Source organism: Flexivirga meconopsidis (genome assembly GCF_026162425.1).
Lineage (GTDB): Bacteria > Actinomycetota > Actinomycetes > Actinomycetales > Dermatophilaceae > Flexivirga > Flexivirga meconopsidis.
This window is the reverse complement of record NZ_JAOBQJ010000003.1, coordinates 564,404-675,832: the sequence shown is the minus strand read 5'-3', so window position 1 is coordinate 675,832 and position 111,429 is coordinate 564,404. Positions and strand designations below refer to the sequence as shown.

Genomic DNA, 111,429 nt, shown 5'->3' with positions numbered 1-111,429 from the left:
CTTGTTGTCGATCGTCGGGTCCCACATGGTCGCCTCGCGGCCCATCGGATAGCGCGGGATCCAGTAGGTGTGCGCGGTGTGCTCGACCAATTTGAGCCCGGCGAAGAAGGTGGCGTTGTAAAGCGTCGTCGACACCTGCGAGATGCCGCCGCCCATGCCGGGTACGTCGATGCCGCCCTGCAAGGTCGGCGCGTCGACATACCCATTGGCCTTGGTGAACGGCCGCAGCGTGTCGAGCAGCGAGAACGTCTCACCGGGTGCCACGACGATGCCGTTGAGCCGGGCGAGGCCCACCCGGATGTTCTCGGTGCGGGCGGCGTTGGATGCGCCGGTCGGGAACGGCGAGACGAACTCCGACATCAGCTCGTTGCCGATCGTCACCTTCTTCAGGTCGGCCTCGCTCACCTGCGGTTTGGCGACCTTGGTGGGCAGACTCATCGTGCGGTCGGCAGCCGTCAACGCCTCGATCAGCTGCTTGCCGGCGTTGCCCGTCTCGACGACGGTCCCGTCCTTACCGGGTATGACGGAGGTCTGCCCATCCTTCACGCTGAGCTTGGCGTTGACCGGCGCCGTGACCAGCCCCGCCGTCTTGCTGTCGAGCAACTCAGTGAGCGCGGTCTCGTCCACCTTCGTCTGCAGGGTCTTGCCGTCGAAGTCGGTGCTCAGCACGTTGGAGACCTCGGCCGGCTGGAGCGATGCGGACTTGTCCCCGACCGCGACCTTGATCGGTGCTGACATCGCCGGGTTCGCAACCGCACTGACGTAGCGGTCGATCTCGCCGTCGGTGAGCGGGGCCGGCTGCTCGGAGAGGTCGGCAACGTAGCTCGTCTTGCCGGGCCACCCTTGGGAAATGTGCGTTGCGACAGCGGCCGCGTCGATGCCCCGGCCGGGCGTGGACTCCTTGGTGACGACCTTGCCGCCGATGTACTTCACCGAGCCGTTGACCGGCGAACCCTTGATCACCGCACCGGCCTGAGCGACGGCGTGCTGCAGGGCCTGCTGGTTGAACTTCACCGGCAATTCGCGACGTGGTCCCCCACCGGCCAGGTGCTGCCACACGGTCGACGGCTTCAACGAGAAGCCGGTGAGGCCGTCGAGCGCCGACGAGGTGTCGATCGAGATGCCGGAGGTCGCCGGATTGATCGACAGGTCTCGCCCTGCGGCGGTGATGTCGATCGGCTCGGCCAGCTGAGCCTTGGTCGAGGCGCGCAGCTTGACGCCGGCGTCGGCCCTGTCCAGACCGCCGACGGAGACGCCGCCGACACTGGTGCCGTCCGGAATCTTGCCCGACTGCCAGGCAGCCACTCCGACATACGCGCCGGCCAGCAGCACGAGCGGTCCGCCGATCCAGAGCGCCTTGCGCAGGCCGCGCCGCTTGCCCGGCTGCTTGCCCTCGGACACGACGTCCCCCGCCTGCGCCTCGTCGATCGTCAACGCTGTACCCCAAACGCTCCCCGGTAGTAGACCAGGGCGTCACCTGGCCGTTCAGTGATCGTCAACGAGCGTACGTTGCCAATCAGCAGCGAATGATCTCCCGCGCCGACCGTGTCGAAGGTGTGACATTCGAGCGTGCCGAGCGCGTCATCGAGCAGCGCGACCCCGGTCACCGCCCCGCGATGATGGGCAATTCGGTCGAGCTGACCGTGCAGCGGCCTCCCGCGCGTCGCCAGCCAGGCCGCGGCCGCACGCGCCGACTCGGGCAGGATGCTGACCCCCCAGACGCCGGACTCCAGGACGGCGTCATGGAACCGCGCCTCCTTCTCGACACTGAGCACGACCAGCAGCGGCTCCAGCGACACCGACATCACCGCGTTGGCGGTCATCGCGTGGTCGAGGCCGCCGGCCTTGGTCGTCACGACCGTCACGCCCGTGACCAACCGCCCCATCACCTGGCGGAAGGCGTCAGGGTCGACCGGTTCGGGCTCCTGCGCTGCTTGGCTCATCGGGTGCTCATGCTTCCAATCCGGTATGACGCAGCTCGCGCGCCGACGGGGTCCCCTCTGCCACCTCGCCGGTCACCGGGTCCAGCCGCACGAACGCTTCGCGCGCGGCGAGGCGGGTCGCGACGTCGTTGGACAGCGTGTAATAGCCGTCGAACACGGTGACCTGGGTGCGATGCTGCTCCAGCGCGGCCGCCTGCGCCGGCAGCGCGGCCTCGTCGACGATGGTGTGGGTGACGACTTGGTCGTCGACGACGCTCGGCAGGAACGCCTCGTCCGGTGACGGCACGATCACTCCTTCGCGATCGACGTGCTCGGCGAGCCATCGCCGGTCCTCGATCGCCCAACTGCGAGGAGTCACAACGGCATACAGCGCCGGAGGGGCATCCATGGAGGCGACCGCCAGCCGGGTCGCGTCGTGCGTGCGGATGTGGTCGGGGTGGCCGTAGCCACCGTGCGCGTCGTAACTGACGACCACGTCGGCGTCCAGCTCTCGCAGGTGGCCGGCGATGGCTGCTGCCACCTCGTCCACGGAGGCGCCGGTGAGTGCTCGCGGATGCTCGGCCGACGGAGTCCCCGCCATACCCGAGTCCCGGTAGCCCCCGTCGGCGAGCACGGTGGCCGAGCTGACCCCCAATGCCTTGGTGGCGCAGGCGAGTTCGTCGCGACGCACCTGGGCCAGCGGGTCGGCGATGTCGGCCGGTCGGGGCTCGCCGTCCGGCAGCTGCAGGTGCGCCAACTCCGGTGGGATGACCTCGCCCTCCTCGCCGAGGGTGGCGGTCAGCACGTGCACCTCGTCCCCGCGCGCCGCGTGGTGGGCGATCGCCAGCCCAGTCCACAGCGACTCGTCGTCCGGGTGCGCGTGCACGAAAACCATTCGCATTGTTAGCTCTTCGCGGAGCTCCGCGCACGGGCAGCGGCACGGGCGCGCTCACCGGAGTTGAGCACTACCTTGCGGATGCGCACGTCCTCAGGCGTCACCTCGACACACTCGTCCTCGCGGCAGAACTCCAAGCTCTGCTCAAGCGACAGCTTGCGCGGCGGGAAGATCTTCTCGAAGTTGTCCGCGCTCGAGGCGCGCACGTTGGTGAGCTTCTTCTCCTTGGTGATGTTGACGTCCATGTCGTCGGCGCGGGAGTTTTCCCCGACGATCATGCCCTCGTAGACCTCGGTGGTTGGCTCGACGAAGAGCGTGCCGCGCTCCTGCAGGTTGACCATCGCGTAGGAGGTGACCGCGCCGGAGCGGTCGGCGACCAGCGAACCGGACTGCCGGGTGACGATCGGGCCGAACCACGGCTCGTAACCGGAGAACACGTGGTGGGCGATGCCGGTGCCGCGAGTCTCGGTCAGGAACTCGGTGCGGAAGCCGATGAGGCCCCGTGACGGGACGACGAATTCCATCCGGACCCAACCGGTTCCGTGGTTGGTCATCTGCTCCATCCGGCCCTTGCGGGCGGCCAGGATCTGGGTGATCGTGCCGAGGTGCTCCTCGGGGGTGTCAATCGTGAGGTGTTCGACCGGCTCCTGCAGCTTGCCGTCGACCTCCTTGGTGACCACCTGCGGCTTGCCGACGGTCAGCTCGTAACCCTCGCGGCGCATCTGCTCGACCAGGATCGCGAGCGCGAGCTCGCCACGGCCCTGCACCTCCCACGCATCGGGACGCTCGGTCGGCAGCACGCGCAGCGACACGTTACCGATCAGCTCGCGGTCGAGCCGGTCCTTGACCAGGCGCGCGGTGACCTTCGACCCGCGCACCTTGCCGGCCATCGGCGAGGTGTTGGTGCCGATGGTCATCGAGATGGCCGGCTCGTCGACGGTGATGAGCGGCAACGGGATCGGGTTGCCCGGGTCGGCCAGCGTCTCGCCGATGGTGATCTCGGGGATGCCCGCAACGGCGATGATGTCGCCGGGGCCGGCGGAGTCGGCCGGCTGACGCTCCAGGCCCTGGGTCATCAGCAACTCGGTGATCTTGACCGATCGCTGGGAACCGTCGTGGCGGCACCAGGTGACCTGCTGGTTCTTCTTGATCTCGCCGTTGTGCACGCGCAGCAGCGCGAGCCGGCCGAGGAAGTTGCTGGAGTCGAGGTTGGTCACGTGCGCCTGGAGCGGGGCCTGGTCGTCATACGTCGGTGCCGGGATGGTGTCCAGGATCGTCTTGAAGAGCGGCTCCAGGTCGCTGCCCTCGGGCAGGCCGCCGTTGGCCGGGCGGGTCGTGGAGGCGACGCCGGCCTTCGCGGACGCGTAGACCACCGGGAAGTCCAGCTGATCGGCATCGGCGTCGGCGTCGTCGAGCAGATCCATGAACAGCTCATAGGTCTCTTCCTCGACCTCCTCGATGCGGGAGTCGGGGCGGTCGACCTTGTTGATGCACAGGATCACCGGCATCTTGGCCGCGAGCGCCTTGCGCAGCACGAAGCGGGTCTGCGGCAACGGGCCCTCACTGGCGTCGACGAGCAGCACGACGCCGTCGACCATCGACAGACCGCGCTCCACCTCGCCGCCGAAGTCGGCGTGGCCGGGGGTGTCGATGATGTTGATGGTCACCGGCTTGCCGTCAGAGGACGGCCCGTCGTAGGAGATCGCGGTGTTCTTGGCGAGGATCGTGATGCCCTTCTCGCGCTCGAGGTCACCGGAGTCCATGACTCGCTCGCCGGTGGTCTCGACGGTCTGCCGCTCCCCGAAGGAGCCGGTCTGCCAGAGCATCTTGTCCACGAGGGTGGTCTTGCCGTGGTCGACGTGGGCAACGATCGCGACGTTACGCACGTCACTACGGGACTTCAAAGACATGCTCCCTATTTTCGCAGGGTTTTGGAGTGCGGATGACCACGGCTCACGGGAGCAGCAACGCGGCATCCCCGAATTCGTGCCAGCGGTAGGCGTGGGCGACCGCTGCGTCATACGCCGCCTGGGTGAGGGCGGCGCCGGCGACCGCCTCCACGAGGAGCAGATGCGACGCCTGCGGGTCGTGCCAGCCGGTGACCAGGCCGTCGACGACGCGCGGTGGATCGCCGGGGGTGACCACCCGCTCGGTCCATCCGTATGCCGGTGCGACCCACCCACCAGGAGTCACCGCCGACTCCAGCGCGCGCGTGACGGTGGTGCCGACCGCGACCACGCGGCCGCCGGCGGCGCGGGTCGCATTGACCTGACGGGCGGTCGCCTCCGGCACCTCGAAGCGCTCGGCCTGCGGCCCCTCTCCCGCTTCCTGGGAGGACACTGCGGTGTGCAGGGTGATCGGTGCAACACCGACGCCGGCAGCGACCAGCCGGGTGACGACCTCGGGCGTGAACGGTCTTGCAGCCGAGGGCATTTCGGCGCTACCGGGCACCGTGGCGAAGACGGTCTGGTATGCCGACAGCGGGTAGCTCCGGTCGAGGTAGCCATAGCTGATCGGGCGGCCGACAGCACGCAGGTGCGCTGCGAGGTCCCCGTCGGCCTCGGCCTGCCAGAGCCGATTTCCCGCACCGGTCGGCGAGGAGTCGAAGGGGTATGGCGCACGCAGCGTCAACACAAGTGCGCCCGTCTCGAGATGGTCGCCGGGGCGGGCGTCGAGCACGGCTCGGGCGGCATCCGGCGCGGAGCGCACCTCGACCACCCACGTGCCGTCGTCGAGCGGGGTCGCGACGTGCAGCACGACCGGCCCGCTCCCGGCGAGACGGGCGTCGACCTGACCGGCGATCGTCGCGGAGTTGTTGACCACCACCAGATCCCCCGCGCTGAGGTGGTCGGGCAGGTCGCCGAAGCGCACGTGCTCGATGCCGTCGCGGGTGCCGACCAGCAGCCGCACCTGGTCACGCGCCAGACCGCGTGCCTCGGCCGGCGCCGGAGCGGTCCCGCCCTGGGGCGCCTGAAACCTCGTGGCCGGCCGGCTGTCGAGCGTCGTCATGCGGTCACCCCGGCCGTCGCGGCCACCCCGACGGGCAGGTCTGCCGCGCGGTAGCGACCGGACGGCGGCCGATTGGTCCACAACGATCGCAACCGCGGCACGATCTCCTGCGGCAACGGCCGGTCGGAGATGTCCTGCTCCGGAAAGGCCGCCTGGTGCATCGCGGTGCGCATGTCGCCCGGATCGACGGCGTAGGCGTGCAGTGCGGGGTTCTCGGCTGCGAAGGTGAGCGTGATGTGGTCCAGTCCGGCCTTCGAGGCGCCGTAGAGACCCCAGCCCTCGTAGTGCTCGACGGCGGCGTCGGAGGAGATCGAGAGCAGCACGCCGTCGCTGGCGAGCAGGGTGGGCAGCAGGTCGGCGGTCAGGATCAGCGGCGCGCCGATGTTGGTGCGCCAAACGTCCTGCAGGTCGGCGACCGTGACCGTGCCGAGTGCGGGCAGCGGCGTCGGACCGAGCGTGCTGGCGTTGTGCACCAGCAGGTCGAGCCGGCCCTGCCGCCGGACGGCACCGAGCAGCGAGGCCTTGTGGGCCGCGTCGGTGACGTCTCCCGGCACCACTTCGACACCGTGCAGACCGCGCGTGGCGTCATACAGCTGCTGGGCGTGGCGGGCATCGGTGATCACGTGCCAGCCGTCCCCACTGAGGGCCCGCACGAGCTCCAGACCGAGCCCCGAGGAGCCACCCGTGACGAGTGCGACCTTGTTGTCAGCCATTGCGTTTCCTTGCCTCGACGAAGATGATGTAGGCATCCTTCAAGTTGAAGTGAACTTGAAGTCAAGGCCTGAAATTCGAGGATTCGCAATGGATAAGCACGACCTGTTGACTGTCGGCGCCGTCGCTCAGCGCAGTGGCTTCGCCGCGTCCGCCTTGCGCTACTACGAGGCACAAGGTCTGATCTTCGCCGACCGCAATGCGGGAGGCCAGCGGCGGTTCGAGCGCAGTGTGCTGCGCCGGCTGGCGTTCATCCGCGCGGCCGCGAATGTCGGGCTGACCCTTGAGGAGATCCGCACCGAGCTCGACATGCTCCCCGGAGGCCGCACCCCCACCAAGGCCGACTGGCAGCGGATCACCTCGCACTGGCGCGGCCGATTGGACGAGCAGATCGCGGCATTGGAGAAACTTCGCGACGGACTGGACTCCTGCATCGGCTGCGGATGCCTGTCCTTGCAACGCTGCTCGATCTCCAACCCCGACGATCGTGCGGGCAATGGCTCCGAAGCCGAGCCCGGCGCGGCGTTCCTCCCCCGCCTGCTGCGGCGGCCACAGGTGCCGCGCTGACCGCCGACGGCCGTCTTAGATCTCGAGATGGTCAAGGTAAACCGGCAACCAGCCGTGCACGAGCTGTGACCTGGGTAACATCGCACGACATTTGTTTCCCGGCCCGAAAGGTCCACGCATGGCCGTCACCAAGCCCACGGCTGCAGTTGTGCTGATTGCGGCATCGGCGCTCACCCTCAGCGCCTGCGCCAGCTCCAAGCGCAGCGACAACAACGCGTCGGGAGGCGCGAAAGGCAACACCAACGCCACGCTCAACTTCGGCGCCGCGGGAGCCCCCGCCACGCTCGACCCCTTCTACGCCAGCGACGGTGAGACCTTCCGCGTCAGCCGGCAGATCTTCCAGGGCCTGACCGGCTTCAAACCCGGCACCGCGGAGGTCGCGCCGGCGCTCGCCACCAGCTGGACCCCGTCCAGTGACGGTAAGACCTGGACCTTCAAGCTCAAGACCGGTGTGAAATTCACCGACGGCACACCGTTCAACGCCGACGCCGTGTGCAAGAACTTCAAGCGGATGGACAGCCAGAACGCCGCCGGCCAGCAGGCCTCGGAGTATTGGCTGACCAATATGGGCGGCTACAACGGCGCCAAGGGTGAGCTCTACCAGGGCTGCACCGCCAAGGACGACGCCACCGTCGAGATCAAGATCGCCCGGCCGACCTCGAAGTTCCCGGCGCTGCTCGGCCTGCCGGCATTCTCGATGCAGTCGCCGACCGCACTGGACAAGTACAAGGCCAACGACATCAAGGCGCAGGGCGAGGGTTTCGTCTACCCGGCATACGCCAACGCCCACCCGGTCGGCACCGGCCCGATGAAGTTCCAGTCGTACGACAAGACCAACAAGACGGTCACGCTGGTGCGCAACGACGACTACGCCGGCGACGAGAAGCCGACGATCGCCAAGCTGGTCTTCCAGATCATCCCGGACGAGACCGCCCGCAAGCAGGCCCTGTCCGCCGGCACGATCGACGGTTACGACCTGCCCAACCCGGTCGACTGGCCGTCGCTGAAGAAGGACGACAACCTCGAGATCCGCCCGGCGTTCAACATCCTCTACCTGGGCCTGAACTCCCAGGTCGACCCCAACCTGAAGGACCTCAAGGTCCGCCAGGCGCTCTACTACGCGATCAACCGCGACCAGCTGGTGAAGTCGCTGCTGCCCTCTGGCGCCAGCGTCGCCACCCAGTTCATGCCGAAAACCGTTGCGGGATACAACGATTCACTGCAGCCGTACAAGTACGACCCGGCGAAGGCGAAGCAGTTGCTGTCCGAGGCGGGCAAGTCCGGTATGTCGATCACGCTCTGGTACCCGACCGAGGTCACCCGGCCGTACATGCCGGCTCCGGACAAGATCTTCAACGCGATCAAGGCCAACTGGGAGGCCGTCGGCATCAAGGTCACCCCGAAGCCGCTGCCGTGGGCCGGTGGTTACGTCACCCAGACGCAGAACGGCAAGGCCTCGGCATACCTGATGGGCTGGACCGGCGACTACGACACCCCGGACAACTTCCTCGGCAGCTTCTTCTCCGACCCGAAGGGTCAGATGAGCGTCGGTGCCTACCCGTGGGGCGCGAAGTTCGTCAAGGACCTGGCGGACGCCGACTCGATGGTCGACGAGTCCGCTCGCACTGCGAAGTACGAGCAGATCAACAAGCAGGTGATGGAGCAGTACCTGCCGGGCCTGCCGATCTCGAGCTCGCCGCCGGCAATCGTCTTCTCCAAGAAGGTGACCGGCGTGACGCCGAGTCCGCTGACCGACGAGCACCTGTGGACCGCGAAGGTCGACAAGTAGTCGCCTGACCGCTCTCCGTCGGTGCCGTGACGCCCGTCCCGGCACCGACGGAGGAGTCCCCTTCCAAGTAGGAGCCACCCTTCGTGCTGCGCTACATCCTGCGGCGACTCTTGCAGGCCGTGCTGGTCATGTTCGTCCTGTCGCTGCTCCTCTTCGCCTGGCTGCGTTCGCTGCCGGGCGGCCCCGTCGACGCGATGCTCGGCGAGCGGGCCACCCCCGAGAACCGCGCCGCCATGCGCAAGACGCTCGGCCTGGATGACCCACTCCCGGTGCAATATCTGCGCTTCCTGGACAACGCGGTCCACGGCAACTTCGGCACGTCGACCGGCGTGCAATCCGGCACCGACGCGTTCAGCCTTTTCTGGCAGCGGTTGCCCGCGACCGTCGAGTTGTCGGTGTTCGCGATCATCATCGCGCTGGTCACCGCCATACCGCTCGGCTACTTCGCGGCCAAGCGGCACGGCGGCCTGCTCGACACCGGGTCGGTGGTGTTGTCGCTCATCGGTGTCGCGGTGCCGGTCTTCTTCCTCGGTTTCGTGCTGAAGTACTTCTTCTCGATCGAGTGGAACCTGTTGCCACCGACCGGACGGCAAAGCGCCGATCTCAACGCAACCCGGGTGACCAACTTCTACGTCCTCGACGGCCTACTCACCCGCGAGTACGACGCCTCGTGGGACGCGATCAAACACCTGATCCTGCCGGCGATCGCACTGGCGACGATCCCCTTCGCGATCATCTTCCGGATCACCCGCGCGTCCGTGCTCGACGTGCTGGGCGAGGATTACGTGCGCACGGCAGAGGCAAAAGGCCTGTCCCGCAGAGTGATTCGCGGCCGACATGTGTTGCGCAACGCAATGCTCCCCGTGGTCACCACCATCGGTCTGCAGGTCGGCGGCCTGCTCACCGGCGCCGTGCTCACCGAGACGGTGTTCGCCTTCCCCGGGCTCGGTGACGCCCTCGCCACCGCCTTCACCACCCGCGACTACCCGGTGTTGCAAGTGCTGATCCTGATGGCTGCCCTCGGCTATGTGATCGTCAACCTGCTGGTCGACCTCGCGTACGCCGTCATCGACCCCCGCGTTCGGACGAGGTGAGCGCGATGAATCCCATGCAACGCAAGAAGGACCGCATCGACAAGCTGGCAGAGCAGGCGGCTGGCGCCTCGGCCGACGTGCCCGACGCCGGCAAGGTCGCCGACACCGGCGGTGTCAGCCTGATCGCCAGTGCCTGGCGCCGGCTGCGGCGCAACCCGGTCTTCCTGGTCGGCCTCGCGGTCACCGTGCTGTTCGTGCTGATCGCGATCTTCGCGCCGCTGCTGGCGCCGCACAACGGGCAGACCGGCTATCTGCTCAATCAGGTCACCCCGAATGACCCGGTCCCGGGCGGCCAGGACGGCTTCCCGCTCGGCGCGGACGGGCAAACCGGTCGCGATCTGCTCTCCCGCCTGATCCTCGGATCCCGGCAGACGCTGATCGTCGGCGTCTGCGCGACTCTTGCCGGCCTTGCCGGCGGGGTCGTGCTCGGCACGCTGGCCGGCGCGTTCGGCGGCTGGGTCGACACGGTGGTGATGCGCCTGGTCGACGTCATGCTGTCACTGCCGTCGCTGCTGCTCGCGATCTCGGTCGCGACGCTCTTCGGCCGGCCGTCACAGTGGACCCTGATCGTCGCGATCAGCGTCGTGCAGGTGCCGATCTTCGCCCGATTGCTGCGCGGCTCGATGCTCGCCCAGCGGGCCAGCGACCACGTGCTAGCCGCGCGGGCGCTCGGCGTGAAACGCGGCCCGATCACCTTCCGCCACATGCTGCCCAACTCGCTGGGACCGGTCCTGGTGCAGGCGACGCTGGTGCTCGCGACCTCGATCATCGACGCCGCCGCGCTGAGCTTCCTCGGCCTCGGCAACCCTGACGACTCCTCGCCCGAATGGGGTCAGATGCTTGGCAAGGCGCAGGACTACTTCGACGTCGCTCCGCGACTGGCGTTCTGGCCGGCGGCGTGCATCGTCGTCGTCGCATTCGGCTTCACGCTGATGGGTGAGTCGCTGCGTGAGGCCCTCGACCCGAAGACCAGGAGGTGACCCCGATGAGTGCTGCGGCATACGAGCCCGAGGTGCGCGCCGGCGACAGCCTGCTGTCCGTGCGCGACCTGGTCGTCGAGTTCGGCGGCAAGGGACGACCGACCTTCCGCGCGGTCGATGGCGTGTCCTTCGACGTGGGGCCCGGCCAGACCATCGGCCTGGTGGGCGAGTCCGGTTGTGGCAAGTCGGTCACCTCGCTGGCGATCATGGGCCTGCTGCCGGCCCGCGGCAACAAGGTCGCCGGGTCGGCGACCTTCGACGGCACCGATCTGCTGACGCTGGATCAGCGCGAGATGAGTGACCGGCGCGGCCGGGACATCGCGATGATCTTCCAGGACCCGCTGTCCTCGCTCAACCCGGTCGTGCCGATCGGCGTCCAGGTCGCCGAGGTCATGCAACGCCACCAGGGCCTGAAGAAGGCTCAGGCGATGCAGGAGTCGCGACTCCTGCTCGACCGGGTCGGCATCCCGGACCCGGCTCGCCGGCTGAAGGAGTATCCGCACCAGTTGTCCGGCGGCATGCGGCAGCGCGCACTCATCGCGATGGCGCTGGCGTGCAAGCCGCGGCTGCTCATCGCCGACGAACCGACCACCGCGCTCGACGTCACCATCCAGGCCCAGATCCTGGAGGTGCTGCGCGAGCTCGTGGTCGACTCCGGCACCGCGCTCATCATGATCACCCACGACCTCGGCGTCGTCGCCGGACTGTGCGACGAGGTCAACGTCATGTATGCCGGGCGTATCGTCGAAAGCGCCTCTCGCCACGAGATATTCGCCCGTCCCGAGCACCCCTACACGCACGGCCTGCTGGGGTCGATCCCCCGGTTGGACGGCACGCGTGCGGGCGCACTGCACGCCATACCCGGTTCGGTGGCGGACAACATCCCGTGGACCGGCGGCTGTGCCTTTGCCCCGCGATGCACCAACGCGACCGCCATCTGCCGTGAGCAGTCGCCCGCTCTGGAAGCGGACCCGACCGGCATCCCGGACCACCTGCTGCGCTGCCACCACCCGATCCTGCCTGGAACGGACTCCACCCATGAGTGAGCAAACTTCGATCCTCGACAAGAAGCGGCCCGACGGGTCGGCCGACATCCTGCTGGACGCGCAGGACGTCAAGGTGCACTTCCCGATCAAACGCGGCGTGATCTTCGACCGCACCGTCGGCTACGTCTACGCCGTCGACGGTATGACGCTGCAGATCAATCGAGGTGAGACCTACGGCCTCGTCGGTGAATCCGGTTGCGGCAAGTCGACATTCGGCCGAGCGTTGCTGCGCCTGGAAGAACCGACCGCCGGCACCGTCGCCTTCGACGGCACCGACCTGTCGAGCCTGAAGGGCGAGACGCTGCGCAAGCAGCGGCGCAACATGCAGATGGTCTTCCAGGATCCGTTGTCCAGCCTGGACCCGCGCCAGACGGTGGAGGCACTGCTACTGGAAGGGATGCGAGCACACGGGCTGACCAAGGACAAGACCGCAGCGCACGCCCGGTTACGCGAATTGCTTTCTGCGGTGGGCCTTCCCGAGGCTGCATTGAAGAAGTACCCGCACGAGTTCTCCGGCGGCCAGCGGCAGCGCATCGGCATCGCCCGTGCCCTGTCGGTCGACCCGCAGCTGATCGTCGCTGACGAGCCGGTGAGCGCCCTCGATGTCTCGGTGCAGGCCCAGGTGATCAACCTCCTGGAGGATGTGCAGGAGCAATTCGGCCTGACCTATCTGGTGATCGCCCACGACCTGGCCGTCGTGCGCCACATCAGCGATCGGGTGGGCGTGATGTATCTCGGTGCCCTCGTCGAGGAGGCCGACGCGGACGACCTCTACGCCATGCCGTTGCACCCCTACACGCGGGCGCTCATGTCGGCGGTGCCGATCCCCGATCCGCAGGTGGAGGACCGGCGCGAGCGGATCATCCTGGCCGGCGACCTGCCCTCCCCTGCTGCGCCTCCGAACGGCTGCCGTTTCCACACCCGGTGCCCGTGGCGGCAGGAGACCAAGTGCGACACCGAACGGCCGCAGTTGCGTGAGGTTCGGATCGAGGGGGTGCCTGCAACGCACCGGGTCGCCTGTCACTTCGCCGAGGAGATTCAGTCCGGCGCGCTCCAGCCGCACAGCGTCACGCCCACGATCGTCGACCCGGACGCCGACCGGCCCCGCCCCGACATCGTCGAGGACGGGGCCCCGGGCGCCGACCCGTTCCCGGACGCACGCCCGCCCGGCGTCTGATCGGTCGGGCCGCCCGGATGGGCGTGCATTAGGCACAACGCCCCGATCCGTCAATGCATCAGGCGGTGGTCGTCAGCGCGGGCGGCTGCTCCGACGGCTGCACTTGCTGCTCCGGGCGGTGCACGGCGCGCGACGGCCACCATGCCGCCCGGCCGAGCAGGGCAAGAGCGGACGGCAGCACGACCAGCCGGACGACGGTGGCGTCCAACGCGATCGCCACTGACAGACCGACGCCCATCTCCTTCATCTCGGTCATCGACAGCGTCGCGAAGAGCGCGAAGACCGAGATCATCACCACGGCCGCGCTGGTCACCACCCCTGCGGTCTCCTGCACACCCTGCCGCACCGCGAGCCGTGGCGGCACACCCGCCTTGACGTATTCGCGGACCCGGCTGAGCACAAAGACGTGATAGTCCATCGACAACCCCATCAGCACCACGAACAGGAAGATCGGGATCCAGGAGATGATGCCGCCGGTGGAGCTGAAGCCCAGCGCTGACTCCGCCCAATCGTGTTGGAAGACAAGCGTTATCACGCCGAACGCCGCACCGAGCGAGAGCAGGTTGAGCGCGGTGGTGAGCAGCGCGATCAGCACGCTGCGGAAAGTCACCGCCATCATCAGTAACGTCAGGCCGAGCACGAAGATCAACACCTTGGGCAGTCCGTCGGACTGCTGCTGCATCTCGTCGTAGCTGCTGGCGACCCCGCCCCCGACCGCCCACTCCCCACCATCAGGTATGACGGGGGGCAGCACTTCGGAGCGCAACCGGTGCACCGCATCGCCCGCGGCGAAGGAACCCTCCGCGGCGACACTGCCGAGGGTGAGCACCACGGTCCGACCATCCGGCGACTGCCGCACCGGGTCCGCGACCTGCTTCCAGTCACCGGTCGAAGCAGCCTTCGTTTCAACGGCTTTCACCGCCTGCTGCAGTGCACCAGGCTCCCCGCGAAGCACAACCTCGGCAGTCGGACCGTCCCCCGGGTAGCTCGTGCCGATCTGCTGCATCGCCTGCACCGCCGGCAGATCCTGCGGCAGCGAGTCGAGGCTGCTTGTCAGCAGCTTCATGCCCAGTGCAGGGGCGGCCAACCCGGCCAGCAAGACGACGCCGGCCACCAGCGCGACCACCGGACGACGCATCGCCGGCCCGAGCAGTCGACGGCTGATCGCACCGGGCTGCATACGCGCGGATACGCGCCACAGCAACGGGATTCGCGGACGGTCCACCTTGTGACCAAGCAGCGACAGCAGTGCCGGCAGCACGGTCAACGAGCCGAAGACCGCGATCACGACGACCAGGAGGGCACCCGTGGCGAGCGAGTTGAAGGTGGCGTCGCCCACGACATACAGGCCGACCATGCTGACCGCGACCGCAAATCCGGACACCACGATCGAGTGACCGGACGTCGCTGCGGCGATTTCCACGGCGTCGACAGTGTCGTGACCGCGCTGCCGTTCCTGTCGCTCGCGCTTGAGGTAGAACAGCGAGTAGTCGACGCCCACCGCCATACCGATCAACAGGATCATGCTGGTGACGGTCGGCTCCATCGGCACAATGAGCGAGATCGGGCCCATCAGGCCCATCGTCGCGAAGACACTGGTGACCGCGAGCAGCACCGGGATGCCGGCCGCGATCAGCGCGGCGAAGACCAGCAGCATCAGCGCGAGCGTGACCGGCAGGCTGATCGTCTCGGCCGAGCCGAGGTCTGCCGCGACCCGGTCGTTGATGGCGTTGCTCAACGAGGTGTCGCCGGTCTGCACGAAGCGCAGGTTCGGTGCTCGTTCCTGCGCCTGGGCGACGGCCTTCTCCAGACCGGAGACATCCGGCGTGGCGTCGTCAGCCGCCTTCTTCATCGTCGCAACGACCAGGACGGACTTCTCGTCCGGCGCCACGATCGCGGGCGCAACCTTGCGCACGTGCGCGTCGCGCGCGACCTCCCGGCCCAGCGCGTCGGCGGCGGCCCGGACGTCACCGCCGACCGCCCCGCCGGAGGCGCTGCGCACCAGCACGTACTCGCTGTCCGGAGCGCTCAGCCCGGCTTGGTCGATCCAGCGGGCCGCGGTCCCGGACTGCCCGGTGCGGTAGTCGGCATCCGTGGTGGTCTTCATCGAGATGCTCGCGCCGAGTCCGACTGCGGCGACCACCAGCAGCAGCCACACGCCCAGCGAACGCCAGGGGTGCCGCACGCTCCACCGTGCGATATTCAGTGTGATACCAGACCTTTTCACGTCTGGGCCCTCCCTCGAGGTCCGATTGTCACCGGCGGATTCGCCGGCATACATCAGACTTGGGCAGGGTGGCTGCAATGTCAGTGCCGCTTGCACCCCGATCGCTGGTGGGGTTAGCCCCACCTGCGTCGTGGGGCTGAGCCGCCCGACTTCCCGCGAATATTCGGACAGGATGGCTCACGTGAACCACACCGCCGGCCGGCCACTCATCGCGCTCACTCACTGGGTGTCGATCCTGCTTTCGGTGCCGACGCTGGCCTTCCTGGCGCTGACCGTGGTCGGCATCGTCGCCTCACCGGTCGGCATCGGTGTCCTGCTGTTGCTGGTCGCCGTACCCGCACTTCAGCTGGTCGCAACCGGGCAGCGGGCGCTGGCACGAGCTGTCCTGCGGGAACCGGTCGTGCAGGAGTATGCCGGTGCCAAGGGCCTCGGACCGATCGCCCGAGTGCAACGCTGGGCCACCGATCCGACCCGCTGGCGCGACCTGCTCTGGGCGCTCTACTCGGTGAGCATCGGCCACTTCCTGTCGATGCTCAGCTTCAGTCTGTTGGTCTACCCGCTCTGGTCGGTCGTGTGGTACTTCCTCTGGCTGGGTCTTCCGGATGTGTTCGGCACGCCGTTCGGCGTGCTGCACATTCACACCACCGGACAGGCCCTGGTCTTCACTGCCGTCAACATCGTGCTCAGCTCCGCCCTCTGGTGGTATGCCGCAAAACCCCTGGCACGCTGGAGATTCGGCGTCGACGCCTACCTTCTCGGCCCCTCCCGCCAGGTCCGTCTGCAACGCCGGGTCGACGAAGTGACGATCTCCCGGGCCCGCGGCGCCGACGCCGCTGCGGCCGAGCTACGCCGCATCGAGCGCGACCTGCACGACGGCGCGCAGGCCAGGCTGGTGGCACTCGGGATGAACCTCGGCCTCGCCGCCGAACTCGTCGACGGCGATCCCGAGGGCGCCAGGCAGCTCCTACTCGAGGCGCGCGACAACGCCGGCGACGCATTGCAGGACATCCGGTCGGTCGTGCGCGGCATCCACCCACCGGTGCTCGCCGACCGCGGGGTCGTCGACGCGATCCGCGCGCTTGCGGTCGACCTGCCGGTCGACTTCGAGTTGCAGCTCGAGGCGCCCGACCTTCCCGCACCGATGGAGTCGGCAATCTACTTCGGCGTCGCCGAGTGCCTGGCCAACATCGGCAAGCACTCTCGCGCCACCGCTGCCTGGGTCACCATGCAACCTCGAAATGACCTGATACACATCGAGATCGGCGACAACGGCATCGGTGGGGCATCGACCGAGGGCAGCGGGTTGCGGGGCGTCGCCTCGCGCGTGGCGGTGTTCGACGGCACGATGTCGGTGTCGAGTCCGACCGGCGGACCGACGGTGGTCAACCTGGAGGTGCCGTGCGTGCGGTGATCGGAGAGGATCATGCGCTACTGCGCGACGGGCTCGAACGCATCCTGCGCGCCCACCAGATCGAAGTCGTCGCCTCGGTCGACAACGCTCCGTCACTCGCCCGGGCGCTGCGCGAGCACCGCCCCGACGTTGCGGTCGTCGACGTCCGGATGCCTCCCACCCTCACCGATGAGGGCCTGCGGGTGGCGATCGAAGCGCGGCGGGAGCTGCCTGGCCTACCTGTCGTGGTGCTCTCGCAGTATGTCGAGCAGCTCTATGCCCGAGAGCTGCTGGAGGACGGGGACGGCGGCGTCGGCTACCTGCTGAAGGACCGGGTATCGGACGTCGGTGCCTTCGTCAGCGCGGTCCGTCAGGTCACCAGTGGCGGCACCGTGCTCGACCCCGACGTGGTGCGCAATCTGCTCGCCCGTCGCACCCAGGGCAGTCCCGTCGACCGCCTCACCGAGCGGGAGCGCGAGGTGCTCGGGCTGATGGCCGAGGGCCGCTCCAACGCGGCGATCGCCGCCGCACTCTTCGTCACCGAGAAGGCGATCAGCAAGCACACCAACGCGATCTTCACCAAGCTCGACCTGCCGGTGTCGGCAGATGACAATCGTCGGGTGCTGGCAGTGCTGGCCTACCTCAGCGCCTGAGCCGGCTCTCGAGCTGTCGCACTATCGGGCGGTCATCGGTGAGCCATGCCACGTCATACAGCTCATCGAGGGTGAGCCACCGGATCGCCTGGTGCTCCGGCCCGAACTTCGGTGTGCCATCAATGATTTCGGCCCACCACACCTGCATCGCGTATGCCGCGCCGAGCGGCCATGCCCTGCCGTCGGCGACGAGCGGGCCGGGCACGGGCGTGCCGAGTCGCACCCGCACGTCGAGCTCCTCCTGGAGCTCGCGGTGCAGCGCGTCGATCGGTCCCTCCCCCTCTTCCACCTTGCCACCGGGCAGCTCCCATCCGCCGGCGAGCGCGGACGGCTCGGCGCGCTGCGCCGCGAGCAGCCGGGCGGGCCGGTGAAGGTCGTCGACGATCGCTGCGCCGACCACGGCACGTCTTGTCACGCCGCACAGCGTGGCACACGCGAGTGCACCGCACACGGTGCGGGAAGCCTGTCCTTCGTGGACAGGCGGCCCGCCGCGGGCCAGGCTGACCGCATGAGCCGCTTGTTGACCGACGAGGAGATCGAGCGCCAACTGCGCGACCTGCCGGGCTGGTCCCGCGATGACGCGAGCCTCCGATCGTCATACACCGCACCGACATTCCCTGCCGGGATCGATCTGATCCGCCGTGTCGCAGACGACGCGGAGCAGATGAACCACCATCCCGACTTCGCGGTTTCCTACACGCGCATCGACTGGGCGCTGTCGACGCACAGCGAGCACGGCATCACCCAGCTCGACATCGAACTTGCTCATCGCATCGCCGAGTCGGCCGCCCAGGTGGGTGCACAGGTCGAGGTATGACGGGGCAACCGCACGAAGGCGAGCTGCAGGACGATGCGCTGTCCGGTCGGCTGAACTGGCTCCGGGCAGGGGTGCTCGGCGCAAACGACGGCGTCGTCAGCGTCGCGGGCATCGTGGCCGGTGTCGCGGGTGCGACGACCAACCGCAGCAACATCGCCATCGCCGGGATCGCTGGTCTTGTCGCCGGCGCATTGTCAATGGCCGCAGGCGAATACGTCTCGGTCAGCACCCAGCGTGACAGTGAACGCGCCATGCTGCGCAAGGAGCGCTACGAGCTGCGCGAGCTGCCGGACGAGGAACTCGACGAGCTCACCGAGATCTACCAGGCGAAGGGGCTGGACGCCGACCTCGCCCGGCAGGTGGCGGTGCAGCTCACCGCGCACGACGCGCTCGGTGCGCATGCCGAGGCGGAGCTGGGGATCGACCCGGACGAGCTGACCAACCCGTGGGAAGCGGCCGGCGCGTCATTCCTGTCGTTCACGCTGGGTGCGCTGATCCCGCTAATCGCGATCCTGCTGCCCTCCCCGAGCCTGCGGGTGCCGATCTGTTTCGCCGCGGTGATCGTGGCGCTGATCGTCACCGGTGCGGTGAGCGCGCGCCTCGGCCAGGCACCAAGCCGGCCGGCAATCATCCGCAACGTGCTCGGCGGTGTGCTCGCGATGGCCATCACGTATGGCGTGGGTCATCTCGTCGGCCATGCCGTCTGATCCGGCTCAGTCGCACACGCGCCACCCTGCTTGATCGCCTTGCTGATCGGCAGCACCTGCACCTGGGCGACACCATCGAGCTTCCCAAGGTCCTCCGCGACGAAACGGTAGAGGTCGTCCACACTCGAAAAGGCAGTGTTGGCAACGACGCTCGCCGGTCCGGTAACTGCCGCGGCGTACCGCACCGCGTCGTGCTCGGACAGCGCGTCACCGACCGCCTGCAGCTGCGCGGGGGTGACGGTCAGTGACATGTAGGCGCGCACCGGCCGACCGAATTGCGCGTCGTCCACGTCGACGTCGAAGGTGAGCACCCCGGCGGCGGTGAGTTCCTCGACCCGGCGTCGGAGTTGGGCATCACTGCGACCGTCGTTCGCCGTCGCGCGCAGCGCGGCGTAGGTCGCCCGGCCGTTGCGCAGCAACTCCTGCAGCATCGGTTCGTCGGCCGGTGTGAGGCTTGCGGGGCGGTTGTCTCGGGCGGTCGCTGACTCCAGCAGTCGCGCCTCCTGCTCGGCAGTGAGCAGACTGCCGCCGACCCGCCAGTCGCGGATCATTCCGCCCCGGAAGACGTGCAGCACGCCATACGCGGTGATCGAGTCGATCTGGGCGGTGCGGGGCAGTTGCCGCAGCAGCAGGTGGTCGCGCTCTTGCGCGCTGCGTGCTCGCAGCACACAGACCACCTCGGTGCCGCCGGACAGCAGCGCCACCCAGTGCACGTCGTCGCGCCGGGCGAGCGCACGGGCGATCTGCTCGGAGGCGTCCGGCCGGCAGGCCAGCCGCAGGCTCCAGTTCTGCTGGCCGAACGCGGACGGGTCGACCAAGCCGACCACCCGCACCGCGCGGGCGTCGCGCAGGCGCCGGTAGCGTCGGGCCACGGTTTGCTCGGACACCCCGAGCACGGTGCCGATCAACGCGAACGGAGCACGCGGCGAGACCTGCAAGCTGTGGGTGATCCGGAGGTCGAGGTCGTCAACGATGGTGGATTTGTCGGATGACATCGCAGTCATGTCGGAAATCTACGCGACCTGGCCTCCGGCTTGGGTGCTGTCACCGCAGCGCGGCAGACTTGCAGTCGTTCGCATCGGATGTCGATGAGCAGCGTCGCCGACCGTCATACCGATGTCCTCGCTACTTCTCTTGCAAAGGTGTGATCCGTCATGCGCAAGTGGCTGCCTCTGGTCACCATCTGCACCGGCACGCTCATGCTGCTCGTCGACGTCACGATCGTGAACGTCGCGCTACCCGACATGGCATCCGGTCTGCACACCACCTTCACCTCCCTGCAGTGGGTGGTCGACATCTACGCGCTGGTGCTTGCCGCGCTGCTGCTCGGCATCGGTTCGCTGGCCGACCGGCTCGGTCACCGTGCCACGTATGTCGTGGGCCTCGCGCTCTTCGCACTCGCCTCGGCGGCGAGCGGGCTGGCCGGCAACGACACGGTGCTGATCGCCGCCCGCGGGGTGCAAGGCGTCGGTGCGGCCGCGATGTTCGCCACCACGTTCGCTCTGCTCAACACCAGCTATCACGGACGCGACCGGGGCACGGCATACGGCATCTGGGGTGCGGTCTCGGGTGCTGCCGCAGCGGTCGGCCCGATCGCCGGCGGCCTGCTCACCGAGCACCTGTCCTGGCGCTGGATCTTCTTCGTCAACCTGCCATTCGCGATCGCGGCGATCGTGCTGTGCTTCGTGGTGCTCGCGCGCGACGAGCGGCACAAGACCCCGCTCGACTTCGTCGGCATGACGACCTTCACGGTCTTCGCGGGTGCGCTCACCTACGCGCTGATCAGAGCCAACGAGGACGGCTGGGGCAACGCCGTGGTGATCGGCTCGTTCGTCCTGTCGGCGCTCGCGCTGATCGGCTTCGTGGTGGCCCAGGCGAGGTTGCGGCACCCGATGTTCGACCTCGGGCTGCTGCGCAACGGGCCGTTCGTGGGTTCGCTGATCGCCGGATTCGTCCTGACCGCAGGCGCATTCGCCTATCTGACCTACGCCTCGATCTGGATGCAGTCGGTGCGCGGCATGTCTCCGGTCGAGGCCGGTCTGGCCTCGCTCCCGCTCGCCGGCGCCTCGTTCGCGACCAGTGCCAGCGTCGGCCGGCTGATGCACGGCCGCCGCAACTGGCTGGCGGTCGGCCTCGGCATCGCACTGACCGGCGTCGGCGGCTTGTTGGTCGCCTGGCAGTTGAACGGCGCGGGCGCCACCTGGGTCGCGCTGGTGCCCGGCCTGCTGGTGTCCGGCATCGGCGTCGGGCTTGCCGCACCGACGCTCAGCTCGACCGCGATGTCCGCGGTGCCGATGCACAAGGGCGGTATGGCGGCGGGCGCGGTCAACACCGCGCGCCAGCTCGGGTTCGCGCTCGGGATCGCCGCGCTCGGCACGGTTTTCGCCGCGCGCATCACCTCGGTGCTCTCGTCACAGTCCGTGCCGGACGCGTCGCGAGCCGGCGACGCGGTGGCCGGTGGGCAGTCCGGACTCGTGCTCGCGCAGGTGCCGGCTGCAGCGCGCCAGGCAGCGGACCACACGATTCACCTGGCGGCGGTCGACGGGTTGCGCCTCACCGCGCTGATCTCCGGGGTGCTCGGCCTGGTCGGCGGTCTGCTCGCCCTCCTGCTGATCCGCCCGCGCCGCGGGGCTGCCGGCCACGTCGCCGAACCGTCCGGCGACCTGCCCGAGGAGCGACCCGAGCTCGCCGGCGTCTGACCCGGGCGCTTCCGACCCTGACGGTCATTCCGACGGCTGACGGCGAGATCTCGCCGTCAGCCGTCGGTCTCGCCGTCAGGGTTGCCGGTTACTCCGGTCAGGCGAGCGCGAAGTAGCGCAACGCGAGATAGCCCCAGGCGACGGCGATCGTCACGGTCGCGACGATCAGGCCGTACTTGGTAAAGGTCCAGAACGAGATGCGGTGCCCGTTGCGGGCGGCGATGCCGATCACCACGACGTTCGCCGAGGCGCCGACGGCGGTGGCGTTGCCGCCGAGGTCGGCGCCGAGCGCCAAGGCCCACCACAGGGATTCGGGGCCGGCGCCGCTCGCCCCATGGGTGAGGTCGGCGACCAGCGGGCTGATCGTCGCGACATACGGGATGTTGTCGACGATCGCCGAGAGGGCACCCGAGATCCAGATCAGCACCGTCGAGCCGAGCAACCAGTTGGTGCCCAGCCGGTCGGTGAGCCAGTCGCCCATGTCGGCGATGATCCCGGTGTGCACCAGGCCGCCGACCATGACGAAGAGCCCGGCGAAGAAGGCGAGCGTCGACCACTCGACGTCGGCGAGGTAGTCACGCGGCTCAAGGCGCGAAACCGCCACCGCCGCACCGGCACCCAGCAACGCGACCATCGATGGGTCGAGGCCGGTGATCGAGTGGGTGACGAAGCCGACCATCACTCCGGCGAGGATCACGCCCGATGAGATCAGCAGCCGCCGGTCGTGGATCGCCTCCTTCTCCGACAAGCGCATCAGATCGGCGGCGCGCTCGGCGTCATACACCAGCTGCTTGCCGAACATCAGCTTCATCAACCCGATGAAGACGACCAGGAGCACCACGACGATCGGCAGCATGTGCAGCAGGAAGTCGTTGAAGGACAGTCCTGCCCGGCTGGCGATGATGATGTTGGGCGGGTCACCGATGAGTGTGCCGGCGCCGCCGATGTTGGAGGCCATCGCCTCACTGATCAGGAAGGGGATCGCCGGCGCGCCGATGCGGTCACAGACCAGCAGGGTGACCGGCGCGATGAGCAGCACCGTGGTCACGTTGTCGAGCAGCGCAGACGCCACCGCGGTGATGACCACGAGCATCACCATCACCCGAAATGGCTTGCCCCGTGCGCGTTTTGCCGACCAGATCGCGAGATACTCGAAGGCACCGGTCTGCTTGATGACGCCGACCAGGATCATCATGCCGAGCAGCAGGAAGATGACATTCCACTCGATGCCGGTCTCTTCACTGAAGAAGGCCGACTCGCTGGTGACCTGCCCGAGCACAACCATCGCGGCCGCGCCCCAGAAGGCGGCGGCGACGCGGTGGATGCGCTCAGTGGCAATGAGGATGTACGCCGCCAGGAAGGCGACGATCGCGAGCGTGGTGATCATGGCTGATCGGGCGAGGACGCCGGGTAGTCCGGCAGCGCGTCGGGCACCTGCTCGGCGGTGGTCGGTAGCAGCTTGCCCAGCAGGGTGCCGATCCGGATCACGCCGACCGGTTCGTCACCTTCGGTCACCAAAGCGAGCGGGCTGCGGTTGCGCGCCATCACTGCCGCGACCTCGACCAGTTTCGCGTCGGCGTCGACCACCGGCAGGTGGTCGTAGTCGTCCGGGCGTTTGGTGCCGATGATGTCACCGATGGTGACCGCGGCAAGTTTCTGGCAGAAGCGGTCGGCGGCCTCCTCGTCATACACCCGGGCCAGGTGCGGGTCGTCCTGCACATAGCCCGGTATGACGAAACGCAGCACCTGGGAGGCCGGCACCACGGTGAACGGCCGGCCCTCCTTGTCCAGGACGACCAGCCCGGGTAAGTCGCGCTCACCCATCGTCGCCGCCGCGACCAGGGCGTCGGTCTCCAGCGTGACGGTCGGGAACGGCTTGGCCAGCTCACGTGCTCGCATGTCACCCACGCTAGTAGTGCGCCGGTCATCGTGGCCCGGTGGCGACATACATTGACTGCATGAGCATCCTCGACATCTCCATTGCCCGTCTCGACGGCACATCCGCCACGCTCGGCGAGATCACCGGCGGCAAGCCCGCGCTGCTGGTGAACGTCGCGAGCAAGTGCGGCCTGACTCCGCAATACACCGCGCTCGAACAGCTCCAGAAGGACTACGAGGCCAAGGGATTCACCGTGGTCGGGCTGCCCTGCAACCAGTTCGGTGGCCAGGAGCCCGGTAGCGCCGACGAGATCGAGCAATTCTGCAGCGCGACGTATGGCGTGACGTTCCCGATGACCGAGAAGATCGACGTGAACGGCGACGACCGGCACCCGATCTACGCCGAGCTGACCCAGGCTGCCGACGAGACCGGCAAGTCCGGCGACATCCAGTGGAATTTCGAGAAGTTCGTCATCTCCGCGGACGGCACCGTGCTGCAGCGCTTCAGCCCGACGGTGACCCCGGACGACGAGCGAGTGGTCGGCGCCGTCGACTCCGCGCTCGGCTGATCGGCCGATGCGCCTGCGTGATCTGCCGGAGCGTTCCACCTGGGTCTTCACCGGCGACAGCATCACCCAGGGTGTCTTCCACACCCACGGTGCACGGTCATGGGTCGAGCTCGTCCACGAGCGGGTCCGCTGGGAGCTCGACCGGTTGTCGGACATCGTGGTCAACAGCGGCGTCTCGGGTTGGACCGCTGCGCAGGTGCGCGGCGAATTCGACCACTTGGTAGGCAGATTCGATCCTGCGGTGGTCAGCATGTCGTTCGGCACCAACGATGCGCTCGACGGCGCCGCCGGCCTGCCCGTCTTCCGCCGGGAGCTCACGGCGCTCATCCAGACTTCGGCAGCGCTGGGTGCCCGGGTCGTGCTGCACACGCCCGTGCCGGTGATGCCGGACGCGCCGGCCGCACGCCGCGAGAACCTCCCGGCATACGCCGAAGTGGTGCGCGAGCTGGCCGTGGCGAAGAATGTCACGCTGGTCGATCACGAGCGGCACTGGCTGGCGCACTATGGCACGGCTGCGCCGACCGCCTGGATGGACGACCACACCCACCCCAACGCGGTCGGGCATCGCGAGATGGCCAACACCACGCTGCGCGTTCTCGGTCTCGGCACCCTCGACGAGGGGTAGTAGCGGCGCCATACCCATCCGAGGGCGGTCGCGCGTCGAACCACGTGCATGACCGATGAGCGCCCGTCCCTGCTCCGCGCCGGAGTCATCGGCCTGCTGTCCGTCGGGGTCGGTCTTGCTGCCGGCGGGGTCGTCGCCGCGCTCGGTGACCCGGCAACGTCGCCGGTGCTTGCCGTCGGTTCGGAGGTCATCGACCGCACGCCGACCCCGGTCAAGGACTGGGCGATCGAGCACTTCGGCACGCACGACAAGCTGATCCTGCTTTCGTCGGTGACGGTGGCTGTGCTGATCGTCGCAATCGCCTCCGGACTTCTCGCCCGCAGCCGCCTGCTGGTCGGCGTGGCGGTGCAGGTGCTCATGCTGCTGGTCGCCGGCTACGCAGTGCTGGCAAGGCCTTTCGCGGCGCTGAGCGATCTGCTGCCGACCGTCTGTGCCGGAGTCGTCTCGCTGGCTGCACTGGTCGGGTTGTTCCGGGTCACTGCCCGACCGGCCGGGTCAGCGGGTGCCAGTCGCCGCACGTTCGTCGCGGCGACCGGGGGCACCGCGGCGCTGGCGACGTTGGGTGTCGTGGGTGGCCGGGCGATCACCTCGTCACGATCGGCGATCGACGTCAAGCTGCCGGCTGCTGATGCGCCGGCGCCCGCACTACCCGCAGGTCTTGATCGGACCGTCCCCGGAGTCACCCCGCTGCGCACGCCCAACTCGTCGTTCTACCGCGTCGACACCGAGCTGTCGGTGCCAAACCTCAGTGCATCCGACTGGGAGCTGACCATCGATGGTGATGTCGAAAACCCTTACACCATCAGCTATTCGGAGCTGTTGCGTCGACCGCTCACCGAGCGCAACATCACCATCACCTGCGTCAGCAACCCGGTTGGCGGCAAGTATGCCGGCGGTGCCACCTGGCGCGGTGTCCTGCTGAAGGACCTGCTCGCCGAGGCACGGGTCAAGGAACCGAACAGGCCGGACCTGCAGGTGCTGAGCACGTCCTTCAACGGCTTCACCATCAGCACTCCCCTCGGTGCGATGACCGACGACCGCGGTGCCATGCTCGCAATCGGGATGAACGGCGCACCGCTCCCCCGCGCGCACGGTTTCCCGGCCCGGCTCATCACCCCCGGCCTCTACGGGATGCTCGGTTGCACGAAGTGGGTGACGAAGCTGACCGTGACCACGTATGCCGATCGCAAGGCCTATTGGACCAAGCGCGGCTGGACCACCGAGGGCGAGATCAAACCGACTGCGCGCATTGACGTTCCGGCGGCATTGGCCAGCGTGAAACCTGGCCGGGTACTCATCGGTGGCACCGCCTGGGCACAACGACGAGGAGTCGTCGCCGTGCAGGTGAGCATCGACGGCGGCCCATGGACCGCCGCATCGCTCGGCCCCGACGTCAACGTCGACTACTGGCGCCAGTGGTATTACGCGTGGGAGACGAACAAGCCTGGCCAGCACAGCGTCCGGGCGCGAGTTATCTACGGCGACAACATGATCCAGACGGCCGCACGCGCCGGTGTCTTCCCGTCCGGCTCGAGCGGCATCGAGGAGCGTGTCTTCCTGGTCGGCTGAATTCGACCGCCGTCGGCTGAATTCGACCGGCCGGGACCCATCCGATTGTCATACGGCACCGAATCACCAGTGTTCGCAAGCCAAAGGCATTCTTCACACCTAACAGGAGTTGATCATGAAGACTCGCACGACAGTCTCCCTCGCGGCCGCCACGGTGCTGGCCGCCTCGCTCACCGCGTGCGGATCGTCCGGCTCTGGCGGCGCCGGGAGCAGTGACTCCGGCACACCGATGGCCACGAGCTCCGCGCCGATGACCAGCGACTCGGGCTCGGGCATGAGCTCCAGCGCAATGGGCGGCGAGTCCAGCATGGACTCCTCGGCGATGGGCAGCGAGTCGGGCATGGGCAGCGGCGCGGCAAACGCCGCGAAGCCCTTTGGGCCGGCGTGCTCCACCGTGCCGAAGGACGGCAAGGGCTCCTTCAGCGGTATGGCGCAGGACCCGGTCGCCACGGCCGCCTCCAACAACCCGGCGCTGTCGACGCTGACCGCCGCCGTCAAGAAGGCCGGACTGGTCGACACCCTCAACAGCGCACCGGCGCTGACCGTCTTCGCCCCGGCCGACTCGGCCTTCGCCAAGATCCCGAAGGCCGACCTCGACGCCACCCTCGCCGACAAGGCCAAGCTGACCAAGCTGCTCACCGGGCACGTGGTGCAGGGTCGCCTGAGCCCGCAGCAGCTGGCCGGCAGCCACAAGTCGCTCGCCGGCACCAACGTGACCGTCACCGGCTCCGGCGAGAACTTCAAGGTCGACGGCAACTCGGCGGTCGTCTGCGGCAACGTGCAGACCGCCAACGCCACGGTCTACATCGTCGACACCGTGCTGATGGGCAAGTAGCCCGGCAACTCCGGTCGAACGACAAACGCCATGACCTCAATGCTCGTCACGGGTGTCCCACCCGCCACAATGGACGCCATGTCCGTCGGCGAGGCGCCCACCCTGTCCGACCTGCTGCAGCAGGTCGGACAGGGTGACGAGCACGCCTTCGCCCGGCTGTATGACGAGGCGGCCGCACGGCTGCACGGTCTGGTGTGCCGCGTGGTCGTCGACCGGGCCCTGGCCGAAGAGGTAACCCAGGAGGTGTTCCTGGAGATCTGGCGGGGCAGCCCGAGCTTCGACGCGAGCCGCGGGTCGGCCCTGTCGTGGATGTTCACGATCGCCCACCGCAAGGCAGTCGACCGGGTGCGTGCGGTGGACGCGTCGCGCCGGCGGGACACGACCTACAGCGCGGAGCAGAATGCCCCGTCATACGACTCGACAGCGGAGCTGGTGGACGATCGGATGCGTGCCGACCGAGTCCGGTCCGCGATCGGCGCCCTGACCGACCGACAACGCGAGGCAGTGGAACTGGCCTATTTCGAAGGACTTTCGCACACCGAGGTGGCAGATCGCCTCGGCATACCATTGGGCACGGCCAAGTCACGGATCCGTGACGGCTTGCTCAGACTGCGCGACGCGCTGGGAGGTGAATCATGACCGACGACAAGCACATCGACACCCTCGACTACGCAATGGATGCGTTGGACGAAGTCGGTCGCCGCCGCGCCGACCAGCATCTGCGTGAGTGCGCGCAGTGCCGCACCGAGGTTGCCGAGCTGCAGGATGCGACGGCTCTGATCGGGGAGTCGACGACGCCGGTCAGCCCGCCTCCGAGCATGCGTGATTCGGTGCTCGCCGCGGCGGCGCGCACTCCGCAGCATCCGCCGACCGCGCAGGGCCGGCCGACGCGTGTCGAGCCGGCGGGGGCCGCGCCCCGGCGACGGAACCGCCCCGGCCAATGGTTGCTCGCCGCAGCGGCCGCGCTGGTGCTGATTGCCGGCGGCGTGACGGTCGCGACCAAACCGTGGCAGCAGGACAAGGCGCCGGTCTCGGCGGTGCAGCAGGTCGAGCAGGCGCCGGACGCCCGGAGCACCACCGCGTCGGCCGACGGCGGCTCGCTGGTCGTGGTCGCCTCCGCAAGCCGCGGCAAGGCGGTCGCCACGCTGCGCGGCATGCCGCCGGCCCCGGCCGGCAAGACCTACCAGGCGTGGTTCATCTCCGGCGGCAAACCGGTCAGTGCCGGGATGCTGGAGCCGGACAAGGCCACGGTGCTGGATGGTTCGGTGACCGGGGCAAGCGCCGCAGCCATCACCGTCGAACCGGCCGGTGGTTCGCAGCAGCCGACGAGCAAACCGATCATGTCGGTGACCTTGACCTGACATGAAGGCCGTCCCCACCGTGACCGTGAGCGCCGTCGTCCTGCGGGACGACGGCGGTCGTGTGCTCACCGTGCGCAAGCACGGCAGCGAACGCTTCCAACTGCCCGGCGGCAAGCCCGAACCAGGTGAGGACGCTGCAACGGCCGCGATCCGCGAAACGGCCGAGGAGGTCGGCGCGGTCCTCGTCCCCGAGCTGCTCACCCTGCTCGGAGAGTGGCGGGCGCCGGCGGCGAACGAAGCCGGTCACGAGGTGCACGGCACCGTCTACCTGCACCCGGCCACGGCAATCGCAGGGGCATCCGCTGAGATCGCCGAGATCCGTTGGCAATCAATCGATTTCACCCCCGACGACCTCGCCCCCCTGCTTGCGGAGCAGGTGTTTCCCGCCTTGCGGAACGGCGACCGCCGACTGGACCAGCAGCGGTGACGACGGCCGTCGTGGTCGGCAGCGGACCGAACGGGCTCGCCGCCGCCCTTACCCTGGCCGCCGAGGGAATCTCCGTGCGCGTCATCGAGGCCGCCGACGAACTTGGCGGAGGGGTGCGGTCCGCCGAGCTGACCCTGCCCGGAGTGGTCCACGACGAGTGCAGCGGTTTCCACCCGTTGGCGCGCGGCTCGCAGTTCGCCAATCGCTTCGACCTGGAAGGCGCCGGGCTCGTATGGCGCTTCGCCCCGGCCGAATTCGCGCACCCGCTCGCCGGAGCGACCGGCGCGGTGGCCGAACGATCGGTGCGCCGGACCGCGGCCGGGCTCGGTGACGGCGGCGCCCGATGGTCACGGCTCTTCGGACCGCTGGTGCGCGCCTTTGACGGGATCAGTGCCGAGTTCACTCAGCCGATGCTGCACCTGCCGCAGCACCCGTTGGCGATGGCCCGGTTCGGCGCGCTGTCGGGCCTGCCCGCCACCGTGCTGGCCCGGCTGCTGCGCAGCCCGGAAGCGGCCGCGCTCTACGCAGGCGTGGCGGCACACGCCTTCCGGCCGCTCACCTCCATCGCCTCCTCCGCGATCGGGGTGGCTCTCACCACCGCCGCGCACGCCTACGGCTGGCCGGTCGCCGAGGGTGGATCCGCGGCGATCCGCGACGCCATCCTGCTCCGCTGCAGCGAACACGACGTCGCCTTCGAGACCGGCCGCACGGTCACCTCCTTCGCGGACGTCGGCGATGCCGACATCGTCATGCTCGACACGTCGCCGCGGGCCGCGGTGGCGATCATGGGCGATCGTCTGCCGGCTCGCGTGCGCCGGGCCTACACGTCATACCGACACGGTCCGGGCGTGTGCAAGGTCGACTTCGCCGTGGAGGGCGGTGTGCCCTGGGCGTATGACGGCGCGCGCCGTGCGGGGACAGTCCACCTGGGTGGGACGGTCCCGGAAATGGTTGCCGCAGAACGTGATACGGCTCGTGGCCGTATGCCGGACAAGCCCTTCGTCCTGGTCGGTCAGCAGTATCTCGCCGACCCTTCTCGATCCGTGGGCAACGTGCACCCGATCTACGCCTACGCACACGTGCCGGCCGGTTACCCTGGCGACGCAGCCAACGCCCTCATCGCGCGGATCGAAGAGTTCGCACCCGGGTTCCGGGCCCGGATCCGCGGGCAGGCGGTGCGATCCGCGATCGGGATGAGCGAGCACAACGCCAATTACGTCGGCGGCGACATCGTCACCGGTGCGAACGATCCGGTGCAGCTCATCTTCCGGCCGCGCTTCACCACGGACCCCTACGCGACAGGTGCGCCCGGGGTCTACCTGAGCTCGGCCGCGACGCCCCCCGGCGCGGGAGCGCACGGCATGTGTGGCTACAACGCGGCGGTCGCGGCCATCCGGGACTTGGCTCGATAGCACCCATCCGGTCCGGTGCGCGCTCCGAACCACTTGCGTGCCACCCCATTACGCAGTCATCGGAAGCGGCGTGTCCGGCCTGGTCGCCGCACACGTGCTCGCCAGATCCGGCCGGGTGACGGTCTTCGAGGCCGACGACCGCGCCGGTGGGCACGCCCACACTCACGATGTCCGGCTGGCCGACGGCACGACGGTGCCGGTCGACAGCGGCTTCATCGTGCACAACGACCGCACCTACCCCACTCTGCAGCGGTTGCTGGGCGACCTGTCGGTCGAGACCCGGCCGACCGACATGAGCATGTCGGTCTTCTCCGAGCGCACCGGATGGCAGTACGCCGGTGGCCAGGGCGTGCGCGGCATCCTGGCCGACCCCCACACGGTGCGGCGCCCGGCATACCTGAGGATGCTGTGGCAGGTGCGTCGATTTCATCGTGCGGCAACGAGTTTCCTCGCCGATGCCGCCGACGACGACCTGACCAGCATCGGCGACTGGCTGACCGGCCTGCGCTTCGGGGAGTCCTTCCGGGAGCACTTCGCGACCCCACTCATCGCCGCCGTCTGGTCGTGCTCGCCGCAGGACGCGCTGTCCTATCCCGCACGCAGCCTGCTGACGTTCCTGCAACACCACGGCATGCTGACGGTCACCGGTTCCCCGACGTGGCGCACCATCGCCGGCGGCTCCCGGACGTATGTCGACCGGGTGCTCGCCGATGCGCGCATCGACATCCAGCTGAGCACCCCGGTCCGGGCAGTCGCTCCGCGCGACGACAGCGTCACCGTGCAGACCGACGATGCCGAACACGATTTCGGCGCTGTCGTGGTGGCCACCCATCCGTCCGCGGCCCTGGCCATGCTGAAGTCGCCGACGCCTCACCAGGCACAGGTGCTCGCTGCGCTGCGCTACTCGCTCAACCCGGCGCTTTTGCACACCGACAGCTCGGTGCTGCCGCCGGCGCCGGCCGCCCGCGCGTCATGGAACTACCGGCTGCCGAGCAAGCCCGCCGATGGGGTGCTGGTGTCCTACGACCTGACGCGATTGATGCGGCTGCCGTCGCCCGAAGACCAGCGGGTGCTGGTCACCCTCGGCGGAGAGGACCGGGTCGACCCGGCGACGGTCCTCGCGCGCATGACCTACGAACACCCGCTCTACACCGATGAATTCGTTGCTGCCCAGGCCCGGCTTCCGCTGCTCCGCGAACCCCGCATCGCCTTCGCCGGTGCCTACCACGGCTGGGGGTTCCACGAGGACGGCGCGCTGTCGGGGCTGCGGGCCGCGGAAGCGCTGGGAGGTTCCTGGTGACCACGGCATACCTCGCGTCCGTGCGGCATCTTCGGACCAGCCCGGTCCGGCACGAGTTCAGCTACCGGACCTGCTCATGGGTGATCCCGCTGGACAGCGATCCGAATGCCGGGCTTCCCTGGTGGCAGCGCGGTTTCGTGCGGTTCCGGGCAGCGGACCATCTCGGCGACGGCGACGATTGGCGCACCAATCTGGTCGCCTTCGGACACACGCACGGGCTGGACCTGTCGGATGCGACGATCGTCGCCCTCAGCGGCGCGGCCACCTTTGGTTACGCCTTCGACCCGTTGACGCTCTACTGGTGCACCGCCGCTGACGGGTCGCCGATCGCGGTGATCGCCGAGGTGCGCAACACCTATGGCGAACGCCACGCATATGTCGTGACGCCCGATGCCCGCTCCGTCGCGCATGCCGAAAAGCGGCTCTACGTCTCACCGTTCAACGACACGTCAGGCAGTTACACGATGAGTGTGCCGCCGCCGGACGCCGACGGCTTCGACGTCCGCATCACGCTGCACCGACCGGGTGAGCGCCCGTTCGTCGCGACCTGGCGCGGGGAGCGCCCCCGCTCGCTCACCGAACGGGTGAGCCTGCTCGCGCACCAAGTGCTTGCCGCACAGCTGGTCACGGCCCGGATCCGGCTGCAGGGCATTCGCCTCTGGGCCAAACGACTTCCCGTCCAACCCCGATCCCGCCATCTCCAGGAGGTGTCATGACCACCGCGCTCAACCCACCGTCATCCCTCGTCGACCCGGTGCGCTGGCCCGACGTCGCCCGCGTCCCACGCGGCCTGCGCGCCGACGTCGCGACCGTCGTCGCCGAGCGCATCTTCCGGCATGCCGTCTCCCGGCTGGGGATTCGCGTGATGATGCCCGACGGCACCGTCCTCGGCGGCGACCGCACCGGCACCGCACCCACCATGTATGTGCACCAGCCCTCCGCGCTCGCTCGCAGGATCGGCAGCGGCGGCCTGATCGGCTTCGGCGAGTCCTACCTCGCAGGTGAATGGGACAGCGACGACCTGGCCGGACTCATCGCCCAGTTCGCGTCGAGCGTCGAGCAGTTGGTCCCGGCACCGTTGAAGGCGTTCCGTGCCGCCGTGCTGAAGCGCCAACCGGCCGGCGACCGGCCGGTGCCGGAGCAGTCACGCAGCAACGTCGAGCGACACTACGACCTGTCCAACGACCTGTTCGCCTCGTTCCTCGACGAGACCATGAGTTACTCGTCGGCGCTGTTCGACACCAGCGACCATCTGGCGACCGCGCAGCGCCGCAAGATCGACCGACTGCTCGACCAGGCATTGGTGGGCACCGGCAAGCGCATGCTCGAAATCGGTTCCGGCTGGGGTGGTTTGGCCGTTCGTGCGGCTGAGCGAGGTGCGATCGTGGACAGCATCACGCTGTCCACCGAGCAGCAGCGATGGGCGAACGAGCTCCTCGAGCGCACGGGCCTGGACGACCGCGCGCACGTGAGCCTCAGCGACTACCGCGAGGTGACCGGCGAGTTCGACGCAGTCGTGTCGGTGGAGATGATCGAGGCGGTGGGGCTGGACTTCCTCGACTCCTACTTCGACCGCATCGCACGCGTGCTGCGGCCGGGTGGTCGCGCGGCGGTCCAGGCGATCGTGATGCCGCATCACCGGGTGGCGCAAACCCGGAACACCTATACCTGGATCCACAAGTACATCTTCCCCGGCGGTGCTCTGCCGTCGCTCGAGCTCATTGAGGACAGTGCTCGTCGCGCCGGCCTGCGGATCATCGACGACCTCGCGATGGGTGACTCCTACGCCCGCACGCTCGACCTCTGGGCACGCCGATTCGATGCGCGTGCCGACGAACTCACGCACCTCGGCTTCGACCGCACCTTTCGACGGATGTGGGACTTCTATCTGCGCTACTCCGAGGGCGGCTTCCGGGCCGGTTACCTCGACGTGCACCAGCTGACCTTCGTGCGGGAAGCAGACCCGGCATGAGCGCGGGCTCGACCGAGGTCGCCGGCACGCTCGCCGAGGCGCTGCGCCCGATCGTCGGAGGGGATCTTCCAGTGCGGTTGACCGCCTGGGACGGCAGCTCCGCGGGCGCCGTCGACGGACCGCACGTGCGTCTCAACAGCCCGGATGCGCTGCGCCGATTGCTCTGGCATCCGGGCGAACTCGGCGCGGCCCAGGCGTATGTCGCAGGCGACCTGGACGTCGAGGGCAACGTCGCCGACGCGCTGCGACACGCCTGGGGCACCGTCGCCGCTCGCGCCCTCGAAGGGCGAGGAACGCTCTTGTCCCGTCTGCCGCACGCCCTTCGCGCAGCCTTCACGACCGGCGCGGTGGGCGCTCCTCTTGCGGCGCCGAAGACCCAGATCGCGGTGCGCGGACGGCTGCACTCGCGCACCCGTGACCGCGATGTCATCCGTCATCACTACGACGTCGACAGCAGGTTCTACGAGCTGATCCTCGATCGGCACATGGCGTACTCGTGCGCCTACGTCACGGCCGGCGACATCAACGGGGCCGAAACCGAGGCATACCCGCTCGAGGCCGCCCAGACCGACAAGCTCGATCTGGTCTGTCGCAAGATCGGCCTTGAGCAGCGCCCCGGCATGACCCTGCTCGACATCGGCTGCGGATGGGGTGCACTCTCCCTCCACGCCGCCGAGCGGTATGGCGCAAAGGTCACCGGCGTGACCATCGCCGAGGAACAAAAGGCCTTCATCGACAAGCGCATTCACGAGCGCGGTCTGCAGGGCCAGGTGACGATCGAGCTGCGCGACTACCGCGACGTGCAGGGACGCTACGACGCGGTCGCCTCGCTGGAGATGGGTGAGCACGCCGGGGACAAGGGCTACCCGGGCTACGCAAAGGTGCTGCGTGACGCCGCGGCTGACGATGCCCGAGTGCTCGTGCAGCAGATGAGTCGCCGCGGCCGCCACCCGGGCGGCGGTCCCTTCATCGAAGCGTTCATCGCACCGGACATGACGATGCGGCCGGTGGGTGACACGATCGAGTTGCTGGAGGCGGCTGGTTTGGAGGTGCGGGACGTGCACGCCATGCGCGAGCACTACGCCTGGACGGTGCGGTCCTGGCAGCGTCGATTTGACGAAAACCGCTCGCAGATCGAAGAACTCGTCGACCCGGAAGTGGTCCGAGTCTGGGAGCTCTACCTTGCCGGCGGCCTCCTGGCCTTCGAGCAGGGTCGCATGGGCGTCGATCAGATCCTCGCGGTCAGACGCCGCACGGGACCTTCCCGGCTACCCGCGGTCCGGCCCACCGCCTGGAGCGACCCGAGTGCCTGATCTCGCCTGGACGGCACTGGCCAGTGCCGTCCTGATCGCGCTCGTGCAGCTCGCCGCTTTCGGCTGGTCCCGACGTGTCGGCCGTTGGGATGTGGCCGACGTCGTGTGGGGCCCGGGCATCGCGGCCATCGCCCTGCTTGGGCTCGGCACCGGTCACGGCGGCGTATGGCGGCGGGTCGCGGTCGCGCTCGTGGTCTGTGCCTGGGCGGCGCGCCTCGCCATACACATCGGCCGGCGGAGCCGATCGCACGACAGTGACGACCCGCGCTATCTGCGTATGGCGCAGGGGCATTCGACGATCACCACCGGGCTGCGGGTGTTCGGCCTGCAGGGCCTGATCCAGTGGGTCGTCTCGGCGCCGATCCAGGTCGTGGCGGTGACGTCCGACCCGGGCGGCGCGCTCGTCGTCCTCGCCGTGCTGGGCGTGGTGGTCGCGGTCGCCGGGCTGGTCATCGAGGCGGTCGCCGACGCGCAACTGACCAACTACAAGCAGCAGCAACCTCGCCCGCCGATCCTGGACACCGGCCTGTGGGCGTGGTCGCGCCATCCCAACTACTTCGGCGACGCGTGCTTCTGGGTGGGCGTCTACCTCGTGGCGTGCGCCGCCGGGCCCGGCATCCTCACCGTGTTCTCACCGGTCATCATGGTGAGCCTGCTGGTCTGGGGCAGCGGCGCGCGGTTGCTGGAGAAGGCGATGGAGGGCCGCCCGGGTTACGACGAATACCGCCGCGACACACCGATGTTCGTCATGCGTCCGCCGTCCCGATGAAATCACCGGCGCTTTGCGCAGCAAAGTCGGCCTCGATGCCGGCAGCGGCACGAGCCAATGCCCCGAGGATCGTCCGCACGCGCTCGTCGTCGAACCGCACAGTCGGCAGCGACACACAGACCGCCGCGTCCGGACGGTCGGTGCCGAGCCGAAGCGGGCGGCCGATGCCGACCACCCCTTTCTCTGCTCCCTCGATGTTGATCGCGTAGCCGCGCCGCCGGACCCACGCCAGCTCCTGTCGGAGGCTGGCCACATTGGGCAGCTCGTCCGGTCGGTCGGCAAAGCGTTCGGGGCTGTATAACGCGGTGAGCTCCGCGGCGGACATGGCCGCGAGCAGCACCTTGCCACCGGACACCTTGTAGGCGGGAAACGCCATACCCTCCCGGTCGCCCACCCGCAGCGCCTGGCGGCATTCGACCGCGCCCACGAAGCGGCAGTGCTCCCCGGCGAGGACCTGCACGTTCGCCGACTCCTGCACCTCCTCCATCAACGCGGTCAGCCACGGCATCGCCGCCGCCCGCAGTCGCGCCGTGCGAGAGCGATCCGACGAATGACCGACTGCCAGCACAGGTCCCACGGCATACCGCCGGTCCGGACGCTGCACGGCGAAGTCGCGGTAGGCAAGCATCGACAGCAGTCGGTGCGCCGTGGACCGCGCCACCCCGAGGCGTTCTGCTGCCTCGCTCACCCCGAGTGGACCCTCCACCTGCAGCATCACCGCCAGTCGCAGAGCATGGTCGACGCTGGCGATCGCGTAACTCGGTGGATTCTTCATGGCAGAAAGTCCTGTTCCTCGATGAGGAACGCATTGAATCATCGAACGCTATGACACAGGTCACCTCCGGCAAGCGCCGGTCCACACTGCTGGTCGCAGTGTTGTGCTGGTCGATCGTCGTCTTCGACGGTTACGACCTCATCGTCTACGGGACGACGATCCCGAAACTGCTTGCCGAGCCCGGCTGGCAGCTGACCGCCGGCCAAGCCGGCACCATCGGCAGTCTCGCCTTCGCCGGCATGCTGGTCGGCGCCCTCGGGGCGGGCGTGCTGGCCGACCGGCTCGGCCGCCGCCGGATGATCCTTGCCTGCACGGCCTGGTTCTCGGTATTCACCACGCTGTGTGCGTTCGCCGGCGGCCCCACCTCGTTCGGCATCCTGCGCTTCGTCGCGGGCATCGGCCTGGGCGGGCTGGTCCCGACTGCGAACGCACTCACCGCGGAGTTCGTCGGGAAGGGACGGCGCGCACTCATCGCCACGGCGATGATGTCCGGCGTGCCGATCGGCGGCTCGATTGCCGCGCTGCTCGGGCTGTGGGCGATGCCGACGATCGAGTGGCGCGGGATGTATGCCGTCTCGGCCCTCGCGCTGGTTGTGCTGCTGCCGGCCGCCGTCGCACTCCTGCCGGAGTCGCCGGCGTGGCTGCGAGTGCACGGCCGGCCCGAGCAAGCGCACCGCATCGAGCAGGAGTTCGGGCTGACCGGCGAGGCTGACCCGGTCGGCACCGGCCCCGTCGCACCGCTCAGCGCGGTCCTTCGACCGCCCTACCTCGTCGCCTCCGTGCTCTTCGCATGCGCAACGATTGCAACGCTTTTCGCGTGGTACGGCCTGGGGACGTGGCTGCCGAAGCTCATGGGGCCCGATGGCCGCTTCGACCTGGGCGACCCACTGACCTTTCTGCTCGCGCTCAACCTCGGCGCCGTCGCCGGGTCGGCGTTGACCGCCTGGGCCGGAGATCGGTTCGGCGCACTGCGCAGCGCCGCCGTCGCCGCCCTGGCGGCGGCCATCGGTCTGGCGTTTCTGCTGACGTACCCGGGCAGCGCCGCGCCGGTGTATGCCGCGCTGGTGATCGCCGGCATCGGCACCCACGGCACGCAGTGCCTCATCATCGCCGCGATCACCAACCACTACCCGGCATTGGCCAGGGGCACGGCGCTCGGTTTCGCGCTGGGCGCCGGACGCGTGGGCGCGATCGTCGCGCCGCAGGCCGGCGGGTGGCTGATCGACGGCGGGTATGGCGTCGGCGGGAACATCGCGATGTTCGCCGCGGCGTCTGCCATTGCGGCGGTGCTGCTCGCGGTGACCACGCGCGCTGTGCGTTCTGCGGTGACGCCCCGCAAGCCGCTGGACTCCGTTGTCGCCCATTGATTTCCATTTTCGCAAACGCAGGAGTTACCGCATGACTGACACCATCGGGGGCATCCGCATCGAGATGACGGACGCCCCGGACCAGCCGGCTCCGAGCGAGGACCTGCTCGCTCTCTACCGTGGCTTCGAGCGAGAGCTGCTCGTGCCGCTGTGGGCGGAGATCGGTGAGCTGATGCCGACCACGCCGACCTCTCGTGCACTGCCGCACCGGTGGGAATGGTCGGCGCTGCACCAGCTCGCCGAGCAGGCCGGTGACCTGGTGCCGGTCGGCCGCGGCGGAGAGCGCCGGGCGATTGCCTTGGCCAATCCCGGCCTCGGCGGCCGACCGTTCGCCACCCCCACCCTGTGGGCGGCCATCCAGTACCTCGGCGCCGGCGAGGAGGCGCCGGAGCACCGCCACACGCAGAATGCGTTCCGCTTCGTGGTGGAGGGCCAAGGTGTCTGGACGGTCGTCGGTGATGACCCGGTGGCGATGCGGCGCGGGGACTTCCTGCCCCAGGCGGGTTGGAACTTCCACGCCCATTTCAACCCGGGCGACGCGCCGATGGCGTGGATCGACGGGCTCGACATCCCCTATGCGCACTTTGTCGAGAGCACCTTCTTCGAGTTCGGGCGGGACCGTGTGGAGGACCGTTCCACTCCGGAAAGGTCCAAGTCCGAACGTCTTTGGGCACATCCGGGGCTGGCGCCGGTGGCCGCGGCGGACTCACCCGGCACGACTCCGTTGCTCGCCTACCGCTGGGAACACACCGACGCAGCGCTTGCCGCCCAACTTGAGCTCGAGGCGCAGGGCGAGGCACACACGGTCGAACCCGGTCACGCGGCCGTGCGTTACCTGCATCCGCAGACCGGCGGGGACGTGCTCCCGACGATCCGGGCCGAGATGCACCGCGTCCGGCGCGGCGGCGAGACTGCTCCCCGTCGTGAGACCGGGTCGTCGGTGTGGCAGGTCTTCGACGGTTCCGGCCGAGTCCGGGTCGGCGATCACGAATGGTCGGTCAACCGCGGCGACCTCTTCGTCGTGCCGTCGTGGCAACCGGTCTCCATCGTGTCCGAGGCATCGGCGGACGACTCCGACTCGGGCGCGCTCGATCTCTTCCGATTCAGCGACGCACCGATCCACCTGGCAATGCACCAATTTCGTTCCGAGACAGAGGATGACAAGCGATGAAAATGGCAACCGTCCGCACCGCCGAACAGGCGACCCGAGCCGTCCGGGTCGATGACGGGCGCCTGGTCGACCTCGGGTCCGACACGCTCGAGGAGGTGCTGTCACGCCCTGGGTGGCGCGCGCAGGTGGAGCAGGCGGACACGCCATACGTCGCGGAAGCAGTGGCCTACGCGCCGGTCGTGACCCGACCGGGCAAGATCGTCTGCGTCGGCCTCAACTATCGCAATCACATCCTTGAGATGGGACGCAAACTCCCCGAATTTCCAACGCTATTCGCCAAGTATGCCGAGAGTCTCATCGGAGCCGAGGACGCAATCGTGCTACCGCCCGAGTCCGGCGCAGTCGATTGGGAAGCCGAGCTGGCGGTCGTGATCGGCGACCACGTCCGTCGCGCGACAACGCAACAAGCGTCGGATGCGATCGCCGGCTTCGCGGTGCTCAACGACGTCACGATGCGCGACTGGCAGTATCGCTCGCCCATGTGGCTGCAGGGAAAGACCTGGGAGGCCACCACTCCGCTCGGTCCGCACCTGGTGACGCCTGACGAACTCCCCGGGGGCACCACCCCTGCGCTGTCACTGGTGGGCGAGGTGAATGGAGAGGTCGTGCAGAAGGCCGACACGGCCGACCTGGTCTTCGATCCGGTGCGGCTGGTCGAGTACATCTCGACGATGATCACCCTGCAGCCCGGTGACGTGATCGCAACCGGGACCCCGGGCGGTGTCGGCCACGCGCGCAAACCCGCGCGCTACCTGCAGAATGGGGACGTGCTCACCACCACCATCACCGGGCTCGGGTCTTCCACCTGCCACGCGGTAGAGGCAGCCGTATGACGGAGCCCGTCGCCACCACACTGCCGTGGGCAACGCGCGGCCAAGAGCTCTTCGAACAGGCTGTCTCCGCGCTGTCCGACGCCGACTTCGCCGCGCCCAGCCGACTTCCCGGCTGGACGAACGCGCACATCGTCGCGCACGTCGCCGCCAACGCCGACGCACTCGGCAATCTGGCGTCGTGGGCGCTGACCGGGGTCGAGACTCCGATGTATTCCTCGACCGACCAGCGCAACGCGGACATCGAGCGGCTCTCGCAGGAGGCGCCAACAGCGTTGCGATCGTTGACGGTCGAGCGTGGCGCGGTGCTCCTCGGCCGGCTCCGCGAGCTGCCCGACGCCGACTGGCGGGCGCCGGTGCGCACCGCGCAGGGCCGCGAGGTCCCGGCATCGGAGGTGCCGTGGATGCGTTGCCGGGAGGTATTCGTCCACGCCGTCGACCTCGCACCCGGGCGTGAATTTGCAACGCTGCCAGCCGATTTCCTGACCGCCCTCATTGCAGACATCGCCGCCCAGCGCAGCGCCAAGGCACCGGACGGAGCGTCGCGGGTGACGCTGTCGGTCGACGATGGCGCGGTCGTCACCGCGCCGGTCGCGGAGGATCAGACCGCGGCCGAGGTGAGCGGTGACGTGGCGGCGGTCGCGGCATACCTCGCCGGCCGTGGCACGTCCGGCCTGCGCGTCGACGGCGGCGGAGCGGTCCTGGACCTCGGTCCCTGGCTGTAGAGCCGGCGCCCGCGGGGCTTAGTCGGCGAGCGGCCCCTCCAGCTCGGCGATGTCGGCGTCGGTCAGCCGCACCTGGGCGGCGGCGATGTTCTCCTCCAGGTGCGCGATCGACGAGGTGCCGGGGATCAGCAGCACGTTGTCGGCCTGCTGCAGCAACCACGCGAGGCCGACCTGCGACGCGGTGACACCGAGCCGGGCCGCGACCGCCTGCACGGTCTTGTCCTCGGTCACCTTCGGCATGTTCGGGAAGGCTGAGCCGAGCGGGAAGAACGGCACGTAGGCGATCCTTCGCTCGGCACACAGCTGCAGGGTTGCTTCGTCGTCGCGGAAGAGCAGGTTGTAGGCGTTCTGCACGCACACGGCACCGGCGTCGATCGCGACGCGTGCCTGCTCCGGCGGCACGTTGCTGACGCCGAACGCCTCCAGGAGCCCCTGATCGACGAGCTCCCGCATGGCCGTCAGCTGTTCGTCGAGCGGCACGTAGTCCTCCGCCGCGATCTCCTCGCGCGGCATCACCCGCAGATTGACCACCGGGAGCCGCTCAACTCCCAGCTCGCGCAGGTTCTGCCGCACGTCGTCCTGCAGTTGCTCCGGTCGCTGCGCGGGTAGCCACGCGCCGGCGTCGTCGCGGCGGGCACCGACCTTGGAGACCAGCACCAGGTCGTCGGGGTAAGGGTGCAACGCCGCACGGATCAGCTCGTTGGCGACGTCGGGCCCGTAGAACTGGGCGGTGTCGATGTGGTTGACGCCGAGCTCGACCGCACGCCGCAGCACGGCGAGTGCGGCGTCCCGGTCACGCGGCGGCCCCATGACGCCGGGTCCGGGAAGCTGCATTGCGCCGTAACCCATGCGGCGTACGTCGTGACCGGCGAGGGAGAAGGTGTCGTTCGTCATACCCACACCACAGCACACCTGGCTGTACGCCGGTAGCCGGACTTCCGACGCCGCCGCGCGGGGCGGCGCCGCCATACGCTGGCATCATGACCATTCGCATGAACAACGTCGGCATCGTCGTCGAGGACCTCGCAACGACCGTGAAGTTCTTCGAGGCACTTGGGCTCGAGCTCGAAGGCCAGACGATGGTCGAAGGCGAATGGGCAGGCCGGGTAACGGGATTGGGCGACCAACGCGTCGAGATCGCAATGATGCGCACACCCGACGGACACAGTCGACTGGAGCTGTCGCGCTTCATCGAGCCCGCCGTCGTCGCCGACCACCGCCGGGCGCCGGTCAACGCACTCGGTTACCTACGGGTGATGTTCGAGCTCGATGACCTGGACACCGCGCTCGCCCGCATCGAGCCGTATGGCGCAGAGCTGGTCAGCACCGAGGTCGTCCGGTTCGAGGACGTCTACCGGCTCTGTTACGTCCGTGGGCCGGAGGGCATCCTGCTCGGTCTGGCCGAGGCGTTGCGCTGAAAGAGCCTGCCAAATATGGTGATTCGCAGGATTGGGCAATCGGCCTACAGCACCTGGGCGACAAGCGCGCTGCGCCGCGCGAATGACCGTCATCCGTGGAGCCACAACGACGTTTTCCACACCTGGATCACCACACAGTTGCCTGATCTCCGTGCGGATGCGCTGGACGTCGGGTGCGGCCGCGGTGAACTCCTCGCCGTGCTCGCCGAGCGCTTCGAGCGCGTGCACGGGACCGACGCCGACGCCGAGATGCGCCGGGTCAGCGCGGCACGGTGCGCGGGTCTGCCCAACGTCACGGTCGACGCGACGCAACTTGACGACATGCCCGCCGAAAGCGCCGACCTCGTGACGATGATCGCAGTCCTGCACCACCTCGACCTCCGCACGGCGCTGCTGCAAGTGCGCGAAATCCTGCGCCCAGCAGGCAGATTCGCGTGCGTCGGCCTGGCCCGCCCCGAAACGGTCAACGACCACGCCTGGGAGGTCGCGTCGATGGTGACCAACCCGATCATCGGCTTTGCGCAGCATCCCTGGGCCGCGCCGGAGCCTCCTGACCGGGAGCCGTTTCCGGTGCGCGACCCGCAGGTGACGTTCGGCGAGTTGCGGTCGGCACTGGCTGACGTCATGCCGGGCGCGCAGCTGCGCCACCGACTCGGCTTCCGCCATACGATCGCCTGGACGAAACCGGGCTGACCCGCGGGCGATCCGCCGGTCGATGAGCGTGGATTCAGCGCGGGCCGCTCAGCGGCCGCTCTCAATGCCTACCACCCCGCGATAGATCCCAACGCGCATCTCCTGGATATCAGCGGGCGAGGACGGCATGGTCACGCCACGTCCAGCGGCGTGATCGACGCGATCTGCTCCCCAGCGATTTCCTCGGCACGGTCCAGCTCGTAATGGCTCTGCAGGTTGATCCAAAACTCCGCCGACGTCCCGAAGTACTTCGCGAGCCGCAGCGCAGTGTCCGCAGTGATCCCCCGCTTGCCGTGCACGATCTCGTTGATCCGGCGGGGTGGCACTCCGATCGAGACCGCGAGCTTGTTCTGCGTGATCCCGAAGCCCTCGATGAAGTCCTCCATGAGGACCTCTCCCGGGTGGATCGGGGCAATCTTGTCAGTGGTAGTCAACGATCTCCACCTCCTCCGGTCCGGCGTCCGTCCACATGAAACAGATCCGCCACTCGTCGTTGATCCTGATGCTGTGCTGCCCGGCCCGATCACCCTTGAGCACTTCGAGCCGGTTGCCGGGTGGGATGCGGAGGTCATCGAGGGACTCCGCTGATCCCACCTGACGAAGCTTGCGCAGTGCGACCCGATGGATCCTCGGATCGATCGAGCGCACGCGCTCACGGCGCCACAACCGTTCGGTCTCCTTGTCGCCGAACGATCTGATCACGAACCCATTTATAACGGGGAACGTCAATAACGCTATACGTTAAACCGGAACTCCACCACGTCGCCACGGTTAGGAACGGCATCCTTATCCTCTTGAGTGCCGCCACTCGCAGACGTCGCCACGGCTGAGGACGCCATGTGCACCGGTCCGCTCCCGACTCTAGTTGTCGAGCTCCTCCAGGCGAGGATTCGTCGCCGGAGGCAGCTCCCAGCCGTGGCGTGCATGGACCTCCTTGACGAGGGCCAGCGCGTTCGCCTCGAGGGCCGCCAGAGACTGCCGGTCGTGCCCGACGGAGCGGAAGCGCCGGAGGTTGTGGCTCAGCGCCTGGGCCCAGCTCATCAGGGGCATGAGGTTGTTCACGCGCTGCTCGACGCCGTCGCCGTGCCTGGCAGCGTCCATCAGCTCGCGGGCGAAGGTCGCGCCCAGCGTCCGCTCTGCTTCCAGCCAGGCGTCGAGGCCTTCCCATCCGTCCAGATGATCCACGAGACCGATCAGGGCGATGCGGAGGTTCACGAGACGCTGATCGACAGGCTCGGCCGTGGGATCGAAGCCGATCAGATGCTGCACTGCCTCCTGCGCGGCGGACCAGCGCGCATCGGCCGCCGCCGACCGGGACTCGTCCAGCGCCTCTTTCGCCCGACGGTTCGCCTGGAAGGTGCCGACGCCGGCGACGACCAGGGATAGGGCCGAGATCACCAGCGCGACGATGTCCATGCCCCGATCTTGGCATGGGATCCCCTGCCGGCACGGTCGAACTACTCCCCCTGCAGCCACCCGAGCCGCTGCTCGGCATAGGCCAATGCGACGTTGACCTGGCTGAGGTCGTAGTCACCGGTCTGGATGCAGTCGTGGAGGCGGATCACGGGCATCGCGTCGGTTTCCTGGTCGGCCAGCTCGCCGAGGTCGCGCAGCTCTTCGTACGCGGCCTGCAGCTGGTCCTCCACGCGCGGGGAACGGATCTCGAGGCGCTGGACACGGTCCTGTGCCCAGCGCTGACGGGAGGCGTAGTCGAGCCCCGTCATGCCCTCGAGCCAGGCCCGCAGCTCGGCCTGGTCGACGTCTCAGGGCACCGCGGTCGCGAGAACGCAGTCAGGCAGGGGGCGCGTCGGCGGGCACGAAGGAGAGGAGCTCGACGGGCGTCGTGTCGAGCGCAACGGCGAGGGTCAACCGCCTATCCACGGTAGCGGGGCCTTCGCACCGCTCTATCGCCCGGGCTCGTCGGTGGTCAGTTCGAGCTGCGTGTGCGGAGGTGCGTGACGGCGGCGGCGACCGCGAGGGCCCACGACTGTCCGTGGCCCAGGGCAGAATCGATTCATGGAGATGACGCCGAGCACTGCGCGCACGTTCTGGAAGGCGCTGATGGACAACGCGTCGAGCCTGGTCGCCGACGCCCACGCGCTGCTGAAGACCAGTTCGTTCGGCCGGGCCCGCTCGCTCACGGTCCTTGCGCAGGAGGAGCTGGGCAAGGCCCTCTGGCTCTACGAGACCTTCGAGGAGTCCTGGAGCACGGGTGCCGATGATGCGCTCGCGGTCCCGAGGCTCGCCAGCGATGGCCGCCGGCATGCGGTCAAGTACATGGAGGCCTTCGTATTCGGGAAGGAGCTCGCAGCGTTCTGGGGCGACTACGAGTCCTACGACTACCCGCAGGACGACAGGCAGGAGAGCTGGGACGCCTACTTCGCCCAGCAGACGAGCGATGCCGAAGCCGCGGGTGCACGAGCCAACCAGGAGAAGATGGCGGGGTTCTACGTTGACCTCGACGAGGACGGCCAGGCGGTCCACTCCCCCGCTGATGTCGCATCCGGAAGGATCGCCGAGGACCTGCAGACCGCGGCACGGGTCGTCGAGATGCTGCTCATCAAGGACCACAGCCGGATGAAGCTCGACGCATCGACGCCGTACGACAGCACCCACGCGCAGCAGCACAGGCTCCTGCCGATCTCGCACCCCGAGGAGTGGCGCGGAGCGTCCGAGTCGTTCAGGCGCGGCGACCACCTGGAGGAGCCGCAGGGTTGAAGGCGATCAGGTCAGATGCGCGCCGTCGAGCCGACGATGGACCATCGAGACCATCGTCAGGACCTCGAGGAGCTCGTCGTCGCTGATCGCACGCCTCAGGCGGGGGTCATGCGCCGTCGGATTCCGATAAAGCCCGTTCATTCCCTTGACGAGGTTCGCGAGCCCCGTCTGCTCGTCCCGCTCGGTGGGTCGCCAGCGAATTGATGGCGAGCATCGGCACGCCCGACTTGCCCAGTGCCAGCGTGGCGTCGACGAGCGCGGCACCGTCGCCGGAGGCACCGGTGAGGATCCGCAGCCGATCGAAGACGCTCTTCGTTGCCTCAAGGCAGGCGTGGAAGTGGTCCTTCTTCAGGATCTCGACCGAGCAGTACTTGAGCACCTCGGGGTGGGACTTGCGGCGCAGCAGCTCGTCGCGGATCGATGTCGCGACGCGCGACGCCTCGTCGAGCGTCTGCGCCTTCGCCCCTTGGGCGACCTGACCCTTGTCGTTGACGCGGAGCCCAACGAAGGCAAGATGCTCGTTGAGCCGATCCTGGCGCAGTGTGAACAGCTCGAGGTCGTTCCGATACCGCACGGGCTCCATCGCCGTGACGATGAAGGTGATGATCCGCCTCGGATTGCCGAATCGGTTCTGCGCCACGACGAAGGCCTCGGCGAGGCAGGACCCGCTTGGTCGCGTCAGGAAGCGGGTCCTGCATGTCCAGGCGCGACAGGAGGTCGCCGATCTCGGTCCCCTTCAACCCGTCGTTCGTGTCAGCGAGCACCACCGCGACCGACTGCAGGACCGAGTAGGACCAAGGCGGCTGCGGTGGCTTCGACGAAGTCACTCCTGCGCCTGTCCTTCTCCGTCGCTTAGGAGCTGCTTGATCATCACGGCGATCTCCTCGCGCTTCACCTGGGGCCGGAACGTGACGTCGAAGGACTCCGAGCTCATGGACTCGAAGAACTGCCTCGCCGCCTTCATGCGAAGCTGCTCGCTCTCCCGCAGGTCGGACCTCTTCTCCACGTCCTTCGTCTCGACCACGAAGTTGAGCGAGAGTTTGCCGTCGTCGCGCCTGAGCACGTACATGAAGTCGGGGCTCGTCGTGCCTCCGAAATAGAGAGGGACGGTGAAGGAGCTGCGCGGAATCTTGCCGAAGACCACGACTTCATCGAGCTTCGAGTCCCGGATCGTGTCGTGCTCCTTGGTCGAGTCGTAGACGAAGGCATCGTAGAGGTACTTCTCGGGCACCTTCGCCGTGTCATCGCGCAGCACGCCGATGTTGCCTTGGACGATGCTCTCGAGCGGCTTGCCCTCGGCGTCGGTGAGAGTGGTGCCGCTCACGAGCCCGTCGATCCGCGTGTAAGAGAATCGGGTCAGGAACGTCCGTTCCATCCATTCGGTGAACTTCGCCACGAACTCGCCGAGGCTCGCCTTGTTGAAGAAGTCGCTCTTGAGCGCCGCCCTCGAGTTCTGACGCACGAGGCCTGCGTGGATCCGATCGATCGGAAGATGGGTCTGCGCGTGCGCGAGCTTGAGCCAGTCGCCGTACGGGATCGTCGCGGTGACATCGAATATCCGCTTCGTCTCGGTCTGGACCTCGAGTCCCAGCTCCTCGCTCCTGACGATCGTGTCCTGGGCGAAGCGACCGACCATGGGCCGGTAGATCCCGTTGCCGAGGATCGCATCGATGCATGAATCGATCTCTTCCGCCGAGAGGTCGTCCAGGCGCAAGTAGTACTTCGCGTTGATCGTCTCCCAGAGCTCCTTGAGCTCCTGGTACCGCTCGGCACGGATCCCGACCTTGACCTTCTGGTCGGGCTTCACGACCTTTCCCGGCTTCAGCGCCGTCTTGTTGAACGCCGGATACGCGGCGTACAGATCGTCTTCGCGACCTGGCACGACGTTCTTGTCCGAGTCGACGAGGCCCGCCTGGAGCAGCTCGATGAACAGCTCCGTCTCGGTCTTGCCGAGCTCGGCCGCGACCTTGGGGAGGAGCTCCTTGATAGGCACTGGCCCGGCCGCCGCGTCGGCGTTGATCTCTGTGACCAAGGACTCGGCGAACGATCGCTCTGTGTAGTCGATGAGGTAGGTGAGGTAGAACTGCTCGCCGGCCAGGCGCGTGCCGCGCGCATCGACCGGGAGTCGCAGACCTCGCCCTACCTCCTGGAGCTTCGAGATGTCGGAGCCCGACGACCGCAGCTTGACGATCTGGAAGACGTTCGGGTTGTCCCAGCCCTCCCGGAGGGTCCACTTGGAGAAGAGGAAGCGTCGGGTGTTCGGCGCACCATCCGGCCCACGGAACGACAGCAGAGCCTCCTTGTTGCGCAGGATGTCGTCGACCTCGGCCTTGATGGCCTCGTCGGACGTCGAGTTGTCCGCGGAGAAGTAACCGCCGTTCGTCGCCGGAAGATCGGCGAGGGACGCCTCGAGATACTCGACGTATTCCTGAACGATCGGCGAGCGATCGTCCTTGCGCTTGCTGATCTCAGCGGTCAGCTTGGCGGCAAGCAGCTCCTCGAAGCGGAGTCGCAGATGGCCGCTTGCATCCGCCTCGCCGCGGTACGAATCGATCGAGTCGATGAAGAACAGGGTCAGAGTCTTGACCCTGGTCGTGCGCCTGAAATTCTCCCACTCCGCCTCGAAGTGGTTCTCCAGCGCCTGCTGCATCATCAGGCTCTGGTACGTGTCCGAATAGACGCGGGCCGCGAGCGTGTCACCGGTTGCGAGCACCTGGCCGTTCGAGAGCGTCACGCCCGACTTGATGCTCGGGTGCTCGGTCTTCCCGATCGATTCAACCGTGATCCCCGCGAACGAGCCGTCCGTCACGGCGAGCGACTCCCCAAGGTCGAATGTATGGGCCTTCCCCGTGTCAACGTTCTTGAACGTCGCCTGCTTGGGCTTGCGGGCAGACAGGCTCGTCAGCGTCAACCTCGTCGTGTCGCCGCTCGTGTCGACCGGGTACTGGATCGAGACGCCCTTGACCAGCTGCTCGTTGAACGCCTCGACGGACCCGAGGTTGAAGACGAGGTTGTTGTAGTCCTTCTTGCCGCTCTTGTCAGACTCGGGGAACGTCGCTCCGAAGCGGAAGATCGCCAAGGGCTGGATGTCATCGAGGAGCGCCTGGTACGCCTTGTTCTCACGGCGGAACCTGTGCGGCTCGTCCATGATCACGATCGGGCGCGTGCGGCGAAGTGCCTCGTACGGGACGCTCGCAGTGCCCAGGACGGTCTGGTCGTAGTTGGCGGCCATCGTCGTCCGCGACAGGAGCATGCCATCGGTCATCAGCAGCGCTGAGATCCGTCCTTGCGAGAGCCGCGACCCCTGGACGAAGCTGGCGACCGCGCTCGGGAACATCCTGCGCCCCTTGGAGCGCTTCTGAGGATCGAGCACGTCGAGGTGCAGCATCTGCCGTCCGCCGTACTCGTCCGCGAAGTACTTGCCGGCGTACTCCGACTGGATGAATGCCTTCGTGCCCTCCTTGATTGGGGTGGACGGCACCATGACGATGAACTTCGTGAAGCCGTACAGTCGGTTGAGCTCATACATCAACTGCGTGTACACGAGCGTCTTTCCGGTGCCGGTCTCCATCTTGGCGTCGACGCCGAGCACGCCGTCGTCGGTGCGGCCGCGCCACGCGCGGGGAATCGCTTCGATCCCGTCGATGACGCCCGACTGGATGTCGGCGATGTTGTGGGCGATCTGCGGATCCGCCGGATCGAAGGAGACGTTCGACTCGGATGCGGTGCTGTAGTCGAGCTCGACGCCCGCGAAGACGCGTGTCAGCGCATCGAGCGCGCGCTGCTGGTGCTCGAGCTTCTGGAGGCGGATCTGCATAGTCAGAACCGCTCGATGACGGGCACTTTGCGTCCCGACCTGAGCGACTTCAGGTTCTGCTTCAACTCGTGCATCACCGAGAAGGTGACCGAGTAGCCGAAGACGACCAGGCGGTCCAGATCCAGGTCGCCGTTCTCCAGCTTGGACACGAGCTCGAGCACGTCTGCGCTGGCAAGGCCTGGGTCGATGACGTAGCCGGTGTCGCCGGAGACGCTCAGCTCGTAGTCACCAAGGAGCACTGACTCGGCCGCTGCAGTCAGTCCGGCCTTGTCCTCAAGCATCCAGGTCGCGAGCACGACGTCCTTGCCGGGCGTCCCCGCGAGGTCGAACTTCGAGACGAAGTCGCCGCTGAGCAGGGCGTGAGTCTCATCGGCGTCGAAGGACTCGAGCTGGTCGAGCGTCTTCTGGCTCGGCTGCTCGAGACGGAACAGGCGGAAGCCGCCGTCGATCTGCACACCCGCGTCGCCCTGGATCTTCTCGGCGGCACGCCTGATCCGGTCCCGACCGATCTCGTCGATGGTCGAGTAACCCTGCTTCGCCCCCGGCTTCCCGGCCTCGATCCGCTCGGGCAGCTGGACGAGGATGAAGCGCCGATCGCCGCCGTCACGGGCATTGAGCTGCATGACGGCATCAGCAGTCGTCGCGGATCCTGAGAAGAAGTCGAGGACGGTGTCGCCGGGCTCGAGGACGAAGTCGAGGATCTGCGACAGGAAACGGCTCGGCTTGGGGTTCGTGAAGACCTTCTCACCGAACAGATCAACGATCTCGTTCGCTCCAGAGCGCCCATCCAATGTGATGACGCTCGCCAGCGAGTCGCTGTAGTCACGCACATAAGCTTTGAGCTCGACGATCTTGTTCTCGTCGTTCCCGAAGAGGATGCGGTCCTCCTCGAGAAGTCGCTGCATCGTGCTCTCGGGGAACCTGTACCCGAAGAGGGGCTGCTTGCAGGGCTTGCCCGTGACAGGATGCCGGACGTCGTAGCGGTAGCCCTCGCCGTTCGGGTTGTGGACGCTACGGCTGCCGGCATACACCCCGTCGCCATCGATGTACTTGTAGCCGTCGAGGCGGCCAAGCTGTCCCTTGTTCTCGCGGAACCAGGCCGTGTATGCCTTCTGGCGCGCAGCATCGTCCTCGAACTCGTCGATGATCCGGTCCCCGGTCTCGATGACCAGCTCTTTGGTGGCCGAAACCTCGGACTTCCACACTGGTGCGAGGTCGTCTCGAGACTTCGCGTAGGCGAGCACGTACTCGTGCTCGATCGCGATCTGCGAAGGGTTGTTGTCCGTCGCGTTCTTCCACACGAGCGTGCCCAGCCAGTTGCCTTCGCCAAAGACCTCGTCGCACAGGAGCCGGACATCGGCCTGCTCGTTGTCGTCGACGCTGACGAAGATGACGCCCTCGTCCACGAGCAGCTCCTTGGCGAGCTCGAGACGCGGGTACATGAAGGTCAACCACGCGGAGTGGGAAGACTTGCCGTGAAGGTCCGTGACGCGCCGGGCCTCGTCCTCGTCCAGCCCGATCTTCTTGACCAGGTCAGCCGCGGAGAAGCCGAAGTCGTCGTTGTAGACGAAGCCGTCCTTGCCGGTGTTGTAGGGCGGGTCGATGTAGATGGCCTTGACCCGCGAGCTGTAGGAACCGATCAGGTGCTTCAGCGCGTCGAGGTTGTCGCCGACAATGTACAGGTTCTGGGATTCCGCGTTCACGTCCTCCGAGTTGTGCGCCATGTCGGGCACCACGACCGTCTCTGTCTTGGTCGACGTCAAGTACTTCGCGTACGACTTGCCCAGGAACTTGAGCTCGTACCCCTCGCGGCTCAGATTCACGTCTCCGTCGCGGAGGGTCTCCTGGAGACGGTCGAGCATGAAGCCGCCGTCCTTGTCGAAGTACTCCGGCAGAGCGGCGCGCAGTCGCGTTAGCTCGAAGTCGTTCGGCCTCGCGGTCTCGTTGGCCTCGTGCGCGTCCCTGATCATCTTCGCCTCTATCGTGTCGCTCGCCGTGCTCAGTAGAGACGGAACCTACTTCTTGCCGCTTCCCGACGTTCCTCCGTGCCGGAACTCCACAACGTCCCCGTCCTGCATGATGTAGTCCTTGCCCTCCATGCGCGCCTTGCCGGCCGAGCGGGCCTCGGCAACTGAACCGAGCGCGACCAGGTCGTCATACGAAATGACCTCGGCCTTGATGAAGCCCTTCTGGAAATCGGTGTGTATGACGCCGGCCGCCTGCGGCGCCGTCCACCCGCGCCGGATGGTCCAGGCCCGCGTCTCCTTGGGGCCCGCGGTCAGGTAGGTCTGCAGTCCGAGGGTGTTGAAACCCTTGTGCGCCAACTGATTCAGGCCGGACTCGGTGGCGCCGAAGCCCTGCAGCATCTCCAGAGCCTCCTCGTCGGACATGTCGGTCAGGTCCATCTCGAGCTTGGCGTTGAGGAAGATCGCCTCGGCGGGTGCCACCAGCGCCTGCAGTGACGCCTGGAGGTCCTCGTCGGTCAACTGGTCCTCGTCGAGGTTGAAGACGTAGAGGAACGGTTTGCCCGTCAGCAGCCCGAGCTCCTTGATCGGCGCCACGTCGAAACCCTTGGCGAAGAGGGTGTCCCCGGCCTCGAGGATCGCCTGCGCGGCCTGCGCCGCCTCCAGCACCGACTTGTCGGTCTTCTTGCCCTTGACCTCCTTGTCGAGACGCGGCAGCGCCTTCTCCAGGGTTTGCAGGTCGGCGAGGATCAGCTCGGTATTGATCGTCTCCATGTCGGACTCCGGCGACACCTTGCCGTCGACGTGCACCACGTCGTCGTCGTTGAAGACCCGGATCACCTGACAGATCGCGTCGGCCTCGCGGATGTTGGCCAGGAACTTGTTGCCCAGCCCCTCACCCTCGGACGCCCCGCGCACGATGCCGGCGATGTCGACGAACGACACGGTCGCCGGGATTGTCTTCTCCGACTTGAAGACCTCGGCGAGCTTGCCGAGGCGCTCGTCGGGCATCGGCACGACGCCGACGTTGGGCTCGATCGTCGCAAACGGGTAGTTCGCGGCGAGCACGTTGTTCTTGGTCAGTGCGTTGAACATGGTCGACTTGCCGACGTTGGGCAGGCCGACGATTCCGATGGTGAGTGCCACGAGGTCAAGAGTCTAAATGGTGATTGCTCGTAGTCTGCACTCATGCTCGTGCACCTGCGGCTGACCGTGCCGACCAACCTCGCGCAGCCCGTCACCGACCTGCTCGAGCACCACGAGTGCGTGACCAACCTCGTCATACTCCGGGGCGTCTGCCTGGACCCGAAGGGTGACCTGGTCGAGTGCGACGTCGCCCGGGAGACCGCGAGCGACATCCTCGACTCGCTCACCAAACTGGGACTCGGCGAGCAGGGCGGCATCGTGCTCAGCCGCCCGACGAGCACACCCTTCAAGCGGGCCGTCGAGCTGGAGGAGGCCGCCCCGGGCGAGCCGGACGACGCGGTCATCTGGGACGCCGTGCTCAACGACGCCGAGGACGCCAGCCAGCCGACGCTGTCCTTCTACCTCTTCCTGCTGATGGCGACGATCCTGGCGGCGATCGCGGTGATCACCGACTCCGCGGTGCTCGTGGTCGGTGCGATGGTCGTCGGCCCGGACTTTGCGGCGGTAGCGGCGATCTGCACCGGCATCGTCTTCGCGCGCTGGCACCTGGTATGGCGCAGCGCACGCCTCCTCCTGCTCTCGTTCGCCTTCGCGATCCTCGTGGTTGCGCTGCTGGGGCTGATCGCGCGCGGCACGGGCCTCATCACCCCAGCCGACGTGACCGCTCCGCGTCCGCAGACCGGCTTCATCTGGCACCCGGATGTCTGGTCCTTCCTCGTGGCGCTGGTCGCCGGGTCGGCCGGGGTGCTCGCCATGTCCACCGACAAGACCTCGGCGATGGTGGGCGTCTTCATCTCGGTGACCACGGTGCCGGCAGCCGGCAACCTGGCGCTCGGCCTGGCCACCTGGGAACGATCGGAGATCACCGGCTCGGTGCAGCAGCTCGGGGTCAACCTGGCTGGGATGCTGCTCGCAGGAGTCATCACGCTCGCTCTGCAGCGGGTCGGCTGGCATCACGTGATGCGCTACAGCGCGCGGCTGCTCGGCCGCGGCCCGTCCCGGCCGCGACATCCGCACTACATGCGCCGGGGCTGACCTCGGCGGTGTGAGCGCACCGGGTGTCAGACCCCTTTGGCAGGCTGCCCGCATGATCGCTTTCCTGCTCGGTCTGGCCGTCGGGCTGTTCGTCGCCGGCGGCCTCTGCTGGCTGCTGCTACGCCAGGTGTATGCCGCCAGGAGTGTCGCGGTCAGCACCGAGCGTGACCTGCTGCGCGAGCGGGTGGTCGACCTCGAGTCGGCGGTCGCCGACGACCAGCAGACCGCCGCGGTGCTGGCTCCGCTCGGTGCCGCCCTCGATCGGGTGGAGCGTCAGGTGGCGACGCTGGAGCGGGACCGGGTCGAGCAGTTCGGCGAGCTCGGCGAGCGCCTGGCCGAGGTCGGCCGGGTGACCGGCCAATTGCACCGGGAGACAAGCGGACTCGCCGGGGCGCTGCGCTCGTCGTCGACCAGCGGCACCTGGGGTGAGGTGCAGCTGCGACGGGTGCTGGAGCACGCCGGCATGCTGCCGCACTGCGACTTCGACGAGCAGGTGTCTGCGGTGAGCAGGCACGACGCGCGGGTCCGGCCCGACGTGCTGGTGCGGCTTCCGGGCGACCGAGTGCTGGTGGTCGACAGCAAGGCACCGGTCCGCAAGTTCCTCGACGCGCAGGCGGCCGACCTGCCGCCGGCCGAGCGCGACGAACTGCTCGATGACCATGCTCGCGCGCTGGTGCGACACGTCGACGGTCTCGCCGCCAAGGACTACTGGAGCGCGTTCGTCGACACCCCGCAGATGGTCGTCTGCTTCCTGCCCGCCGACGCGATGCTCGCCGCCGCGTTGCGGCAGGACCCGTCGCTGCTGGACCGAGCGATGGCCCGCAAGGTGGTGCTGGTCTCCCCCGGCAGCCTGCTCGCGCTGTTGCGCACCACCGCCTACGCCTGGCAGCAGGACAGCCTGGTCCGCGGCACCCGCGAGTTGCTGGCGCTGGGCCAGCAGCTCTACGAGCGGCTGGGCACGCTGGGGCGCCATACGACCGCACTGGGGCAGTCCCTGACCAAGTCGGTGGAGGCCTATAACGCCATGGTCGGGGCGCTGGAGTCGCGGGTGTTCGTCGCCGCGCGCAAGCTGCACGCGCTCGGGGTCGTCACCGACGCACCGGCCGCGCCGGTGGCACCGGTCGACAAGGCGACCCGGCCGCTCACCGCACAGGAGTTGATCGACGCGCTCGACGAGGACGTCGCACGTCCGATGCTCGACTTCGGCGAGCAGGACACCGATCGTCGCGCCGGCGAGCAGGAAGCCGGTTAGTGCAGTGAGCCCGCGTCGTGCCGGACCTGGCCGGAGTCGTCGGACCCGCGGGCCTTGAGGTCGCGGCGCAGCTCGGTCGGCAGTGCGAACAGCAGGCTCTCCTCGGCCGCGGTGACCGACGCGACGTCGGTGTAACCGCGCTGCGCAAGAAAGTCCAGCACGTCACGCACCAGCACCTCGGGCACCGACGCACCGGAGGTCACGCCCACCGTGTTCACGCCGTTGAGCCACGACTCGTCGATCTCGTCGGCGTAGTCGACCAGGTGCCCGTCGCGGGCGCCGTGCTCCAGCGCGACCTCGACCAGGCGCACCGAGTTGGAGGAATTGCGGCTGCCGACCACGATCATCAGGTCGGTGTCCGGTGCCATCTGCTTGACCGCCAGCTGGCGGTTCTGGGTGGCGTAGCAGATGTCGTCCGACGGCGGGTCCTGCAGCTTGGGGAAGCGCTCGCGCAGCCGGCGCACGGTCTCCATCGTCTCGTCGACCGACAGCGTGGTCTGCGAGAGCCAGACGACGCGTTCTGGGTCGCGCACCTCGATCGCGTCGACGTGATCCGGGGACTCGACCAGGATGATGTTCTCCGGTGCCTCGCCCGCGGTGCCGACGACCTCTTCGTGGCCGTCGTGGCCGATCAGCAGGATGTCGAAGTCCTCGCCGGCGAACCGGCGCGCCTCACGGTGCACCTTGGTCACCAGCGGGCAGGTCGCGTCAATCGTCTTCAGTGACAGCGTCTTGGCCTCGTCGTGTACGACGGGGGCCACGCCGTGCGCGGAGAAGATCACCGTCGCACCCTCGGGCACCTGGTCGGTTTCGTCGACGAAGATCGCGCCGCGCTTCTCCAGCGTGGTCACCACATGCTTGTTGTGCACGATCTGTTTGCGCACGTAGACCGGCGGACCGTAGAGGTCGAGTGCCTTCTCGACGGTGACCACGGCCCGATCGACGCCGGCGCAGTAGCCGCGCGGGGCGGCCAGCAGCACCCGCTTGCCGTCGGGCGCGTCGGTGCCGCCGGTGGCGGCGTCGTCGGTGCCGGTCGGGAGCACGGAAGTCATGCACCCATGCTAAGCGTCACCTGGCGCACCCAAATCGGCGCCGGTCGCGCAGACCGGTCGTGGCCGCCGCAATCACGCTGAAGGTGCGCGGCTCATACCTTCCCGGCCAGCATGTCGAGCAGCCGCCCGACAACCTCGCCGCCCCGCAGGCCGTCGTGTTCGAACTCGTTGGTGACCCACGGCCGCACGTTGCCGACCCGGCGGGCGGTGTCGATCGAGAGGTCGGCGTCGACATACATGTCGTCGAAGTAGACGGCGGCGGCCACCGGCACCTCGTTGTCGGCGAGCCGTCGCGGGTCGTAGAGCGCAGGCCAGTCGGTCTCGGCGAGCAGATCGGCGGCCTGCGCGAACGGCCGCAACAGGGTGATCTCGTCGAACATCCAACGGAACATCGTCTCGCCGGTGAACAGCAACGGGTCGGCGTCGGCGGCAAACTCCGGGCGCGCGGCGAGCGCCTTGTCCGCCGCCCAGCCGGTCGGTTTGCCGGGCGCTCCGTAACAGAACTCCTGCAAGGCGTAGATCGGTCCCTGCGCGTATGACGTGGTCGACAGCACCGCCTGCCGGAACCGGTCGGAGATTTCGGCACCGTCCCACGCGGTCTCGAGCAACCAGTGCACCTGCTCGAAGCCGTAGCTCATCCCGAAGACACCGCCGAGCAACCGCAGCCGGTCCGGGGTCAGCCGCGAACCGTCCGGCAGCAGCACCTCGTTTGCCGCGAGGTAGTCGGCGAGTCGGCGCACCAGCGCCTTGTCCTGCGGGTAGCGCCGGTAGTACTCGGCGTTCTTCCGGGCGATCCGCGGGAAGGTATGGCGGTAAACGTCGTCCGCGGTCGCGTCGAGGCCGGAGAGGCCGCCGGTGACCAGGCAACCCGCGAGCCCCTCGGGCGCCTGCGACAGGTAGGTCAGCGTGATGAACCCGCCGTAGCTCTGTCCCAACGTCTTCCACGGCTTACCGCCGGCGACCTGCTCCCGGAAGATCTCGGCATCGGCAACGATGCTGTCCGCCCGGAAGAGCTTGACGTATGCCGCGAGCTCCTGCGCCGGCATACCCGCCGTGGACCGTGCGGTGAGCGGCGTCGACAGACCGGTGCCGCGCTGGTCGAGCAGCAGCAGCCGATGCGTCTTGGTGACCTCGCCGATCCAGCCCTCGGCCTTCATCGGCCGCGGCCCCTCACCGCCCGGGCCGCCCTGCAGGAAGACCAGCCACGGCAGATCGTCGTCCTGCTTGTCGACCGCGACGACCTCGCGTGCGTAGACGTCGATCTGCTGTCCGTCCGGATCCGCGTGGTCCAGCGGCACCTGGAGCAGATGGTCGGTCAGTGCGAGTCCGGGGATGCGAATGGTCATGCGGTGGAGCCTAGTTCGACGGCTGCGACTCGGCGCTGCAGAGTGGTGAGGTCGGGGGTGGTGTGCAGCAGGGATGCGACCCTCGTCGACGCGAAGTCGTGATGCGCGGCCGCGGCCGGGTCGAGCAACCAGTGCACCAGCTCAGCTAGCAGGTTGAGTCGGATATTGACGGCGGACGCGAAAAGATCTGCCTTCCAGTCGATTTCGACCCCACCTGCGGCGCGATAGCCGGCCAGCAGGTTGACGGTCAGCTCGATGTGCTCGAGCCGGTCGAACAACTGCACACCCAACTCCCGCGCGGGATCCTGCGGGCCGACGTTGTCCCAGTCGATCAACACCCGACCGGAGCCGGTGTCCAGCACGTTGCCGACGGTGAGGTCGTTGTGCGAGACGATCAGTGCACCCACCGGGGCTGCGGACGACCAGGCAGCCAGCTCGGCGAAGTCCTGCGTGCGGCGGTGCAGCTCGGTGGCCCACACGGCGTCGGTCGCACTCGCCCGATCTGCGAGCGCCGGCCAGTCGACCGAACACGTCGCATAGAACGGATCGAGCCGCGCGTCCCATTCGGGGATCTGCGCCAGTGCGTGGATACGGCCGGTCTGGGTCGGAGCCAGCACGCGGCACCCGCGTCGTCGTCCGCAGGCACGCTGCCGTCGACCCAGTCGGCGAGCTGCCACCACACGCCCTCGGGGTCGCGCGCGAGCAGTTGCCCGTCGACGTCACGCACCGCCGGTGGCGCGGGCACGCCGGCGTCCCGACAGCGCTGCGCGAACCGCTCGGAGAATTCCGCGTGCGGCAGCCACGACTCGTCGCGCAAGTAGCGTTTGGCGGCGAAATCTCCTGTCACGCAACGCAACCGATATACCTCGCCCATCGCGCCGCGTGCGATCGAGGTCAGTGCGAGGAACTCGCCGAGCGCATACCTCTCGGCGAGCCAGCGTCCGTCGGCTTCGTCCACGCCGCCGACGGTAGCGACCCCACGTACATACAGCGCAACCGTTTCGAGTTATGCACGCCTCACGCCCGACCCGCGTGCACACAGCGCAACCGTTTCGAGTTATGCACGCCCCACACCCGCCCCACGCGCACACAGCGCAACCGTTTCGAGTTATGCACGCCCCACACCCGCCCCGCGTGCACACAGCGCAACCGTTTCGAGTTATGCACGCCCCACACCCGCCCCACGCGCACACAGCGCAACCGTTTCGAGTTATGCACGCCCCACACCCGCCCCACGCGCACACAGCGCAACCGTTTCGAGTTATGCACGCCCCACACCCGCCCCACGCGCACACAGCGCAACCGTTTCGAGATATGCACGCCCCACACCCCGCTCCCCACGCCCACACCCGCGCGCCCAGCACCACCGCCGGCCGTCACCGCCCCGGCATACGCTGACCGCATGAGCACTCCCCTGCCCGAGCGTGCGGCCGACACCACCGCTGAGTCGCCGTGGCCGGTGCGCACCCTGTCGCTGAAGATCAGCGACTACGTCGCCAAGATGTCGCCGCTGTGGGTCGAGGGGCAGATCGTGCAGCTCAACCGCCGGCCGGGCGCACCCACCGCCTACGTCACGCTGCGCGACACCGAAGTCGACATGTCGCTGTCGGTCACGGTGCACGTCAACACGCTCGACGCCATGGGGCCCGGTCTGCAGCCGGGCGCCCGGGTGGTGGTGCACGCGAAGCCGACCTTTTGGACCAAGCGCGGCACGCTGCACCTCGACGCACGGCAGATGCGACCGGTCGGCGTCGGCGACCTGCTTGCCCGGTTGGAACACCTCAAGCAACTGCTGCGCAGCGAAGGGCTCTTCGACGCATCACGCAAGAAGCCGCTGCCCTTCCTGCCGCACACGGTCGGGCTCATCTGCGGCCGGGCGAGTGCCGCCGAGAAGGATGTCGTGGAAAACACTCGCCGCCGTTGGCCGGCAACGAGATTCGAGATCCGGCAGGTTGCCGTGCAGGGCCCCGGCACGGTCCCCGAAGTCACTGCAGCGCTCCACGAGCTGGACGCCGCGCCGCAGGTGCAGGTCATCGTGATCTCGCGCGGCGGCGGCGGTTTCGAAGACCTGCTGCCGTTCAGCAATGAGTCCCTGGTGCGCGCAGTGGCGGCCGCCCGCACCCCGATCGTGAGCGCGATCGGACACCACGAGGACACGCCACTGCTCGATTTCGTCGCCGATCTGCGCGCCTCCACCCCGACCGATGCGGCCAAGCGGATCGTGCCCGACCTGGCCGAGGAGCAGCAGGGGCTACTGGCATTGCGGGCGGCGGGCGCCCGCTCGTTGCACCGGCACCTCGACCTCGAACGCCGGCACCTGCAGCAACTACGCAGCCGCCCGGTGCTGGTCGCGCCGGCCACCATGGTCAGCACCCGCCGCGCCGAGGTCGACACGCTGCGCGAGCGAGCGGCATACCGGATGAGCCACCGTCTCGAGCGCAGCCACGATCAGGTCACCCACCTGCGCGAGCAACTGCGCGCACTGTCACCGCTGCAGACCCTTGAGCGCGGCTACGCGGTCGTCCGGCACGCCGCGGGCGAGATCATCACCGACGTCGCCGACGTCGAGCCCGAGGAACTGCTCCGGGTGACCGTCGCGACGGGCGACTTCGCCGTCCGACCGGTGTCCTAGGTTTGCCGGTATGACGAGCAAGCCGGAAGCCGCCGAAACCGACGACGAGTTCGCCGACGTCGCCGAGCTCGGTTATGAGCAAGCCCGCGACGAACTGGCCACGATCGTCGGACAGCTCGAGTCCGGTGCGGCCACGCTGGAGGAGTCGATGCGGCTCTGGGAGCGTGGCGAGGCGCTGGCTGCGCACTGCCAGCAGTGGCTGGACGGCGCCCAGCAGAGGATCGACGCGATGACCGAGGACACTACGGATACCGGCGAGGAGTGAGCCTCAGCCGGCTGATGACCCGGGCGTCGCGAGCGCGCTCGCGCTGAGCGGCTTGACCCGGGCCGCGAAGTCCTGCAGCTGGGTCCAGTCACCCGTGCCGGTGACGACCGTGGTCAGACCGCCGAGCGGCGTGGTGCGCACCAGGCTGCGCTGTTCGCCGTCGGAGCGTTCGACCTTCTTCCACTGTCCTCCGGCGATGGCGACCGTGCCCTTGCCGGTGCCCGATCCGGTTTGGGCGCTCACCCACGCGTCGTTGCCACCCTTGGTCTGCAACACCGCGGCGTACCCGTCGCCCGGCCCGTCATACCCGGCCTGCCAGGTGGGGGTTGCGCCGGCGGCCGTGCGCAGTCGCACATTGACCGGCGTCCACCCCTTCGGCAGCCCATCGGCGACCGCCGGATCCCAGCGCTGCGAGATGCCGATCTCGCGCGCGATCCCGCCGACGTCCGCCACCGGTCGGGTCACCTTCTCCTGCCGGGGGACGAACGCCCACCAGGCGAGGCAGGCAAGCGCGACGACGACCGCCGAGATCACCATGTTCTTGGTCGAGCCCATCCCCCGGCGCTGCTGTGGCGGGGGCGCGGTCTGCGCGGTGGCCGATGCGGGCGCGGGTCTCGACGGCTCGGCAGGGGTGCTCGGGGTGGTCACCGGTCCATCGTCCCAAACCGGTGCTGGCCGGGCCACGCTCGGTCGCCCGGCCTGCCCGATAGAGTCGCGGAGAACTCGTCACCGCCGTGCCCCGAGGCCCGATCCAGGAGAACTCATGTCCGACGTCATCAGTCCCGAGGCCCCCGACCGCAACCTGGCGTTGGAGCTGGTCCGCGTCACCGAGGCTGCGGCGATGGCCGGCGGCCGCTGGGTGGGCCGCGGCGACAAGAACGGCGCCGACGGCGCTGCCGTCGCCGCGATGCGGCACCTCATCTCGTCGGTCTCGATGGACGGCGTGGTAGTCATCGGCGAGGGCGAGAAGGACGACGCGCCGATGCTCTTCAACGGCGAGCGGGTGGGCGACGGCACCGGACCCAACGTGGACGTCGCGGTCGACCCGATCGACGGCACGACACTGACCGCCAAAGGCATGACCAACGCCGTCTCGGTGATGGCGGTCAGCGAACGCGGCTCGATGTACGACCCGAGCGCGGTCTTCTACATGGACAAGCTCGCGGTCGGGCCCGAGGCGGCCGACGTGGTCGACATCCGGCTGCCCGTCGAGGAGAACATCAAGCGGGTCGCGAAGGCAAAGAGCGGAAGCGTCTCGGACGTCACCGTCGTGCTGCTGGACCGGCCCCGCCACGAGCAGCTCGCCCAGGAGATCCGCGACGCCGGTGCCCGCATTCGCTATATCTCGGACGGCGACGTCGCCGGGTCGATCATGGCCGCTCGCCCCGACACCGGCATCGACCTGCTGCTCGGCATCGGCGGCACACCGGAGGGGATCATCAGCGCGTGCGCCATGAAGTGTCTCGGCGGCACGCTGCAGGGACGCCTGTGGCCGAAGGACGACGACGAGCGCCAGAAGGCGATCGATGCCGGGCTCGACCTCGACGCGGTGCTGTCGACCGACGACCTGGTGCGCAGTGACAACTGCTTCTTCGTGGCGACTGGCATCACCGACGGCGAGCTGTTGCGCGGTGTGCGCTACCGCGCGGGCGGAGCCACCACTCATTCGCTGGTGATGCGCTCCAAGAGCGGCACGATCCGCTCCATCGAGGCGCACCACCAGCTGTCCAAGCTGCAGCGCTACGCCGGCTCGCAGTTCAGCTGATGAGCGGCTCCCCCGCGGTCACGCTGGTCGTCGGCGAGGCATTGATCGATGTCGTGCATCAGCCGTCGGGAGCCGTCGAGGAGCATGTCGGCGGCAGCCCGCTGAACGTCGCCATCGGCCTCGCCCGACTCGGTCACCCGGCGGGGCTTGCGGCATACCTCGCCGATGACCGGTACGGCGAACTCATCCAGCGACAGCTCGCGCAGGCTGAGGTGGACCTCGTGCCCGGCAGCCTCGGCGCGTCACACACGCCCTCCGCGAAGGCGACCCTTGACGAAAACGGCGCTGCCACCTACGAATTCGACCTGACCTGGGACCTCCCCTACGAGCTGCCGTCCGACTTCGGTCACTTCCACACCGGATCGATCGCGGCGGCGTTGCAGCCGGGCGCGACCAGGGTCGCCGACGCGATGCTCGCCGCACGAGAGCACGCGACCGTGTCCTTCGACCCCAATCCGCGCCCGACCCTCATCGGCGAGGCGCACGAAGTCCGTTCGCACCTGGAGCAACTCGTCGGCTACTCCGATGTCGTGAAGGCGAGCGACGAGGACATCCGCTGGCTGTATGGCGATGACGCGGACCTCGGCCAGGTGCTCGCGTTGTGGGGGCAGCTCGGCCCCTCCCTCGTGCTGGCGACCCGAGGCGGAGATGGCGCGCTGGTGCACGTCACGGCCACCGGAGAGACCGAATCCGTTGCCGGACAACAGGTTTCCGTCGTCGACACCGTGGGTGCCGGCGACTCGTTCGAGTCGGGTCTGCTGTCCGGTCTGCTGGATGCGGGACTGCTCGGTAGCACCGACGCGCGCACCCGCCTGCGCGCCGCGGGCCGCTCGGATCTGCTGCCCGCCGTGCACCGCGCTGTCCAGGCGTCGGCGATCACCGTCTCGCGCGCGGGCGCAAACCCGCCGACTCGCGCCGAGCTGAGTGATGTCCCAGGCCGGGCCTGACCCGCTCTCGCCCGTCGTCCCGTCGTTCTCCGGCCGGACGATCGACCTGCTGCGTCGCGCCGCCCACCGCCTGCAGAACCTCGACTTCGACGACGAGGTCGGCATGTTTGCCGCGGTGCGTGCGGCGGTCACCTCGCTTGCGCCGGTCGACGCCTTCTACATCGGGCTCTATCGCGGCGATCGCGGACTCGTGCTCCCTTACACCTATTACGGCGACCGACCGCTTCGGGCCGACTTCACGCACTTCCGCGAAGACGGCGTCTCGGCGTGGATCCTGCGCAACCGCAAGACCTACCGCTTCGCGACCGACGAGGGTCGCCTGCTCTCGCGCGGTATGCCGCTCGGGGACGCATCCAAACCGAGCCTGGACGCGGTCGTGATCCCGATCATTCATGGCGACGGCGATCCGATCGGCCTGTTGTCGATCCAGAGCGAGACGGCGGATGTCTACACCGACGAACACGTCGCAGCCTTCGAATGGCTCACCCGGACCCTCGGCCGGTTCCTCAAACGCAACCAGGAACTCGCCTTCGACTTCGACATCTTCGCCCGCTATCCCGAGCTGGACCCGGCCGGCGAGTCGACCTCGCTGCGGACGATGCACGACGTCGCCCGGCGAATGTCGGAGATCGTGGACTCTGCGGCCGCGCTCGTCAACGCGTCCCGGACCACCACCCTGGCCACCCCGGCGCACACCGAGGAGCACCTCGCGCTCTGCGAGCGGCATCAAGCCGAACTCGCTTTGGTGTTAGGGCAATTCACCAGTCACGACGATGACGCGCTCTCCGAGCGTTGGCACGAGTTGACCTCCCGGCAACGCGAGGTCGCCGAGCTCATTCTGCAGACCGGTGCATCCAACAGCGAGATCGCCGTTACGCTGTCCATCCGCGAGTCCACCGTGAAGTCCCACGTCAGGCGCATCCTGCACGTCTTCGGGGTTGCCGACCGCGAGGCGTTCCGTTCCCTGCCCGGTCTCGCTCACTGAGACAAGGCGTACATACCGTCCGCCCGCGAAATCGGACCATGGCCAATGGCGAGAGCCTGCCACCAGCCAGAAACATGGTGCGCACCTGGAGGAACTCACCAAGGAGCACACCATGTTGCATATTGCGAAGAAGACCCCGCTTCGCCTCGCGGCTGTCGCGCTCGCCGCTGCGACCGTGACGGGCGTCGGCGCCGGTTCCGCCTCTGCCGCGACCGGCCCGGTCGTCCCGCTGCGCCAGGCCGGCACAGGCACGACTACCCAGTGGTACAACTGCGGCCCGACCAGCATGGTGATGGCCATGCTTCGACTCGGCATCACGCCGAAGGGTTACGTGTCGCCAACCAATTACGTCACCGCGGTGCAGAACATGCGCGCTGCGATGAGCCCATCGACCAGCCACTACCCCAACCCGAACGGCTCCAACCCCAGCGATGTGCTCGACGGCCTGCGGGCCTACGGCAAGACGGGCACCATCACCCACGTCAACACCGCCATGTCCGCCGCGCAGCAGGGCAAGGTCGCGATTGTCTGGGGTAACGAAGCGGCGACCGGCTGGCGCGAGCTGTGGGGTAAGAACCTCAAGGCCGGCACCACCAACGTCAGCCACATCGTCGCCCTCGTCGGCTACTCGGGCGGAAAATACGAGATCCTCGACCCGCTGTCGAATGCAACGTCGAACACGCCCCACTGGGTGACGGCGTCGCAGCTGAACATCTACTCCAACGGTGCGGGCACCGGCCCGACCAACGTGGTGATCAACTGACCGCGCACCGCACGTGCAACCGAGCCCGCCTGACCATCTCAGGCGGGCTCGGTCACGTCCGCCACGGTCGCGTCGAGCACCCGCACGACGTCGCCTGCGTCGACGGTCGCAGCCACCCCGTGGCCACCGCCGCCGATCGACACGGTCCCTTGCACCCGCTCGTCGGCGACGACCGGCCAGGCGCGCAACGACCCGAACGGCGTGATCGTGCCCCGCTCGTAACCCGTCACCTCCCGGGCAGTCGCCGCGTCCGGCATGGACAGGCGCGAGACCCCGAGCAGTTCGCGCAGCTTCGGCCAGGCGATCTGCCGATCACCGGGGACGAGCACAAACAGGTAGTCGTCGTCGCCACGGCGCACCACCATTGTCTTGACGATCTGCGCCGGCTCGACGCCACGCGCCGCGGCCGCCTCGGCCAGCGACTTCACCCTGCCGTGCCGGGTGATCGTGTGCTCGATGCCCGACGTTTCGAGCGCCTCCCGCGCCCGCTGCTCCCCGTCGCTCACCGAGTCAGTCCTTGTCGCTGGTTGGTCGCCGCCGGTGCCGGCCGAATGGAGATCGTCTCGTAGGCAGCGTCAGGAGAAGCCGTGATCGCGGTGCGCACCGCGACGGCAACCGACTCCGGTCGCAGGAACTCCGCGGCGTTGTAGTCGCGGCCGTCCCGCGCGACGATCTCCTGCTGCATGTCGGTGTCGACCCGGCCCGGGTGCACCGAGCACACTCGCACGCCGCTCGGCCGCAACTCTTCGCGCAACACGTCGGTCAGCGCGGTGAGCGCGAACTTCGACGCCGGGTAGTGCCCACCCGTGCCGTTGGCCCGCAGTCCGGCGCCAGAGTTGAGCATCACGATCGTCCCCTCCGCCGCAACGAGCGCGTCGAGCAGCAGCCGAGTGAGGTCGGAGACAGCGATGACGTTGATTTCCAACACTTTTCGCCAGACGTCGCGAGTCGACTCAGGAGTCGGGACGCCGACCGAGAGACCGGCGGAATGCACCAGCCCGTCCAATCGGGTGAGCCCGAGTGCCTCGACGGCGGCGTTCGTCGCCGCCTCGTCGGCGATGTCGGCGACGAACGGTCGGGCGGACGGCAGTTGCTTACACACCGCGGCGACCTCGTCGGCCGACCGGCCGCCGATCAGCAGGTCGTGGTCGGGTGCGAGCGCGTCGGCGACTGCGCGACCGATGCCGCGGGTGCCGCCGGTGATCAGGACTGTGGGGCGGGGACTCGTCATACCTCAAACGTATGACGAGAGCCCCGCCCCGTGTTCAGAACCCTCAGATCAGACCCTCGCTACGCAAGGCCTCCGATCAGGCCGACCTCTCAGCCTGCGAGGCCTCACGCGCCTTGGCCCGCTCCAGGGCGGCCTTGCGCATCTTCTCCGAATCCGCAGCGATTTCAGCGGCTTTGGCCTCGTCACGGGTCAGGCTGTCACCGGTCTCGGGGTCGAAGACCTGCATCACCGCCGGGTCGAATGCCAGCTCCGCCTCGTCACCCTCGAGCACCCGCGACCGGGCGTCGAGGTTGACCACCAACTGGGTGCGCATGCCCTCACCGTCGAGGTCGCGGTCCAACTCGTCCAGCTGCTCCTGGACGGACGGGTCTGCGTCATACGGGATGTAGGCGTACTGCTCGTTGCCCAGCCACTCGGTCTGGTCCACGACCGCGTTGAAGTGCACCGAATGCTGCGGCGCGGTCTCGACGGTCGCGTCCTTCAGGTGCTCGGGTCGCAGACCGACGATGACGACGTCCTTGCCCTGCACCTTGCTCTCCAACTCGCCGCTGATCGGCACGTCGACGAACGGCAGCTTCAGCGTGCTGCCGTCGACCCGGGCCGGCAGGAAGTTCATCGGCGGGGAACCGATGAACCCCGCGACGAAGAGGTTGACCGGCTGTTCGTAGAGCTCGCGCGGCGACGCAATCTGTTGCAGCACACCGCGTTTGAGCACCGCCACCTTGTCGCCGAGAGTCATCGCCTCGGTCTGGTCGTGCGTGACATACACGGTGGTGATGCCGAGCCGGCGCTGCATGCGGGCAATCTCGGTGCGCATCTGCCCACGCAGTTTGGCGTCCAGGTTGGAAAGCGGCTCGTCGAAGAGGAACGCGTCGGCGTCGCGCACGATCGCCCGTCCCATCGCGACACGCTGCCGCTGGCCACCGGACAGATTGCCCGGTTTGCGGTCCAGGTGCTCGGTCAGCTCCAGCATGCCGGCGGCGTCCTCGACCTTGGCCTTGATCTCCGCCTCGCTGTGCTTGCCCTTTTGCAGCCGTAGCGGGAACGCGATGTTCTCGAAGACCGACAGGTGTGGGTAGAGCGCGTAGTTCTGGAACACCATGGCCAGATTGCGGTCGCGCGGTGCGAGGTCGTTGACCCGCTTGTCGTTGATCAACAGGTCGCCGGAGGTGATGTCCTCCAGCCCGACGATCATCCGCAGCAGCGTCGACTTACCCGAGCCGGACGGACCGACCAGGATGACGAATTCGCCGTCCTTGATGTCCAGGCTGACGTCGTTGATGGCCGGGAAACCGTCGCCGTACTTCTTGACGATGTGTTCGAGATTGATGGTTGTCATGATGCGAATCTCCTTGTCCTGGAGTGCGTATGGCGGCAGGGAGTTACCCCTTGACCGCACCTGAGGTGAGGCCGGTGACGATCCGCCGCTGGAACACCAGCACCAGGATCACGACGGGAATGGTGACGATGACCGCGGCCGCGCAGATTGCTCCGGTCGGCTGCACGAACTGGCTGGCACCGGTGAAGAAGTTCAGCGCCGCCGGCACCGTCTGCGCGTTCTGCGCGGTCAGGTTGGAGGAGAAGACGAAGTCGTTCCACGCAGTGAAGAACGCAATGATCGCCGTGGTGAAGACGCCCGGCGCCGCGAGCGGCGCCACCACCTTCACGAATGCCTGCCAACTCGTCGCGCCGTCCACCTGCGCCGCCTGCTCCATCTCCCACGGGATCTGCTGGAAGAAGGCCGACAGCGTCCAGATCGACAACGGCAGCGTCAGCGCCAGGTACGGAATGATCAGGCCGGGGATCGTGTCGAACAACCCGACCTGCCGCCACAGGTTGAACAGCGGGGTCACCATCGCGATCACCGGGAAGAACGACACTGCGAGCGACGACGTCAGGATCAGCTTCTTGCCCGGGAAGTCCAGCCGCGAGATCGCGTAGGCACAGAACGTCGCGAGCGCGACGCTGATCACCGTCGCGACCACGCAGACGATGATCGAGTGCCACAGCGCCGGCACGAACAGGTCGGACGCGCCGCCGGAGAAGATCAGCTTGTAGTTGTCCCAGCTGATGTCCTTCGGCCAGAAGTTGCCCAGCACGTTCTGTTTCGGATCGGCAAGCGCCGCATCGGATTTCAGCGATGTCGCCACGATCCAGAGCAGCGGGATGATCGTCCAGATCATGATCACGATCGAGACGAGGCCGAGGCCGTTCTTGGCCTTGTTACTCATGGTGGTGTCCATTGCGGATCAGCTCCTCCCGCTCGTCGTGAGGTCGACCTTGAAGAGTTTGACGAAGATGAACGCGATGATCAGCACGATCACGAAGAGGATCACCGCGAGCGCCGAGCCCATCCCGATCTCGACCCGGCTCACCGTCTCGGTGCCGACCAGCATCGACAGCGTCGTGGTCTTGTTGGCGCCGCCGGTCATGACGTAGGGGTTGTCGTAGATGCGCACCGCGTCCAGCGTGCGGAAGAGCAACGCCACCATCAGCGCCGCCTTCATGTTGGGCAGGATCACCTTGGTGAACCGCTGCCACCAGGTCGCTCCGTCGACCTTGGCCGCCTCCTCCTGCGCCGAGTCGACCTGGGCCAGACCGGCGAGGAGCAGCAGCGACATGAACGGCGTGGTCTTCCAGATCTCCGAGAAGCAGATGATCACGATCGAGGAGAACCAGCCGCCGAACCAGTTGAACTGCTCGTCCCACGCCCCGAACGTCAGCGTGTGCAGCCAGTGGTTGAAGAAGCCGGTGTCGATCTGGGCGGCGTACTTCCACGAGAACGCCGACACGACCGTGACGATCGCGTAAGGGATCAGCACGATCGTGCGCAGCGTGCGCCGCGGCCAGACCACCTTGTTCATCACCATGGCGATCGCCATACCGAGCACCAGCTCGACGATCAGGGTGATCACCACGATGGCGAAGGTGGTGCCGAACGCCTGCCAGAAGAGCGGATCGGACAGGGCGGTGACGTAGTTCTGCAACCACACCAGTTTCCGGCCCGCCGGGTCGGTCAGCCGATAGTTGAACAGCGACAGATAGACCGCATAACAGATCGGGTAGAGCGTGACCAGCAGCATGATCACGAATGCCGGCCCGGCGAGCTTCCAGCCGAGGTTGCGCTCGGCCTTCGCCCGGTCGGACAGGTGCGCCGCTTCCTGCGAGGAGACCTCGGGTTTGATGTCGACGGTCGTCATGCCTGACCTCCGTTCGTGTCCTCGACTCGGTCGTCACTCATAGCAGCGCCTTCCCCTTCAGTACGTCGAGAATGAACTTCTGGGTCTTCGCCGGAGTCTGCTGGTTCACCGAGCTCGGTGGGCTCCACTTCTCTTGGATCGCCTGCGAGATGTCACCCCAGTACGGCGTCAACGGCCGGGCCTCCGCCTGGTCGAGGGACGCACGGATGGTCTCGGCGATGCCGTTCGGGAAGGCCTTCTTCACCTCGGCGGTGTCGTAGGCGCCCTTCCGGCTCGCCGGGTTGCCCGACGCGGCCATGTAGTCGGCCTGGTGCTTCTGGCTGGTGATGCACGCCGCCGCCTGGTAGGCGACGTCCGGGCGCTTGCTGTCCTTGCCGACCGCGAGCTGGATGCCGCCATACGGTGGACGCGCCTGCTTGCCGGCGACGGTCTGCGGGTAGGTCGTCGCCGCGACGTCCGCCTTGTCCTTGCCGGTGTAGGCGCCGTAGGTGTATGGCCAGTTGACCAGGAAGCCGCCCTTGGGGCTGATGAACAGGTTGAGTGCCTCGGTCTCGGTCGCGCTGCCCATTGCGGGGCCGCCGACGCCGGTCGAGGCGACCTTCTGGATGACGGCCGCGGCGTCTTTGCCGGCCTGGCTGTCGAGGCCGAGTTTGATGTTCTCGTAGCTGGCGTTGGGGTTCTCCACGATCTGGCCCCCGGCGCCGGCGACCAGTGCGTTGATCCACACCGCGTAACCCTCGTAGAGCGAGGCCTGGGTGCCGATCTGCATCTTGGTCTTCTGCGCCGCCGTGATCAGCTGATCCCAGGAGACCGGCTTGCTCATGTCGAGACCGGCTTTCTGGGCGACCGACTTCTTGTACCAGAGCAGCTGGGTGTTGGACCAGAACGGCACCGACATCAGCTTGCCGTCGTACGTCGACGCGTCGATCGACGACTGCACCCGGTCCTGTTTGAAGTTCGACTCCATGCTCTGCGGCACCGGTGCGAAGTAACCGGCGGCAGCGAACTCGCTGACGAACGCCGGGTCGACGCTCATCAGGTCCATCGTCTTGTCGCCGCCGGCAAGCCGCCGCAGCAACTGAATGCGCTGGTCGCTTGCGGAGTTGGGCAGCAACTGCACCTTGATCTGGTATTTGCCGCCGGACGCGTCCGAGCACTCCTTGGCGAGCGTGGCCTGACCGCCCTTGCTCGCGTCGGCGTTGCCGACGTCCGGGTTGATGTACCAGGTGAGCTTCGCCGGCCCAGAGCCGCTGTCGCTTCCTCCGCACGCGGCAAGACCCGTGGCGGCCATGAGCATGGCTGCCGACACCGCGACGCCACGACGAGGTGGCCTCATCCGTTTCATATGCATCCGCTCCATCGGGGTATGTGAGCTGTTACACGTTGTTCACGGTCTACACCCGATCGACCCCGGCTGTCTTGCCAACGGACCGGACTGCGCACAAACGGTTACCGCCTCGGCATTACGCTGAAATCCCCCTCTCACCCGCAAGGAGTAGCCCGCCGCCATGGCCGAGTTCGCCTACGAAGACCTGTTGCCGCTCGGCGACGACACCACCACCTACCGCAAGTTGAGCGACACCGGCGTGCGCACCGCGAGCGGCCCCGGCGGCCGGTCGTTCCTGGAGATCGACCCCGAGGCGCTGCGCCTGCTCACCGACACCGCGATGCACGACATCGCGCACTACCTGCGGCCGGCGCACCTGGCGTTCCTGCGCAAGATCCTCGACGACGACCAGGCGAGCAACAACGACAAGTTCGTCGCGCTCGACCTGCTCAAGAACGCCGGCATCGCCGCGGCCGGCGTGCTGCCGATGTGCCAGGACACCGGCACCGCGATCGTCATGGGCAAGAAGGGTTCCCAGGTGTTGGTCAACGGGGCTGCCCCGGACGAGGAGTCGATCGCCCGCGGCGTGTATGACGCCTACACCCGGCTCAACCTGCGCTACTCGCAGATGGCGCCGGTGACCACCTGGGAGGAGAAGAACACCGGCTCCAACCTGCCTGCGCAGATCGAGTTGTATGCCGACACCGCGCCGGGTCACGAGAACACCTACAAGTTCCTCTTCATGGCCAAGGGTGGCGGCTCGGCCAACAAGTCGTTCCTCTTCCAGGAGACCAAGGCGATCCTGAACCCCGAGTCGATGATGAAGTTCCTCGACGAGAAGCTGCGCGGCCTCGGGACCGCGGCCTGCCCGCCATACCACCTGGCGATCGTGATCGGTGGCACGAGTGCTGAATTCGCCCTGAAGACAGCCAAATACGCCAGTGCCAAATACCTCGACGAGTTGCCGACCTCCGGCGATGCCGCGACTGCACACGGCTTCCGCGACGTCGAGCTCGAGGAGCAGGTGCTGGAGCTGACCCGCAATTTCGGCATCGGCGCGCAGTTCGGCGGCAAGTACTTCTGCCACGACGTGCGCGTGGTGCGGCTGCCCCGGCACGGCGCGTCCCTGCCGGTCGCGATAGCGGTCAGCTGCTCGGCCGACCGGCAGTGCCTGGGCAAGATCACCCCGGAGGGCGTCTTCATCGAGCAGCTGGAGACCGACCCGGCCCGTTTCCTGCCCGATACGACGCACGAGGACCTCGAAGGTGGTGACGTCGTGGAGATCGACCTCAACAGGCCGATGGACGAGATCCGCGCCGAGCTGACCAAACACCCTGTCAAGACTCGGCTTTCGCTCACCGGGCCACTCGTCGTCGCACGCGACATCGCACACGCGAAGATCAAGGAACGCCTCGATGCCGGCGAGGAGATGCCCGACTACCTGAAGCAGCACGCGGTCTACTACGCCGGGCCGGCCAAGACACCCGACGGCTACGCATCCGGGTCGTTCGGTCCGACGACGGCCGGGCGGATGGACTCCTACGTCGCGCAGTTCCAGGCCGCCGGAGGGTCGATGGTGATGCTCGCCAAGGGCAACCGCAGCAAGCAGGTCACCGATGCGTGCAAGGCGCACGGCGGCTTCTACCTCGGCTCGATCGGCGGCCCTGCGGCGCGGCTGGCGCAGGACTGCATCAAGCACGTCGAGGTGCTGGAGTACCCCGAGCTCGGCATGGAGGCGATCTGGAAGATCGAGGTCGAGGACTTCCCGGCGTTCATCGTCGTGGACGACAAGGGCGACGACTTCTTCGCCGCGACCGCCAAGCCGGCGGCGTTCACCATCTCGACCCGGCCGGGACTGTGAGCAACACCGCGGAGCCGACTCCGCAGCAGGCATGGGACGAACTCGTCGCGGGCAACAACAGATTCGTCACCGACGACGTCCGACACCCCAACCAGGACATCGCCCGCCGGCACCTGCTGGAGGCCGGCCAGAAGCCCAAGGCGATCCTCTTCGGCTGCGGGGACAGCCGGGTGGCCTCGGAGATCATCTTCGACCAGGGGCTGGGTGACCTCTTCGTGGTGCGTACGGCGGGGCACATCATCGACAACGCAGTGCTCGGCTCGATCGAATTCGGCGTCGGCGTGCTCGGTGTGCCGCTCATCGTGGTGCTGGGCCACGACTCGTGCGGTGCGATCAAGGCGACGCTCGACTCGGCGCAGAGCGGTGACATGCCAGGCGGTTTCGTGCGCGACATCGTCGAGCGGGTGATGCCGAGCGTGATCAGCGGGCGCGGGCGCGGCCTGACCACGCCCGAGGAGTTCGAGGCCGAGCACGTGCGCGCGACCACCGGCTTGCTCACCGAGCGGTCGATCATGATCCACGACGCGGTGCAGGAGGGGCGGCTCGGCATCGTCGGCGCGACCTACCACCTGCGGGAGGGTTCGGCGTCCGCGGTGAATGCACTCGGTGCGGTGACCGTCGCCTGACAGCCAAGCGACAACGATTTTCGGACGTTTTCCGGGCAATCTCCACGATTCACCGGTCCGCATGCTGGATATTGGCACGGAATTCTTCGTTTTCTCTCCACATCTGCACGAGTCGCGCGTACGCTGCAACGCGGCCCGAATGGTGAGGTAGGTCACGTCACCCGCGGGCCCGTGGAGAGGAGTCCGCATGACCGACACCGACCAGCGTTCGCCGCTCGGCTATCCCGAAGCCGCGAGCGGCAAGGGCCTGAAGAAGGGCGCGATCGGGCTCGTTTCCAGCGTGGTGGTCGGCGTCGCGTCGACCGCGCCGGCATACAGTCTCGCCGCGAGCCTCGGCTTCGTCGTGGCCTCCAGCGGCGCGCTGCTGGCCGGGGTGAAGGCGCCGGCGATCATCCTGCTGGCCTTCGTCCCGATGTACTTCATCGCGGTCGCCTACTCCGAGCTCAACAAGGCCGAGCCGGACTGCGGCACGTCCTTCACCTGGGCGTCGCGCGCATTCGGCCCGATCACCGGCTGGCTGACTGGCTGGGGCATCATCGCCGCCGACGTGATCGTGATGGCCAACCTCGCGCAGATCGCCGGTGCCTACTCCTTCACCTTCGCCAATGACCTCGGCATCCACAACTCGCTGGACAGCAACACCTTCTGGTCGACGGTCGCGGGGATCATCTGGATCGCGGTGATGACCTACATCTGCTATCGCGGCATCGAGGTCAGCGCGCGAATTCAGTACGCATTGCTGTCGATTGAAGTGCTGACCCTGCTGATGTTCGCGACGGTCGCGCTGATCAAGGTCTACTCCGGCAATGCCGAGACCTACTCGCTGCATCCGCAATGGTCGTGGTTCTGGCCCGGCGGGCTCAGCTTCGGGGACGTCATCGCACCCGCGCTGCTGACCGCGGTCTTCATCTACTGGGGCTGGGACAGTGCGGTGTCGATCAACGAGGAGACCGAGAACCCCGAATCCACGCCGGGCCGAGCCGCGGTGATCTCCACTCTCCTGCTGCTCGCCACGTATGCCGTGGTAACCGTCGCCACGGTCGCCTTCGCCGGAGTCGGCAAGGAGGGCGTCGGGCTGGGCAACCCGGCGAATGCCGAGGACGTCTTCTCCGCGATCAGCCCCGACCTGTTCGGGGACAGCTTCATCGGCAAGGCAGGAATGTTGTTGCTGTCATTGTCGATTCTGACCTCGGCGTCGGCCTCGACCCAGACGACCGTGTTGCCGACGGCGCGGACGTCCTTGTCGATGGCGGCATACAAGGCCTTCCCGTCCGGCTTCGCGCGCATCCACCCGCGCTTCCTCACCCCGTCGGTGTCGACCATCGCGATGGGCGTCGCCTCGATCCTCTTCTACTTGATCTTCACCCTGATCAGCACCAACCTACTCAACGCGTTGATCGGCTCGATCGGGCTGATGATCGCCTTCTACTACGGCCTCACCGGGTTTGCCTGCGTGTGGTTCTACCGGCGCCAATTGACTTCATCGGTGCGCAATTTCGTGATGCAGGGCGTCATCCCCTTCCTCGGCGGCCTGATCCTGCTCGGCGCGTTCTGCTATGCCGTGCAGCAGTACGCGCTGCCCGACTGGCTCACCGACGACAAGGGCAACAACGTGACGATCTTCGGCATCGGCGCGGTCGCCTTCGTCGGCGTGGCGGCGCTGCTGCTGGGCGTCGTGGTGATGGTCCTCTGGTGGCTGATCTCCCCGGACTACTTCAAGCAACGCACGCTCCCCCGCCTGGCCGCTGACGAACTGGTCCTGATGCGCGCGTCGATGGACCCCGCCGACGACGATCAGGTGCGGCTGCCGGACTCGGGGCTGCCCGACATACTCGTGCGCGAGGACCGCCGCAACCTGCCGCCGGGAGCGACTGCTCGGCGCCGCGACGGACAGGACGATTAACCTCAGGGCGTATGACGCTGCCGCTCGCCCACGACGAAGCCGCTCGCGGGCTCGCCCGCCAGACCTACCGCACGCTGGAGCCGCTCCACCTGCTCGCCTACTTCAACCCGTACGCCCGCGAGACGCAGCAGAAGCTCGGGCTGCGGTGGACCGCCTACTACGTCGGCGCACGCGGCGGCCCGCTCGGCGAGGTGCCCGCACGAGTGCTGACCTCGACGTTCTTCAACTTCAACGGGGCGATCGTCGAGCCGGCATGGGACGCGGCCAAGGCACGCGGGCTCGACGAGGTGATGGCCGCCCGCGAGCAGTCGGTCGCGCGCACGCTGAGCGACATCTTCGGACCGGACGAGGCGGCGGCGACGTCGTTGGTGGCCCGCTGGCGTCCGATCGCGCAGGCGCTCCCGACCGTCGGCCGCCCGCTCGCCGCGGCCTGGGCCGCGCTGCCGTGGCCGGACGAGCCGCAGCTGCAGCTCTGGCACGCGGCGTCCCTGCTACGCGAGTGGCGCGGGGACGGCCACATCGCGGTGCTGGTGCAGTCGGGACTCACGCCGGCCGAGGCGCTGGTCTTCCATGAGGCGCAGCACCCAGACGCCGCCGTGAAGAAGTCGACCCTCGGTCGGGAGATGGCACAGGGCAGCCGCGGCTGGTCCGACGAGGAGTGGGCCGCGGCCGTGGAGACGCTGCGAGCCCGGGGTCTGCTGGAGCGCGACGCCGAGCGCTACACCGCTGACGGCGTGGCGTTCTACGACGCGCTCGAGCAGGCAACCGACGACGCTGCCGCTGGCATCTGGTCGTCGGTCGACGACGGCGAGGGCCTGATCGCGGACACCCGGCCGCTGGTGAAGCGGGTCATCGACGCAGGCGTGCTGCCCGGCACCACGAAGAAGCTCTGATGAAGATCGTCTCGCTGCGGGTGCACCCGGTGAAAAGCACTGCAATCCGCGAGGTTTCGAGCAGTTACCTGAGCCGCGCCGGCCTGCACGGCGACCGGGAGTGGATGGTCGTCGACGCCGACGGCGCGACGGTCAGCGCACGCGAGCTGCCGGCGTTGTTCACGATTGCGGCGGATGCGCCCGGGCCGGCGCCCGAGGACCCACTCGTGCTGCGCGCACCCGGTGTCGAGCCGCTGAGCGTGGCACGGCCGGCCGGGCCGCACGTCTCGGTCCGGATGTTCACCCGGCCGCCGATGGACGTCATACCCGCCGGCGGCGACGCGGACGCGTGGCTGCAGCGGGCGCTCAGCGTCCCGGGGCTGCGGCTGGTGTGGTGCGACGACCCGATGCGCCGATCGCTGAACCCCGCGTTCTCCCGGGCCGGGGATCACGCACGGCTGCAGGACGGCTACCCGCTGACCGTCTGTTCGTTGGCTTCCCTTCGCCAGCTCAACGAGTGGATTGCGCAGGCCGGTGGCGATGCGCTCCCGGTCGACCGCTTCCGGCCCAACGTCGTCATCGACGGGGGCGAGCCATTCGCCGAAGACCATTGGCAGAGTGTGCAACTCGGCTCGGTGACGCTGCGCGCCGCCAAGTCTGTTGACCGCTGCGTGATGACGTTGATCGATCCGGTGACGCTGGCCAAGGGCAAGGAGCCGATCCGCACGTTGTCCAGGCACCGGCGCTGGGACGGCAAGACGTGGTTCTGTCACCACCTGATCCCCGACGGCGAGGGTGAGATCGCTGTCGGGGATCAGGTGTTCGCGTCGTGACCTGCGTCAGGCGGGTTCGCCGACGACGGTGACCTCGATGTTGCCGCGGGTCGCCTTGGAGTAGGGGCACATCTGGTGCGCCTGCTCGGCCAGGTCCTGCGCCTTGGCGGCGTCGACCCCGGGGATCTTCGCGGTGAGCGTGACACCGAGGCCGAAGCCGGAGTCGGTCTTGCCGAAGCTCACGTCCGCGGTCACGGTGGACTCGCTGGTGTCGAGGCCCTCCCGGCCGGCAACCGCGTTGAGTGCCCCGGAGAAGCACGCCGAATAGCCTGCCGCGAAAAGGGTTTCCGGGTTTGCCTTCGGGTTGGACGTGCTGCCCGGCTTGCCGAGCGGCAGATCGATGACGCCGTCCGCGCTCTTGACGGTGCCTTCACGGCCGCCCTTGGCGGTGGCCGCGGTGGTGTAGAGGACGTCGGTGACCTTCTCTGGCATGTGCACTTCACCTTTCGGGAGAACTCACTCGGATCCGAGCAGAGCCGCGCGCTCCTCGCGCTGCTCGGCGTCGGTGTCATGACTCTCACACACGGCCGCACGCGGGTCTGCGCTGACCCCGGCCCAGGACGGCGGGTCGGGTAGTCGGCGCAGCGCCGGTGCCACCTCGGAGGCGAACAACTCCAGGCTTCGTCGATGTGCGTCCTCGGGCACGCCCTGCCCCTCGGCCGCGACGTGCAGCACTGAATGCCCGAGGCGCGCCTGGTAACGACCGACCTTGTCGACGATCTCTGCCGGGCTGCCCACAAGCGCGGAGCTGCGTCGCACATAGTCATCGAGAGTCGGGAAGACCGGGTCCACGCCGATCCGCCGTTGCATGGCGAGGTATGCCGCAAACGCGGGCTCGAAGGCGGCGCGGGCATCCTGCGATCTGGGCGCGACCGACAAGCCGGCGGATCCGGCGCCGATAGTGAGCCGCGCCGGGTCATGCCCGTAGTGCTCCCAGCGTTCGCGGTAGTGGTCGACCAGCTCGGCATACGGCTCGATCGGATTGGTGACGTTCGCCGAGAAGAGCGGGTCGCCATAGCGGGCCGCGAGGTCGACCGACTCCTTGCTGGTCGCGCTGCCGTGCCAGATCCGGATCGGCTGCTGCAGGGGTCGCGGCCACGCCTCGGCGTCCCGCAGCGGTGGACGGAACCTCGTCTGCGCAGTCACCGGCTGGTCACGCCACAACGCCCGGAACACTTCGTACGACTCGCAGTTGCGCTCCCACTGATCCTCCGCGCTCACTCCGAAAAGGTCCCGCTGCGCGGTGCCGTTGCCCTTGCCGATGATCAGCTCAAGGCGGCCATCGGATAGGTGGTCAAGGGTCGCGTAGTCCTCGTATGCCCGGACCGGATCGAGCAGGCTCAGCGTGGTCACCGCAGTGAAGAGCCGGATCCGCCGGGTGCGCGCCGCAAGGTGGGACAGGATCACGGTGGGCGCCGACGAGATGAATGGTCGCTCGTGCCGCTCGCCGACGCCGAATCCGTCGAATCCGAGCGACTCGGCCAGCTCCGCCGATCGCACCACCTGAGCGAACCGTTCGCGGGTGGTCACCGCTGACTCGTCGAGCGGGTCAGGCGCATGCACGATGAGCGTGATCGCAAGCAACTTCACTGCGGCACCCGCTCCCCCGCGGTCACCGCGAGCGGCAGCTTGTTCGCCGGCGGTGGCAGCGGGCAGGTGGCGAATTGCGTGTAGGCACAAGGCAAGTTCGTTGCCCGATTGAAATCGAGGAGTACCGCACCGGTCTTATCAGGTATGACGGTGAGCGATCTCACCGACGGATGCGTGGTGACGCCGGATGTCGCATCGCTGAAAAGCACCAACAGTTCGCCGTCCGCGTGCCCCGGGAAGGCAACCAGGGAGAAGCGCGAACCGCCGCGCTCGAAGGTGATCTCACCGGGCGCGTCATAGACGTGCTCGAGTCCGTCGACCGCGGCGTCGACGCGGATCGGCCGCGGCTCGTCATACGGCGTGAACTGTGCGTCGATCTGCCAACTGGCCCGCACCGGGAACGCTGCGGTGCCGTGGTACGCCGTGCGCAACGGGTTGTCAGGGTGACGGGGACGCACGATGTCATAACCGCCCCGCTTGGCGACCTCGACGGCAATGTCGCCGAAATACGCTGTGACACCGGCACGTTCAGGGATCACCCCGAAGGAGTGCCGACCAGTTACCTGGCGACCGCCCACCTCGAGCGCTTCCCCCGGACCGAGCTCGACCACCACCCCGTCCGCGGTGCTGGTCCACTCCCCCGGAGCGTCCGGGAAGCTGCGAGCTTCCTCGTCGAGGAAATGCAACCCGGTGACTGCGAGAAAACCGTGGCGGTCCGCCCGCCTCTCCTCGTGTGCGTTGTGCCACGCGTCCCATTCGTCCTGCAGAGCGTCGGTGGACGTCGTTGCCTGGTGATGAATCGTCATCATGGAAACCCTTCTAGAAGGTGGGTGCCGGGTTGAGTTCGGACCGGTCGATGACGGACGAACCGACCTGCCATTTGTCGAAAATGCGCTGGTAGGTACCGTCCTTGATCAGGTCGTTCACCGCGGCGATGATCGCGGTCGCGATCGGCGACTTCTTCGCAGTGACGAAGCCGACCGGGGTCTGCGTCACCTCGCCGAGGAAGGTCGTGCCACGGATCTTCGTGGTGAGTACCTTCAGGCTGAGCGTGGGTCCGAAGTAGGCGTCGATCTTGCCGTTCTGCAGACCGAGGTAGATCGGTGCCGTGTCGGCGAAGTACTGCACGGTGTAGGGCTTCTTGCCGGCCGCTGCGCACTTCGCCTGTTCGCTCTGCAGCAGCTTCTGGAAGGTGGTGCCGGGCGAGGTCGCGATCTTCAGCCCGCAGACGTCCTGCAGAGTGCGTACCTTCTTCACCGAAAGGCCCTCTCTGCCGACGAAAGCCTGCCCGTCACGCAGATACGTGGCGAAATCGACGACCTTGAGTCGGTCCTTGGTGACTCCGAAATTGCCTTGTCCTACTTGATATTTGCCGTTCTGGACACCCGGCACGATCGTCTGGAACGTGCCGGTCTCGACCTTCCACGCGATGCCGAGCTTCCTGGCGACTGCCGCCCGGATGTCGAGATCGAGACCGACCTGCTTGCCGTCCTCGATTCCGGCGTGCGGCAGGCTCGACGTTCCGGTCACCTGGGTCGCACCCAAGGTCAGTTGATTGCTCTGCTGCACCTGCTTCGGCAGCAGCGCGCGGGCGGCGCTGTCGACGCTGACCTTGGACGTCACATCTGCCGCGGGGACCGCTGTTGCGCCGCCTCCGCCCCCCGCGGCACCGGGTGAACTCGCACTACTGCCACAGCCGGCGAGCAGGATGGTCGCCGTGGCGGCCACGGCCGCCCCTAGGGCATGACGAAATGAACTGGTAGGCATGAAGATTTGTCCTCTCGGGATTTACAGCACCGCAGACAGAAAGGTCCGGGCGCGGTCGTTCTCGGTGTGGTCGAGCACGGCGGCCGGCGAACCAGACTCGACGACGCGGCCGTGGTCCACGAAGATGACCTTGTCGGCCACCTCACGGGCGAAGCCGATCTCGTGCGTGACGATGACGAGGGTGATGCCGCTGTCGGCCAGATCGCGAATGACCGCGAGCACCTCGCCCACCAACTCCGGGTCCAGGGCGCTCGTGGGTTCGTCGAACAGGATGAGATCGGGATCGGTCGCAAGCGCACGAGCGATCGCGACGCGCTGTTGTTGTCCACCGGAAAGCGCACTGGGATAAGCGTTTTCGCGACCGGCAAGACCGACGCGAGCAAGCAGCTCGCTGGCGCGCTTGCGGGCTTGGTCGGACGGCACCCCGGACGCGAGCTGCCCTTCCATGATGTTCTGCGCGGCCGTCTGATGGCCGAAGAGATTGAACTGCTGGAAGACCATGCCGATGCGGCTGCGCTGCCGCGCGACCTCTCGAGGCGAACGCTCGCGCAGTCGGTGCCCGTCACGGCGGTAGCCGACGATCTCGTCGCCGACCTCGACGTATCCGGCGTCCGGTGACTCCAGGTGGTTGATGCATCGCAACAAGGTCGACTTGCCTGAACCAGATGGCCCGAGGATCACCGTCACACTTCCCGCAGCGAAGTCCAGATCGATCCCATGTAGCACCTCCTGCCCGGCAAAACTCTTGTGCAGGTTGCGGATTCGCACGCTTCCAGCCATCGCCTCACCGCCCCGCTCTCGGTCGACGGTGCGGGAAGACGGGCAGGTTGCTGCGCCATACGGCAGGAAGGGAGGGCCGGTCCGCGCGGCGGGTGCCGCGGGAAAAACGCCGCTCCAGGCCGAACTGCAGCACCGACAGCAGGCTGGTCAACAGCAGATACCAGAGGGTCGCCACGATCAACAGGGGGATCACCTTGAAGTTGTCGTTGTAGATCAATTCCGTGGCGCCGAGCAGGTCCTGCACCGCGATCACACTGACCAGTGAGGTCGCCTTCAACATGCCGATGAGGAGATTGCCGGACGCCGGGATGATCGCCGGCATCGCCTGGGGAAGCACGACACGTCGAAAGGTGCGCGCCCGGGACAGGCCGAGAGAGTCGGCCGCCTCGGTTTGTCCGCGGTCGACTGACAGGATGCCGCCGCGGATGATCTCGGACGCGAACGCGGCGACGTCGATCGTGAGGGCAACGTATGCCGCGGCGACCGCCGACAGCAGATGCGCAGTCTGCACCGAGACGAACTCGGGGCCGAACGGGATGCCGAGTGAGAGCCTGGGATAGAGCGAGGCGAGCTCGAACCAGAACAGCAACTGCACCAGCGGCGGAACCGACCGCACGAACCAGACGAAGCCGAAACTGACCGAGCGGAGCACGGCGTTGTCGGACAGCCGTAACGCCGCGACGGCGATCCCGAGCAGGTAGCCACTGACCATGACCGCAGCAGTGAGCCACAGGGTCAGCACCAGCCCGCGCAGGATCGCGTTGCTGAACAGGTAGTCGCCGACAACCTGCCACTCAAAGCGTGGGTTGGTCAGCAGCGTATTGACCAGCATTGCCAACACGACGACGCCGGCTATCGCGACCACCCACTGGAGCGGTCGGCGCCGTCCGACCAGGGCGGCCTGCCCGAGGTCGTCCGCCGGGGCGGCCACCTCTCGCCGTCGCACCGACGGCGTCGCGGCAGTCAACAGGGGCATGGTTCTCCCTCTCTCTCGCGCTTATGCGCCCAGGCCGGGCACATCTGGTGGTCACCTGGAGCACCCCACCGCGGCGGAGGGTTGCCGGACAGCAAGCCAGGGCTTGGCACTGCCTCTCGTCACCTGCGCCGAACATAACCAGTTGTTTTGTTTTACACAAGATTTCGCTATTCCCTACTCACATGGTGGACATTCGGTGCACCCCGGGCCGCTATCGTGGGTGGCTACGCCTGCTCACCGGCACCAAGGAAGGAGCGGCAGCGTGCAGATCTCCGCTCGCAGCGATTACGCGATCCGTGCCGCCCTCGAACTCGCCTCCCACTACCCCGAACTCGCCAAGGTCGAGAACATCGCGGCCGAGCAGGAGCTGCCCCGAAAATTCCTCGAGTCGATCCTCGGGCAACTGCGGCGGGCCGGACTGGTCGAGACCCGTCGCGGCTGCTCCGGCGGGTATCTGCTCCGCCGACCGCCCGCCCAGATCTATCTGGGAGAGATCATTCGCGCGGTCGACGGACCGCTCGCCGAGGTGCGCGGATTACGCCCGCACGAGACCGAATACGACGGTGTGGCAACGCATTTGCCTGATCTGTGGGTCGCAGTGCGATCGAGCCTTCGCTCCGTCCTCGACACGGTGAGTCTGCAGCAGCTGCTCTCCGGAAACTTCCCTGCGAAGGTCCGCCGACTCAACGAGATCGAGGACGCGTGGCTACCGCGCTGACCCGCGCGCAATCCCTACCGATCGCGTAGACATTCGACAGATCGACCATCCTGGTCTACGGTCGGCACGGGTCACGAGAGACGACGCGAAGCCCTGGCTGGTCGTCCGGCAACCCTCCACCGCGGTGGGGTGCTCCAGGTGATGACCCGGCGACGTCACCCGATGTCGCAAGCGCGAATCGTCATTTTTGCCAGATATTTTCGGCGACAAGGACGACGCGACTCCGCACCCCGTGAAGGAAGCGATGTCGATGCCAGACAGTTATCCACTCCACCTCGCAGTCGCCCTCGACGGCGCCGGCTGGCACCCCGCCGCATGGCGCGCATCGGACGCACGACCGCAACAGGTGTTCAGCGCCCGCTACTGGACCGACCTGGTGCAAGAGGCCGAGCGCGGGCTGCTCGACTTCGTCGCCTTCGAGGACGGGCTGGCGGCGACAACCGACCATCATGTCCGCCCGTCACACCGCACCGACCTGGTGACAGGACGCCTCGACGCCGAGCTCCTGGCCGCCCGGGTGGCGCCGGTCACCGCTCACATCGGCTTGCTACCGACGGTCGTGGCCCCGCTCACCGAGCCGTTCCACGTCTCCAAGGCGACGGCAACGCTCGACTATGTCAGCACCGGCCGCGCAGGCGTCCGGGTACGCACCAGCGCTAGCCCCGAGGAGTTTGCCAACATCGGCCGTCGACCCGCACCGCAACTCGTCGATGACATCGGCGGGCGTGCTGTACCCACTGACGAGGTGATCCGAGAGCTGTTCGGCGAGGTGGCCGACTATGTCGAGGTGTTGCGCCGGCTCTGGGACAGCTGGGAAGACGACGCCGAGATCCGAGACATCGAGTCCGGGCGCTTCGTCGACCGAAATCGTTTGCACTACATCGATTTCGAGGGCGACCACTTCACCGTACGTGGGCCTTCGATCACGCCGCGGCCGCCGCAGGGGCAGCCGCTGATCGCCGTCCTTGGCCATCAGCGGGATGGGTTGGAGCTGATCGGGCGCACGGCTGACCTCGGCCTGGTCACACCAACCGACGAGGGGGACGCGCGTTCTGCCGTCTCCGTCATACGCAGCGCCGCGGTCGACGCCGAACGTGACCCCGAGGGCATCTCGGTTCTTGCCGACGTGACGGTCTTTCTCGACGACACCGCGCCGGCCGCGCAAGCTCGCAAGGACCTTCTCGACGACTGGCACGGCACGGAATTGGTCAGCGACGCCGCAACCTTCGTTGGCTCCGCCGAGCAGCTCGCCGACCAGCTGCTCACCTGGCAGGAGGCCGGGATCGACGGTTTCCGTCTACGCCCGGCCACGCTGCCCCACGACCTCATCCAGATCACCCAGCGCCTGGTGCCGACGCTCCAGCGACTAGGCGTCTTTCGCCCGCACTACACATCCGACACCCTGCGCGGCCACTTCGGGCTCGACCGCCCGGCCAGTCGTTACGCCATCGCCTGAGGGAGCATGCGAATGTCGAAACCCAGTAAGCAGATTCACCTTGCAGCGCACTTTCCGGGCGTCAACAACACGACGGTCTGGAGTGACCCGGCGGCCGGCAGTCACATCGAGTTCGAGTCCTTCCGCCACTTCGCCCGCACGGCGGAGCGCGGCAAGTTCGACTTCCTGTTTCTCGCCGAAGGTCTTCGCCTGCGCGAGCAACGCGGAAGAATTTACGACCTCGACGTGGTCGGCCGGCCAGACACCTTCTCAGTGCTCGCCGCTCTCGCGGCCGTCACGGATCACCTCGGCCTGACCGGCACCATCAACTCGACCTTCAACGAGCCTTACGAGGTCGCCCGACAGTTCGCGACACTCGATCACCTCTCGGACGGTCGTGCGGCGTGGAACGTCGTGACGTCCTGGGATGCCTTCACCGGCGAGAACTTCCGGCGCGGCGGCTACCTGCGGCAAGAAGATCGCTACGAGCGCGCCAAGGCATTCCTGCAGACCGCGACGGAGCTTTGGGACACTTGGGATGCCGAGGACTTCGTCGCGGACAAGGCGACCGGCCGTTTCGTCGGCCGGCCGGACGTCGGGTCATATACCCACCGCGACGAACACTTCGACATATCAGGCCAGTTCAACGTTCCCCGCTCCCCGCAAGGTCGGCCGGTCATCTTTCAAGCCGGTGACTCCGACGAGGGCCGCGAGTTCGCCGCCGCGCGGGCCGACGCCATCTTCAGCAGACACAGCACGCTCGAAGCCGGCCAAGCGTTCTACGCGGATGTCAAGCGGCGCCTCGCCACCCACAGCCGCACCCGGGATGACCTGCTCATCCTGCCGGCGGCCACCTTCGTGCTCGGCGACTCGGACGCCGACGCACACGAGATCGCGCAGGAGGTGCGTCGCCAGCAGGTCAGCGGCGCGACGGCCATCAACTTCCTGGAACAACTGTGGAATCGCGATCTTTCGGCATACGACCCGGATGGGCCACTGCCCGAGATCGACCCGCTGCCCGGCGAGAACACCGTCTCGCGCGGACGCGCGAGCGTGCGTCGGCACGAGGACGTGCTGCGGACCGCCGCCGAATGGCGCGAGCGTGCGGCCGCCAGTGACCTGTCGATCCGGGAGCTCATCATCGAGGTGACCGCACGACAGAGTTTCATCGGCTCGGCGGCGACCATCGCCGAGCAGTTGAACGACTTCGTCCAGCGCGATGCGAGCGACGGGTTCATCCTCGTGCCGCACATCACGCCGGGCGGGCTGGACTCGTTTGTCGATCAAGTAGTTCCGCTGCTGCAGGAGCGTGGCGTCTTCCGCACCGACTACGAGGGAGGCACCCTGCGCGACAACCTCGGTCTGCGACCTCAGGCGTCGGCAGCCGATCGGCAGGCTGCCTCGTGAGCAGGGTGCCCTTGTCGGTGCTCGACCTGGTGCCGGTGTCGAGCGGTTCGAACGCCGGCGCCGCGCTGCGCAACAGCATCGACCTGGCGCAGCGCGCGGAGGAATTCGGTTACCAGCGCTACTGGTTCGCCGAGCATCACCTCAATCCAGGCGTTGCAGGCACCTCGCCCGCGGTCGTGATCGCGCTCGCGGCGACAGCCACGTCCAACATTCGACTGGGCGCCGCCGCTGTGCAGATGGGACACCGAACCGCGTTGTCGGTGCTCGAGGAGTTCGCGCTGGTCGACGCACTTCATCCCGGGCGCATCGACCTGGGCCTCGGGCGCTCAGGTGGAGCACCCCCACCCGGTGACGCGCCGCGCGCTCCCGCCGAAACGCGCACCACGGCAGAGGGTTTGGTGCTCCCGCCGCCGTTCGACTTCGCCCGCCTCGCCGGGTCTGCCCGCGTCGCACTGCAGCGGGATCTGCTGTTGCTACCCGGCGCCTCGCCACAGCCGTATGCCGATCAGGTCGCGGACCTGCTGTCGCTGTTGAACGGCACCTACGACCACCCGAACGGCGAGCACGCCCAGGTGGTCCCGGGCGAGGGAGGCGGACTCCAGATCTGGATCCACGGCAGCAGCGGAGGAGAGAGCGCGAGGCTCGCCGGCCGCCACGGGCTGCCCTTCGGGGCCAACTACCACGTCGCGCCGGCCAAGGTGCTCGACGCCGTTGCGGCCTACCGCGCGGCGTTCGAGCCGAGCAGCGCCCTCGCCGAGCCGCAGGTGATCGTCTCCGCCGACGTCGTGGTCGCCGAGGACGAGGCAACCGCGCGAGAGCTGGCGGCGGGTTACGCACCCTGGGTTCGTAGCATCCGCAACGCATCCGGCGCGATTCCGTTCCCGACTCCTGACGAAGCCCGAGCCCTGCCGTGGACCGATGCCGACGACGCTCTGGTCGCCGACCGGCTCGCCACCCAGTTCGTCGGTACCGCCGCCCACGTCGCCGACCGCCTCGATGCCCTGCAGCGCGCGACCGGGGCCGATGAGCTGCTGGTCACCACGATCACCCACGACCATCAGGACCGGGTGCGGTCCTTCCAACTACTCGCGAAGGAATGGCAGCAGCGATGACCGTCACCACTGACTCGACCATCGAAACCGTCCGGCTGCGAAAGGTTTTCGCGGCATACCCGAGCGGTGTCACGGCCGTCGCCGCAATGGTCGGCGACGACCCCCGCGGCCTCGCGGCGAGTTCGTTCACGTCGGTCTCGCTCGAGCCTGCATTGGCGTCGGTGTGCGTCGCGCACACCTCGTCGACCTGGCCGCTATTGCGCGACCGGCCGCATCTGGGCGTGAGTGTGCTGGCAGTCGACCAGCAGCGGGAGGGACGAGCCCTGAGCGCACGCGCACCCGACCGCTTCCGTGACATCGTATGGCGCAGCTCGCCGCAGGGCGCGGTCTTCGTGGAAGGCGCGAGCGCCTGGCTGGAAACCTGCATCGACAACGTGATTCGGGCTGGTGACCACGACATCGTCGTGTTGCGGGTGCTGGACCTCGGGGTGGCCGACCGTTCCGAACCGCTGGTCTTCCATGGCAGCACGTTCCGCCGCCTCACCGCGCCGTGAGCCTCGCTCCGGCTCAGTCGACCAGCCGGCGCACCATCGTCTTCCAGTCGTCGACGAGACGCTCTCGACCGAGGCCACGCTCCACGCTCAGGTGATAGGCGGTGTCGGAGTCCAGGGGTCCCAGGACGGCCTCGGTGATCACATCGAGCGCGTCGTCTATGCCGCACTGGCGCAACAACATTCGCACGTGGGTGACGGAGACCTTTCGAGCCGGCACCTCGAAGCGGTCGATGGGCGTGCCGTGCATCGCGCGGAAGATCGCCCCGTGCACGCGCTGGAGGCCGAGACGACCCTCGCCATACGCCAGGAGGCGGTCGAGTGGCGGTGCTCCCGGGCCGAGCGGCGGCGGCCCGGAGAGGAATGCTTGCTGGAACTCCCGCTCGGTTTCGTCGGTGAGCGCGGCGAGCAGCCCGGATCGATTGCCGAACGCCCGGAAGACAGTGCCCTTGCCGACGCCCGCTTCGGCCGCCACCCGGTCCATCGTCAACGTGTCGACCCCGCCGGCCTGAACCAGACGCATGGCGGCGGCGAGCACGCGATCGGCATTTGCCGCGGCGTCCCGGCGCACTCGGACGGCCGCCTGGGCGACCGGGAGCGAACGGCGAGTGTCGGGCATGCGCCCATCCTCGCATCCGTGCAACGGCTGCGACTTGGCGAGGGAAGAAAAACGGACTATGGTCCGTTTGCAGACTTCAGCACAACCCAGAGACTCTCCCCCCGAAAGGCAGCACCTCCATGAGCACCACTCTCGCCGTCGTGATCGGCAGCCCCCGCGCAGCGTCCATCCACCGCCAGCTCGCCGAGGTCGCGGCCGCGGTGGCGCCGGAGGACGTCACCGTCAGCATCGTCGACGGTCTCGACAGGCTGCCCTTCTACAACGAGGACATCGACACGCTTCCGGCTCCGGCACCGGTGCAGCAGCTGCGCGACCAGTTGGGCGCCGCGGACGCCGTGCTGCTGCTCGCCCCGGCCAACAACGGCACGCTCTCCGCCGTGCTCAAGAACGCCATCGACTGGGCGTCGCGTCCCTACGGCGAGTCGTCGCTCTCGGGCAAGCCGGTCGCGGTGTCGTCGGCCGCGCACAACACCAGCACGGTCGTGGACCACACCCACCTCGCGGTCACTATCGCCGGCGGCAAGCCGATTGCCGAAGCGTCCGCGACGTTCTCGCTGAAGGACCTGGACGGCGTCGACGTGACCGGGCACGCGCCGATCGCCGACTCACTGCGCGAGACGGTGCAGGCACTGGTCAACGCCGCCGACGAGCGCGTCGCCGCCTGACCCATCGGCACCCCGCCGAGAGGCTCACTTACCGGCCAGAGGCCCACTTATCCGCCCGGATTTCGGGCCGGATAAGTGGGCCTCTCGGCGTCAAGTGGTCCCCTCGGCGAAGGGGGCGGGCGCGGGTGGGAAGTGCGGAGGGCGGGCGCGGGTCAGGCGGGCGCGAGCGCGAGCTCGCGGGCCACGACCTGAGCGAGCCGGTCGGCGACCTGCCGGGCGTGCTCGGCGGTCGGCGCCTCGACCATCACTCGCACGACCGGCTCGGTGCCGGACTTGCGCAGCAGCACCCGGCCGAGACCGGCCAACTGGGCCTGCTCGTCGGTCACCGCCGACTGCACCACCGGGTGCGCGTCGACCGCGTGCTTGTCGACGCCCGGGACGTTGACCAGGCACTGCGGCAGCCGCGTCATACAGGCGCCGAGATCGGCCATCGACTTGCCGGTGGACGCGACCCGCGCGGCGAGCATCAGACCGGTCAGCACCCCGTCCCCGGTCGTGCCGTGCTCCAGCAGGATGACGTGGCCGGACTGTTCGCCGCCGAGCGAGAAGCCGCTGCGCCGCATCTCCTCCAGCACGTAACGGTCGCCGACGTCGGTGCGCTTGACCGCGATGCCTTCGCGCTGCATGGCGCGCAGCAGGCCCTCGTTGCTCATCACGGTCGCGACCAGCGTGTCGCCGGCGAGCTCGCCGCGCTCGTGCAGGTCGATCGCGAGGATCGCCATGATCTGGTCGCCGTCGACCTCGTCCCCGGTGCCGTCGACCGCGAGGCAGCGGTCGGCGTCGCCGTCGAAGGCGAGCCCGAAGTCCGCGCCTGCCGCCGGCACGGCTTCGCGCAGCCGCTCCAGGTGGGTCGAGCCGTAGCCGTCGTTGATGTTGAGACCGTCCGGGTCGGCGCCGATGACGGTCACCCGCGCACCGGCCTGCCGGAACGCCTCGGGCGCCACCTCGCTCGCCGCGCCATGGGCACAGTCGAGTACGACGTGCAGCCCCTCCAGGCGATGCGGTATGGCGCCAAGCAGATGCGCAACGTAGCGCTGCGCGCCTTCGTCATAGGGCTTGATCCGGCCGACGACAGCGCCTGTCGGGCGTTTCCATTCGCCGCGCAGATGCTGCTCGATGGCGTCCTCCGTCGCATCGGGCAGCTTGTGCCCGCCGCGGGAGAAGAACTTGATGCCGTTGTCCGGCATCGCGTTGTGCGAGGCCGACAGCATGGCACCGAGGTCGGCACCCGAGGCAGCGGTAAGGAACGCGATCGCCGGGGTCGGCAGCACGCCCGCGTCGAATACGTCGACGCCCGCCGAGGCGAGCCCGGCGACGGTGGCAGCGGCCAGGAACTCACCCGATGCGCGCGGGTCTCGCCCGACGACGGCGGTGGGCCGGTGCCCGGCGAACTCGCCCTCCTCGGCCAGCACCCGCGCGGCTGCGACCGACAGGTCGAGCGCGAGCTCCGCGGTGATGTCTCGATTGGCGAGGCCTCGCACCCCGTCCGTGCCGAACAAGCGACCCATGGATCACCAAAACCTTCCGTGCCGAGAAAACCAGGCAGTACGACGCGCCATCCGGCGCGGAAGCTCCTTGCAGGGTAAGCGACGGAGCGGGAAACAAGCGGCCCGCCGGCCATGGAACGGCCGGCGGGCCACTTGCGATTGCCGCGAACGCGGCGGGTGGATCAGCGCTTGGAGTACTGCGGCGCCTTGCGGGCCTTCTTGAGGCCTGCCTTCTTGCGCTCCGGGACGCGGGCGTCACGGGTGAGCAGGCCGGCCTTCTTCAGCGCCGGGCGGTTGAGCTCGGCGTCGACCTCGTTGAGCGAACGGGCCACACCGAGGCGGACGGCGCCGGCCTGGCCGGAGCTGCCGCCACCGTGGACGCGCACGAGCACGTCATACGCGCCGTCGAGCTCGAGCACCTTCAGCGGCTCGTTCACGATCTGCTGGTGGACCTTGTTGGGGAAGTACTCCTCCAGGGTCTTGCCGTTGATCTTCCACTCACCGGTGCCGGGCACGATGCGCACGCGGGCGATGGCCTGCTTGCGGCGGCCGGTGCCGGCGCCGGGCGCCGAGGCGCTCGGGCGACGGGTGGGCTCCTCGCCGTCGGCCGGGGCGGCCGAGGACTCGGAGGTGTAGCTGGTCAGCTGCGGCTCGTCGTCCTCCAGGACGTCGACCGTGGTCTGGTCGGTCATGTGTGATGTCTCCTAGGAAGTCCGGCGGGCGCTTACTGCGCGACCTGGGTGATCTCGAACGGCTGGGGCTGCTGCGCGGCGTGCGGGTGCTCCGGGCCGGCGTAGACCTTGAGCTTGGACAGCTGCTGACGGCCGAGGGAGTTCTTCGGGATCATCCCGCGGATCGCCTTCTCGACGGCCTTGGTCGGGCTCTTGGCCATCAGCTCGGTGTAGCTGGTGGTCTTGAGGCCGCCCGGGAAACCGGAGTGGCGGTAGGCCTTCTTCTTCTCCAGCTTGGCGCCGGTCAGCGCGACCTTGTCGGCGTTGATGATGATGACGAAGTCGCCCGCGTCGACGTGCGGGGCGAAGGTCGGCTTGTGCTTGCCGCGCAGCAGCGTGGCGGCCTGGGTGGCCAGCCGGCCGAGCACGACGTCGGTCGCGTCGATGACGTGCCACGCACGCTCCTGCTGGAGCTGCGCGGGCTTGGGCGTGAAGGTACGCACGGTTCTGCCCTCTTCGGTTGCTATCGGTGCCGAGGCAACCGGTGGGCTGCCTCACGAGAGTGTGGTTGCGCGCGAAAGCACAACGAGAATCAAGTTTACGGGCCTGGACGGCCGGGTCCCAAATCGCGCGAATGCCTCGTCATACCAATGATATTCGGGGGTGCGAGCGACGGTCGGACCCCTTGTGCACAGCAAGTGTGCACAACTATTGTGCATGTATGCCGCCCGCCGACTCCCCCACACCGTCCCCCAATCAAAGCCCCCTTCGGGCCCTGGCACACCCGCTGCGCTCCCGGCTGCTCGCCCAGTTGCGCGTGCACGGCGAGGCGACCGCAACCGAGCTGGCTGCCGCGCTCGACACCCACACCGGCGCGACCAGCTACCACCTGCGCAAACTCGCCGAGGCCGGGTTGGTCACCGACACCGGCACCGGCACGGGCCGCCGCCGGGTCTGGACCGCAGCAACCCCGGAGCGGGCCGCCGAGCCCGAGCCGCTCGACCCCGACGACGCAGCCGCCGAGCAGTGGCTGCAGCGCGACTACGTCGAGCACTTCGCCGAGCGGGCCGGCGCGTGGATCGATCACGCCGCCGACTGGCCGCCGACCTGGCAGGAGCACTGCGGGCTGACCGATCACGCGGTCGTGGTGACCGCCGAGCAGCTCACCGCGCTCGACGCCGAGCTCGCCGAGGTGATGGAGCGCTACCGCCGGGCCGGCGCGGGCACGCCCGGCGCGCGACGGGTCGCGGCATACACCGCGTTGCTCCCGGTGGACCCTCCTCCGCGGCACTGACCCGTCCAGCGGCTTGTCACACTCGCGGCGTGGCCGGTGTCTGGTGGGCGTCACGTCAGACGAGAAGAAAGCGATGGCCATGCCCAGCACCAGCACATTCCGCATCCCGAAGGCACCCGTCACCGGCGCGTACGGCGCCGCGATGCGGTGGTTCGCGAGGCGCAGACTCGGCGGCGAGTTCCCCGACAACGGATATGTCTACTTCCACAACAAGCCGGTCTTGAAGGCGGTGCTGTCCTTCGAGGGCAAGGTCGACCGCTGGAGCGCGCTCGACCCGACCCTGAAGTCCTACGCCCAGATCGCCAGCGCCGGAGTGATCGGCTGCAGCTGGTGTCTCGACTTCGGCTACTTCAAGGCGCACGACGACGGCCTCGACCTGGACAAGGTGCGGCAGGTGCCGCGCTGGCGCGAGTCCGACGTCTTCAGCCCGCTGGAGCGGCGGGTGTTGGAGTATGCCGAGGCGATGTCGCAGACGCCACCCACGGTCACCGACGAGCTGGTCGGCGCACTGGTCGACGAGCTCGGCGCGCCGGCGACCGTCGAGCTGACCCAGATGATCGCTCTGGAGAACATGCGCTCCCGCTTCAACTCTGCGGCCGGCCTACAGTCGCAGGGATATTCGGATGTGTGCGAGTTGCCCCTCGCCGTACCGTCGGCTCTGTGACCGACAGCACCGACGCGTTCGTCGCGCACCGCAACCTGCTGTTCACCGTCGCCTACGAGTTGCTCGGCTCGGCGGCCGACGCCGAGGACGTGCTGCAGGAAGCGTGGCTGCGCTGGGACGGCGTCGACCGCGCGCAGGTGCGCGACGACCGGGCCTACCTGGTGCGCATCGTGAGTCGGCTCTCTCTGAACCGGCTGCGCACCCTGTCCCGGCGCCGGGAGTCGTATGTCGGGCCGTGGCTGCCCGAGCCACTGCTCACGGCGCCGGACGTGGCCGAGGACGTCGCGCTCGCCGACAGCGTCTCGACCGCGATGCTGCTGGTGCTGGAGACGCTATCGCCCACGGAGAGAGCGGTTTTCGTCCTTCGCGAGGTCTTCGAGCTGCCGTATGACGAGATCGGCGACGCGGTAGACAAGACACCCGCGGCAGTTCGTCAGATCGCCCACCGGGCGCGTGACCACGTCGCGAGCAGGCGCCCGCGGCACCCGGTCAGCAGTGCCGAACGCGCGAAGGTGATCGACCGGTTCGTCGCGGCCGTGGGTGGCGGCAACCTGCAGAGTCTCATGGACGTGCTGGCCCCGGACGTGGTCATGCTGACCGATGGCGGGGGGCTGAAAAAGGCGGCACTGCAACCGATCCGGGGTGCAGAGAAGGTGCTGCGCTTCCTCACCGGAGTCACTCCGGTGGACGGAAGCGCGCGTGTCGAGGTCACCAGCATCAACGGCGATCTCGGGTTGCGGCTCTGCGCGTCCGGCGAGCTCGACACGATCGCCACCCTCCGCATCGATGACGGCGCCGTGACTGGCCTCTACTTGGTGCGCAATCCGGAGAAGCTTCGTCGCGTGGAGCGTGCGGTGCCGCTCCGACGCTAGTTCGACAATCCAGAAATATTCGAATATTTCTTGCCTTCGCGAATATCGCGTTGCAGACTTGTGTCTTGAGTCACACCGCTACGCCAGGAGGCAGCCATGGCCGATCGACCCAGCAGACACACCGTGATCGTGGGAGGCACCAAGGGCCTCGGTCTCGACATCGCCAAGGCGTGCGTCGCCCGCGGCGATCGGGTGACCGTCGCCGGCCGCGACGCCGAAGTCGCCGAGCGTGAGGCGACCGCCATGGGCGAGCTCGCGGTGAGCGGGATCTGCGACCTGACCGACTGGGACTCGCTGCAGCGCTTCTTCGACTCGGTCGAGCCCATCGACCACCTGATCCTGGCTGCGCTCGACCGTGATCAGAACGACATCGCCGACTTCCGGCCCGACGACGCCGCCAAGACCTCACTGATGAAGAACGTGGGGTATGCCGCGAGCGTCCACTACGCGCTGAAGAAGCTCTCCCCCGAAGGGTCAGTGGTGATGTTCAGCGGGCTGTCGATGTGGCGGCCGATGCCTGGCTCGACCACGATTTCGATGGCGAATGCCGGCGTCGTCGGGTTGGCCAACTCGCTCGCGCTGCAGATCGCGCCGGTGCGGGTCAATGTCATCACCCCCGGCGTCGTGGTCGGCACGCAGGCGGTCGACCACGCCGACCCGGTGCGAGCCGAGACCTATGAGCGGCTCCGGCAGCGCACTCCTGGCAAGCGGCTGCCGCACACCGACGACATCGTGAACGGCGTGTTTGCGTTGCTCGACAACCCCGGCATCAATGCGACCAATCTCGTGGTCGACGGCGGAATGCACCTGGTCTGAAGGGATTTGACGCCATGACCACCACATCGACCACTCCGAAACCGACTGCGGCAGCCCGAACGGAGCAGACCGACGTGCTCATCGTCGGCGCCGGACCGGCCGGTCTGACGGCGACCGCGCTCCTGGCCCGCGACGGCGTGCGTGCCATCACGATCAATAAGTACGACAGCACCGCCCACACGCCGCGCGCGCACATCACCAACCAGCGGGCGATGGAAGTCTTCCGCGACCTTGGGATCGAGCAGGAGGTGCTGGCACACGCACTGCCCGGGGAAGGCATGGGCACCAACGTCTGGGCGACGTCGGTCGTCGGACGCGAACTCGCGCGGATGCACGCCTGGGGCTCGGGACCCGACCGGCACGCCGACTACGAGCAGGCCAGCCCGAGCCCCATGTGCAACATCGGGCAGCACGAGCTCGAGCCGATCCTGCGGCACCGGGCCGAGGCGTCGGGCGCCGACCTGCGCTTCGGGCACGAGCTGATCGCGATCACCCAGGATGACACCGGTGTCACGGCGGATGTGCTGGACCGGGCCACCGGCGAGAACTACCAGATCACGGCGCAGTACGCGGTGGGCGCCGACGGCGGCCGCAGCCTCGTCGCCAGCTCGCTCGGCTTCGAATTCGACGGTGAAACGGGACTGGGCTCCGCGGTGAACGTGTGGCTGGAGGCCGATCTGACGGCATACCGCGAGCACCGGCCGGGGTCGCTCTTCTTCACGATCCAACCCGGCCGCGACTTCTGGCTCGGCGCCGGCACCTTCGTGACGGTCAAGCCGTGGACCGAGTTCGTGCTGATCGTCGTCTACGACCCCACCACCGAGAAGCTCGATCAGTCCGTTGAGGCGATGACCGAGCGGGCCCACCGGATGATCGGCGACCCCGACGTGCCGATCACCATCAAGAACATCAGCGAGTGGCAGCTCAATCATGTTGTCGCGCAACGCTATCGGGAAGGTCGCACGTTTCTGGTCGGTGACGCGGCACATCGCCACCCGCCGGCCAACGGGCTCGGCAGCAACACCTCGGTGCAGGACTCCTGGAACCTCGCCTGGAAGCTCAGCATGGTGACGCGCGGACTCGCTGGCGACGCGTTGCTCGACAGCTACCACGACGAACGACAGCCGGTTGGTCGGCAGGTCGTCGACCGGGCGATGGACAGCGTCGTGAGCCTGTCGCAGGTGCCCGCCATCTTCGGGGTCGAGGCCGGCCAGTCCGAGGAGGAGGGAAACGCGGCCCTCGACCGATTCTTCGCCGACACCGAGGAGGGGCGGGAGCGCCGCGCCCGACTGCGAGAAGTCCTGGAGGACAACAACTATCAGTTCAACGCGCACGGTGTGGAGCTCGGCCAGCGGTATACGTCGTCCGCGGTCGTGACCGACGGGCAGCCGATGCCGCGCTACACCCGTGACTCGCAGCTTTACTACCACCCGACGTCATGGCCCGGCGCCTACCTGCCGCACGTCTGGGTGGTGCGCGACGGCCGCCAGGTCTCCACCCTCGACCTGACCGGTCGCGGCGAGTTCACCCTGCTGACCGGCGTCGGCGGGCGCGAGTGGGTCGTCGCCGCAGAGAAGGTGTCGCAGGCACTCGGGGTGCCGATCCGCACCGAGGTCATCGGCCGTGGCCAGGTCATCGACGACCCGTATGGCGACTGGGCCGCGCAGTGCGAGATCGCCGAGGACGGAGCGCTTCTCGTCCGTCCGGATCGGCACGTCGCATGGCGCGCGACCGACCTAGGCGAGGACCCCACCACGCGACTGGAAACGGCGCTGCGCAGCGTCCTTGGTCGCGAACAACACTGAACACCAACAGATTTCACCCGTAGGAGATCGAGATGAACACCGGACTATTGCTGCTCCGCCTGCTGATCGGCGGGTTGCTCTTCGCACACGGCGCGCAGAAGGCATTCGGCGCCTTCGGCGGCATGGGCGTCGCAGGCACCGCGCCACTCTTCGAGACATGGGGGCTGCGCCCAGGAGCCGCAATGGTCAAGCTCGCCGCGGCCGCCGAACTCACTGCCGCCGCGCTGCTCATCACCGGCCTGGCCACCCCGCTGGGCGCCGCCATCGCCGCGGGCACTCTCATCGTCGCCGGTTCGGTCAACGCGACCAACGGGCTCTGGGCGGTCAAAGGCGGCTTCGAGCTGCCACTGCTCTACGCCGGCACGGCCGCCTGCCTGGCATTCACCGGCCCCGGCGACTACTCGCTGGACCGAGCCATAGGCCTCTCCGATGACATCGGCGTCGCGACCGGCGTGAGCGCGGTCGTGTTGGCAGTCGTCGCGTCCGGGGTCGTCATCTCACGCGCTCGCGCGAACCTCGCCAAAGCCGCACCCACCGCCGCCGCCGGCGGCGCGCACTGACCGGCATCCCTCAGCGCACTCGCTCGACCCGGGTCTCGTCCCAGACCGGCTCGGGCGTCTCCCGCACCTTGCCGTCGGCACCGAAAACCAGGTAGCGGTCGAATCCCTTGGCGAACCAACGGTCGTGGGTGACGGCGAGCACCGTGCCGTCGAACGCGTCGAGTCCGGCCTCGAGCGCCTCGGCGGAGTGCAGGTCGAGGTTGTCGGTGGGTTCGTCGAGCAGCAGCAGCGTCGCACCGGACAGCTCCAGGAGCAGGATCTGGAAGCGCGCCTGCTGCCCGCCGGACAGTGACCCGAAGGTCTGCTCGGCGGCGCGCGCCAGCTCGTAGCGGTCGAGCGCGCGCGAGGCTTGCTCGCGGGGCATTCCGTCCCGGTGCTCGTCCCCGCGGTGCAAGATCTCCAGCAGGGTGCGGCGTGACAGGTCACCGGACGCGCCGGCCTGCGCCGACTGGGCGAACCAGCCCGGCCGCACGCGCGAACCCAACCGAGCAATTCTGCTGTGCGACACCGGTTTCGGCGGGTTGTCACCGACCGGCCGGTGCTCGACGTCCGGGTCGCTGCCGCCAGCGGCCAGCAGCCGCAGGAAGTGCGACTTGCCCGATCCGTTGGAGCCGAGCACCGCGACGCGCTCGCCATACCAGACCTCGAGATCGAAGGGCTGCATCAGCCCGGAGAGCTCCAGCCCCTCACAGATCACCGCGCGCTTGGCGGTCCGACCACCGGCCAGCCGCATCGACACCTGCTGCTCGTAGGGCAACACCTCCGGCGGACCGGCGTCCTCGAACTTGGCCAGACGAGTCTGCGCAGCGCGATAGCGGCTCGCCATGCCGTCGTTGAAGGTGGCCTTCACCTTGAGCGTCTGCACGAGTTGCTTCAGCTTGGCGTGCTCCTCGTCCCACCGCCGCCGCAGCTCCTCGAGTTTGCTGTTCCGATCGAGCCGCGCCTGGTGATAACTGTCGAATCGGCCGGCGTGCACCCAGGCGTTCGCTCCGGACGCGCTCGGTTCGAGCGTCGCGATGCGAGTTGCCACCTGCTGCAACAGCTCTCGGTCGTGGCTGATGAAGAGCACGGTCTTCGGCGACTCGACCAGCCGCTGCTCCAGCCAACGCTTGGTCGGCACGTCGAGAGAGTTGTCCGGCTCGTCGAGCAGCAGCACCTCCTCCGGGCCGCGCAGCAGCGCCTCCAGCACGATGCGCTTCTGCTCGCCGCCGGAAAGCGTTGACACATCACGGAATTGCGCCCGTTCATAGGGTATGCCGACAGCCGCGACCGTGCAGACATCCCAGAGCGTCTCCCACTCGTAGCCGCCGACCTCGGCCCAGTCGGCGAGCGCCTGCGCGTAAGCCAGCTGCGCCGGTTCGTCGTCGCGCTCCATGATCGCCAGCTCCGAGTCGTCAACCGCCTTGGCGGCTCGGCGGATCGGCTCCGGCGCCACGGTCAGCAGGAGGTCGCGCACCGAGAACTCCTCGCCCTCGGGCAGTGCGCGGCCGATGAACTGGGGCATGACCGCGAGCCCGCCGGACCGGGTGATCGCGCCTTCATGGGCCTCGAGCTCGCCGGCGATGATCTTCAGCAAGGTCGTCTTGCCGGTGCCGTTCGGGCCGACCAGCGCGACTTTGGCGCCCTCCCCCACCCGCAGACCGACACCGCCGAGCAGCGGCCGGCCGTCGGGCAGGAAGTAGTGCACCCCGTTGACATCGATATGACCCACGGTCGTCAAGCATCGCCGATCACCGCGTGGGCGTCGAACCGGTTTCAGACGGCCACGGCCTCCAGCTCGGCCAGGGTGTCCTCCAGGTGGTGGATCATCCGTTGCACCGACGGCGCGCTGCGACGGCAGGCGGTGATGCCGAAGTCGACCTGATCGTCATACGTCACGAGCGTGATGTTCATCGCGAGCCCATCGACCGGGATGGACGCCGGATAGGTGCCCTCCAGGTGAGCGCCGTTGAAATACAACTGCTTTCGCGGTCCGGGCACGTTGGAGATGATCACGTTGAACGGCGGGCGCCCGACCAGTCCGTAGGTCGGCAGCATCGACAGACCGAGCCCGGCGACGTTGTAGCCCGACATGAGCAGCAACTGCAGGGGGGTGAGCTCGCGCATGGTCTGCTTGGCGACGGTGGTCGACTCGTGGATGGTCTCCAACCGCTCCAGCGGGTCCTCGACATCGGTGGCCAGACTCGCGATCATCGCGCCGATCTCGTTGCCGCCCACCTCACTGGTCTCGTCGCGCAGATTGACCGGGCACATGGCGGTCATCGCCCGGTCGGGCAGCGCGTCGAGCTCGCTGAGGTAACGGCGCAGGGCACCGGCGCAGACCGCGAGCGCGACGTCGTTGAACGACACGTCGCACGCCTTGGCCACCCGCCGGAAGCGGTCGAGGTCGAACGACTGCGCGACGAAGCGGCGTGCGCCACCGATCTTGCCGTTGAGGATGGTGCGCGGAGCGTCGAACGGCGTGGTCAGACCCGTGTCGCGCAGGGACCGGTAGGCGACCTTGAGCGAGTTGGGCGCGATGCTCGCCAGCTCGCCGACCACGTCGAGGCCACCACGCACCAGGCCGAGGGGCAGCGCGAGACCCCGCCCTGCGCTCTGCTCGGCCGCGGCCACCTCGACCTGCTCGTCCGGCAGCGCGAACGGCGGCACGCAGTCACGCGCGTCCGGGTCGGGACTGCACGCCTGCTGCATCAGGTGCAGCGCGGACACCCCGTCGACCATCGCGTGGTGGATCTTGGAGAAGACCGCGACCCGGCCGTCCTCCAGGCCCTCGACGACGTGCGCCTCCCACAGCGGCCGGTGCCGGTCCAGCAGGGTGCTCTGCCACCGCGAGGCGAGTTCGAACAGCTCCCGCAACCGTCCCGGGCTGGGCAGCGCGGACCGGCGTACGTGGTAATCGAGGTCGAGGTCGTTGTCAGTCGACCACCGGAAGTTGCCGAGCAGGCCAACCGGCTCCATCGGCCGGAGCCGGAAGCGCGGGTTGATCTCCTCCGACTCGACCGCGGTCAGCTGATCGCGCACCCAGGACGGCGACTCGCCCTCGGGCACGGTGAACAGTTGCAGACCCCCGACGTGCATCGGGTGCTCTCGTGACTCCACCAGCAAGAATCCGGAGTCGACAGGGCCCATTCCCGGCATACCTCTGCCGCCTCTCCGCCGAAGGTCCCACTACTTACGTAGCAGTAGATTTAAGCTAGGGCGTCGATTGTGACACCCGCCACAGTGGACCACAACGCGCAGGCTCACGCGCTTGCCCCGAAAGGTTGCTCCGAAAGGACTCGCTCATGACGCTGCCGGCTCACGCGGCCGCCGGCAACGACCTGCCCGCCGGCCCGACCCGCACCCGATTTCCCCGCACCAGCCGCCGATCCGCGGCCCTCGCCGGCGGAATGCACGCGGTTGCCAAGCCGGCGCTGAACCTGTGGAGCTACGCTCCGCCGCTGGCCCGGCTGTCCCGCATCATGGACCGCACGGCCGATCGCCTCACCGTGCCGGCCGGCACCTCGGTCGAGTCGGTGCAGCTCGGACCATGCGACGCCGAGTGGATCCGGGCGCCCCGGGCGACCGAGGAGGGCGCGGTGCTCTACCTGCACGGCGGCGCTCTCATCGTGTGCAGCCTCGCCTCGCACCGGCTGCTCGTCGCCTCGACCTCTCGGGTATGCCGAGTGCCCGCGCTCAACGTCAACTTCCGAATGCTGCCGCACGTCACCGTCGAGGAGATGGTCGGCGACTGTCTGGCCGGTTACCGCTGGCTGCTCGCCAAGGGCTACCCGCCCGAGAAGATCAGCATCGTCGGGGACTCGGCCGGCGGCTACCTGTCCTTCCTGGTCGCGCTCGCCCTGCGCGACGACGGGCTGCCGCTGCCCGGGTCCATCGCCGGAATGTCGCCGCTGCTCGACCTCGGCACCCGGCGCAAGGCGGCCAACCCGCACCGCGACAAGTGCGACCTTTTCACGATGCGCGCGTGCGAGGCGCTGGAGCATCTGGTCGAACGCGTCGACCGACGACACGAGGTGCAGGGCCGTCGGGTGCAGCCGATCGACGCCGACCTCACCGGCCTGCCTCCGGTGCTGATCCAGATGGGGTCGCGCGAGATCCTGCGCCCGGACGCCGAGGAAATGGCCGACCGGCTGGCCGCGGCGGGTGTGCCGACCCACCTGCAGATCTGGACCGGCCAGGTGCACGTCTTCCAGGCATCGGCGCCGCTGGTGCCCGAGGCCGGGCGGGCACTGCGCGAGCTCGGTCGCTTCGTGCGCGTCAATCGCGCCGCCGGCTAACGAGATTCGTCGGCCAGCAGCGCAAACGACACGAGCCAGTGCGTCGACATGAAGTCGCCGCTGCTGATCTCCGGCGCGACGGCGGCCACCTGCCGATCGGCGGATTCCCGTGCGCGCTCGGCACGCTCGTCGATCAGGTATGGCGCAAGCAACCGCAACTGCCACGACCGCGACAGCGCCAGTCCGTAGAGATGCACCGCATGGCCGTCGGTGCGGTCCAGCACGGTGGGCACGTCGAGCAGACGGTCCCCTTCGGCGGCCAGCTGCGGCAAGAATCCGGCCAGCCACGGCTCGAACTCCGCACGTGGCAACACCCGGCGCATCAGGTCTGCCTCGCACAGCGCGGGCGACAGGAAGTCACTGCCACTCGGCTCGTATGCCGTGGGGTAGTCCCGGTCGTGGCCGAACCATCGCTGCGTCCGATCGGCAATCAGGGCAACGACTTCGGCGTCCCCGAGGCGGCTGAATGCGTCATGTGACAGGGCGAGGGCGAACGCGGTGTTGGTGTGCACGCCATGCCGCACCGGGTAGGCCAGCTGCGGCAGCCAGGCCCGGAGGTGGTCCGACACCACCTGCGCCAGCGGCCGGGTTGCCGGACCCCACGCCGTGCCTTCGGCGACTGCCGCGAGCTGCGCCGCCCACGCCCAGCCGTACGGCCGCTCGTAGGAGCGGTGTGCCCGCAGGTAGTCGGCCTCGCGCGCGAGCTTTGCTTCCGTCAGACGCGAATCCAGCTCTGCGGTCAGCTCTTTGGCGACATCGTCGGCGAGGGCACCGCGCTGCTCGGTGAGCAGCCGAATCGCCGACCACTGCATGTGACACGACGAATGCCAGTCGAGGCTGGCGTAGAACGCCGGGTGCAGTCGCTCCGGCGTGACATCGTTGTCGTCCGGCCCCTGGCTCTGATGGGCGGCGCCGTACGGGTAGGGCGTGCGCAGCACGGCGAGGATCGTCTCGGCATACTCTTGCGTCTTCGTCATCGCGGGATGCACCACAGGTACATGATGGCAATGTTGCACGCCAGCAACGGAATTGCGGTCGGGATCTGGGCCTTGATCGGGCCGTACTGGTCCTTGAGTTCGAGCAGCGCCGCGGGCACCAGGTTGAAGTTGGCCGCCATCGGTGTGCACAGTGTGCCGCAGAAGCCGGCCAGCATGCCGACCGCGAAGATCGCCGGCGGGTTGCCGTCGAACTGCTGCACCAGCACCGGCCAGCCGATCGCTGCGGTCATCACCGGAAAGGCGGCGAACGCGTTGCCCATGATGACCGTGAAGACGAACATCCCGACGCAGTAGACGACGACGGCGAGGAAGACCTGCCCGTTCGGGAGCACCTTGTGCACCAGGTCGCCGACCGCGTCGCCGATCTTGGCCTGGGTGAAGAGCACGCCGAGGGTGGCGAGGAACTGCGGCAGGATCGCCGCCCAGCCGATCGAGCCGAGCAACCGGTTGCCCTCTCGGAACGGCACGTCGAGGTGCCGCTCCCGGACCAGCAGCATGGCACCGGTGAGCGCGACGATCGCGCCGATGGCCAGGCCGATCAACGCCTCCTGCTTGATCTCGAAGAGAGCGTTGCCGCCGAACTTCACGTTGGAGCCCCAGCGGCCGATCACCACTGCCACCAACGGAATCAGCAGGGCGGGAACGAAGATCTTCCAGCCGAATCGCTCCGCCAGCTTGCCGCGCTCGGCGTCGCTCGTCGTGCGTTCGCTGCCCTTCGTCGGGAACCCGGCGCCGGCGAGCAGCGCCAGCACGATCACCGCGATGCCCTCGATCATCGCGTTTCCACTGCCGTCCACCACCCAGGATCCGTAAACGAACGTGAAGGCGAGCAAGATCCAGAAGGCGCCGCTGCCGAAGCGCTTGGCGTCGTCGTCGCGCAGCCGCATCAGACCGGCGAGCGCGAAGAGCGCGGCCGCCAGCCAGTAGGCCCATTCGACCTTGATCACCGCGTCACCTCCGCCGAATCAGTATCTGCCGGAATGGGTTTCAGCTGCCGATCGAGCATGAGCATCCGGAAGCCGTGGATCACGAACGCGCACACCGCGGTCGGGATCGCCCATTTGGCGATGTCGAACGGGTCGAGGTTCAGGTGGTAGGTCGTGTCGACGAAGCCGGTGATCAGCAGGATCGAGCCGATCGCGAAGAAGACGTCCTCGCCGAAGAAGAGCCCGACGGTGTCGGAGGACGCGGCGTATGACGCGACCTTCTCCCGCTTCCGCTCGCTGAGCTTGCCGTGGGTCCGCTCGGCGGCGGCCTCGGCCATCGGCGACACGATCGGCCGGACCGCCTGCGCCGGGCCGCCGATGGCCGTCAGACCGAACGCTGCGGTGACCTGGCGGATGGCCAGGTAGATGACGAGCAGTCGTCCCGCGGTCAATCCGGCCAGTCGTCCGATCAGTCGGCGGGCCTCCTGCTGCAGTCCGTAGCGCTCGACGAGGCCGATGATCGGCAGCACGAGCACGAAGAGCGACACCGACCGGGCACCGGCGAAGCCGGTGCCGAACGACTCGACTATCTGTTTCACGTCGAGTCCGCCGATCAGTCCTGCGACAATCCCGGCGACGGTGACGACCAGCATCGAGTTCAGTCGTAACGCGAAGCCGACGACGACCACGCCGACGGCCAACAGCACCCACATGGGCAGACCTCCTATCTCTGAGCTGCAGGGCAGCGTAGGCCGATGACCGGTGTCCAGGTGGCTCCCGGCGCCGGTCGAAGTAATCTGCAGCCGTGCGCATCGACCTCAACGCCGACGTCGGCGAGTCCTTCGGCAGGTGGCGACTCGGCGACGATGAGGCGCTGCTGCGGATCGTCACCTCGGCCAACGTCGCGTGCGGCTTCCACGCCGGTGACCCGGCGACGCTGGTGCGCACGTGCGCGGCCGCCGCTGCGGAGGGTGTGCGGGTCGGCGCTCAGGTCGGCTATCGCGACCTGGCCGGTTTCGGACGTCGCTTCATCGAGGTCGCTCCCGACGATTTGTATGCCGATGTCGCCTATCAGATCGGCGCACTCGACGCGATCGCGCGCACGCAGGGCACGCGGGTCAGCTACGTGAAGCCGCATGGTGCGCTCTACAACGCGATCGTGCACCACGAGACGCAAGCGGCGGCGGTCGTCGCGGCGGTGCGGGCCGTCGACCCGCAGCTGCCCCTGGTCGGTCTGCCGGGCTCCGTTGTGCTCGAAAAGGCTTCTGCTGCAGGGACTCCCGTCATACGGGAAGCGTTTGTGGACCGTGCCTACACCGCAGAGGGGACCCTGTTGCCGCGTAGTCAGGACGGTGCCGTCCTGGACGATCCCGAGCAGGTTGCGGCACGCGCCGTGCGGATGGCGGTGCAGCACCAGGTCACCGCCATCGACGGCAGCACCGTCGCGGTCGACGCCGACTCGCTGTGCGTGCACGGCGACTCGCCGGGCGCGGTCGCCATGGCACGCGCAGTGCGGGCGGCGCTGGACAGCGCCGGTGTGAGCGTCGAAGCTGGGTGACATGAGCACCGGCAGCGTGTCATTCGAGGTTCGTCCGTATGGCGAGCGCGCCGTGCTCCTCGACCTGCCCGACTCGGCAGGCCGTCGTGCGATCACGCACTGGCTGATCGAGCACGCTCCGCAGGGCGTCGAGTGGGTGCCCGCCGAGCGCACCGTGCTGCTGCAAGTCGGCGACCGCGGAGCAAGCCTGGCAGCGGCGCACGACCTGCTGACCGCCGCGCTGCACGACCTGCGCGGCGCAGACGTGAGCGACCGCGGCCGGACGGAGACCGGCTCACCCGTCGTCACCCTCGATGTCGTCTACGACGGACCCGACCTGGCCGAGGCCGCGCAAGCGCTCGACATGTCGATCGAGGCGCTGGTGAGCTGGCACACCGGACAGCCCTGGGAGGTCGAATTCCTCGGTTTCATGCCCGGTTTCGGCTATCTGACCCGCCAAGGAGACCTGCTCGACGTGCCGCGGCGGCCGTCTCCACGCACTCGCATTCCGGTGGGCTCGGTCGGACTGGCCGGCCGCTACTCGGGTGTCTACCCGACCGCGTCCCCCGGCGGGTGGCAGCTGATCGGCACGACGTCGGCGGTGCTGTTCGATCCGGGCGGCGACGGTGCGCTGCTGACACCGGGCGGTCGGGTGCAGTTCCAGGTCTCGGAAGGGACGGAGCGCGGCCGTGGCTGAGCTCGAAGTGCTCGCGACCGGACCGCAGTGTCTTGTCCAGGATCTCGGTCGCCCGGGCCTCGCCGGCCAGGGCGTCACGGCCTCCGGCGCGGTCGACCGCGTCTCGCTTGGTCAGGGAAATCGGCTGGTGGGCAATGAGGTCGGCGCGGCAGGGCTCGAAGTCCTGCTCGGTGGGCTGGTCGTGCGCGCGCCGCAGGACCTGCTGGTTGCGGTCACCGGCGCCGGCTGCCCGGTCACGATCGATGGCCGACCGGTCGCGTTCGGCGCACCGGTGACCGTGCGAAGTGGCTCCGAGCTGCGGCTCGGACAAGCGGTGCACGGACTGCGCAGCTATCTCACCGTGCGCGGCGGTCTGGAGCCACCCGGCAGATTCGGGGGCTCGTTGAGCACCGACACCTCCAGCGGGCTCGGCGCCAAACCGGTGCACTCCGGCGATCGCATCCCCATCGGGCAGGCGATCGCGGCCGAGCCGCGGGTCAATCTCACGATCCCGGCGGTCAGCACCGCGGGCGAGATCGTCGTCGGCGTCACGCGCGGTCCGCGTGCCGACCGGCTCACTCCCGCTTCGCGGGCGGCACTGACCGAGGTGCCGTGGTCGGTCACCAGCGACAGCGACCGAATCGGCATGCGCCTGAGCGGTTTCCGGCTGCAACTGGCGGACGATTCGGCGCTGCCGAGCGAGCCGATCGTGCGAGGCGCCATACAGGTGCCGCCGAGTGGTGAGGTGATCGTCTTCCTGGCCGACCACCCGACCACCGGCGGTTACCCGGTCGTGGCGGTCGTTGACGACGCCGACGTCGACCGGTTGGCGCAGTGCCCGCCGGGTACCCGCGTGCGGCTGCAGGGCCGGCAGGGACCGAGTTGGCCGACTACCGGTTGAGGGTCAGCGGACCCAGACCTGGGTTTTGAAGGACCGCTGTCCGGGGAACGACCAGTGGCCGCCGTCGGCCATCATCCACCGCGCGACGCACAGCCCCTTGTGCCGAGGTGCGGTCACCTCGACCTCGATGACCGCCTCGCCACCCGGCCGAGTGTCGGGCACCGAGGTCTGCAGCTCGCTGGTGCAACTGCGCTCGGTGAAGGGGATGTCGACGCGCACCACCGACCGGCCCTTCCAGGCGACCGAGCCCGAATTTCGCAGGGTGAACTTCTTGTGGAGCGTCTGACCGGGAGCCACCGTGCTGCAGTCGGGCACGGTGAGGTCCGCTCCGTAGCTCGCGTGGTCACCGGCGACCCGAGGCGCTATTTCTCGTTGCTCGTCCGCCACCGGGCAAGCGGTCGGCGACGGGTATGCCGACGGGTGGGCGCCACCGGGTGACAGCGGTATTCCGCCGGGGAGCCCCGCCGCCGTGTTTCCTGCAGCAGGGTGCTGGGCTGCGGATCGCTCGCGCCATACGACCAACGAGCCCACCAGCACCGCGAGCAGCAGTGTCAGGATCGCGGCGATCAACCAGGCCGGGGTCCGCGCCCGCGCCGGGCCGTCCGGTTCATCCGCTTCATCCGCGACGGCCGGCCGGTCCTCGATCGGCTCCGGCGGCTGCTGCGAAGCGGGCGCCGGCGGTGGCGGCTGTGCTGGTTCGAGTAGCGCGTTGACGGCTTCCCATTGCGGCTTGAAATCCGCCGGGTCGCGGTGCAGCGCGGTAGCGAACTGCTCGGTCGTCGACCAACTCGGGAAGCGGTTTCCCTGCACCGCCTCGTGCAAAGTCGTGTGCGAGATGCACCCCGATGTCGCAGCCATCTTGCGGAAGGACGGCTCCCCGGCCTCCTGACGCGCAGCTGACAACAGTTTTGCGAAGCCCTCGATCTCGGTGCGGGTGCGGGCACGCCGCACCGCATCCTCCTGGTGCGCCATCACTACTCCCCTGAGTCCGGCTGCGCCGTGCGCGATCTGTCAGATCCCCTAGTCAGATCGCCGTCCTGCTGCGGTTTTCCTCGGCTGACACGGTACCGAACACCTGGTGGTCTCCGGGAGTTTGGCGACGTCCGATCAACCGAGAGGAAGGCACGACATGTCCAGCACAAAGACCATCGGTACGACGAGCCGTCCGCGCCGGCGACTGCGCCGCGGGATCTGCGGCGTCGCACTCGTCAGCGCGCTCGCAGGAGTCGGAGCGGTATCCACGGGAGGGGCGGCGCATGCTGCCGACAGCCACGACTTCCCGGCGAAGGTCGACCTCAACGGCCGGCTGAACATCGGCGAACCGGCCGACGCACCCGGCCACATCGAGAACCAGTACCTCCAAGGCACCCAGGTGCCCGTCGTCTGCCAGCAATTCGCCGGCGCCGACCTGTGGGACAAGACCGCCGACAACACCTGGGTCCCCGACAAATACCTCACCACCGGCACCGACGGCCGAGCACCCGGCGTGCCCGACTGCAACGGGGGCACGACGACTGACCCCGTGCACGGCCGCAACGACGGCCCGGCGGGGCCGCAGGACGGGACCCGCGACGAGAAGATTGCACGGGTGCTCGACGCGGCACGCTCCCAGGTGGGGCAGGGGCTGAGCTACTCGTGGGGTGCCGGCGGCAAGGGTGGTCCGTCGTTCGGGATCGCCGATGCTTCGCCCGGCGGATACAACGACTACGACGTGTTCGGGTTCGACTGCTCGGGATTCACTCTTTACGCCTATTGGAAGGGCGCGGGAGTCGACATCACCGACTACTCAGGCACCCAGTACGACAAGTTCCCGAAGGTGTCGACGTCGTCGCTACTGCCCGGGGACCTCGTCTTCAAGGGCGCCGGCGGCTCCGAGCACGTGGGGATCTACCTGGGCGACGGTCAGGTCGCGCAGGCCGCGCCCCCGCGCGGAACCGACAGCGTGCGCATCGACACCTTCAACCCCGGTGAGTGGCTCGACACCGGAGTGCGGCCGATCGCCTGAGGTCGCGCGCGCAGCACCGAACGCACCGTCATACCAACCGTCATAACGAAAGGACTCGAATCACCATGTTGACCAAGACAGCTCGTCGCGCGACGTCCCTAGCAATCGCCGCCGCCACGCTCACCGGAGCGCTCACCGCAGCCGGCGGCACGGCCGGCGCCGACCAGGTCACCAACTTCCCGGCGAAGGTCGACCTCAACGGCCGCCTGAACATCGGCGAACCGGCCGACGCACCCGGCCACATCGAGAACCAGTACCTCCAAGGCGCCCAGGTGCCCGTCGTCTGCCAGCAATTCGCCGGCGCCGACCTGTGGGACAAGACCGCCGACAACACCTGGGTCCCCGACAAATACCTCACCACCGGCACCGACGGCCGAGCACCCGGCGTGCCCGACTGCAACCCTGCTCCACCGAGCGCCGGTGAGGAGCCGCGGGACGACTTCAACCATCAGACCTACGGTTTCGCCAAGGACCAGTGCACCGCATTCGCCGCCTTCCGGGTCGCCGATCGGCTCGGCATCGGCGACTTCGCAAACGACTGGCGCGGACAGCACTTCGGTGATGCCGGCAATTGGGACGACGCCGCTCGCGGCGCCGGACTGGTCGTCGACACCCAGCCTGTCGTCGGCGGCATCGCCGTCAACGACGTGCACAAGGTCGGCCACGTCGCCTACATCAACAAGGTCTATGACGACGGGTCGTTCGACGTCGAGGAATACAACTGGAACACGCCGCTTGGTTACGGCACCCGCTCGCACGTGAACATCTCCGACGCGCAAGCCGACTTCCAGTACGTGATCCACTTCAAGTGATCCGCTCCGTCGGACCGTGCGGGTGCGGGAGAAGACGATCGTCTCTCCCGCACCCGCGCGGGTTGCTCAGGCATCTTCCGGCAGCGTGCGCACGGCGCGCGCGGCGTTGGCGCGCGCCGCGAGCTCGTCGTCGGGGGGATAACTGACTTCCTCCAGGCACAGGCCGTGCGGCGGCATCACCGTGACGCCGGGGTCACGCCGCCCAGCCGTGAGCACCTGCGCCGGCCACTCGATCGGCTTGCGCCCCAGACCAACCGGTATGACGGCGCCCACGAGCGAGCGCACCATCGAGTGGCAGAACGCATCCGCGACGACCGTCGCGACGAGCACTCCGTGCGCCGTGCGCTCCCAGCGGTAGTCGAGCAGGGTGCGGACAGTGGTGGCGCCCTCTCGCCGTTTGCAGAAGGCGGCAAAGTCCTTCAGCCCGAGCAGGTTTCGGGCAGCGGAGTTCATCGCGTGCTCGTCCAGCGGGCCCCGCACGACCACGGTGTCCCGTCGGCGCAGCGGGTCGGCGGCTGCGGGGTTGTCGATGATGCGATAGCTGTAGCGCCGGGCGGTCGCGGAGAAGCGCGCATCGAAACCGGCGGGCGCCTCGCGCACCCGATGGACGACGACATCGGGCGGTAGCACGCCGCCGAGCCGGGTCACGGCTGCGTCGTCCGGTGAGCGGCCGGACCGTCCCGGTAGCTCGGCGTAGAGGTCGGGGTCGAGGTCGACGTGACACACCGCGCCGCGCGCGTGCACGCCGGCGTCGGTGCGTCCGGCCACGGTCAGCTTCGGCGGAGCGCTGCGCAGGATCGTCCCGAGCGCTTCGGAGAGGGTCTGCTCGACGGTGCGCAGTCCCGGCTGAGTCGCCCAGCCGGAGAAGTCGGTCCCGTCATACCCGAAGTCGATCCGCAGCCGCATTGCCGCAGACTATCGAGCGGTTTCATGGACGTTCGTTCAATTCACCTTCTTGGACGCCGGGAGCGTGCCACCATGCGCAGATGCGGGTGTCTTCGCGGGCCGCGATCGCGGCGGCCTACTTCGCGCAGGGGTGTGTCTTCCTGTCGCTGACCACGCGGTTGCCGAAGGTCGAATCGCATTGGGGCCTATCCCAATTGGGCCTCACGCTGCTCATGCTGATGATCGTGCTCCTGGCCGGCGTGGGGTCATTGCTCGCCGAGCGACTGGCGCCCCGGGTCGGCAGCGCGACCGTGCTGCGCGGCGGGCTGCTCACGGTCTGCGTCGCGCTGCTGGTGAGCGGGCCGGCTCCCGGCATACCTCTGCTGGTCGTGGGTATGGCGATCTACGGCCTCGGGCTCGGGGTGGTCGATGCGACGAGCAACATGCAGGCGGTCGCGCTCGAGCACCGGGTGCGGCGGTCGCTGCTGCCGTCGTTCCACGGCGCGTGGACCGCGGGTGGCATCACCGGCACACTGGTCAGCCTCGCGCTGCCGCACGCCTCGATCGCCGCAGTGTCCGTCGGCATCGCGGTGCTGCCCCTGGTGATGGCGGCTGCGCCATACCTGCCGGGGCGCGGGGGTGTGGTCGACCCGGCGAGCGCGGGCGACATTCCGTGGCGGCCGATCCTGCTGGTGGGCGCCGCGTGCGTGGTCTTCTACACGGTGGACACCGCGTCGACCACCTGGGGTTCGGTCTATTTCGACCACACGCTGGGTGCGCCGGAGGCACTCGTCGCCCTCGCGGCGCTCCCCTATCTGGTTGCCTCCCTGGCCGCGCGCATTGCGGGTGACCGACTCACTGATCGCTTCGGCGCCACGGCGTTGTTGCGGGTCGGCGCGGTCGTCGCCGTGGTCGGTCTGGCAATCATCGTCGCGTCGCCGTCATGGCCGGTCGGCGTGGCCGGCTTCCTGGTGCTGGGTGCCGGCATCGCGGTCGTGGCGCCCTTGTCGTATTCGGCCGCCGCGCTGCTTGCCCGCGGGGACGGGCTGGACACCGACGCCGAACGCGCGCGCATCGACGCGGTCATCGCCCGGTTCAATCAGTTCAATTACGTTGGTGCGCTTGTCGGTTCGGTGCTGACCGGTGCGATCGGCACCGGTTCCCTCCGCGTTGGGTATGCCGTGCCGGCCGTCCTCGTGCTGGCGTTGCTGCCGTTGGCACGGGTGTTCTCCCGGCGCACGCTGGCGTCGCTCGCGTGACTACTTCGCGTCGCCGTATTCCGCGTTGCCGGCCACGAGGTTCTTGGCGTCGACCAGGCGCAGGTCGTGCTGCTTGCGGAGGTGCCGGACTCCCTTCACCAGCCCGTCACGTTCGGCAATCGCGCGAGCCTCCGCGACGTCCGCTGCGGGGACGTCCTCGGGCCGGATGCTCGGCTCGCGCCCCAGCTCCACGACGGCCATCGCTACGCCGACGACGATGAGCAAGTAGCCCACGAACGCCAGCAGTCGCGTCGGGCTGCCGGCAGCGACCGCCGCCACCACGCCGAGCGCCAGTGCGATCGCCGCTATCGCCAGCTCGCGAATCCTGCGTCGTTCCAATGTCTTTCCTCCCCCGGTGTCCACCAGATCTGCTCCCACGCTATCCGGCGCGTGCGACGGCCGGGGAGCTGGTCGGCATGGACGGCCCGGGTCCATCGCGCGGCGCTCAGTCTTCTGGCAGCTCGTCGATCCGGTCGATCACAAAGCGTCGAGCGTCTGCTTTGGCCGGGCCAAGATCGCGCCCGGCCGCCTGCGCCGCCCGCGCTTTCGTGACGACCGGGTTGTCGCCATACGTCTCGGTCCACCACGTCGCACCGTCCAGTTTGGAGACGAGCCTCCCGGTGCGGTGATACACGCTCGCGCGACAGGCGTTGAGCACCACATACCGCCCGTCGCCATGGTCGAGGCCCCACCGAAGTTCCCCGCGGAAATACCGCAGCAGTTGTCGTGCGTCAACCTCGCCGATCACCCTCTCCGGTCGCGGCCCGAAGATCGGGACACCTGCGGCGCGCGTCACTGCATAATGCGCGATCAAATCGGGATCGCCGCCGCCCTCTGTGCCGGTGGCAACCGTGTGCGTGCCAGTGTTCACGTGCAGCACGAACGGCCATGGGTGCCGCGGATGTCGCGCCGCGCCAGCAGTCACGACCGACAACTCGACAGATCGCGGAACGTCGATCGCTGACAGGGCCGCCGCGAGGTCGCCTCGCAGGCCCTCACAGTCCGCGATGACGAGCATATCCAGGTCGGACGTCGCGGTGATCCCGCCGAGGGCAGCCGAACCGTGCACATAGACGCCGACGCGATCTGACAGGAGCCGGCGGCAGACCGTCGTCACCGCCTGCGCCTGCTCGCGCCAATCCGGACCACACTCGACCACCCGGCCAACCTAATGCGGCAGGGCTGTCAGTGG

At 68.1% G+C, this 111,429-nt stretch carries 112 protein-coding genes, 1 pseudogene and 2 riboswitches (1 of these 115 running past the window's edge); of the genes and pseudogenes, 63 read left to right on the top strand and 50 right to left on the bottom strand.

Annotated features, from left to right (window positions below; translation table 11 throughout):
- The 6 genes in view from N2M23_RS13035 to N2M23_RS13010 are tightly spaced (at most 43 nt apart) and all read right to left on the bottom strand, a layout consistent with a single transcriptional unit that may run on beyond the window.
- Nucleotides 1-1,434 carry the 5' portion of a VanW family protein gene (locus N2M23_RS13035; RefSeq protein ID WP_265446065.1) on the bottom strand. The gene continues 300 nt to the left of window position 1, outside the view, so the window shows 1,434 of its 1,734 coding nt (coding positions 1-1,434); it begins with the start codon at nt 1,432-1,434; its stop codon lies beyond the left edge, outside the window.
- Nucleotides 1,431-1,943 carry a flavin reductase family protein gene (locus tag N2M23_RS13030; protein ID WP_265446063.1) on the bottom strand — a complete coding sequence of 171 codons (513 nt, stop codon included), beginning with the start codon at nt 1,941-1,943 and terminating at the stop codon, nt 1,431-1,433. The genes N2M23_RS13035 and N2M23_RS13030 overlap by 4 nt, the downstream gene beginning before the upstream one ends.
- 7 nt (nt 1,944-1,950) lie before the next feature.
- Nucleotides 1,951-2,823, bottom strand: a complete 873-nt coding sequence (locus N2M23_RS13025; protein ID WP_265446062.1) for a PIG-L family deacetylase — start codon at nt 2,821-2,823, stop codon at nt 1,951-1,953.
- 2 nt (nt 2,824-2,825) lie between these two features.
- On the bottom strand, nt 2,826-4,727 hold the full coding sequence (gene typA / locus N2M23_RS13020) for a translational GTPase TypA (protein WP_265446060.1): 1,902 nt from the start codon (nt 4,725-4,727) through the stop codon (nt 2,826-2,828).
- Nucleotides 4,728-4,770: 43 nt separating this feature from the next.
- Nucleotides 4,771-5,826 carry an S-adenosylmethionine:tRNA ribosyltransferase-isomerase gene (locus N2M23_RS13015; RefSeq protein ID WP_265446058.1) on the bottom strand — a complete coding sequence of 352 codons (1,056 nt, stop codon included), beginning with the start codon at nt 5,824-5,826 and terminating at the stop codon, nt 4,771-4,773.
- Nucleotides 5,823-6,539: an SDR family NAD(P)-dependent oxidoreductase gene (locus N2M23_RS13010; protein ID WP_265446057.1), complete on the bottom strand. Its 717-nt coding sequence runs from the start codon at nt 6,537-6,539 to the stop codon at nt 5,823-5,825. Before N2M23_RS13010 ends, N2M23_RS13015 begins: the two co-directional genes overlap by 4 nt.
- An 88-nt stretch (nt 6,540-6,627) precedes the next feature.
- Between N2M23_RS13010 and soxR the strand changes: the two genes are divergently transcribed.
- The 6 genes from soxR to N2M23_RS12980 all read left to right on the top strand — a co-directional run bounded on the left by soxR (nt 6,628) and on the right by N2M23_RS12980 (nt 13,190).
- Entirely contained in the window at nt 6,628-7,104 is a 477-nt protein-coding gene (soxR, locus tag N2M23_RS13005) for a redox-sensitive transcriptional activator SoxR (protein WP_265446056.1), read from the top strand.
- A gap of 118 nt (nt 7,105-7,222) precedes the next feature.
- Nucleotides 7,223-8,893 carry an ABC transporter substrate-binding protein gene (locus N2M23_RS13000; RefSeq protein ID WP_265446055.1) on the top strand — a complete coding sequence of 557 codons (1,671 nt, stop codon included), beginning with the start codon at nt 7,223-7,225 and terminating at the stop codon, nt 8,891-8,893.
- Between the two features lie 83 nt (nt 8,894-8,976).
- Nucleotides 8,977-9,987 (top strand): ABC transporter permease, encoded by a 1,011-nt coding sequence (locus N2M23_RS12995; protein ID WP_265446054.1) that lies wholly within the window; start codon nt 8,977-8,979, stop codon nt 9,985-9,987.
- A 5-nt stretch (nt 9,988-9,992) separates the two neighbouring features.
- On the top strand, nt 9,993-10,967 hold the full coding sequence (locus N2M23_RS12990; protein WP_265446053.1) for an ABC transporter permease: 975 nt from the start codon (nt 9,993-9,995) through the stop codon (nt 10,965-10,967).
- A gap of 5 nt (nt 10,968-10,972) precedes the next feature.
- Nucleotides 10,973-12,013 carry an ABC transporter ATP-binding protein gene (locus N2M23_RS12985; protein ID WP_265446052.1) on the top strand — a complete coding sequence of 347 codons (1,041 nt, stop codon included), beginning with the start codon at nt 10,973-10,975 and terminating at the stop codon, nt 12,011-12,013.
- Nucleotides 12,006-13,190 carry an ABC transporter ATP-binding protein gene (locus N2M23_RS12980; RefSeq protein WP_265446051.1) on the top strand — a complete coding sequence of 395 codons (1,185 nt, stop codon included), beginning with the start codon at nt 12,006-12,008 and terminating at the stop codon, nt 13,188-13,190. Before N2M23_RS12985 ends, N2M23_RS12980 begins: the two co-directional genes overlap by 8 nt.
- Nucleotides 13,191-13,248: 58 nt before the next feature.
- Here the strand turns inward: N2M23_RS12980 and N2M23_RS12975 are convergent, their stop codons facing one another.
- Nucleotides 13,249-15,375 (bottom strand): MMPL family transporter, encoded by a 2,127-nt coding sequence (locus N2M23_RS12975; protein WP_265446050.1) that lies wholly within the window; start codon nt 15,373-15,375, stop codon nt 13,249-13,251.
- Nucleotides 15,376-15,598: 223 nt separating this feature from the next.
- Between N2M23_RS12975 and N2M23_RS12970 the strand changes: the two genes are divergently transcribed.
- Both N2M23_RS12970 and N2M23_RS12965 read left to right on the top strand, forming a co-directional pair.
- On the top strand, nt 15,599-16,828 hold the full coding sequence (locus N2M23_RS12970) for a sensor histidine kinase (protein WP_265446049.1): 1,230 nt from the start codon (nt 15,599-15,601) through the stop codon (nt 16,826-16,828).
- On the top strand, nt 16,816-17,460 hold the full coding sequence (locus tag N2M23_RS12965; protein ID WP_265446048.1) for a response regulator transcription factor: 645 nt from the start codon (nt 16,816-16,818) through the stop codon (nt 17,458-17,460). Before N2M23_RS12970 ends, N2M23_RS12965 begins: the two co-directional genes overlap by 13 nt.
- On the opposite strand, the gene N2M23_RS12960 is transcribed toward N2M23_RS12965, so the two are convergent.
- On the bottom strand, nt 17,450-17,875 hold the full coding sequence (locus tag N2M23_RS12960) for a (deoxy)nucleoside triphosphate pyrophosphohydrolase (protein ID WP_265446047.1): 426 nt from the start codon (nt 17,873-17,875) through the stop codon (nt 17,450-17,452). The genes N2M23_RS12965 and N2M23_RS12960 overlap by 11 nt on opposite strands.
- A 93-nt stretch (nt 17,876-17,968) precedes the next feature.
- Here N2M23_RS12960 and N2M23_RS12955 point away from each other — a divergent pair, with 93 nt between their 5' ends.
- Both N2M23_RS12955 and N2M23_RS12950 read left to right on the top strand, forming a co-directional pair.
- Nucleotides 17,969-18,277 (top strand): 4a-hydroxytetrahydrobiopterin dehydratase, encoded by a 309-nt coding sequence (locus N2M23_RS12955; protein WP_265446046.1) that lies wholly within the window; start codon nt 17,969-17,971, stop codon nt 18,275-18,277.
- The gene (locus N2M23_RS12950; protein WP_265446045.1) at nt 18,274-18,984 is read left to right on the top strand and encodes a VIT1/CCC1 transporter family protein; all 711 of its coding nucleotides are present in this window, start codon (nt 18,274-18,276) and stop codon (nt 18,982-18,984) included. The genes N2M23_RS12955 and N2M23_RS12950 overlap by 4 nt, the downstream gene beginning before the upstream one ends.
- On the opposite strand, the gene N2M23_RS12945 is transcribed toward N2M23_RS12950, so the two are convergent.
- Entirely contained in the window at nt 18,960-19,988 is a 1,029-nt protein-coding gene (locus N2M23_RS12945; RefSeq protein WP_265446044.1) for an Lrp/AsnC family transcriptional regulator, read from the bottom strand. The genes N2M23_RS12950 and N2M23_RS12945 overlap by 25 nt on opposite strands.
- 150 nt (nt 19,989-20,138) lie before the next feature.
- On the opposite strand from N2M23_RS12945, the gene N2M23_RS12940 reads away from it, so the two are divergent.
- Complete coding sequence (locus tag N2M23_RS12940) at nt 20,139-21,683, top strand: DHA2 family efflux MFS transporter permease subunit (RefSeq protein WP_265446043.1); 1,545 nt, start codon at nt 20,139-20,141, stop codon at nt 21,681-21,683.
- Nucleotides 21,684-21,780: 97 nt separating this feature from the next.
- Here N2M23_RS12940 and N2M23_RS12935 read toward each other — a convergent pair whose 3' ends face one another.
- A complete protein-coding gene (locus tag N2M23_RS12935) occupies nt 21,781-23,070 on the bottom strand; it encodes an ArsB/NhaD family transporter (RefSeq protein WP_265446042.1) in 1,290 nt (429 codons plus the stop codon).
- A complete protein-coding gene (locus N2M23_RS12930; RefSeq protein WP_265446041.1) occupies nt 23,067-23,582 on the bottom strand; it encodes a CBS domain-containing protein in 516 nt (171 codons plus the stop codon). Before N2M23_RS12930 ends, N2M23_RS12935 begins: the two co-directional genes overlap by 4 nt.
- Before the next feature lie 59 nt (nt 23,583-23,641).
- On the opposite strand from N2M23_RS12930, the gene N2M23_RS12925 reads away from it, so the two are divergent.
- The 13 genes from N2M23_RS12925 to N2M23_RS12865 all read left to right on the top strand — a co-directional run bounded on the left by N2M23_RS12925 (nt 23,642) and on the right by N2M23_RS12865 (nt 35,713).
- Nucleotides 23,642-24,130 (top strand): glutathione peroxidase, encoded by a 489-nt coding sequence (locus tag N2M23_RS12925; protein ID WP_265446040.1) that lies wholly within the window; start codon nt 23,642-23,644, stop codon nt 24,128-24,130.
- A 7-nt stretch (nt 24,131-24,137) separates the two neighbouring features.
- A complete protein-coding gene (locus N2M23_RS12920) occupies nt 24,138-24,755 on the top strand; it encodes an SGNH/GDSL hydrolase family protein (protein WP_265446039.1) in 618 nt (205 codons plus the stop codon).
- 48 nt (nt 24,756-24,803) lie between these two features.
- The gene (locus N2M23_RS12915; protein ID WP_265446038.1) at nt 24,804-26,324 is read left to right on the top strand and encodes a molybdopterin-dependent oxidoreductase; all 1,521 of its coding nucleotides are present in this window, start codon (nt 24,804-24,806) and stop codon (nt 26,322-26,324) included.
- A gap of 115 nt (nt 26,325-26,439) precedes the next feature.
- On the top strand, nt 26,440-27,159 hold the full coding sequence (locus tag N2M23_RS12910) for a fasciclin domain-containing protein (RefSeq protein ID WP_265446037.1): 720 nt from the start codon (nt 26,440-26,442) through the stop codon (nt 27,157-27,159).
- A gap of 78 nt (nt 27,160-27,237) precedes the next feature.
- Nucleotides 27,238-27,798 (top strand): ECF RNA polymerase sigma factor SigK, encoded by a 561-nt coding sequence (gene sigK / locus N2M23_RS12905; RefSeq protein WP_265446036.1) that lies wholly within the window; start codon nt 27,238-27,240, stop codon nt 27,796-27,798.
- Nucleotides 27,795-28,520, top strand: a complete 726-nt coding sequence (locus N2M23_RS12900; RefSeq protein WP_265446035.1) for an anti-sigma factor — start codon at nt 27,795-27,797, stop codon at nt 28,518-28,520. The genes sigK and N2M23_RS12900 overlap by 4 nt, the downstream gene beginning before the upstream one ends.
- Before the next feature lies 1 nt (nt 28,521).
- Nucleotides 28,522-28,947: an NUDIX hydrolase gene (locus N2M23_RS12895; RefSeq protein ID WP_265446034.1), complete on the top strand. Its 426-nt coding sequence runs from the start codon at nt 28,522-28,524 to the stop codon at nt 28,945-28,947.
- Complete coding sequence (locus N2M23_RS12890) at nt 28,944-30,359, top strand: phytoene desaturase family protein (RefSeq protein WP_265446033.1); 1,416 nt, start codon at nt 28,944-28,946, stop codon at nt 30,357-30,359. The genes N2M23_RS12895 and N2M23_RS12890 overlap by 4 nt, the downstream gene beginning before the upstream one ends.
- Complete coding sequence (locus tag N2M23_RS12885) at nt 30,313-31,659, top strand: NAD(P)/FAD-dependent oxidoreductase (protein ID WP_425270232.1); 1,347 nt, start codon at nt 30,313-30,315, stop codon at nt 31,657-31,659. Before N2M23_RS12890 ends, N2M23_RS12885 begins: the two co-directional genes overlap by 47 nt.
- A complete protein-coding gene (locus N2M23_RS12880; RefSeq protein ID WP_265446031.1) occupies nt 31,656-32,375 on the top strand; it encodes a DUF1365 domain-containing protein in 720 nt (239 codons plus the stop codon). Before N2M23_RS12885 ends, N2M23_RS12880 begins: the two co-directional genes overlap by 4 nt.
- Nucleotides 32,372-33,631, top strand: a complete 1,260-nt coding sequence (locus N2M23_RS12875) for an SAM-dependent methyltransferase (protein WP_265446030.1) — start codon at nt 32,372-32,374, stop codon at nt 33,629-33,631. The genes N2M23_RS12880 and N2M23_RS12875 overlap by 4 nt, the downstream gene beginning before the upstream one ends.
- Nucleotides 33,628-34,944: an SAM-dependent methyltransferase gene (locus tag N2M23_RS12870; protein ID WP_265446029.1), complete on the top strand. Its 1,317-nt coding sequence runs from the start codon at nt 33,628-33,630 to the stop codon at nt 34,942-34,944. Before N2M23_RS12875 ends, N2M23_RS12870 begins: the two co-directional genes overlap by 4 nt.
- A complete protein-coding gene (locus tag N2M23_RS12865; RefSeq protein WP_265446028.1) occupies nt 34,937-35,713 on the top strand; it encodes a DUF1295 domain-containing protein in 777 nt (258 codons plus the stop codon). Before N2M23_RS12870 ends, N2M23_RS12865 begins: the two co-directional genes overlap by 8 nt.
- On the opposite strand, the gene N2M23_RS12860 is transcribed toward N2M23_RS12865, so the two are convergent.
- On the bottom strand, nt 35,691-36,488 hold the full coding sequence (locus N2M23_RS12860) for an IclR family transcriptional regulator (RefSeq protein WP_265446027.1): 798 nt from the start codon (nt 36,486-36,488) through the stop codon (nt 35,691-35,693). The genes N2M23_RS12865 and N2M23_RS12860 overlap by 23 nt on opposite strands.
- 50 nt (nt 36,489-36,538) lie before the next feature.
- On the opposite strand from N2M23_RS12860, the gene N2M23_RS12855 reads away from it, so the two are divergent.
- Genes N2M23_RS12855 through N2M23_RS12840 form a run of 4 tightly spaced genes read left to right on the top strand, consistent with a single transcriptional unit; the run spans nt 36,539 to nt 40,581 of the window.
- Nucleotides 36,539-37,855 (top strand): MFS transporter, encoded by a 1,317-nt coding sequence (locus tag N2M23_RS12855; RefSeq protein WP_265446026.1) that lies wholly within the window; start codon nt 36,539-36,541, stop codon nt 37,853-37,855.
- A 31-nt stretch (nt 37,856-37,886) separates the two neighbouring features.
- Entirely contained in the window at nt 37,887-39,026 is a 1,140-nt protein-coding gene (locus N2M23_RS12850) for a cupin domain-containing protein (RefSeq protein WP_341870600.1), read from the top strand.
- Nucleotides 39,023-39,859, top strand: a complete 837-nt coding sequence (locus tag N2M23_RS12845; protein WP_265446025.1) for a fumarylacetoacetate hydrolase family protein — start codon at nt 39,023-39,025, stop codon at nt 39,857-39,859. The genes N2M23_RS12850 and N2M23_RS12845 overlap by 4 nt, the downstream gene beginning before the upstream one ends.
- Nucleotides 39,856-40,581: a maleylpyruvate isomerase family mycothiol-dependent enzyme gene (locus N2M23_RS12840; protein WP_265446024.1), complete on the top strand. Its 726-nt coding sequence runs from the start codon at nt 39,856-39,858 to the stop codon at nt 40,579-40,581. The genes N2M23_RS12845 and N2M23_RS12840 overlap by 4 nt, the downstream gene beginning before the upstream one ends.
- Before the next feature lie 18 nt (nt 40,582-40,599).
- Here N2M23_RS12840 and N2M23_RS12835 read toward each other — a convergent pair whose 3' ends face one another.
- On the bottom strand, nt 40,600-41,475 hold the full coding sequence (locus N2M23_RS12835; protein ID WP_265446023.1) for an oxidoreductase: 876 nt from the start codon (nt 41,473-41,475) through the stop codon (nt 40,600-40,602).
- Between the two features lie 86 nt (nt 41,476-41,561).
- Here N2M23_RS12835 and N2M23_RS12830 point away from each other — a divergent pair, with 86 nt between their 5' ends.
- Both N2M23_RS12830 and N2M23_RS12825 read left to right on the top strand, forming a co-directional pair.
- Entirely contained in the window at nt 41,562-41,999 is a 438-nt protein-coding gene (locus tag N2M23_RS12830) for a VOC family protein (protein WP_265446022.1), read from the top strand.
- A gap of 15 nt (nt 42,000-42,014) precedes the next feature.
- Complete coding sequence (locus tag N2M23_RS12825) at nt 42,015-42,692, top strand: class I SAM-dependent methyltransferase (protein WP_265446021.1); 678 nt, start codon at nt 42,015-42,017, stop codon at nt 42,690-42,692.
- A 131-nt stretch (nt 42,693-42,823) separates the two neighbouring features.
- Here the strand turns inward: N2M23_RS12825 and N2M23_RS12820 are convergent, their stop codons facing one another.
- From N2M23_RS12820 to N2M23_RS12805, 4 genes are all read right to left on the bottom strand, one after another.
- On the bottom strand, nt 42,824-43,126 hold the full coding sequence (locus tag N2M23_RS12820; protein WP_265446020.1) for a HigA family addiction module antitoxin: 303 nt from the start codon (nt 43,124-43,126) through the stop codon (nt 42,824-42,826).
- Nucleotides 43,113-43,394, bottom strand: a complete 282-nt coding sequence (locus tag N2M23_RS12815) for a type II toxin-antitoxin system RelE/ParE family toxin (RefSeq protein ID WP_265446019.1) — start codon at nt 43,392-43,394, stop codon at nt 43,113-43,115. Before N2M23_RS12815 ends, N2M23_RS12820 begins: the two co-directional genes overlap by 14 nt.
- Nucleotides 43,395-43,553: 159 nt before the next feature.
- A complete protein-coding gene (locus N2M23_RS12810; protein ID WP_265446018.1) occupies nt 43,554-44,108 on the bottom strand; it encodes a hypothetical protein in 555 nt (184 codons plus the stop codon).
- A 41-nt stretch (nt 44,109-44,149) separates the two neighbouring features.
- Nucleotides 44,150-44,416, bottom strand: coding sequence for a hypothetical protein (locus tag N2M23_RS12805; protein WP_265446017.1), 267 nt, complete (start codon nt 44,414-44,416; stop codon nt 44,150-44,152).
- A gap of 292 nt (nt 44,417-44,708) precedes the next feature.
- Here N2M23_RS12805 and N2M23_RS12800 point away from each other — a divergent pair, with 292 nt between their 5' ends.
- A complete protein-coding gene (locus tag N2M23_RS12800) occupies nt 44,709-45,410 on the top strand; it encodes an AbiV family abortive infection protein (protein WP_265446016.1) in 702 nt (233 codons plus the stop codon).
- Nucleotides 45,411-45,416: 6 nt separating this feature from the next.
- Here N2M23_RS12800 and N2M23_RS12795 read toward each other — a convergent pair.
- The 4 genes and pseudogenes from N2M23_RS12795 to ychF form a co-directional block, all read right to left on the bottom strand.
- Nucleotides 45,417-45,993, bottom strand: a pseudogene (locus N2M23_RS12795) (TIGR02391 family protein).
- Nucleotides 45,994-46,233: 240 nt separating this feature from the next.
- Entirely contained in the window at nt 46,234-49,227 is a 2,994-nt protein-coding gene (locus tag N2M23_RS12790) for a type III restriction-modification system endonuclease (protein WP_265446015.1), read from the bottom strand.
- A gap of 2 nt (nt 49,228-49,229) precedes the next feature.
- On the bottom strand, nt 49,230-51,197 hold the full coding sequence (locus N2M23_RS12785; protein ID WP_265446014.1) for a site-specific DNA-methyltransferase: 1,968 nt from the start codon (nt 51,195-51,197) through the stop codon (nt 49,230-49,232).
- 45 nt (nt 51,198-51,242) lie between these two features.
- The gene (ychF, locus tag N2M23_RS12780) at nt 51,243-52,337 is read right to left on the bottom strand and encodes a redox-regulated ATPase YchF (protein ID WP_265446013.1); all 1,095 of its coding nucleotides are present in this window, start codon (nt 52,335-52,337) and stop codon (nt 51,243-51,245) included.
- 42 nt (nt 52,338-52,379) lie between these two features.
- Here ychF and N2M23_RS12775 point away from each other — a divergent pair, with 42 nt between their 5' ends.
- Nucleotides 52,380-53,372, top strand: coding sequence for a DUF389 domain-containing protein (locus tag N2M23_RS12775; RefSeq protein ID WP_265446012.1), 993 nt, complete (start codon nt 52,380-52,382; stop codon nt 53,370-53,372).
- A gap of 52 nt (nt 53,373-53,424) precedes the next feature.
- Nucleotides 53,425-54,624: a DNA recombination protein RmuC gene (locus N2M23_RS12770; protein ID WP_265446011.1), complete on the top strand. Its 1,200-nt coding sequence runs from the start codon at nt 53,425-53,427 to the stop codon at nt 54,622-54,624.
- Here the strand turns inward: N2M23_RS12770 and N2M23_RS12765 are convergent.
- From N2M23_RS12765 to N2M23_RS12755, 3 genes are all read right to left on the bottom strand, one after another.
- Nucleotides 54,621-55,676 (bottom strand): 4-hydroxy-3-methylbut-2-enyl diphosphate reductase, encoded by a 1,056-nt coding sequence (locus N2M23_RS12765; RefSeq protein WP_265446010.1) that lies wholly within the window; start codon nt 55,674-55,676, stop codon nt 54,621-54,623. The genes N2M23_RS12770 and N2M23_RS12765 overlap by 4 nt on opposite strands.
- Nucleotides 55,677-55,768: 92 nt before the next feature.
- A complete protein-coding gene (locus N2M23_RS12760) occupies nt 55,769-57,022 on the bottom strand; it encodes an alpha/beta fold hydrolase (protein ID WP_265446009.1) in 1,254 nt (417 codons plus the stop codon).
- Nucleotides 57,019-57,639, bottom strand: coding sequence for a phosphotransferase family protein (locus tag N2M23_RS12755; protein WP_265446008.1), 621 nt, complete (start codon nt 57,637-57,639; stop codon nt 57,019-57,021). The genes N2M23_RS12760 and N2M23_RS12755 overlap by 4 nt, the downstream gene beginning before the upstream one ends.
- 785 nt (nt 57,640-58,424) lie before the next feature.
- On the opposite strand from N2M23_RS12755, the gene xseA reads away from it, so the two are divergent.
- Entirely contained in the window at nt 58,425-59,654 is a 1,230-nt protein-coding gene (gene xseA / locus N2M23_RS12750) for an exodeoxyribonuclease VII large subunit (RefSeq protein ID WP_265446007.1), read from the top strand.
- A 10-nt stretch (nt 59,655-59,664) separates the two neighbouring features.
- Nucleotides 59,665-59,919, top strand: coding sequence for an exodeoxyribonuclease VII small subunit (locus N2M23_RS12745; RefSeq protein ID WP_265446006.1), 255 nt, complete (start codon nt 59,665-59,667; stop codon nt 59,917-59,919).
- A 3-nt stretch (nt 59,920-59,922) separates the two neighbouring features.
- Here the strand turns inward: N2M23_RS12745 and N2M23_RS12740 are convergent, their stop codons facing one another.
- Entirely contained in the window at nt 59,923-60,567 is a 645-nt protein-coding gene (locus N2M23_RS12740) for a DUF4245 domain-containing protein (RefSeq protein ID WP_265446005.1), read from the bottom strand.
- 115 nt (nt 60,568-60,682) lie between these two features.
- Here N2M23_RS12740 and glpX point away from each other — a divergent pair, with 115 nt between their 5' ends.
- The 4 genes from glpX to N2M23_RS12720 all read left to right on the top strand — a co-directional run bounded on the left by glpX (nt 60,683) and on the right by N2M23_RS12720 (nt 64,379).
- Complete coding sequence (glpX, locus tag N2M23_RS12735; protein ID WP_265446004.1) at nt 60,683-61,684, top strand: class II fructose-bisphosphatase; 1,002 nt, start codon at nt 60,683-60,685, stop codon at nt 61,682-61,684.
- Nucleotides 61,684-62,631, top strand: a complete 948-nt coding sequence (locus tag N2M23_RS12730; RefSeq protein WP_265446003.1) for a carbohydrate kinase family protein — start codon at nt 61,684-61,686, stop codon at nt 62,629-62,631. The genes glpX and N2M23_RS12730 overlap by 1 nt, the downstream gene beginning before the upstream one ends.
- The gene (locus N2M23_RS12725) at nt 62,612-63,616 is read left to right on the top strand and encodes a GAF domain-containing protein (protein WP_265446002.1); all 1,005 of its coding nucleotides are present in this window, start codon (nt 62,612-62,614) and stop codon (nt 63,614-63,616) included. The genes N2M23_RS12730 and N2M23_RS12725 overlap by 20 nt, the downstream gene beginning before the upstream one ends.
- A 112-nt stretch (nt 63,617-63,728) precedes the next feature.
- A complete protein-coding gene (locus N2M23_RS12720) occupies nt 63,729-64,379 on the top strand; it encodes a C39 family peptidase (protein ID WP_265446001.1) in 651 nt (216 codons plus the stop codon).
- 38 nt (nt 64,380-64,417) lie between these two features.
- Here N2M23_RS12720 and N2M23_RS12715 read toward each other — a convergent pair whose 3' ends face one another.
- From N2M23_RS12715 to N2M23_RS12690, 6 genes are all read right to left on the bottom strand, one after another.
- On the bottom strand, nt 64,418-64,885 hold the full coding sequence (locus N2M23_RS12715; protein ID WP_265446000.1) for an aminoacyl-tRNA deacylase: 468 nt from the start codon (nt 64,883-64,885) through the stop codon (nt 64,418-64,420).
- Entirely contained in the window at nt 64,882-65,610 is a 729-nt protein-coding gene (locus N2M23_RS12710) for an SDR family oxidoreductase (protein ID WP_265445999.1), read from the bottom strand. The genes N2M23_RS12715 and N2M23_RS12710 overlap by 4 nt, the downstream gene beginning before the upstream one ends.
- 76 nt (nt 65,611-65,686) lie before the next feature.
- Nucleotides 65,687-66,949: an ABC transporter ATP-binding protein gene (locus N2M23_RS12705; protein WP_265445997.1), complete on the bottom strand. Its 1,263-nt coding sequence runs from the start codon at nt 66,947-66,949 to the stop codon at nt 65,687-65,689.
- A gap of 43 nt (nt 66,950-66,992) precedes the next feature.
- Nucleotides 66,993-67,853 (bottom strand): carbohydrate ABC transporter permease, encoded by an 861-nt coding sequence (locus tag N2M23_RS12700; protein ID WP_279672163.1) that lies wholly within the window; start codon nt 67,851-67,853, stop codon nt 66,993-66,995.
- Between the two features lie 6 nt (nt 67,854-67,859).
- The gene (locus N2M23_RS12695) at nt 67,860-68,810 is read right to left on the bottom strand and encodes a carbohydrate ABC transporter permease (RefSeq protein WP_265445995.1); all 951 of its coding nucleotides are present in this window, start codon (nt 68,808-68,810) and stop codon (nt 67,860-67,862) included.
- A 37-nt stretch (nt 68,811-68,847) separates the two neighbouring features.
- Entirely contained in the window at nt 68,848-70,101 is a 1,254-nt protein-coding gene (locus N2M23_RS12690) for an extracellular solute-binding protein (protein WP_265445994.1), read from the bottom strand.
- A gap of 217 nt (nt 70,102-70,318) precedes the next feature.
- On the opposite strand from N2M23_RS12690, the gene N2M23_RS12685 reads away from it, so the two are divergent.
- From N2M23_RS12685 to N2M23_RS12665, 5 genes are all read left to right on the top strand, one after another.
- A complete protein-coding gene (locus N2M23_RS12685; RefSeq protein ID WP_265445993.1) occupies nt 70,319-71,998 on the top strand; it encodes a fumarate hydratase in 1,680 nt (559 codons plus the stop codon).
- Complete coding sequence (locus tag N2M23_RS12680) at nt 71,995-72,624, top strand: carbonic anhydrase (RefSeq protein WP_265445992.1); 630 nt, start codon at nt 71,995-71,997, stop codon at nt 72,622-72,624. Before N2M23_RS12685 ends, N2M23_RS12680 begins: the two co-directional genes overlap by 4 nt.
- Nucleotides 72,625-72,811: 187 nt before the next feature.
- The gene (locus N2M23_RS12675; protein WP_265445991.1) at nt 72,812-74,527 is read left to right on the top strand and encodes an APC family permease; all 1,716 of its coding nucleotides are present in this window, start codon (nt 72,812-72,814) and stop codon (nt 74,525-74,527) included.
- A gap of 11 nt (nt 74,528-74,538) precedes the next feature.
- Nucleotides 74,539-75,420: an SCO6745 family protein gene (locus N2M23_RS12670; RefSeq protein WP_265445990.1), complete on the top strand. Its 882-nt coding sequence runs from the start codon at nt 74,539-74,541 to the stop codon at nt 75,418-75,420.
- Nucleotides 75,420-76,232: an MOSC domain-containing protein gene (locus N2M23_RS12665; protein WP_265445989.1), complete on the top strand. Its 813-nt coding sequence runs from the start codon at nt 75,420-75,422 to the stop codon at nt 76,230-76,232. Before N2M23_RS12670 ends, N2M23_RS12665 begins: the two co-directional genes overlap by 1 nt.
- Before the next feature lie 6 nt (nt 76,233-76,238).
- Here N2M23_RS12665 and N2M23_RS12660 read toward each other — a convergent pair whose 3' ends face one another.
- From N2M23_RS12660 to N2M23_RS12635, 6 genes are read right to left on the bottom strand one after another with little or no spacing between them, the layout of a single operon-like run.
- On the bottom strand, nt 76,239-76,664 hold the full coding sequence (locus N2M23_RS12660) for an organic hydroperoxide resistance protein (RefSeq protein ID WP_265445988.1): 426 nt from the start codon (nt 76,662-76,664) through the stop codon (nt 76,239-76,241).
- Between the two features lie 24 nt (nt 76,665-76,688).
- Nucleotides 76,689-77,822, bottom strand: a complete 1,134-nt coding sequence (locus tag N2M23_RS12655; protein WP_265445986.1) for an LLM class flavin-dependent oxidoreductase — start codon at nt 77,820-77,822, stop codon at nt 76,689-76,691.
- On the bottom strand, nt 77,819-78,628 hold the full coding sequence (locus N2M23_RS12650; RefSeq protein ID WP_265445985.1) for a DUF1684 domain-containing protein: 810 nt from the start codon (nt 78,626-78,628) through the stop codon (nt 77,819-77,821). The genes N2M23_RS12655 and N2M23_RS12650 overlap by 4 nt, the downstream gene beginning before the upstream one ends.
- Nucleotides 78,629-78,641: 13 nt before the next feature.
- Nucleotides 78,642-79,589 carry a transporter substrate-binding domain-containing protein gene (locus N2M23_RS12645; RefSeq protein WP_265445984.1) on the bottom strand — a complete coding sequence of 316 codons (948 nt, stop codon included), beginning with the start codon at nt 79,587-79,589 and terminating at the stop codon, nt 78,642-78,644.
- Between the two features lie 21 nt (nt 79,590-79,610).
- Complete coding sequence (locus tag N2M23_RS12640; protein WP_265445982.1) at nt 79,611-80,369, bottom strand: amino acid ABC transporter ATP-binding protein; 759 nt, start codon at nt 80,367-80,369, stop codon at nt 79,611-79,613.
- Nucleotides 80,370-80,373: 4 nt separating this feature from the next.
- Nucleotides 80,374-81,345 carry an amino acid ABC transporter permease gene (locus tag N2M23_RS12635; RefSeq protein ID WP_265445981.1) on the bottom strand — a complete coding sequence of 324 codons (972 nt, stop codon included), beginning with the start codon at nt 81,343-81,345 and terminating at the stop codon, nt 80,374-80,376.
- Between the two features lie 12 nt (nt 81,346-81,357).
- Nucleotides 81,358-81,469: riboswitch (SAM riboswitch) on the bottom strand.
- Between the two features lie 138 nt (nt 81,470-81,607).
- Between N2M23_RS12635 and N2M23_RS12630 the strand changes: the two genes are divergently transcribed.
- The 5 genes from N2M23_RS12630 to N2M23_RS12610 all read left to right on the top strand — a co-directional run bounded on the left by N2M23_RS12630 (nt 81,608) and on the right by N2M23_RS12610 (nt 86,511).
- Nucleotides 81,608-82,063 (top strand): RrF2 family transcriptional regulator, encoded by a 456-nt coding sequence (locus N2M23_RS12630; RefSeq protein ID WP_171153511.1) that lies wholly within the window; start codon nt 81,608-81,610, stop codon nt 82,061-82,063.
- A gap of 69 nt (nt 82,064-82,132) precedes the next feature.
- A riboswitch (SAM riboswitch) is annotated at nt 82,133-82,243 on the top strand.
- A 70-nt stretch (nt 82,244-82,313) separates the two neighbouring features.
- Nucleotides 82,314-83,519, top strand: a complete 1,206-nt coding sequence (locus tag N2M23_RS12625) for an LLM class flavin-dependent oxidoreductase (protein WP_265445979.1) — start codon at nt 82,314-82,316, stop codon at nt 83,517-83,519.
- Between the two features lie 12 nt (nt 83,520-83,531).
- Nucleotides 83,532-84,905, top strand: coding sequence for an NtaA/DmoA family FMN-dependent monooxygenase (locus N2M23_RS12620; protein ID WP_265445977.1), 1,374 nt, complete (start codon nt 83,532-83,534; stop codon nt 84,903-84,905).
- Nucleotides 84,902-86,017 carry an LLM class flavin-dependent oxidoreductase gene (locus N2M23_RS12615; RefSeq protein WP_265445976.1) on the top strand — a complete coding sequence of 372 codons (1,116 nt, stop codon included), beginning with the start codon at nt 84,902-84,904 and terminating at the stop codon, nt 86,015-86,017. Before N2M23_RS12620 ends, N2M23_RS12615 begins: the two co-directional genes overlap by 4 nt.
- On the top strand, nt 86,014-86,511 hold the full coding sequence (locus N2M23_RS12610; RefSeq protein ID WP_265445975.1) for a flavin reductase family protein: 498 nt from the start codon (nt 86,014-86,016) through the stop codon (nt 86,509-86,511). Before N2M23_RS12615 ends, N2M23_RS12610 begins: the two co-directional genes overlap by 4 nt.
- 13 nt (nt 86,512-86,524) lie before the next feature.
- Here N2M23_RS12610 and N2M23_RS12605 read toward each other — a convergent pair whose 3' ends face one another.
- Nucleotides 86,525-87,127: a TetR/AcrR family transcriptional regulator gene (locus N2M23_RS12605; protein WP_265445973.1), complete on the bottom strand. Its 603-nt coding sequence runs from the start codon at nt 87,125-87,127 to the stop codon at nt 86,525-86,527.
- Between the two features lie 119 nt (nt 87,128-87,246).
- On the opposite strand from N2M23_RS12605, the gene N2M23_RS12600 reads away from it, so the two are divergent.
- Nucleotides 87,247-87,792 (top strand): NADPH-dependent FMN reductase, encoded by a 546-nt coding sequence (locus N2M23_RS12600; RefSeq protein WP_265445971.1) that lies wholly within the window; start codon nt 87,247-87,249, stop codon nt 87,790-87,792.
- Between the two features lie 152 nt (nt 87,793-87,944).
- Here N2M23_RS12600 and glmM read toward each other — a convergent pair whose 3' ends face one another.
- The 3 genes from glmM to rplM form a co-directional block, all read right to left on the bottom strand.
- Nucleotides 87,945-89,300 (bottom strand): phosphoglucosamine mutase, encoded by a 1,356-nt coding sequence (gene glmM, locus N2M23_RS12595; protein WP_265445970.1) that lies wholly within the window; start codon nt 89,298-89,300, stop codon nt 87,945-87,947.
- A 161-nt stretch (nt 89,301-89,461) separates the two neighbouring features.
- A complete protein-coding gene (rpsI, locus tag N2M23_RS12590) occupies nt 89,462-89,971 on the bottom strand; it encodes a 30S ribosomal protein S9 (RefSeq protein ID WP_265445969.1) in 510 nt (169 codons plus the stop codon).
- Between the two features lie 32 nt (nt 89,972-90,003).
- Complete coding sequence (gene rplM / locus N2M23_RS12585; RefSeq protein ID WP_265445968.1) at nt 90,004-90,453, bottom strand: 50S ribosomal protein L13; 450 nt, start codon at nt 90,451-90,453, stop codon at nt 90,004-90,006.
- Nucleotides 90,454-90,671: 218 nt separating this feature from the next.
- Between rplM and N2M23_RS12580 the strand changes: the two genes are divergently transcribed.
- The 6 genes from N2M23_RS12580 to N2M23_RS12555 all read left to right on the top strand — a co-directional run bounded on the left by N2M23_RS12580 (nt 90,672) and on the right by N2M23_RS12555 (nt 95,961).
- Nucleotides 90,672-91,244, top strand: coding sequence for a winged helix-turn-helix domain-containing protein (locus N2M23_RS12580; RefSeq protein ID WP_265445966.1), 573 nt, complete (start codon nt 90,672-90,674; stop codon nt 91,242-91,244).
- A gap of 73 nt (nt 91,245-91,317) precedes the next feature.
- A complete protein-coding gene (locus N2M23_RS12575) occupies nt 91,318-91,908 on the top strand; it encodes a carboxymuconolactone decarboxylase family protein (RefSeq protein WP_265445965.1) in 591 nt (196 codons plus the stop codon).
- Nucleotides 91,905-92,780 carry an RNA polymerase sigma-70 factor gene (locus tag N2M23_RS12570; protein WP_265445963.1) on the top strand — a complete coding sequence of 292 codons (876 nt, stop codon included), beginning with the start codon at nt 91,905-91,907 and terminating at the stop codon, nt 92,778-92,780. The genes N2M23_RS12575 and N2M23_RS12570 overlap by 4 nt, the downstream gene beginning before the upstream one ends.
- A gap of 96 nt (nt 92,781-92,876) precedes the next feature.
- On the top strand, nt 92,877-93,596 hold the full coding sequence (locus N2M23_RS12565; protein ID WP_265445962.1) for an SDR family oxidoreductase: 720 nt from the start codon (nt 92,877-92,879) through the stop codon (nt 93,594-93,596).
- Nucleotides 93,597-93,610: 14 nt separating this feature from the next.
- Complete coding sequence (locus tag N2M23_RS12560; RefSeq protein WP_265445960.1) at nt 93,611-95,401, top strand: FAD-dependent monooxygenase; 1,791 nt, start codon at nt 93,611-93,613, stop codon at nt 95,399-95,401.
- A 32-nt stretch (nt 95,402-95,433) separates the two neighbouring features.
- The gene (locus N2M23_RS12555) at nt 95,434-95,961 is read left to right on the top strand and encodes a DoxX family protein (RefSeq protein WP_265445958.1); all 528 of its coding nucleotides are present in this window, start codon (nt 95,434-95,436) and stop codon (nt 95,959-95,961) included.
- 10 nt (nt 95,962-95,971) lie between these two features.
- On the opposite strand, the gene N2M23_RS12550 is transcribed toward N2M23_RS12555, so the two are convergent.
- Together N2M23_RS12550 and N2M23_RS12545 are read right to left on the bottom strand one after the other, a co-directional pair.
- Nucleotides 95,972-97,672, bottom strand: coding sequence for an ABC-F family ATP-binding cassette domain-containing protein (locus N2M23_RS12550; RefSeq protein WP_265445956.1), 1,701 nt, complete (start codon nt 97,670-97,672; stop codon nt 95,972-95,974).
- Between the two features lie 44 nt (nt 97,673-97,716).
- Complete coding sequence (locus tag N2M23_RS12545) at nt 97,717-99,090, bottom strand: WS/DGAT/MGAT family O-acyltransferase (RefSeq protein ID WP_265445955.1); 1,374 nt, start codon at nt 99,088-99,090, stop codon at nt 97,717-97,719.
- Between the two features lie 155 nt (nt 99,091-99,245).
- Between N2M23_RS12545 and N2M23_RS12540 the strand changes: the two genes are divergently transcribed.
- Nucleotides 99,246-100,238 carry an alpha/beta hydrolase gene (locus tag N2M23_RS12540; protein ID WP_265445953.1) on the top strand — a complete coding sequence of 331 codons (993 nt, stop codon included), beginning with the start codon at nt 99,246-99,248 and terminating at the stop codon, nt 100,236-100,238.
- Here N2M23_RS12540 and N2M23_RS12535 read toward each other — a convergent pair.
- From N2M23_RS12535 to N2M23_RS12525, 3 genes are read right to left on the bottom strand one after another with little or no spacing between them, the layout of a single operon-like run.
- On the bottom strand, nt 100,235-101,215 hold the full coding sequence (locus tag N2M23_RS12535) for a DUF2891 family protein (protein WP_265445951.1): 981 nt from the start codon (nt 101,213-101,215) through the stop codon (nt 100,235-100,237). The two genes, N2M23_RS12540 and N2M23_RS12535, sit on opposite strands and share 4 nt — an antisense overlap.
- A complete protein-coding gene (locus N2M23_RS12530; protein WP_265445949.1) occupies nt 101,212-102,183 on the bottom strand; it encodes a DUF979 domain-containing protein in 972 nt (323 codons plus the stop codon). Before N2M23_RS12530 ends, N2M23_RS12535 begins: the two co-directional genes overlap by 4 nt.
- Entirely contained in the window at nt 102,180-102,875 is a 696-nt protein-coding gene (locus N2M23_RS12525) for a DUF969 domain-containing protein (RefSeq protein ID WP_265445948.1), read from the bottom strand. The genes N2M23_RS12530 and N2M23_RS12525 overlap by 4 nt, the downstream gene beginning before the upstream one ends.
- A 92-nt stretch (nt 102,876-102,967) precedes the next feature.
- Here N2M23_RS12525 and N2M23_RS12520 point away from each other — a divergent pair, with 92 nt between their 5' ends.
- The 3 genes from N2M23_RS12520 to N2M23_RS12510 are packed head-to-tail and all read left to right on the top strand — an operon-like array spanning nt 102,968 to nt 105,276.
- Nucleotides 102,968-103,720 carry a LamB/YcsF family protein gene (locus tag N2M23_RS12520; protein ID WP_265445947.1) on the top strand — a complete coding sequence of 251 codons (753 nt, stop codon included), beginning with the start codon at nt 102,968-102,970 and terminating at the stop codon, nt 103,718-103,720.
- A 1-nt stretch (nt 103,721) separates the two neighbouring features.
- Complete coding sequence (locus N2M23_RS12515) at nt 103,722-104,396, top strand: 5-oxoprolinase subunit B family protein (protein ID WP_265445945.1); 675 nt, start codon at nt 103,722-103,724, stop codon at nt 104,394-104,396.
- Nucleotides 104,389-105,276: a 5-oxoprolinase subunit C family protein gene (locus N2M23_RS12510; protein WP_265445943.1), complete on the top strand. Its 888-nt coding sequence runs from the start codon at nt 104,389-104,391 to the stop codon at nt 105,274-105,276. The genes N2M23_RS12515 and N2M23_RS12510 overlap by 8 nt, the downstream gene beginning before the upstream one ends.
- Nucleotides 105,277-105,279: 3 nt before the next feature.
- Here N2M23_RS12510 and N2M23_RS12505 read toward each other — a convergent pair whose 3' ends face one another.
- Nucleotides 105,280-106,248, bottom strand: coding sequence for an NBR1-Ig-like domain-containing protein (locus N2M23_RS12505; protein WP_265445942.1), 969 nt, complete (start codon nt 106,246-106,248; stop codon nt 105,280-105,282).
- A gap of 157 nt (nt 106,249-106,405) precedes the next feature.
- Between N2M23_RS12505 and N2M23_RS12500 the strand changes: the two genes are divergently transcribed.
- Both N2M23_RS12500 and N2M23_RS12495 read left to right on the top strand, forming a co-directional pair.
- A complete protein-coding gene (locus tag N2M23_RS12500; RefSeq protein WP_265445940.1) occupies nt 106,406-107,281 on the top strand; it encodes a C40 family peptidase in 876 nt (291 codons plus the stop codon).
- A gap of 65 nt (nt 107,282-107,346) precedes the next feature.
- Nucleotides 107,347-108,093, top strand: a complete 747-nt coding sequence (locus tag N2M23_RS12495; RefSeq protein ID WP_265445939.1) for a CHAP domain-containing protein — start codon at nt 107,347-107,349, stop codon at nt 108,091-108,093.
- A gap of 66 nt (nt 108,094-108,159) precedes the next feature.
- Here N2M23_RS12495 and truA read toward each other — a convergent pair whose 3' ends face one another.
- Complete coding sequence (truA, locus tag N2M23_RS12490; RefSeq protein WP_265445937.1) at nt 108,160-108,999, bottom strand: tRNA pseudouridine(38-40) synthase TruA; 840 nt, start codon at nt 108,997-108,999, stop codon at nt 108,160-108,162.
- An 80-nt stretch (nt 109,000-109,079) separates the two neighbouring features.
- On the opposite strand from truA, the gene N2M23_RS12485 reads away from it, so the two are divergent.
- A complete protein-coding gene (locus tag N2M23_RS12485) occupies nt 109,080-110,237 on the top strand; it encodes an MFS transporter (protein WP_265445935.1) in 1,158 nt (385 codons plus the stop codon).
- Here N2M23_RS12485 and N2M23_RS12480 read toward each other — a convergent pair whose 3' ends face one another.
- Together N2M23_RS12480 and N2M23_RS12475 are read right to left on the bottom strand one after the other, a co-directional pair.
- The gene (locus N2M23_RS12480) at nt 110,238-110,600 is read right to left on the bottom strand and encodes a hypothetical protein (RefSeq protein WP_265445934.1); all 363 of its coding nucleotides are present in this window, start codon (nt 110,598-110,600) and stop codon (nt 110,238-110,240) included.
- 82 nt (nt 110,601-110,682) lie between these two features.
- On the bottom strand, nt 110,683-111,354 hold the full coding sequence (locus tag N2M23_RS12475) for a nucleotidyltransferase domain-containing protein (protein ID WP_265445933.1): 672 nt from the start codon (nt 111,352-111,354) through the stop codon (nt 110,683-110,685).
- Nucleotides 111,355-111,429 lie beyond the last annotated feature (75 nt).

Bases quoted from the DNA above. Each gene is read 5' to 3' on its own strand.
- N2M23_RS12660 (WP_265445988.1), bottom strand. From the start codon at position 76,664: ATGCCAGAGAAGGTCACCGACGTCCTCTACACCACCGCGGCCACCGCC.
- N2M23_RS12765 (WP_265446010.1), bottom strand. From the start codon at position 55,676: ATGACTTCCGTGCTCCCGACCGGCACCGACGACGCCGCCACCGGCGGC.
- N2M23_RS12955 (WP_265446046.1), top strand. From the start codon at position 17,969: ATGAGCCGCTTGTTGACCGACGAGGAGATCGAGCGCCAACTGCGCGAC.
- glmM (WP_265445970.1), bottom strand. From the start codon at position 89,300: ATGGGTCGCTTGTTCGGCACGGACGGGGTGCGAGGCCTCGCCAATCGA.
- N2M23_RS12875 (WP_265446030.1), top strand. From the start codon at position 32,372: ATGACCACCGCGCTCAACCCACCGTCATCCCTCGTCGACCCGGTGCGC.
- N2M23_RS12625 (WP_265445979.1), top strand. From the start codon at position 82,314: ATGCCAGACAGTTATCCACTCCACCTCGCAGTCGCCCTCGACGGCGCC.
- N2M23_RS12785 (WP_265446014.1), bottom strand. From the start codon at position 51,197: ATGATCAGGGACGCGCACGAGGCCAACGAGACCGCGAGGCCGAACGAC.
- N2M23_RS12565 (WP_265445962.1), top strand. From the start codon at position 92,877: ATGGCCGATCGACCCAGCAGACACACCGTGATCGTGGGAGGCACCAAG.
- rpsI (WP_265445969.1), bottom strand. From the start codon at position 89,971: ATGACCGACCAGACCACGGTCGACGTCCTGGAGGACGACGAGCCGCAG.
- N2M23_RS12945 (WP_265446044.1), bottom strand. From the start codon at position 19,988: ATGACTGCGATGTCATCCGACAAATCCACCATCGTTGACGACCTCGAC.
- N2M23_RS12545 (WP_265445955.1), bottom strand. From the start codon at position 99,090: ATGGGCCCTGTCGACTCCGGATTCTTGCTGGTGGAGTCACGAGAGCAC.
- N2M23_RS12640 (WP_265445982.1), bottom strand. From the start codon at position 80,369: ATGGCTGGAAGCGTGCGAATCCGCAACCTGCACAAGAGTTTTGCCGGG.
- N2M23_RS12940 (WP_265446043.1), top strand. From the start codon at position 20,139: ATGCGCAAGTGGCTGCCTCTGGTCACCATCTGCACCGGCACGCTCATG.
- N2M23_RS12710 (WP_265445999.1), bottom strand. From the start codon at position 65,610: ATGACGAGTCCCCGCCCCACAGTCCTGATCACCGGCGGCACCCGCGGC.
- N2M23_RS12790 (WP_265446015.1), bottom strand. From the start codon at position 49,227: ATGCAGATCCGCCTCCAGAAGCTCGAGCACCAGCAGCGCGCGCTCGAT.
- soxR (WP_265446056.1), top strand. From the start codon at position 6,628: ATGGATAAGCACGACCTGTTGACTGTCGGCGCCGTCGCTCAGCGCAGT.
- glpX (WP_265446004.1), top strand. From the start codon at position 60,683: ATGTCCGACGTCATCAGTCCCGAGGCCCCCGACCGCAACCTGGCGTTG.
- N2M23_RS12725 (WP_265446002.1), top strand. From the start codon at position 62,612: ATGTCCCAGGCCGGGCCTGACCCGCTCTCGCCCGTCGTCCCGTCGTTC.
- N2M23_RS12745 (WP_265446006.1), top strand. From the start codon at position 59,665: ATGACGAGCAAGCCGGAAGCCGCCGAAACCGACGACGAGTTCGCCGAC.
- N2M23_RS12560 (WP_265445960.1), top strand. From the start codon at position 93,611: ATGACCACCACATCGACCACTCCGAAACCGACTGCGGCAGCCCGAACG.
- N2M23_RS13015 (WP_265446058.1), bottom strand. From the start codon at position 5,826: ATGACGACGCTCGACAGCCGGCCGGCCACGAGGTTTCAGGCGCCCCAG.
- N2M23_RS12895 (WP_265446034.1), top strand. From the start codon at position 28,522: ATGAAGGCCGTCCCCACCGTGACCGTGAGCGCCGTCGTCCTGCGGGAC.
- N2M23_RS12870 (WP_265446029.1), top strand. From the start codon at position 33,628: ATGAGCGCGGGCTCGACCGAGGTCGCCGGCACGCTCGCCGAGGCGCTG.
- N2M23_RS12700 (WP_279672163.1), bottom strand. From the start codon at position 67,853: ATGGACACCACCATGAGTAACAAGGCCAAGAACGGCCTCGGCCTCGTC.
- typA (WP_265446060.1), bottom strand. From the start codon at position 4,727: ATGTCTTTGAAGTCCCGTAGTGACGTGCGTAACGTCGCGATCGTTGCC.
- N2M23_RS12620 (WP_265445977.1), top strand. From the start codon at position 83,532: ATGTCGAAACCCAGTAAGCAGATTCACCTTGCAGCGCACTTTCCGGGC.
- N2M23_RS12810 (WP_265446018.1), bottom strand. From the start codon at position 44,108: ATGGACATCGTCGCGCTGGTGATCTCGGCCCTATCCCTGGTCGTCGCC.
- N2M23_RS12605 (WP_265445973.1), bottom strand. From the start codon at position 87,127: ATGCCCGACACTCGCCGTTCGCTCCCGGTCGCCCAGGCGGCCGTCCGA.
- N2M23_RS12720 (WP_265446001.1), top strand. From the start codon at position 63,729: ATGTTGCATATTGCGAAGAAGACCCCGCTTCGCCTCGCGGCTGTCGCG.
- N2M23_RS12770 (WP_265446011.1), top strand. From the start codon at position 53,425: ATGATCGCTTTCCTGCTCGGTCTGGCCGTCGGGCTGTTCGTCGCCGGC.
- N2M23_RS13025 (WP_265446062.1), bottom strand. From the start codon at position 2,823: ATGCGAATGGTTTTCGTGCACGCGCACCCGGACGACGAGTCGCTGTGG.
- N2M23_RS13030 (WP_265446063.1), bottom strand. From the start codon at position 1,943: ATGAGCCAAGCAGCGCAGGAGCCCGAACCGGTCGACCCTGACGCCTTC.
- N2M23_RS12600 (WP_265445971.1), top strand. From the start codon at position 87,247: ATGAGCACCACTCTCGCCGTCGTGATCGGCAGCCCCCGCGCAGCGTCC.
- N2M23_RS12525 (WP_265445948.1), bottom strand. From the start codon at position 102,875: ATGTGGGTGCTGTTGGCCGTCGGCGTGGTCGTCGTCGGCTTCGCGTTA.
- N2M23_RS12575 (WP_265445965.1), top strand. From the start codon at position 91,318: ATGGCCATGCCCAGCACCAGCACATTCCGCATCCCGAAGGCACCCGTC.
- N2M23_RS12900 (WP_265446035.1), top strand. From the start codon at position 27,795: ATGACCGACGACAAGCACATCGACACCCTCGACTACGCAATGGATGCG.
- N2M23_RS12635 (WP_265445981.1), bottom strand. From the start codon at position 81,345: ATGCCCCTGTTGACTGCCGCGACGCCGTCGGTGCGACGGCGAGAGGTG.
- N2M23_RS12950 (WP_265446045.1), top strand. From the start codon at position 18,274: ATGACGGGGCAACCGCACGAAGGCGAGCTGCAGGACGATGCGCTGTCC.
- N2M23_RS12915 (WP_265446038.1), top strand. From the start codon at position 24,804: ATGACCGATGAGCGCCCGTCCCTGCTCCGCGCCGGAGTCATCGGCCTG.
- N2M23_RS12675 (WP_265445991.1), top strand. From the start codon at position 72,812: ATGACCGACACCGACCAGCGTTCGCCGCTCGGCTATCCCGAAGCCGCG.
- N2M23_RS12685 (WP_265445993.1), top strand. From the start codon at position 70,319: ATGGCCGAGTTCGCCTACGAAGACCTGTTGCCGCTCGGCGACGACACC.
- N2M23_RS12505 (WP_265445942.1), bottom strand. From the start codon at position 106,248: ATGGCGCACCAGGAGGATGCGGTGCGGCGTGCCCGCACCCGCACCGAG.
- N2M23_RS12855 (WP_265446026.1), top strand. From the start codon at position 36,539: ATGACACAGGTCACCTCCGGCAAGCGCCGGTCCACACTGCTGGTCGCA.
- N2M23_RS12930 (WP_265446041.1), bottom strand. From the start codon at position 23,582: ATGCGAGCACGTGAGCTGGCCAAGCCGTTCCCGACCGTCACGCTGGAG.
- N2M23_RS12670 (WP_265445990.1), top strand. From the start codon at position 74,539: ATGACGCTGCCGCTCGCCCACGACGAAGCCGCTCGCGGGCTCGCCCGC.
- N2M23_RS12825 (WP_265446021.1), top strand. From the start codon at position 42,015: ATGGTGATTCGCAGGATTGGGCAATCGGCCTACAGCACCTGGGCGACA.
- N2M23_RS12540 (WP_265445953.1), top strand. From the start codon at position 99,246: ATGACGCTGCCGGCTCACGCGGCCGCCGGCAACGACCTGCCCGCCGGC.
- xseA (WP_265446007.1), top strand. From the start codon at position 58,425: ATGAGCACTCCCCTGCCCGAGCGTGCGGCCGACACCACCGCTGAGTCG.
- N2M23_RS12985 (WP_265446052.1), top strand. From the start codon at position 10,973: ATGAGTGCTGCGGCATACGAGCCCGAGGTGCGCGCCGGCGACAGCCTG.
- N2M23_RS12535 (WP_265445951.1), bottom strand. From the start codon at position 101,215: ATGACGAAGACGCAAGAGTATGCCGAGACGATCCTCGCCGTGCTGCGC.
- N2M23_RS12840 (WP_265446024.1), top strand. From the start codon at position 39,856: ATGACGGAGCCCGTCGCCACCACACTGCCGTGGGCAACGCGCGGCCAA.
- N2M23_RS12730 (WP_265446003.1), top strand. From the start codon at position 61,684: ATGAGCGGCTCCCCCGCGGTCACGCTGGTCGTCGGCGAGGCATTGATC.
- N2M23_RS12515 (WP_265445945.1), top strand. From the start codon at position 103,722: ATGAGCACCGGCAGCGTGTCATTCGAGGTTCGTCCGTATGGCGAGCGC.
- N2M23_RS12805 (WP_265446017.1), bottom strand. From the start codon at position 44,416: ATGACGGGGCTCGACTACGCCTCCCGTCAGCGCTGGGCACAGGACCGT.
- N2M23_RS12830 (WP_265446022.1), top strand. From the start codon at position 41,562: ATGACCATTCGCATGAACAACGTCGGCATCGTCGTCGAGGACCTCGCA.
- N2M23_RS12500 (WP_265445940.1), top strand. From the start codon at position 106,406: ATGTCCAGCACAAAGACCATCGGTACGACGAGCCGTCCGCGCCGGCGA.
- N2M23_RS12705 (WP_265445997.1), bottom strand. From the start codon at position 66,949: ATGACAACCATCAATCTCGAACACATCGTCAAGAAGTACGGCGACGGT.
- N2M23_RS12650 (WP_265445985.1), bottom strand. From the start codon at position 78,628: ATGACGATTCATCACCAGGCAACGACGTCCACCGACGCTCTGCAGGAC.
- N2M23_RS12555 (WP_265445958.1), top strand. From the start codon at position 95,434: ATGAACACCGGACTATTGCTGCTCCGCCTGCTGATCGGCGGGTTGCTC.
- N2M23_RS12860 (WP_265446027.1), bottom strand. From the start codon at position 36,488: ATGAAGAATCCACCGAGTTACGCGATCGCCAGCGTCGACCATGCTCTG.
- N2M23_RS12920 (WP_265446039.1), top strand. From the start codon at position 24,138: ATGCGCCTGCGTGATCTGCCGGAGCGTTCCACCTGGGTCTTCACCGGC.
- N2M23_RS12800 (WP_265446016.1), top strand. From the start codon at position 44,709: ATGGAGATGACGCCGAGCACTGCGCGCACGTTCTGGAAGGCGCTGATG.
- N2M23_RS12925 (WP_265446040.1), top strand. From the start codon at position 23,642: ATGAGCATCCTCGACATCTCCATTGCCCGTCTCGACGGCACATCCGCC.
- N2M23_RS12910 (WP_265446037.1), top strand. From the start codon at position 26,440: ATGAAGACTCGCACGACAGTCTCCCTCGCGGCCGCCACGGTGCTGGCC.
- N2M23_RS12695 (WP_265445995.1), bottom strand. From the start codon at position 68,810: ATGACGACCGTCGACATCAAACCCGAGGTCTCCTCGCAGGAAGCGGCG.
- N2M23_RS12835 (WP_265446023.1), bottom strand. From the start codon at position 41,475: ATGACGAACGACACCTTCTCCCTCGCCGGTCACGACGTACGCCGCATG.
- N2M23_RS12980 (WP_265446051.1), top strand. From the start codon at position 12,006: ATGAGTGAGCAAACTTCGATCCTCGACAAGAAGCGGCCCGACGGGTCG.
- N2M23_RS13010 (WP_265446057.1), bottom strand. From the start codon at position 6,539: ATGGCTGACAACAAGGTCGCACTCGTCACGGGTGGCTCCTCGGGGCTC.
- N2M23_RS12775 (WP_265446012.1), top strand. From the start codon at position 52,380: ATGCTCGTGCACCTGCGGCTGACCGTGCCGACCAACCTCGCGCAGCCC.
- N2M23_RS12760 (WP_265446009.1), bottom strand. From the start codon at position 57,022: ATGACCATTCGCATCCCCGGACTCGCACTGACCGACCATCTGCTCCAG.
- sigK (WP_265446036.1), top strand. From the start codon at position 27,238: ATGTCCGTCGGCGAGGCGCCCACCCTGTCCGACCTGCTGCAGCAGGTC.
- N2M23_RS12850 (WP_341870600.1), top strand. From the start codon at position 37,887: ATGACTGACACCATCGGGGGCATCCGCATCGAGATGACGGACGCCCCG.
- N2M23_RS12665 (WP_265445989.1), top strand. From the start codon at position 75,420: ATGAAGATCGTCTCGCTGCGGGTGCACCCGGTGAAAAGCACTGCAATC.
- N2M23_RS12845 (WP_265446025.1), top strand. From the start codon at position 39,023: ATGAAAATGGCAACCGTCCGCACCGCCGAACAGGCGACCCGAGCCGTC.
- N2M23_RS12485 (WP_265445935.1), top strand. From the start codon at position 109,080: ATGCGGGTGTCTTCGCGGGCCGCGATCGCGGCGGCCTACTTCGCGCAG.
- N2M23_RS12580 (WP_265445966.1), top strand. From the start codon at position 90,672: ATGCCGCCCGCCGACTCCCCCACACCGTCCCCCAATCAAAGCCCCCTT.
- N2M23_RS12935 (WP_265446042.1), bottom strand. From the start codon at position 23,070: ATGATCACCACGCTCGCGATCGTCGCCTTCCTGGCGGCGTACATCCTC.
- N2M23_RS12690 (WP_265445994.1), bottom strand. From the start codon at position 70,101: ATGGCCGCCACGGGTCTTGCCGCGTGCGGAGGAAGCGACAGCGGCTCT.
- N2M23_RS12610 (WP_265445975.1), top strand. From the start codon at position 86,014: ATGACCGTCACCACTGACTCGACCATCGAAACCGTCCGGCTGCGAAAG.
- N2M23_RS13000 (WP_265446055.1), top strand. From the start codon at position 7,223: ATGGCCGTCACCAAGCCCACGGCTGCAGTTGTGCTGATTGCGGCATCG.
- N2M23_RS12990 (WP_265446053.1), top strand. From the start codon at position 9,993: ATGAATCCCATGCAACGCAAGAAGGACCGCATCGACAAGCTGGCAGAG.
- N2M23_RS12495 (WP_265445939.1), top strand. From the start codon at position 107,347: ATGTTGACCAAGACAGCTCGTCGCGCGACGTCCCTAGCAATCGCCGCC.
- N2M23_RS12645 (WP_265445984.1), bottom strand. From the start codon at position 79,589: ATGCCTACCAGTTCATTTCGTCATGCCCTAGGGGCGGCCGTGGCCGCC.
- truA (WP_265445937.1), bottom strand. From the start codon at position 108,999: ATGCGGCTGCGGATCGACTTCGGGTATGACGGGACCGACTTCTCCGGC.